Source organism: Streptomyces sp. CRN 30, from assembly GCF_034105845.1.
The window spans coordinates 1-92,018 of record NZ_JAVRHI010000186.1; the positions used below are offsets into that span (position 1 = coordinate 1).

At 72.2% G+C, this 92,018-nt stretch carries 76 protein-coding genes, 1 tRNA gene and 3 pseudogenes; 47 read left to right on the forward strand and 33 right to left on the reverse strand.

Translation table 11 applies throughout. The features are described from left to right. A pseudogene (gene divIVA / locus UW392_RS19005) lies at positions 1-453 on the forward strand (apical growth/hyphal branching protein DivIVA); the annotation flags it as partial. Between the two features lie 161 nt (positions 454-614). On the opposite strand, the gene ileS reads toward divIVA, so the two are convergent. Continuing rightward, a complete protein-coding gene (gene ileS, locus UW392_RS19010; protein ID WP_320776223.1) occupies positions 615-3,761 on the reverse strand; it encodes an isoleucine--tRNA ligase in 3,147 nt (1,048 codons plus the stop codon). A 574-nt stretch (positions 3,762-4,335) separates the two neighbouring features. Here ileS and UW392_RS19015 point away from each other — a divergent pair. From UW392_RS19015 to UW392_RS19035, 5 genes are all read left to right on the forward strand, one after another. Further along, entirely contained in the window at positions 4,336-4,986 is a 651-nt protein-coding gene (locus UW392_RS19015) for a TraR/DksA family transcriptional regulator (protein ID WP_320776224.1), read from the forward strand. 67 nt (positions 4,987-5,053) lie between these two features. Then, positions 5,054-5,632: a signal peptidase II gene (lspA, locus tag UW392_RS19020; protein ID WP_320776225.1), complete on the forward strand. Its 579-nt coding sequence runs from the start codon at positions 5,054-5,056 to the stop codon at positions 5,630-5,632. A gap of 56 nt (positions 5,633-5,688) precedes the next feature. After that, positions 5,689-6,633 carry an RluA family pseudouridine synthase gene (locus UW392_RS19025; RefSeq protein WP_320776226.1) on the forward strand — a complete coding sequence of 315 codons (945 nt, stop codon included), beginning with the start codon at positions 5,689-5,691 and terminating at the stop codon, positions 6,631-6,633. Then, positions 6,630-7,100, forward strand: a complete 471-nt coding sequence (locus UW392_RS19030; protein ID WP_320776227.1) for a GNAT family N-acetyltransferase — start codon at positions 6,630-6,632, stop codon at positions 7,098-7,100. Before UW392_RS19025 ends, UW392_RS19030 begins: the two co-directional genes overlap by 4 nt. 89 nt (positions 7,101-7,189) lie before the next feature. Further along, the gene (locus tag UW392_RS19035; RefSeq protein WP_320776228.1) at positions 7,190-8,776 is read left to right on the forward strand and encodes a Na+/H+ antiporter; all 1,587 of its coding nucleotides are present in this window, start codon (positions 7,190-7,192) and stop codon (positions 8,774-8,776) included. 54 nt (positions 8,777-8,830) lie between these two features. Here the strand turns inward: UW392_RS19035 and UW392_RS19040 are convergent, their stop codons facing one another. Continuing rightward, a complete protein-coding gene (locus UW392_RS19040) occupies positions 8,831-9,958 on the reverse strand; it encodes a mechanosensitive ion channel family protein (protein WP_320776229.1) in 1,128 nt (375 codons plus the stop codon). A gap of 90 nt (positions 9,959-10,048) precedes the next feature. Between UW392_RS19040 and UW392_RS19045 the strand changes: the two genes are divergently transcribed. Beyond that, positions 10,049-10,618, forward strand: a complete 570-nt coding sequence (locus UW392_RS19045) for a dienelactone hydrolase family protein (protein ID WP_320776230.1) — start codon at positions 10,049-10,051, stop codon at positions 10,616-10,618. Between the two features lie 10 nt (positions 10,619-10,628). Here UW392_RS19045 and UW392_RS19050 read toward each other — a convergent pair whose 3' ends face one another. The 3 genes from UW392_RS19050 to UW392_RS19060 all read right to left on the reverse strand — a co-directional run bounded on the left by UW392_RS19050 (position 10,629) and on the right by UW392_RS19060 (position 13,677). Next, a complete protein-coding gene (locus UW392_RS19050; RefSeq protein ID WP_320776231.1) occupies positions 10,629-11,474 on the reverse strand; it encodes a thioredoxin domain-containing protein in 846 nt (281 codons plus the stop codon). Positions 11,475-11,551: 77 nt separating this feature from the next. Then, a complete protein-coding gene (locus UW392_RS19055; protein WP_320776232.1) occupies positions 11,552-12,256 on the reverse strand; it encodes a hypothetical protein in 705 nt (234 codons plus the stop codon). An 83-nt stretch (positions 12,257-12,339) separates the two neighbouring features. Then, entirely contained in the window at positions 12,340-13,677 is a 1,338-nt protein-coding gene (locus UW392_RS19060) for a DUF2252 domain-containing protein (protein WP_320776233.1), read from the reverse strand. 257 nt (positions 13,678-13,934) lie between these two features. Here UW392_RS19060 and dnaE point away from each other — a divergent pair, with 257 nt between their 5' ends. Next, positions 13,935-17,474 (forward strand): DNA polymerase III subunit alpha, encoded by a 3,540-nt coding sequence (gene dnaE, locus UW392_RS19065; protein WP_320776234.1) that lies wholly within the window; start codon positions 13,935-13,937, stop codon positions 17,472-17,474. A gap of 59 nt (positions 17,475-17,533) precedes the next feature. On the opposite strand, the gene UW392_RS19070 is transcribed toward dnaE, so the two are convergent. Beyond that, positions 17,534-17,698, reverse strand: coding sequence for a hypothetical protein (locus UW392_RS19070; protein ID WP_320776235.1), 165 nt, complete (start codon positions 17,696-17,698; stop codon positions 17,534-17,536). A gap of 223 nt (positions 17,699-17,921) precedes the next feature. Here UW392_RS19070 and UW392_RS19075 point away from each other — a divergent pair, with 223 nt between their 5' ends. The 4 genes from UW392_RS19075 to UW392_RS19090 all read left to right on the forward strand — a co-directional run bounded on the left by UW392_RS19075 (position 17,922) and on the right by UW392_RS19090 (position 21,870). Then, positions 17,922-19,145, forward strand: coding sequence for an NYN domain-containing protein (locus tag UW392_RS19075; protein ID WP_320776236.1), 1,224 nt, complete (start codon positions 17,922-17,924; stop codon positions 19,143-19,145). 121 nt (positions 19,146-19,266) lie between these two features. Beyond that, the gene (locus UW392_RS19080; protein ID WP_320776237.1) at positions 19,267-20,241 is read left to right on the forward strand and encodes an ABC transporter ATP-binding protein; all 975 of its coding nucleotides are present in this window, start codon (positions 19,267-19,269) and stop codon (positions 20,239-20,241) included. A gap of 83 nt (positions 20,242-20,324) precedes the next feature. Beyond that, positions 20,325-21,149 carry an ABC transporter permease gene (locus UW392_RS19085; RefSeq protein ID WP_320776238.1) on the forward strand — a complete coding sequence of 275 codons (825 nt, stop codon included), beginning with the start codon at positions 20,325-20,327 and terminating at the stop codon, positions 21,147-21,149. A 34-nt stretch (positions 21,150-21,183) separates the two neighbouring features. Then, positions 21,184-21,870 carry an AAA family ATPase gene (locus UW392_RS19090; protein ID WP_320776239.1) on the forward strand — a complete coding sequence of 229 codons (687 nt, stop codon included), beginning with the start codon at positions 21,184-21,186 and terminating at the stop codon, positions 21,868-21,870. Positions 21,871-22,056: 186 nt separating this feature from the next. Here the strand turns inward: UW392_RS19090 and ybaK are convergent, their stop codons facing one another. The 4 genes from ybaK to UW392_RS19110 form a co-directional block, all read right to left on the reverse strand. Beyond that, entirely contained in the window at positions 22,057-22,554 is a 498-nt protein-coding gene (gene ybaK / locus UW392_RS19095) for a Cys-tRNA(Pro) deacylase (RefSeq protein WP_320776240.1), read from the reverse strand. 22 nt (positions 22,555-22,576) lie between these two features. Further along, entirely contained in the window at positions 22,577-23,317 is a 741-nt protein-coding gene (locus UW392_RS19100; protein WP_320776241.1) for an LON peptidase substrate-binding domain-containing protein, read from the reverse strand. Between the two features lie 11 nt (positions 23,318-23,328). Next, positions 23,329-24,360 (reverse strand): hypothetical protein, encoded by a 1,032-nt coding sequence (locus UW392_RS19105; RefSeq protein ID WP_320776242.1) that lies wholly within the window; start codon positions 24,358-24,360, stop codon positions 23,329-23,331. A 155-nt stretch (positions 24,361-24,515) separates the two neighbouring features. Next, positions 24,516-26,093 carry an oxidoreductase gene (locus tag UW392_RS19110; protein ID WP_320776243.1) on the reverse strand — a complete coding sequence of 526 codons (1,578 nt, stop codon included), beginning with the start codon at positions 26,091-26,093 and terminating at the stop codon, positions 24,516-24,518. 219 nt (positions 26,094-26,312) lie between these two features. On the opposite strand from UW392_RS19110, the gene hisD reads away from it, so the two are divergent. The 8 genes from hisD to hisF are packed head-to-tail and all read left to right on the forward strand — an operon-like array spanning position 26,313 to position 32,025. After that, positions 26,313-27,647: a histidinol dehydrogenase gene (hisD, locus tag UW392_RS19115; RefSeq protein WP_320776244.1), complete on the forward strand. Its 1,335-nt coding sequence runs from the start codon at positions 26,313-26,315 to the stop codon at positions 27,645-27,647. After that, positions 27,644-28,756, forward strand: a complete 1,113-nt coding sequence (locus tag UW392_RS19120) for a histidinol-phosphate transaminase (RefSeq protein WP_320776245.1) — start codon at positions 27,644-27,646, stop codon at positions 28,754-28,756. The genes hisD and UW392_RS19120 overlap by 4 nt, the downstream gene beginning before the upstream one ends. Beyond that, positions 28,753-29,346, forward strand: coding sequence for an imidazoleglycerol-phosphate dehydratase HisB (hisB, locus tag UW392_RS19125; protein WP_215167901.1), 594 nt, complete (start codon positions 28,753-28,755; stop codon positions 29,344-29,346). The genes UW392_RS19120 and hisB overlap by 4 nt, the downstream gene beginning before the upstream one ends. Then, the gene (locus UW392_RS19130; protein ID WP_320776246.1) at positions 29,343-29,507 is read left to right on the forward strand and encodes a hypothetical protein; all 165 of its coding nucleotides are present in this window, start codon (positions 29,343-29,345) and stop codon (positions 29,505-29,507) included. The genes hisB and UW392_RS19130 overlap by 4 nt, the downstream gene beginning before the upstream one ends. Continuing rightward, the gene (hisH, locus tag UW392_RS19135) at positions 29,498-30,142 is read left to right on the forward strand and encodes an imidazole glycerol phosphate synthase subunit HisH (protein ID WP_320776247.1); all 645 of its coding nucleotides are present in this window, start codon (positions 29,498-29,500) and stop codon (positions 30,140-30,142) included. The genes UW392_RS19130 and hisH overlap by 10 nt, the downstream gene beginning before the upstream one ends. A 4-nt stretch (positions 30,143-30,146) precedes the next feature. Further along, a complete protein-coding gene (priA, locus tag UW392_RS19140; protein ID WP_320776248.1) occupies positions 30,147-30,872 on the forward strand; it encodes a bifunctional 1-(5-phosphoribosyl)-5-((5-phosphoribosylamino)methylideneamino)imidazole-4-carboxamide isomerase/phosphoribosylanthranilate isomerase PriA in 726 nt (241 codons plus the stop codon). Continuing rightward, entirely contained in the window at positions 30,869-31,273 is a 405-nt protein-coding gene (locus tag UW392_RS19145) for a RidA family protein (RefSeq protein WP_320776249.1), read from the forward strand. The genes priA and UW392_RS19145 overlap by 4 nt, the downstream gene beginning before the upstream one ends. Then, complete coding sequence (gene hisF, locus UW392_RS19150) at positions 31,270-32,025, forward strand: imidazole glycerol phosphate synthase subunit HisF (RefSeq protein WP_320776250.1); 756 nt, start codon at positions 31,270-31,272, stop codon at positions 32,023-32,025. Before UW392_RS19145 ends, hisF begins: the two co-directional genes overlap by 4 nt. 127 nt (positions 32,026-32,152) lie before the next feature. Here hisF and UW392_RS19155 read toward each other — a convergent pair whose 3' ends face one another. Beyond that, the gene (locus UW392_RS19155; RefSeq protein ID WP_320776251.1) at positions 32,153-32,788 is read right to left on the reverse strand and encodes a TIGR03085 family metal-binding protein; all 636 of its coding nucleotides are present in this window, start codon (positions 32,786-32,788) and stop codon (positions 32,153-32,155) included. Positions 32,789-32,871: 83 nt separating this feature from the next. On the opposite strand from UW392_RS19155, the gene hisI reads away from it, so the two are divergent. From hisI to lgt, 11 genes are all read left to right on the forward strand, one after another. Then, entirely contained in the window at positions 32,872-33,270 is a 399-nt protein-coding gene (gene hisI, locus UW392_RS19160; RefSeq protein ID WP_320776252.1) for a phosphoribosyl-AMP cyclohydrolase, read from the forward strand. An 11-nt stretch (positions 33,271-33,281) separates the two neighbouring features. Next, positions 33,282-34,775, forward strand: a complete 1,494-nt coding sequence (locus UW392_RS19165) for an anthranilate synthase component I (protein WP_320776253.1) — start codon at positions 33,282-33,284, stop codon at positions 34,773-34,775. Positions 34,776-34,837: 62 nt separating this feature from the next. Then, on the forward strand, positions 34,838-35,479 hold the full coding sequence (locus tag UW392_RS19170; RefSeq protein ID WP_320776254.1) for a TIGR02234 family membrane protein: 642 nt from the start codon (positions 34,838-34,840) through the stop codon (positions 35,477-35,479). Positions 35,480-35,624: 145 nt separating this feature from the next. After that, a complete protein-coding gene (locus tag UW392_RS19175; RefSeq protein ID WP_320776255.1) occupies positions 35,625-35,867 on the forward strand; it encodes an HGxxPAAW family protein in 243 nt (80 codons plus the stop codon). Between the two features lie 84 nt (positions 35,868-35,951). Then, positions 35,952-36,425, forward strand: coding sequence for a DUF2752 domain-containing protein (locus tag UW392_RS19180; protein ID WP_320776256.1), 474 nt, complete (start codon positions 35,952-35,954; stop codon positions 36,423-36,425). A gap of 123 nt (positions 36,426-36,548) precedes the next feature. Continuing rightward, complete coding sequence (trpC, locus tag UW392_RS19185; RefSeq protein WP_320776257.1) at positions 36,549-37,358, forward strand: indole-3-glycerol phosphate synthase TrpC; 810 nt, start codon at positions 36,549-36,551, stop codon at positions 37,356-37,358. A gap of 22 nt (positions 37,359-37,380) precedes the next feature. After that, positions 37,381-37,587, forward strand: coding sequence for a tryptophan biosynthesis modulator TrpM (gene trpM / locus UW392_RS67020; protein WP_414496402.1), 207 nt, complete (start codon positions 37,381-37,383; stop codon positions 37,585-37,587). Between the two features lie 76 nt (positions 37,588-37,663). Further along, positions 37,664-38,947: a tryptophan synthase subunit beta gene (trpB, locus tag UW392_RS19190; protein WP_320776258.1), complete on the forward strand. Its 1,284-nt coding sequence runs from the start codon at positions 37,664-37,666 to the stop codon at positions 38,945-38,947. Further along, positions 38,944-39,759, forward strand: coding sequence for a tryptophan synthase subunit alpha (gene trpA / locus UW392_RS19195; protein WP_320776259.1), 816 nt, complete (start codon positions 38,944-38,946; stop codon positions 39,757-39,759). Before trpB ends, trpA begins: the two co-directional genes overlap by 4 nt. A 63-nt stretch (positions 39,760-39,822) precedes the next feature. Further along, the gene (locus UW392_RS19200) at positions 39,823-40,596 is read left to right on the forward strand and encodes a DsbA family protein (RefSeq protein WP_320776260.1); all 774 of its coding nucleotides are present in this window, start codon (positions 39,823-39,825) and stop codon (positions 40,594-40,596) included. A gap of 83 nt (positions 40,597-40,679) precedes the next feature. Next, complete coding sequence (lgt, locus tag UW392_RS19205) at positions 40,680-41,720, forward strand: prolipoprotein diacylglyceryl transferase (RefSeq protein ID WP_320776261.1); 1,041 nt, start codon at positions 40,680-40,682, stop codon at positions 41,718-41,720. A gap of 70 nt (positions 41,721-41,790) precedes the next feature. Here lgt and UW392_RS19210 read toward each other — a convergent pair whose 3' ends face one another. The 6 genes and pseudogenes from UW392_RS19210 to UW392_RS19235 form a co-directional block, all read right to left on the reverse strand. Next, the gene (locus tag UW392_RS19210) at positions 41,791-42,606 is read right to left on the reverse strand and encodes an HpcH/HpaI aldolase/citrate lyase family protein (RefSeq protein WP_320776262.1); all 816 of its coding nucleotides are present in this window, start codon (positions 42,604-42,606) and stop codon (positions 41,791-41,793) included. After that, positions 42,603-43,799 (reverse strand): CoA transferase, encoded by a 1,197-nt coding sequence (locus tag UW392_RS19215; protein WP_320776263.1) that lies wholly within the window; start codon positions 43,797-43,799, stop codon positions 42,603-42,605. Before UW392_RS19215 ends, UW392_RS19210 begins: the two co-directional genes overlap by 4 nt. Continuing rightward, positions 43,796-45,160, reverse strand: coding sequence for an ADP-ribosylglycohydrolase family protein (locus tag UW392_RS19220; RefSeq protein WP_320776264.1), 1,365 nt, complete (start codon positions 45,158-45,160; stop codon positions 43,796-43,798). The genes UW392_RS19215 and UW392_RS19220 overlap by 4 nt, the downstream gene beginning before the upstream one ends. A 341-nt stretch (positions 45,161-45,501) precedes the next feature. Then, positions 45,502-46,695, reverse strand: a pseudogene (locus UW392_RS19225) (ADP-ribosylglycohydrolase family protein); the annotation flags it as partial. Beyond that, complete coding sequence (locus UW392_RS19230; RefSeq protein ID WP_320776265.1) at positions 46,692-48,038, reverse strand: ADP-ribosylglycohydrolase family protein; 1,347 nt, start codon at positions 48,036-48,038, stop codon at positions 46,692-46,694. The gene UW392_RS19230 and the pseudogene UW392_RS19225, both read right to left, overlap by 4 nt. Next, positions 48,035-49,111, reverse strand: a complete 1,077-nt coding sequence (locus UW392_RS19235) for an ADP-ribosylglycohydrolase family protein (RefSeq protein ID WP_320776266.1) — start codon at positions 49,109-49,111, stop codon at positions 48,035-48,037. The genes UW392_RS19230 and UW392_RS19235 overlap by 4 nt, the downstream gene beginning before the upstream one ends. Positions 49,112-49,354: 243 nt before the next feature. Here UW392_RS19235 and UW392_RS19240 point away from each other — a divergent pair, with 243 nt between their 5' ends. The 3 genes from UW392_RS19240 to UW392_RS19250 all read left to right on the forward strand — a co-directional run bounded on the left by UW392_RS19240 (position 49,355) and on the right by UW392_RS19250 (position 56,511). Further along, on the forward strand, positions 49,355-50,086 hold the full coding sequence (locus UW392_RS19240; protein ID WP_320776267.1) for a VIT1/CCC1 transporter family protein: 732 nt from the start codon (positions 49,355-49,357) through the stop codon (positions 50,084-50,086). A gap of 376 nt (positions 50,087-50,462) precedes the next feature. Beyond that, positions 50,463-55,058, forward strand: a complete 4,596-nt coding sequence (gene gltB / locus UW392_RS19245; RefSeq protein ID WP_320776268.1) for a glutamate synthase large subunit — start codon at positions 50,463-50,465, stop codon at positions 55,056-55,058. Then, the gene (locus tag UW392_RS19250; protein WP_320776269.1) at positions 55,051-56,511 is read left to right on the forward strand and encodes a glutamate synthase subunit beta; all 1,461 of its coding nucleotides are present in this window, start codon (positions 55,051-55,053) and stop codon (positions 56,509-56,511) included. Before gltB ends, UW392_RS19250 begins: the two co-directional genes overlap by 8 nt. Positions 56,512-56,626: 115 nt before the next feature. Here the strand turns inward: UW392_RS19250 and UW392_RS19255 are convergent, their stop codons facing one another. Both UW392_RS19255 and UW392_RS19260 read right to left on the reverse strand, forming a co-directional pair. Beyond that, complete coding sequence (locus tag UW392_RS19255; RefSeq protein ID WP_320776270.1) at positions 56,627-57,526, reverse strand: chitosanase; 900 nt, start codon at positions 57,524-57,526, stop codon at positions 56,627-56,629. Further along, complete coding sequence (locus tag UW392_RS19260) at positions 57,523-58,449, reverse strand: rhomboid family intramembrane serine protease (RefSeq protein WP_320776271.1); 927 nt, start codon at positions 58,447-58,449, stop codon at positions 57,523-57,525. The genes UW392_RS19255 and UW392_RS19260 overlap by 4 nt, the downstream gene beginning before the upstream one ends. 171 nt (positions 58,450-58,620) lie before the next feature. Here UW392_RS19260 and UW392_RS19265 point away from each other — a divergent pair, with 171 nt between their 5' ends. Further along, positions 58,621-59,340, forward strand: coding sequence for a VWA domain-containing protein (locus UW392_RS19265; RefSeq protein WP_320776272.1), 720 nt, complete (start codon positions 58,621-58,623; stop codon positions 59,338-59,340). A 70-nt stretch (positions 59,341-59,410) separates the two neighbouring features. Then, the gene (locus UW392_RS19270) at positions 59,411-61,072 is read left to right on the forward strand and encodes a ubiquinol-cytochrome c reductase cytochrome b subunit (RefSeq protein ID WP_320776273.1); all 1,662 of its coding nucleotides are present in this window, start codon (positions 59,411-59,413) and stop codon (positions 61,070-61,072) included. Between the two features lie 14 nt (positions 61,073-61,086). On the opposite strand, the gene UW392_RS19275 is transcribed toward UW392_RS19270, so the two are convergent. Continuing rightward, the gene (locus UW392_RS19275; protein WP_320776274.1) at positions 61,087-61,959 is read right to left on the reverse strand and encodes a hypothetical protein; all 873 of its coding nucleotides are present in this window, start codon (positions 61,957-61,959) and stop codon (positions 61,087-61,089) included. A 152-nt stretch (positions 61,960-62,111) separates the two neighbouring features. Here UW392_RS19275 and UW392_RS19280 point away from each other — a divergent pair, with 152 nt between their 5' ends. The 5 genes and pseudogenes from UW392_RS19280 to UW392_RS19300 all read left to right on the forward strand — a co-directional run bounded on the left by UW392_RS19280 (position 62,112) and on the right by UW392_RS19300 (position 68,621). Then, on the forward strand, positions 62,112-62,462 hold the full coding sequence (locus UW392_RS19280; RefSeq protein ID WP_320776275.1) for a chorismate mutase: 351 nt from the start codon (positions 62,112-62,114) through the stop codon (positions 62,460-62,462). A gap of 143 nt (positions 62,463-62,605) precedes the next feature. Then, the gene (locus UW392_RS19285; RefSeq protein ID WP_320776276.1) at positions 62,606-63,202 is read left to right on the forward strand and encodes a response regulator; all 597 of its coding nucleotides are present in this window, start codon (positions 62,606-62,608) and stop codon (positions 63,200-63,202) included. Positions 63,203-63,258: 56 nt separating this feature from the next. Beyond that, a pseudogene (gene pepN, locus UW392_RS19290) lies at positions 63,259-65,745 on the forward strand (aminopeptidase N); the annotation flags it as partial. A gap of 111 nt (positions 65,746-65,856) precedes the next feature. Beyond that, entirely contained in the window at positions 65,857-67,218 is a 1,362-nt protein-coding gene (locus UW392_RS19295; protein ID WP_320776296.1) for a pyridoxal phosphate-dependent decarboxylase family protein, read from the forward strand. Then, positions 67,215-68,621, forward strand: a complete 1,407-nt coding sequence (locus UW392_RS19300; protein WP_320776277.1) for a lysine N(6)-hydroxylase/L-ornithine N(5)-oxygenase family protein — start codon at positions 67,215-67,217, stop codon at positions 68,619-68,621. The genes UW392_RS19295 and UW392_RS19300 overlap by 4 nt, the downstream gene beginning before the upstream one ends. Positions 68,622-68,645: 24 nt before the next feature. On the opposite strand, the gene UW392_RS19305 is transcribed toward UW392_RS19300, so the two are convergent. Further along, positions 68,646-70,475: a bifunctional metallophosphatase/5'-nucleotidase gene (locus tag UW392_RS19305; RefSeq protein ID WP_320776278.1), complete on the reverse strand. Its 1,830-nt coding sequence runs from the start codon at positions 70,473-70,475 to the stop codon at positions 68,646-68,648. A gap of 153 nt (positions 70,476-70,628) precedes the next feature. On the opposite strand from UW392_RS19305, the gene UW392_RS19310 reads away from it, so the two are divergent. Next, positions 70,629-71,342: an SIMPL domain-containing protein gene (locus UW392_RS19310; RefSeq protein ID WP_320776279.1), complete on the forward strand. Its 714-nt coding sequence runs from the start codon at positions 70,629-70,631 to the stop codon at positions 71,340-71,342. Positions 71,343-71,428: 86 nt separating this feature from the next. Further along, the gene (gene pyk, locus UW392_RS19315; RefSeq protein WP_320776280.1) at positions 71,429-72,853 is read left to right on the forward strand and encodes a pyruvate kinase; all 1,425 of its coding nucleotides are present in this window, start codon (positions 71,429-71,431) and stop codon (positions 72,851-72,853) included. Here the strand turns inward: pyk and UW392_RS19320 are convergent, their stop codons facing one another. Both UW392_RS19320 and UW392_RS19325 read right to left on the reverse strand, forming a co-directional pair. After that, positions 72,854-73,630, reverse strand: a complete 777-nt coding sequence (locus UW392_RS19320; RefSeq protein ID WP_320776281.1) for a helix-turn-helix domain-containing protein — start codon at positions 73,628-73,630, stop codon at positions 72,854-72,856. 81 nt (positions 73,631-73,711) lie between these two features. Then, positions 73,712-73,794, reverse strand: a tRNA-Leu gene (locus UW392_RS19325). Positions 73,795-73,891: 97 nt separating this feature from the next. On the opposite strand from UW392_RS19325, the gene UW392_RS19330 reads away from it, so the two are divergent. Next, positions 73,892-74,548, forward strand: coding sequence for an ANTAR domain-containing response regulator (locus UW392_RS19330; protein ID WP_320776282.1), 657 nt, complete (start codon positions 73,892-73,894; stop codon positions 74,546-74,548). A 55-nt stretch (positions 74,549-74,603) separates the two neighbouring features. On the opposite strand, the gene UW392_RS19335 is transcribed toward UW392_RS19330, so the two are convergent. From UW392_RS19335 to UW392_RS19375, 9 genes are all read right to left on the reverse strand, one after another. Continuing rightward, positions 74,604-75,320 (reverse strand): ABC transporter ATP-binding protein, encoded by a 717-nt coding sequence (locus tag UW392_RS19335; protein WP_320776283.1) that lies wholly within the window; start codon positions 75,318-75,320, stop codon positions 74,604-74,606. After that, the gene (locus UW392_RS19340; protein WP_320776284.1) at positions 75,317-76,216 is read right to left on the reverse strand and encodes an ABC transporter ATP-binding protein; all 900 of its coding nucleotides are present in this window, start codon (positions 76,214-76,216) and stop codon (positions 75,317-75,319) included. Before UW392_RS19340 ends, UW392_RS19335 begins: the two co-directional genes overlap by 4 nt. 5 nt (positions 76,217-76,221) lie before the next feature. Continuing rightward, positions 76,222-78,048: an ABC transporter permease subunit gene (locus UW392_RS19345; protein WP_320776285.1), complete on the reverse strand. Its 1,827-nt coding sequence runs from the start codon at positions 78,046-78,048 to the stop codon at positions 76,222-76,224. A 5-nt stretch (positions 78,049-78,053) separates the two neighbouring features. Continuing rightward, positions 78,054-78,986 (reverse strand): branched-chain amino acid ABC transporter permease, encoded by a 933-nt coding sequence (locus UW392_RS19350; protein ID WP_320776286.1) that lies wholly within the window; start codon positions 78,984-78,986, stop codon positions 78,054-78,056. A 110-nt stretch (positions 78,987-79,096) separates the two neighbouring features. Then, positions 79,097-80,326 (reverse strand): branched-chain amino acid ABC transporter substrate-binding protein, encoded by a 1,230-nt coding sequence (locus UW392_RS19355; protein ID WP_320776287.1) that lies wholly within the window; start codon positions 80,324-80,326, stop codon positions 79,097-79,099. A 288-nt stretch (positions 80,327-80,614) separates the two neighbouring features. After that, entirely contained in the window at positions 80,615-81,214 is a 600-nt protein-coding gene (locus UW392_RS19360) for a Tat pathway signal sequence domain protein (RefSeq protein ID WP_320776288.1), read from the reverse strand. Continuing rightward, a complete protein-coding gene (locus tag UW392_RS19365; protein WP_320776289.1) occupies positions 81,211-81,591 on the reverse strand; it encodes a hypothetical protein in 381 nt (126 codons plus the stop codon). The genes UW392_RS19360 and UW392_RS19365 overlap by 4 nt, the downstream gene beginning before the upstream one ends. A gap of 220 nt (positions 81,592-81,811) precedes the next feature. Further along, positions 81,812-82,303, reverse strand: a complete 492-nt coding sequence (locus UW392_RS19370; protein WP_320776290.1) for a hotdog fold thioesterase — start codon at positions 82,301-82,303, stop codon at positions 81,812-81,814. A 61-nt stretch (positions 82,304-82,364) separates the two neighbouring features. Next, positions 82,365-84,644 (reverse strand): FdhF/YdeP family oxidoreductase, encoded by a 2,280-nt coding sequence (locus tag UW392_RS19375; RefSeq protein WP_320776291.1) that lies wholly within the window; start codon positions 84,642-84,644, stop codon positions 82,365-82,367. Between the two features lie 282 nt (positions 84,645-84,926). Between UW392_RS19375 and polA the strand changes: the two genes are divergently transcribed. The 3 genes from polA to UW392_RS19390 all read left to right on the forward strand — a co-directional run bounded on the left by polA (position 84,927) and on the right by UW392_RS19390 (position 90,304). Beyond that, positions 84,927-87,593 (forward strand): DNA polymerase I, encoded by a 2,667-nt coding sequence (gene polA, locus UW392_RS19380; protein ID WP_414496414.1) that lies wholly within the window; start codon positions 84,927-84,929, stop codon positions 87,591-87,593. Positions 87,594-87,906: 313 nt separating this feature from the next. After that, positions 87,907-88,290: a hypothetical protein gene (locus UW392_RS19385; protein WP_320776293.1), complete on the forward strand. Its 384-nt coding sequence runs from the start codon at positions 87,907-87,909 to the stop codon at positions 88,288-88,290. A 250-nt stretch (positions 88,291-88,540) separates the two neighbouring features. Then, complete coding sequence (locus UW392_RS19390) at positions 88,541-90,304, forward strand: lytic transglycosylase domain-containing protein (RefSeq protein WP_320776294.1); 1,764 nt, start codon at positions 88,541-88,543, stop codon at positions 90,302-90,304. Positions 90,305-90,368: 64 nt separating this feature from the next. On the opposite strand, the gene UW392_RS19395 is transcribed toward UW392_RS19390, so the two are convergent. Further along, a partial coding sequence (locus UW392_RS19395) for an ATP-dependent helicase C-terminal domain-containing protein (protein ID WP_320776295.1) occupies positions 90,369-92,018 on the reverse strand: 1,650 nt, incomplete at its 5' end.

Genomic DNA, 92,018 nt, shown 5'->3' on the forward strand with positions numbered 1-92,018 from the left:
GCCCTGGAGCGGGACGCGCAGGAGAAGCACCGCGTCGCGATGGGCTCCCTGGAGTCCGCCCGCGCCACGCTGGAGCGCAAGGTCGAGGACCTGCGCGGCTTCGAGCGCGAGTACCGCACGCGGCTGAAGTCCTACCTGGAGTCGCAGCTGCGTCAGCTGGAGACCCAGGCGGACGACTCGCTGGCTCCGCCGCGGACGCCCGCCGCGGCCTCCCTGCCGCCGTCCCCGGCGCCCTCGATGGCTCCGGCCGGCGCGAGCGCCCCGTCCTACGGCGGCAACCAGTCCATGGGCGGTGGTCCGGGCGGCGCCTCCGGCCCGTCCTACGGTTCGCAGCAGCAGATGTCGCCGGCGATGACCCAGCCGATGGCGCCGGTGCGGCCGCAGGGTCCGTCGCCGATGGGACAGGCGCCCTCGCCGATGCGGGGCTTCCTGATCGACGAGGACGACAACTGAGTGGTTGATGAACGGTAGTACGGCGTCGTAGTCGGCAGCGTTCAGGCGGACCCCGGGTTCTGGGAACCCGGGGTCCGCCTTTTCTGCGCGGAGCGAGCTGCCCGCGGCCCACGTCGAAGGCCCGGCCCCCGTTCGGGGGCCGGGCCTTCGCGCGGTCGGGGTTACGCCTTGCGGAGGCGGAACGTCAGGGTCAGGGGGGCGTCCGCGAACGGCTCCCCGTACGTGTCGTCCGCCTCGCCCTCGGCGAAGTCCGTCGCCAGGACCTCGTCGGCGATCAGGCCGGCGTGGTCGGTCAGGGCGGCGACGACCGCCGGGTCCGCGGCCGTCCAGCGCAGGGCGATCCGGTCGGCGACGTCGAGGCCGCTGTTCTTGCGGGCCTCCTGGATCAGGCGGATCGCGTCCCGGGCGAGGCCCGCGCGGCGCAGCTCCTCCGTGATCTCCAGGTCGAGGGCGACCGTGGCGCCGGAGTCGGAGGCGACCGACCAGCCCTCGCGCGGCGTCTCCGTGATGATCACCTCGTCCGGAGCGAGGGCGACCGTCTCGCCGTCGACCTCCACCGACGCCGTGCCCTCGCGCAGGGCGAGGGAGAGCGCCGCGGCGTCCGCGTTCGCGACCGCCTTGGCGACGTCCTGGACGCGCTTGCCGAACCGCTTGCCCAGCGCGCGGAAGTTGGCCTTGGCCGTGGTGTCGACCAGGGAACCGCCGACTTCGCCGAGCGAGGCGAGGGACTCGACGTTCAGCTCCTCCGTGATCTGCGCGCGCAGCTCGGCGGAGAGGGCTTCGAAGCCCGTCGCCGCGATCAGGGCGCGGCGCAGCGGCTGGCGTGTCTTGACGCCGGACTCCGCACGCGTGGCGCGGCCCAGCTCCACCAGGCGGCGCACCAGCACCATCTGCCTCGACAGCTCCGGGTCGATCGCCGACAGGTCGGCCTCGGGCCACGTGGACAGGTGCACGGACTCCGGGGCGCCCGGCGTCACCGGCACGATCATGTCCTGCCAGACCCGCTCGGTGATGAACGGCGTCAGCGGGGCCATCAGCTTCGTGACCGTCTCGACGACCTCGTGCAGCGTCCGCAGGGCCGCCTTGTCGCCCTGCCAGAAGCGGCGGCGCGAGCGGCGCACGTACCAGTTGGACAGGTCGTCGACGAACGCGGAGAGCAGCTTGCCGGCGCGCTGGGTGTCGTAGCCCTCCAGGGCCTGGGTGACCTGGTCGGTGAGCGCGTGCAGCTCGGAGAGGAGCCAGCGGTCCAGGACCGTGCGGCCGGCCGGGGCCGGGTCCGCCTCGCTCGGCGCCCAGCCGGACGTACGGGCGTACAGCGCCTGGAAGGCGACCGTGTTCCAGTACGTCAGGAGGGTCTTGCGGACGACCTCCTGGATGGTGCCGTGGCCGACGCGGCGGGCCGCCCACGGGGAGCCGCCGGCCGCCATGAACCAGCGCACCGCGTCCGCGCCGTGCTGGTCCATCAGCGGGATCGGCTGGAGGATGTTGCCCAGGTGCTTGGACATCTTCCGGCCGTCCTCGGCGAGGATGTGACCGAGGCAGACGACGTTCTCGTAGGACGACTCGTCGAAGACCAGCGTGCCGACCGCCATCAGTGTGTAGAACCAGCCGCGGGTCTGGTCGATGGCCTCGCTGATGAACTGCGCCGGGTAGCGGGACTCGAACAGTTCCTTGTTCTTGTACGGGTAGCCCCACTGCGCGAACGGCATCGAACCCGAGTCGTACCAGGCGTCGATGACCTCCGGCACGCGCGTGGCCGTCCTCCCGCAGCCGTCGTGGCGGCAGGCGAAGGTGACCTCGTCGATGTAGGGGCGGTGCGGGTCAAGGCCGGACTGGTCGCTGCCGGACAGCTCGGTCAGCTCCGCGCGGGAGCCGACGACCGTGAGGTGGTCCTCCTCGCAGCGCCAGATCGGCAGCGGCGTGCCCCAGTAGCGGTTGCGGGAGAGCGCCCAGTCGATGTTGTTGTCCAGCCAGTCGCCGTAGCGGCCGTGCTTGACGGAGTCCGGGAACCAGTTGGTCTTCTCGTTCTCCTGGAGGAGACGGTTCTTGACGGCCGTGGTGCGGATGTACCAGGACGGCTGCGCGTAGTACAGCAGCGCCGTGTGGCAGCGCCAGCAGTGCGGGTAGCTGTGCTCGTACGGGATGTGCTTGAAGAGCAGGCCGCGCTCGTCGAGGTCGGCGGTGAGCTTCTCGTCGGCCTTCTTGAAGAAGACGCCGCCGACGAGGGGGACGTCCTCCTCGAACGTGCCGTCCGGGCGGACCGGGTTGACCACGGGCAGGCCGTAGGAGCGGCAGACCTTGAGGTCGTCCTCACCGAAGGCGGGGGACTGGTGGACGAGACCGGTGCCGTCCTCGGTGGTGACGTACTCGGCGTTGACCACGTAGTGCGCCGGCTCGGTGAACTCGACCAGCTCGAACGGGCGCTGATAGGTCCAGCGCTCCATCTCGGCGCCGGTGAAGGACTCGCCGGTCGTCTCCCAGCCCTCGCCGAGGGCCTTCTCCACCAGGGGCGCGGCGACGACGAGCTTCTCCTCGCCGTCCGTGGCGACGACATAGGTGACGTCGGGGTGGGCGGCGACCGCCGTGTTGGAGACCAGGGTCCAGGGCGTGGTCGTCCAGACCACCAGCGCGGCCTCGCCGGCCAGCGGGCCGGAGGTCAGCGGGAAGCGGACGTAGACGGAGGGGTCGACGACCGTCTCGTACCCCTGGGCCAGCTCGTGGTCGGAGAGGCCGGTGCCGCAGCGCGGGCACCAGGGGGCGACGCGGTGGTCCTGGGTCAGGAGCCCCTTGTCGAAGATCTTCTTCAGGGACCACCAGACGGACTCGACGTACTCCGGGTCCATCGTGCGGTAGGCGTCGTCGAGGTCGACCCAGTAGCCCATGCGGGTCGTCAGCTCGGCGAAGGCGTCCGTGTGCCGGGTCACCGACTCGCGGCACTTGGCGTTGAACTCGGCGATGCCGTACGCCTCGATGTCCGGCTTGCCGCTGAAGCCCAGCTCCTTCTCGACCGCCAGCTCCACGGGCAGGCCGTGGCAGTCCCAGCCGGCCTTGCGGGCCACGTGGTAGCCGCGCATCGTGCGGAAGCGCGGGAAGACGTCCTTGAAGACGCGGGCCTCGATGTGGTGGGCGCCCGGCATGCCGTTGGCCGTGGGCGGGCCCTCGTAGAAGACCCACTCGGGGCGGCCCGCGGACTGCTCCAGGCTCTTGGCGAAGATCTTCTGCTCGCGCCAGAAGTCGAGCACCGCGTGTTCCAGCGCGGGCAGGTCGACCTGGGCGGGTACCTGGCGGTACTGCGGCGGCGTGTTCAAGGCGTTTCCTCCGGCGGACGTGCTGCCTTCCGTCGGAGGGACGAGAGCCGTGCTCCCGCGGTACCACCCTCCTTGGCTCCCCGGTGCGCCGTGTGCTCCGGTGAGCCCCCTCATTGGGGTCGCGATGCCGGCTCTACTCGCCTCGGGCGGCGCCCTGCGGCTTTCTTCCGGCGGCTCCGGGGTGATCTTCACGTCGCGCTCGCCCCCGGGCTCACACCGTCCCCGGGTCGCTCTGGGCTGCGTACGCCGCTACTCGTCCCCATCCACGCTTCTCGCTCCGCCCAGTGTACGGCGCCGCGCGGACAGCGGCCGACCGGTTTTCCGGCCCTCCGCGGCGGCGGGAACCGCGCGGTGCCGCGTGACCCGAATGGCGCGGTACGCGCGCGTGGGCGCCGGGACCTGCCGCGCGGCGGATTACCGTGCGAAGAGCTGGGCACAACGGATGCAGACCGGCCGGGCGGCGTCCGCGAGGTGAGGGAATCGGGCGGTGCGCCCCGTTGCCGCGGGGCTCAAGTCGATTTATCGTCCCAGCACGATTCGCGCGCAAGATCACAAAATGTGAAGGGGCCGCGGCATGGTGGCGAAGAGGACCTCGGCCGAGGCGGCGGAGCAGGCGGCGACCGGGAAAGCGGCGGCGAAGAAGGCCGCCGCGCGGCGTGGAGCGGACGGCGGGGGCGGCGCGGCCGCCGGGAGCACGGCCAAGAAGGCGGGCGCGGCGAAGGCCGCAAAGCAGACGGGAGCCACGACGGTGGTTGCGAAGAAGACGTCCGGCACGGCCGCGGCGGCCACGACGGCCGTACCCAAGGCCCGGGGCGGCGCGGTGGAGCCCGGAGACCTCGCCGTACGCCCGGGGGAGGACCCGTGGACGCCCGAGGAGGTCGAGGAGGCGCGCGGGGAGCTCCAGTCCGAGGAGACCCGGCTCCGCGCGGAGATCGACGCCTCCGAGCGGGCGCTCCAGGGACTGATGCGGGACTCCGGGGACGGCGCAGGGCACGACGAGGCGGACACCGGCACGAAGAACATCACGCGCGAGCACGAACTGGCGCTCGCCGCCAACGCGCGCGAGATGCTCACCCAGACCGGGCACGCCCTGGAGCGCCTCGACGCGGGCACCTACGGCCTCTGCGAGAACTGCGGCAAACCCATCGGCAAGGCCCGGATGCAGGCCTTCCCGCGGGCCACTCTCTGCGTGGAGTGCAAGCAGAAGCAGGAGCGCCGCTACTGAGCGCCGGGGCGGCCGGGGGTGTGCCGTACCCTCGTCCTCAGTCAGGTACCTAGGGCGAGGAACTCACGTGGCAGAGGCGGAGCGCATCATCGGTACGCCGGACATCCCGGACGCGGCGGGGGACGGGCAGCAGGAGGCCGGCGGTGCCGAGGGGGCCCGTGGCAAGCGCCGGATCGCCGTCCTGTTCGCGGTGGCCGCGCTGGCGTACGTGCTCGACCTGGTCAGCAAGACGGTCGTCGTCGCGAAGCTGGAGCACCACGAGCCGATCGAGATCCTCGGTGACTGGCTGCGGCTGGTGGCGATCCGCAACGCGGGCGCCGCCTTCGGCTTCGGCGAGGCGTTCACGGTGATCTTCACGGTGATCGCGGCGGCGGTGATCGTCGTGATCGCCCGGCTCGCCCGCAAGCTCTACAGCCTGCCCTGGGCGATCGCGCTCGGCCTGCTCCTCGGCGGGGCGCTCGGCAACCTCACCGACCGGATCTTCCGCTCGCCGGGCGTCTTCGAGGGCGCGGTGGTCGACTTCATCGCGCCCAAGCACTTCGCCGTCTTCAACCTCGCCGACTCCGCCATCGTCTGCGGCGGCATCCTGATCGTGCTGCTGTCCTTCAAGGGCCTGGACCCGGACGGCACCGTCCACAAGGACTGAGGCCGGGGCCGGGCGCGCGTACGGGAGTGTCCGACCCGTCCGGCATACTCGACGGGGTGAGCACGCTTCCCGAGATCCGCACCCTGCCCGTGCCCGACGGCCTGGAGGGCGAGCGCGTCGACGCCGCCATCTCCCGCATGTTCGGCTTCTCCCGTACCAAGGCCGCCGAGCTGGCGGCGGCGGGGAAGGTCGCGGTCGACGGCTCGGTGGTCGGGAAGTCCGAGCGGGTGCACGGCGGCGCCTGGCTCGAAGTCGAGATGCCGCAGGCGCCCGCGCCCGTCCAGGTGGTCGCCGAGCCGGTCGAAGGCATGGAGATCGTCCACGACGACGAGGACGTGGTCGTCATCGTCAAGCCGGTCGGGGTGGCCGCCCACCCGTCGCCCGGCTGGACCGGCCCCACCGTGATCGGCGGGCTCGCCGCCGCCGGGTACCGGATCTCCACCTCCGGCGCCGCCGAGCGCCAGGGCATCGTGCACCGCCTGGACGTCGGCACCTCAGGGCTGATGGTGGTCGCCAAGTCCGAGCGCGCCTACACCTCGCTCAAGCGCCAGTTCAAGGAGCGCACGGTCGACAAGCGCTACCACACGCTGGTGCAGGGCCACCCCGACCCGACCAGCGGCACCATCGACGCCCCCATCGGCCGCCACCCGCAGCACGACTACAAGTGGGCGGTGACGGCGGAGGGCAAGCCCTCCGTGACCCACTACGACCTGATCGAGGCGTTCCGCGCGGCCTCCCTGCTCGACGTGAAGCTGGAGACCGGCCGCACCCACCAGATCCGCGTCCACATGGCGGCCCACCGCCACCCCTGCGTCGGCGACCTGACCTACGGCGCCGACCCGACGCTCGCCAAGCGGCTGGGCCTGACCCGCCAGTGGCTGCACGCCGTACGGCTCGGCTTCGAGCACCCCGGCACCGGCGACTGGGCGGAGTTCGCCAGCGACTACCCCGACGACCTCCAGCAGGCCCTGGACCGCGTACGGGAGGAGACCTACGCATGAGCACCGCCGGCTACGACGTCCGCGTCGCCGAGGACCCCTCCGACCGCGAGGCGTGCTTCGCGGTGCGCAAGGAGGTCTTCGTCGCCGAGCAGGGCGTCCCCGAGGACATCGAGTACGACGCCTACGACGCCGGCGCGGTGCACGTCCTCGCGGTCCGCGCGGACGGCGTGCCGCTCGGCACCGGACGGCTGCTGACCGGCACGGCGGCGGCCGGGAAGACCGGCGGCGACCCGGCGGTCGGCTCACTGGGCCGGCTCGCGGTGAACCGCGCGGCGCGCGGGCTCGGCGTCGGCGCGGCCCTGGTGCGGGCCATCGAGGACGCGGCCCGTGGACGCGGGCTCACCGCGGTGGACCTGCACGCGCAGACCCAGGCCCTGGGTTTCTACGAGCGGCTGGGCTACGAGGCGTACGGACCGGAGTTCTCCGACGCGGACATACCGCACCGCGCGATGCGACGCGTTCTGTGACTCAAGCGTCCGTTTGGGCTGGTGGGGCAGGTGAGGTGGCAGGCTTGACGCCTGTCCCGTGATCGCCGAGACCCCACCGGAGCCTGACCGTGGATCAGTTGGCCCTGCTGTTCGTGCTGCTGCTCGGGGCCCTGCTGAGCGTCCCGCTGGGGGACCGGTTCGGGCTTCCCGCGCCGGTGCTGATGACGGTGTTCGGCATCGCGCTGGCCCTGCTCGACTTCGTACCGAACGTCGACATCCCGCCGGACCTCATCCTGCCCGCGCTGCTGCCGCCGCTGCTCTACGCCGCCGTACGGCGGACCTCCTGGCGCCAGTTCGCGGCCAACATCCGGCCGATCCTGCTGCTGGCGGTGGCGCTGGTCTTCGTCACGATGACCTGCGTGGCGACCGTGGCCCACGCGATCGTGCCGGGGCTCGGGCTCGCCGCCGCCTTCGCCCTCGGGGCGCTGGTCGCGCCGCCCGACCCGGTCGCCGCCACCGCGGTCGCCGGACAGCTCGGACTGCCCCGCCGCCTGGTGTCCATCCTGGAGGGCGAGGGGCTCTTCAACGACGTGACGGCCATCGTGCTCTACCACGTGGCCATCGCCGCGGCCGTCGGCGGCACCTTCTCGCCCTGGAGCGCCGGGTTCGACCTGGTGCTGTCCGCCGTCGTCGCCGTGGCCGTGGGCCTGGGGCTCGGCTGGGGCGCCAACCGGCTCATGGACGTACTGGGCGACGCCACCCTGCAGATCGGGCTGACGCTGCTGGTGCCGTACGCCTCCTACGTCCTCGCCGAGGAGCTGCACGGCTCCGGGGTGCTCGCCGTGCTCACCACCGCCATGTTCCTCGCCGAGTACGCCTCCGACGCCGACGACGTGATGACCCGGCTCGCCGGGCACACCGTCTGGGACGTCGTGGACACCCTCGTCACCGGGGTCGCCTTCGGCCTGATCGGCCTGGAGCTGCACAACGCGGTACGGACCGCGTCGGGACACTGGACCGAGCTGCTCGGCTGGGCCGGGGCGGTGGTGGGCGTGGTGATCCTGGTGCGGCTGGTGTGGCTGCTGCCGGCGACCTGGCTGACCAAGCGGCTCCACGCCCGGCGGGACCACGACGAGGACATCCCGACCAGCCTCAGGGAGACCGTCGTCATGTGGTGGGCCGGGATGCGGGGCGTGGCCTCCGTGGCACTGGCGCTCGCCATTCCGCTGGAGACGGACGACGGGTCGCCCTTCCCGCACCGTGAGGAGATCATCTTCATCGCGTTCGGGGTGATCCTGGTGACGCTGCTGCTCCAGGGACTGACCCTGCCCTGGCTGGTCGGCCGGCTCCGGGTGCGGGCGGACACCGAGGGCGAGAAGGAGTTCGAACGGAGCCTCGCGGTGCGTGCCGCCAAGGCGGCCAAGCTGCGGCTGCGCGAGATCGAGGCGGTGGAGGAGCTGCCGGAGGAGCTGTCCGAGCAGATGCTGCGGCGCGCCTTCGACATCGGCGTGCGGATCAGCCCGGAGATGGGGGACGAGGAGCGGCGCGAGGCGCAGCAGCAGCGGGCGAAGCGGGTCAAGCGGGTCCGCCGCATCCAGAACGAGATGCTGAGCGCCGCCCGCCACGAGGTGCTGGCGGCCCGCAGCGAGCCCGGCGCCGATCCGGAGATCGTCGACCGGGTCCTGCGCCACCTGGACGTGCGCAGCCTGCGCTGACCGCCCGGACGGGTCACCGGGACCTGAGGCCGGCAGACCCACAGCCGGCAGACCCTAGTGCGGCTGGCCGCGGGTCGGCTGGTGCGGTACGCGGCGCGCCGCGCCGTCGGGGAAGGGCTGCTTGCGCAGCGGGTCGTGGCCGGGCGGCAGGACCGCGTCGGCGGTGTTGACCCGGGGCAGGGCGTACGGGTGGTGCTCGGCCAGCCAGCGGATCATCTGCTCGCGCACCTCGACCCGCACCGTCCAGATGTCGTCCGCGTCCTTCGCCGTCACCAGCGCCCGGACCTGCATGGTGTTCGGGGTGGTGTCGGTGACGGTGAGGTTGCAGGCGCGGCCGTCCCAGGCGGGGCAGGCGCGCAGGATGTCGCGGAGCCGCTCGCGCATGGCGTCGACGGGCGCGGTGTGGTCCAGGTACCAGAAGACGGTGCCGGTCATCTGCGGGGTGCCGCGCGACCAGTTCTCGAACGGTTTGGACGTGAAGTACGACACCGGCATGGTGATCCGGCGCTCGTCCCAGGTGCGCACGGTCAGGAAGGTCAGCGTGATCTCCTCGACCGTGCCCCACTCGCCGTCCACGACGACCGTGTCGCCGAGGCGCACCATGTCGCCGAAGGCGATCTGGAACCCGGCGAACATGTTGCTCAGCGTCGACTGCGCGGCGATGCCCGCGACGATGCCGAGCACACCGGCCGAGGCCAGCAGCGAGGCGCCGGCCGTGCGCATCTCCTTGAACGTCAGCAGCATCGACGCCACGGCCACCACGCCGACCACCGCCGTGACCACGCGCATGATCAGCGACACCTGGGTGCGGACCCGGCGCACCCGCGCGGGGTCGCGCCGGGCGCGGGCGTGGGCGTAACTGGAGTACGACGTCTCGACGATCGCGGCGGCTATCCGCACCACCAGCCAGGCCACGGAGCCGATCAGCACCAGCGACAGGATGTGGCCGATGAGTGCCCGGTGCGCGGGGAAGACCCGTGCCTCGACGTAGGACCCTCTCAGCAGCGCCGCGCAGAGCACGAGCTGGTAGGGGATGCGGGCGCGGCGCAGCAGCCCCCACAGGGGTGTCTCGGGATGTCGTTCGTCAGCCTTGCGCAGCAGCAGGTCGGTGGCCCAGCCGATGAGCAGCGTCAGAGCGACCGAGCCGCCGACCACGATCAGCGGGCGGAGTATGGTCTCCATCCCTGGAACGTAACCGGCAGCGGCGGGCCTGAACATGTGGCCCCTGGTTTGAATGTGTGACATGTCAGACCCGGCTGGCACGATGGCCCCATGAACATCGTGCTCTTTCACTCGACCTTCGGTCTCCGGCCCGCCGTGCGACAGGCCGCGGACCGGCTGCGTGACGCCGGTCACCAGGTGTGGACCCCGGACCTCTTCGAGGGACGGACGTTCGACACGGTGGAGGCGGGGATGGAGCACAACGAGTCCGTCGGCCGCGAGGAGCTGCTGAAGCGCGCCGTGCTGGCCGCCGCGCCGTACTCGGAGCGGGGCCTGGTCTACGCCGGGTTCTCGCTCGGCGCCTCCATCGCGCAGACCCTCGCCCTCGGCGACCACCGGGCCCGCGGCCTGCTCCTGCTGCACGGCACCTCGGACATCGCCCCCAACGCCTCGGTGGACGACCTCCCGGTCCAGCTGCACGTCGCCGAGCCCGACCCGTTCGAGACGGACGACTGGCTCAGCGCCTGGTACCTCCAGATGGGCCGGGCCGGCGCCGACGTCGAGGTGTACCGCTACGCCGGGGCCGGCCACCTCTACACCGACCCCGGCCTGGACGACTACGACGAGGAGGCCGCCGAGGCCACCTGGCGGACGGCGCTCGGCTTCCTGGAGACCCTCTAGCCCGTGCCGTCTACTTCAGGGCGGCCCCGACCACCTCGGTGAACTCCTCGGCGGTCATCGGCGCGTTGCCGGCCGACGTCTGCAGCTGCTTGCCGTCCATGACGAAGCTCGGGGTGCCGGTCACCCCGTCCTCGTTCTTGTTGAAGGTGTTGGACATGGCCAGCGCCCAGGCGTCGTAGGTGCCCTTCTTCACGGCGTTCTGGAACTTGGCGTTGTCCTTCAGCGCCGGGATCGTGTCGGCGACCTCGATCAGGTAGTCGTCGCTCTTGAACTTGTCGTCGCTCTCCTCGGGGTGCCACTTCGCCGAGTACAGGGCCGACTTGTACTTCAGGAACGCCTCGGGGCTGACGTTCAGCGCGGCGCCCATGGCGCTCATCGCGTTCTTGGAGCCCTCGCCGTGCGAGCCGACCTCGAACTTGCCGTCCTTCTCGGTGTCGCCGTCGAGGAACGTGCCGCCGACGTACTGGACCTTGTACTTGCCGTCCTCGACGTCCTTCTCCAGGGTCGAGCCGGCCGCCTGCTCGAACGCGGCGCAGACGGGGCAGCGCGGGTCCTCGTAGACCTTGAGGGTCTTCTTGGCGCTGTCCTCACCGATGGTGACGACGGTGCCGTCCTTGCCGGAGGTGTTGGCCGGGGCGACGACCTTGCTCTCCTTGGACACCGTCTCCCAGTGGGTGGGCTTGTTGGACTGGACGACGGCGTAGCTGATGCCGCCGGCTATCGCGAGGACGCCGACTATGGAACAGGCGACGATGATCTGGCGCTTGGCCTTGTCGCGCTTGGCCTGGCGCTCGCGCTCGACGCGCAGCCGCTCACGGGCCGCGTTCTTCGCCTGCTGGGTGTTTCGCTTGCTCATGTCTGTTCATCTCCGGGGGACGCGCACACACGGGTGTGCGGAAGAGGGGTGGGGACTGCCGGTGCTCGGGGCGGTTCTCAGACGAGAACGGCCGAGCGGGGCGGTCCGCGCCGTCCCAGGGAGTGGGCGAGGACGCGGTCGCGGGCGGTGGCGGTGCGGCGGGCCGGGAGCGCCGGGCGCCGCGTCACCGGGGCCGGCCGGACGGCGACCGCCGCGACGGCGAGCAGCAGCGGGCGGAACGTGGTCGCGGCGGCCGCCCGCACCAGCTGGGCCAGCGCGCTCTCGCCGTACCGCAGCCAGGCGGCGGCGACGAGACCGACGCCGACGTGCGCGGCCAGCAGCAGCCAGGACGCACCGGGGGCCGCGTTCGCGAGCAGGGCCGCGAGCCGGTCGGTGCCGGCCCCGGTCACCTGGGTCAGCGGGTTGGTGACACTGGCGTGGACGCCGGTGCCGTCGCCGCACAGCACGTCGAAGCCGACCGAGCGCAGCGGGCCCGCGACCGGGCCGCCCGCCGGGCCGTAACAGACGTGCTGGCCGGTGGTGAGGACCGTGTCGGCGGCCAGCTCCAGCGGGATCAGCAGCGCCGCGATCCGCCCGTAGGAGCGCTCGCGGCCCGCGAGGGCGTACGCGACGAGGAACACACCGGCCGCCACCAGCGCCACGGTGGGCAGCGGGAGCGGGACCCCGGACAGCAGCACGTGCGACGCGGTGCCGAGGGTCACGACGAGCGTCGTGAACAGCGCCGCGCGTACGGCTCTGAGCGGGGTTCCGGATATGTCCATAGCGATAGGAGAGTCTGTCACGGGCCCCGGTAAAGGAACCCTAAAGGGTGGCTGTGATTCCGGGCCCGGGACCGGATGAGGGACTAAAGACCCGGGATGCGGCCGTTGCGGAACAGGTCGACGAAGATCTGGTGGTCGGCACGCGCGCGTGCGCCGTACGCGTGGGCGAAGTCCACCAGGAGCGGCGCGAAGCCGTCCTCGTCGGCGGCGATCGCCGCGTCGATGGCCCGCTCGGTGGAGAACGGCACCAGGGACTCCCCGGACTGGTCGTCCGCCGCCGCGTGCATCGCGGCCGTGGCCCGGCCGAGGTCCGCGACGACCTCGGAGATCTCCTCGGGGTCGTCGATGTCGCCCCAGTCCAGGTCGACCGCGTACGGCGAGATCTCCGCGACGAGCTGCCCGGCGCCGTCCAGCTCGGTCCAGCCCAGCCACGGGTCGGCGTGCGCCTGGAGGGCGCGCTGGGAGATCACCGTGCGGTGCCCCTCGTGCTGGAAGTAGCCGCGGACCGCCGGGTCGGTGATGTGCCGGGAGACGGCCGGGGTCTGGGCCTGCTTGATGTAGATCACCACGTCGTTCTCCAGGGCGTCGCTGTTGCCCTCCAGGAGGATGTTGTACGACGGCAGGCCCGCCGAGCCGATGCCGATGCCCCGGCGGCCGACGACGTCCTTGACGCGGTAGGAGTCCGGGCGGGTCAGCGACGACTCCGGGAGCGTCTCCAGGTAGCCGTCGAAGGCGGCCAGCACCTTGTAGCGGGTGGCCGCGTCCAGCTCGACGCTGCCGCCGCCCGGGGCGAAGCGGCGCTCGAAGTCCCGGATCTCCGTCATCGAGTCCAGCAGCCCGAACCGGGTCAGCGAGCGGGCGTCGCGCAGCGCGTCCAGGAGCGGCCCCTGCGCGGTGTCCAGGGTGAACGGGGGCACCTCGTCGCTCTTGGCGCCGGTCGCCAGGGCGCGGACGCGCTCGCGGTACGCGCCCGCGTACACCGTGACCAGCTCGGTGATCTGCTCGTCGCCGAGCGCCTTGGCGTAGCCGATCAGCGCGATCGAGGCGGCGAAGCGCTTGAGGTCCCAGGTGAAGGGGCCGACGTACGCCTCGTCGAAGTCGTTGACGTTGAAGATCAGCCGGCCGGTGGAGTCCATGTACGTGCCGAAGTTCTCCGCGTGCAGGTCGCCGTGGATCCACACGCGGGAGGTCCGCTCGTCCAGGTAGGGGCCGCGCTCGCCGCCCTCGCTGTCCGCGGCGTCCAGGTCGCGGTAGAAGAGCGAGGCGGTGCCCCGGTAGAAGGCGAAGGCCGACGCGGCCATCTTGCGGAATTTCACGCGGAACGCGGCCGGGTCCGCGGCGAGCAGCTCGCCGAAGGCGGTGTCGAAGACGGCGAGGATCTCCTCGCCGCGGTGCTCGTCGCTGAGCTGCGGGACCGACATCGCTGGGTGCCTCCTGGTACGGACGGTGCGTGACGCCTGGACGGATCGTCCGTCCGGGCCGGTGCGGTCCCGGACGGATCTTCCGCCCGGACCAACGTGCGAGCGCGCGCGGGAGTGCCCGCGCCGCGCCCCGCCCGAAGGTACGCGGGGAGGGCCCCGGAGTGTCACTCGCGAGGCATAGACTTCCGAGCTGACCCCCCGGACTGTCCGCAGCCCGACACCCGCCCGTCACCCTCACCTCTCCCAGGAGGCCGAACGTGTCCAAGCCGCCGTTCACGCACCTGCACGTCCACACCCAGTACTCCCTGCTGGACGGTGCCGCGCGGCTGAAGGACATGTTCGACGCGTGCAACGAGATGGGCATGACGCACGTCGCCATGTCCGACCACGGCAACCTGCACGGGGCGTACGACTTCTTCCACACCGCGAAGAAGGCCGGGGTCACCCCGATCATCGGGATCGAGGCGTACGTCGCCCCCGAGTCGCGGCGGAACAAGCGCAAGATCCAGTGGGGTCAGCCGCACCAGAAGCGGGACGACGTCTCGGGCTCCGGCGGTTACACCCACAAGACGATGTGGGCGACGAACAAGACCGGTCTGCACAACCTCTTCCGGCTCTCCTCCGACGCCTACGCCGAGGGCTGGCTGCAGAAGTGGCCCCGGATGGACAAGGAGACGATCTCCCAGTGGTCCGAGGGGATCGTCGCCTCCACGGGCTGCCCCTCCGGCGAGCTGCAGACCCGGCTCCGCCTCGGCCAGTACGACGAGGCACTCAAGGCCGCCGCCGACTACCAGGACATCTTCGGCAAGGACCGGTACTTCCTGGAGCTGATGGACCACGGCATCGACATCGAGCACCGGGTCCGCGACGGCCTCCTGGAGATCGGCAAGAAGCTCGGCATCCCGCCGCTGGTCACCAACGACTCGCACTACACCTACGCGCACGAGGCGACCGCCCACGACGCGCTGCTCTGCATCCAGACCGGCAAGAACCTCTCCGACCCCGACCGCTTCAAGTTCGACGGCACGGGCTACTACCTGAAGTCCACGGACGAGATGTACGCCATCGACTCCTCCGACGCCTGGCAGGAGGGCTGCGCCAACACGCTGCTGGTCGCGGAGATGGTCGACACCACCGGCATGTTCGAGAAGCGCGACCTCATGCCGAAGTTCGACATCCCCGAGGGCTTCACCGAGGTCACCTGGTTCAAGGAGGAGGTGCGCCGGGGCATGGACCGCCGCTTCCCCGGCGGCGTCCCCGAGGACCGCCAGAAGCAGGTCGAGTACGAGATGGACGTCATCATCCAGATGGGGTTCCCGGGGTACTTCCTCGTCGTCGCCGACTTCATCATGTGGGCGAAGAACCAGGGCATCGCGGTCGGCCCCGGCCGAGGCTCCGCGGCCGGTTCGATCGTCGCCTACGCCATGGGCATCACCGACCTCGACCCCATCCCGCACGGCCTGATCTTCGAGCGGTTCCTCAACCCCGAGCGCGTCTCCATGCCCGACGTCGACATCGACTTCGACGAGCGCCGGCGCGTCGAGGTGATCAGGTACGTGACGGAGAAGTACGGCGCCGACAAGGTCGCCATGATCGGCACGTACGGCAAGATCAAGGCGAAGAACGCCATCAAGGACTCCGCGCGCGTGCTGGGCTACCCGTACGCGATGGGCGACCGGCTCACCAAGGCCATGCCCGCCGACGTCCTCGGCAAGGGCATCGACCTCAACGGCATCACCGACCCCTCGCACCCCCGCTACAGCGAGGCGGGCGAGATCCGCGGGATGTACGAGAACGAGCCGGACGTGAAGAAGGTCATCGACACCGCCAAGGGCGTCGAGGGCCTGGTCCGGCAGATGGGCGTGCACGCCGCCGGCGTGATCATGTCCAGCGAGCCCATCGTCGACCACGCCCCGATCTGGGTGCGGCACACCGACGGCGTCACCATCACGCAGTGGGACTACCCGCAGTGCGAGTCGCTCGGCCTGCTGAAGATGGACTTCCTCGGCCTGCGCAACCTCACGATCATGGACGACGCCGTCAAGATGGTGAAGTCCAACAAGGGCGTCGACCTCGACCTGCTCTCCCTGCCGCTGGACGACCCCAAGACCTTCGAACTGCTCCAGCGCGGCGACACCCTCGGCGTCTTCCAGTTCGACGGCGGCCCCATGCGCTCGCTGCTGCGGCTGATGAAGCCCGACAACTTCGAGGACATCTCCGCCGTCTCCGCCCTGTACCGCCCGGGTCCGATGGGCATGGACTCGCACACCAACTACGCGCTGCGCAAGAACGGCCTCCAGGAGATCACCCCGATCCACAAGGAGCTGGAGGAGCCGCTCAAGGAGGTCCTGGACGTCACCTACGGCCTGATCGTCTACCAGGAGCAGGTGCAGAAGGCCGCCCAGATCATCGCCGGCTACTCGCTCGGCGAGGCCGACATCCTGCGCCGCGTGATGGGCAAGAAGAAGCCGGACGAGCTGGCGAAGAACTTCGTCCTCTTCCAGGCCGGCGCCCGGAAGAACGGCTTCAGCGACGAGGCGATCCAGGCGCTGTGGGACGTGCTGGTCCCCTTCGCCGGCTACGCGTTCAACAAGGCGCACTCCGCCGCGTACGGACTGGTCTCGTACTGGACCGCCTACCTGAAGGCGAACTACCCGGCCGAGTACATGGCCGGACTGCTCACCTCGGTCAAGGACGACAAGGACAAGTCGGCCGTCTACCTCAACGAGTGCCGCCGCATGGGCATCAAGGTGCTGCCGCCCAACGTCAACGAGTCCATGTCGAACTTCGCCGCGCAGGGCGACGACGTGATCCTCTTCGGCCTCTCCGCGGTGCGCAACGTCGGCACCAACGTCGTGGAGTCGATCATCAGGAGCCGCAAGGCGAAGGGGAAGTACGCCTCCTTCCCCGACTACCTCGACAAGGTCGAGGCGGTCGTCTGCAACAAGCGGACCACGGAGTCGCTGATCAAGGCCGGCGCCTTCGACGAGATGGGCCACACCCGCAAGGGCCTCACCGCGCAGTACGAACCGATGATCGACAACGTGGTCGCGGTCAAGCGCAAGGAGGCCGAGGGCCAGTTCGACCTCTTCGGCGGCATGGGCGACGAGCAGAGCGACGAGCCCGGCTTCGGCCTCGACGTCGTCTTCGCCGAGGAGGAGTGGGACAAGACCTACCTCCTCGCCCAGGAGCGGGAGATGCTCGGCCTCTACGTCTCCGACCACCCGCTCTTCGGCCTGGAGCACGTCCTGTCCGACAAGGCGGACGCGGGCATCTCCCAGCTGACCGGCGGCGACTTCGGGGACGGCGCGGTCGTCACCATCGGCGGCATCATCTCCGGCCTCCAGCGCAAGATGACCAAGCAGGGCAACGCCTGGGCGATCGCCACCGTCGAGGACCTCGCCGGGTCCCTGGAATGCATGTTCTTCCCGGCGACCTACCAGCTCGTGTCGACCCAACTCGTCGAGGACGCCGTCGTGTTCGTCAAGGGCCGGCTCGACAAGCGCGAGGACGTGCCCCGGCTGGTCGCGATGGAACTCCAGGTCCCGGACCTGTCCAACGCCGGCGCCAACGCACCCGTGGTACTGACCATCCCGGCCACCCGCGTCACGCCGCCCATGGTCAGCCGCCTCGGCGAGATCCTCACCCACCACCGGGGCGACAGCGAGGTCCGGATCAAGCTCCAGGGCCCGACCAGAACCACCGTGCTGCGCCTGGACCGGCACCGGGTCAAGCCCGACCCGGCGCTCTTCGGCGACCTGAAGGTGCTGCTGGGCCCGGCCTGCCTGGCGGGCTGAGCCGGTGACACGGCCGAGGGGCGGGTCCGGTGCCGGGCCCGCCCCTCGACCGTGTGCCGTCAGTTGTGGCCGAAGCGCTTCTGGCGCTTGCCGCGGACACCGGAGTCGGCGGTCGCCAGCGGCGGGGCGAGCTGCTCCTCGGATGCGGCGGACGGCCGGTCCGTCTGCTGCGTACGCTCGGACTGGGGCTGCTTACGGTCACGGTTGTTCTTGTTCTTGGCCATGACGGTGCCTCCTGTGGGGGAATCTAGGGGCCAGGGCCGCTGTCAGATTCACATAGCCAGATAAAGAACGCATGTTGGACAATTACCGTCTGTGACAGGCGTCATCGGACCGTCCGGGCCGCACACGCCACGCCGAAGATCGAGTTCCGACCGTTAACCCCCGCGTGGTCGGGCAGACTCGAAGCAAGCCCGAAGCAAACCTCCCGGAAAGAGGGTGGATCGCGTGGACCGCTGCATCGTCCTGGTGGACGCCGGGTATCTGCTGGGGGCCGCCGCGAGTCTCCTCGCCGGAGAACCCTCGCGCTCCCGGATCACCGTCGACCACGCCGCCCTCATCCAGGGGCTGCGCGAGCGCGCGCAGGCCGACACCGAACAGCCCCTGCTGCGCATCTACTGGTTCGACGGCGCCCCCGACCGCGTACCGCAGCCCGAACACCGCAGGCTGCGCGTGATGCCCCGGGTCACCGTCCGGCTCGGCGCCCTGACCCGCAGCGACGGCCGCTGGGCGCAGAAGGGCGTGGACGCCGCGATGCACGCCGAGCTGACCGAACTGGCCCGCAACCGCGCCTGCTCCGACGTCGTCCTGGTCACCGGCGACGGCGACCTGCTGCCCGGCATGATGGCCGCCAAGGAGCACGGCGTCGCCGTCCACCTGTGGGCCGTACAGGCCGCCGACGGCGACTACAACCAGTCCGAGGACCTCGTCGCCGAGGCCGACGAGCGGCGCGTCCTGGACCGCGCCTGGATCACCAAGGCCGTCCGCCCCAAGGAGCTGACCGGGGTCTGCGCGCCGCCGCCCGTGCCCCGGCCGGAGATCGCCGCGATCCTCTCCGCGCCGCTCCCCGAGTCCGCGCTCGCCGCCGCGGCCGAACGCCCGGTCGAGGACGGCCCGCACCCGGCCGCCGACCCGGCCGCCCGCAACGGCACGGAGGACCGCGGCTCGGCCGCCAAGGGCGTCCCCACCCCCAAGGACCTGGCCGCGCTGCGCGCCCCCGGTGCCCCCGCCACAGCCACCGCCCAGCAGCCCACCAGCGCCACCCTGCGCTGGTCCTCCGACAAGGGCTGGGTCGACCGCCCGGCGGCCGAGCCCGCCGAGGCCGCCTCCATGCCGACGCTCGCCCAGCTCACCACCGCCGAACAGCGCTGGGCCGACCGGGAGGAGGACATCACCACCGTCGGCGGCGACCCCTTCGAGGTCGGCCAGGTCTTCGCGCGCCGCTGGGTGGAACGGCTCGGCGACCGGTCCCACCTGCAGAAGCTGTCCGGCATGTACCCGCGCGTCCCGCACCGCGTCGACGGCGAGCTGCTGCGCTACGCCGCCCGCTTCGGCCTGCTCGCCCACAAGGACGACCAGATCGACGAACACGACCGGTACGCGATCCGGGCCGGTTTCTGGCGTGAGATCGGAGTGCGCACGACGGTGGAGCACAGCCCCGCGGCGGAGTGAGGGCCGTTGACGAACCGACCCTTATGGCCCGACCCGGGCGCGGTGCGGGCACGCGGACCCCGTAGTCTCGTCCCTTGTGAATACGCGCGCGGTACAGCCTCCTCGGCCCGGTGGTGATGGAGTGTGCGCGGTCCGGGGCCTGACCAAGACCTATCCGGCGGTACGCGGCCGCCGCGGCACCCCCGGCACCCCCGAGGTGCGTGCCACCGACGACGTGACCCTGGACGTCGGCCGCGGTGAGATCTTCGGGCTGCTCGGCCCCAACGGCGCCGGCAAGTCCACCCTGGTGCGGCAGATGACCGGGCTGATGCGGCCCGACTCCGGGACCGTGCGCATCCTCGGCCACGACATCGTCCGCCACCCCGAGCGCGCCGCGCGCATCCTCGCCTACCTAGGCCAGGAGTCCACCGCCCTCGACGAGCTGACCGTCTCGCTCGCCGCCGAGACCACCGGACGGCTGCGCGGCCTCGACGCCCGCCGCGCCCGCGCCGAGAGCGACGCCGTCCTCGACGAACTCGGCCTCGCGCCGATCGCCGCCCGCCCGCTGAAGAAGCTCTCCGGCGGACAGCGCCGCCTGGCCTGCTTCGCCACCGCGCTGGTCGGGGAGCGCCCGCTGCTCGTCCTGGACGAGCCCACCACCGGCATGGACCCCGTCGCCCGCCGGGCCGTGTGGGCGGCCGTCGACCGGCGCCGCGCCGAGCACGGCGTGACGGTGCTGCTCGTCACCCACAACGTCATCGAGGCGGAGACGGTCATGGACCGGGTCGCCGTCCTCGACCGCGGCCGGGTGATCGCCTGCGACACCCCCGCCGGACTCAAGGAGAAGGTGGCCGGGGAGGTGCGGGTCGACCTGGTGTGGCGCGAGGCCGCGCCGCTGCACGTCCCCGAGGTGGCCGCCCTGCGGGACCGCATCACCGAGTCCGGCCGCCGCTGGACGCTGCGCCTCGCGCCCGAGGAGGCCCGCGCGGTCGTCGCCACCGTCACCGGCGGCTCCGCCTTCGCCGCCCTCGACGACTTCACGCTGGCCACACCCAGCCTGGAGGACGTGTACCTGGCGCTGGGCGGCGCCGCGCAGCAGGGGCTGGTGAGGGCTTGAACGCCAGGGCGTTGAGCACGCCGCCCCGCCGATCCGTACGTACCGACCAGGACGCCCGCCGGAGCGAGAAGGAGCAGCGCGACGTGAGTGTCGTACCCGCCGATGTCCTGCCGGGCGGTGTCCTGGCCGCCGAGGAGCAGGGGAGCGCAGGCGCCGCCGCGCTCGGCCCCCGGGCCCGGCTGTGGCCGTCGCTGGTGGCCGTCTACCGGGCGCAGCTCTCCCGGGCGCGGGTCGCGCGCATCCCGCTGCTGTTCGTGGCCACCTTCCAGTCCATCGGCATCATGATCCTGATGCGCGGGGTGGTGGACGGCGGCGGCGAGGCGCAGGCCGTCGTCGCCGGTTCGGCGGTGCTCGTCGTGGCGTTCGTCGCGCTGAACCTGCTCGCCCAGTACTTCGGCCAGCTCCGCGCGAGCGGCGGACTCGACCACTACGCCACCCTGCCGGTGCCGCCGGCCGCGGTGGTGCTGGGCGCGGCCGGCGCCTACGCCTCCTTCACCGTGCCGGGGACCGTGGTCACGGCGGTCTTCGGCTGCGTGCTGTTCGGCCTGCCGCTCACCCATCTGTGGGTGCTCGTCGCCGTGATCCCGCTGGCCGGAGCCGCGCTGGCCGGGCTCGGCGCGGCGCTCGGCCTGCTCGCGCCCCGCCCCGAGCTGGCCACCCTCCTCGGACAGCTCGGCATGTCCGCCGCGCTGCTGCTCGGGGTGCTCCCCGCCGACCGGATGCCGGAGGTGGTGCGGTTCGCCCGGGACCTGCTGCCGTCGACGTACGGCGTGGAGGCGTTCGCGCGCACGTTCGGGGATCATCCCGACTGGGCCTTCGTCCTCGGTGACCTCGCCGTGTGCGGGATCGTCGGCGTGGTCTCGCTGGCCGTCGCCACCTGGGCGTATCGCCGGGCGGCCGTCCGGTGACGCGCCCCACAGGCGGGCCTGGCACGATGGCAGGGTGACCGCACCGCTGACACCCCCTCCGCCACCCCACGAACATTCTTCCGCGTCGCACCGCGGCCGGCCGGTGCCGCCGCCCGTCGGCGCCCACACGGTGGACCCCGCGTACGGCGGGCACGGCGAGGACGACGGTCCCGGGCTGGGGACCGAGATCCGGCAGGCCGCCGTGGCCGCGGTCGCGGTGGCCGTCTCGGGGGTGCTGCTCGGCCTGCTCTGGCGGTGGCTCGCGCCTAGCGTGCCGCTCGTCGGTGACGTGGTCGACAAGAGCTGGGTGGTCTACCTCAAGGACTCGGAGGGCGAACAGGCCGTCGGCGTCGACGGAACGTTCACGCTGCTGGCCCTCGCCTTCGGCGCGCTCAGCGCGGTGGCCGTCTTCCTGCTGCGCCGGCGCGGCGGTGTGCCACTGGTCGTGGCGCTCGGCGTCGGCGGGCTGCTCGGCGCGGTGCTGGCCTGGCGGCTCGGGGTGTGGCTCGGGCCCACGGAGGACGTGATCGCGCACGCCCGGGAGGCGGGGAAGGGGGCGACGTTCTCGGCGCCGCTGAAGCTCGGCGCCAAGGGGGCGTTGCTGGCCTGGCCGCTGGCCGGGTTGGTGGTGCATCTGGGGCTGACGGGGTTGTTCGGGCCCCGGGACCCCGAGGTGGGTGGGTTCGAGGGGTACGGGAAGGTGCCTACTGCTCCGTCGTGACGTGCGGGGCCGTTGTGGCTGGTCGCGCAGTTCCCCGCGCCCCTTCGGGGCGCTGCCACTCGGGGCGTTCTCATGCCGGGCGGCGGCCGTGGTTGGAGCGGCTCTTCTTGATCCGCCACTTGCGTTTGCGGGTCTTCTTCGACATGTCCCCTCTGCTTAGTCGAAGAGGGGACCGGCGTCGAGGGGTCAGGCGCGGCCCACCGGGGCGAGGACCGCGCCGGTGAGGCGGGCCAGGTCGGCGGGGGAGAGTTCGATCTCCAGGCCGCGGCGGCCCGCCGAGACGCAGATCGTGGCGTGTCCCGACGCGGAGTCGTCCAGGACCGTCGGCAGCGGCTTGCGCTGGCCGAGCGGGGAGATGCCGCCTCGGACGTACCCCGTGGTGCGCTCCGCCAGCGCCGGGTCGGCCATCGCCGCGCGCTTGCCGCCCACCGCCGAAGCCAGCGCCTTCAGGTCCAGCTTGCCCGCGACCGGGACCACGGCGACCGTCAGTGCCCCGTCGACGTCCGCCACCAGCGTCTTGAAGACCCGGTCGGGGGAGACACCCATCACCTCGGCCGCCTCCTCGCCGTAGGACGGGTGCGCGGGGTCGTGGTCGTAGGAGTGGACCGTGAACGGCACCCCGGCCGCCGTGAGGGCCACCGTCGCGGGCGTGCCGCCCTGCTGCTTCTTCGACTTCTTCGCCATGGTGAGCACGTTCTCCCGGACGTCAGTTGAGACTGGTCGGGCCGCGCGTCAGGTCCGACGCCGGCAGCGACGGCAGCGTACGGATGACGGCCGTCTCCGTGCGCAGGAGTCTCAGCTCGTCGCGCAGGCGCGAGGCGGTGTCCGGCGCCTGGAGCAGGCGCTGCTTCGTCGGCGTGTCCAGCATCATCGCGGCGGCCACCAGGTACGACACCACGCCCGGCTCGTCCGGCAGCTCCGCGCCGGTGGTCAGCGACCGCTCCCGCGCCCCCGCCAGCCGCTTCTGGTACTGGCGGAACGCCCGCAGCACGCCCTGGGCCAGCGCCCCCGCCTCGTCACCCGGCTCCTCGTCGAGGTGTTCCAGCTCGGCCGTCAGGAACGGACCCGAGGCGTCCACGGAGAGCAGCCGCACCCGGGTCGTCCCGGTCGCCAGCACCTCGAAGGTGCCGTCGGCCCGCTCCCGGACCGTCGCGGCGTCGGCGACACAGCCCACCTTGTGCAGCGCCCTGACCGGATCGGCGCCGAACCCCGCGGCGGCCCCGCGCTCGGGCACCGCCGTCGGGTCGGGCAGCCCCGGCAGGCTGGGCGCCACCTCGTGGCCGTCCCGGATCGCCACGACGGCGAACCGGCGCGGCTCCTCCTCGGGGGTCTTCAGCAGCTCGCGCATCATGGCGCGGTAGCGCTCCTCGAACACGTTGAGCGGAAGCACCAGCCCCGGGAACAGCACGGAGTTCAGGGGGAAGAGCGGAAGCCGGACGGTGGTCACGACCCAGAAGCCTAATGGGCGCCGGGAGCGGGACGGGAGCCGCGCCCGCCCGAGCCCGTTCCCCGGGGCCCGGCGGCCGCCGCGGCGCGCACGGCGTCCCGCACCTGGAGGAACCGCCCGAGCGCGTCGTCCGCCTCCCGGTCCCAGGGGAAGGAGGTGGCGTACGGGCCGGTCAGCCGCAGCTGTTCCGCCGCGTCCCGCCAGCGCTCCAGCCGGACCAGTACGTACGCGAGCAGGTTGCGCAGCTCCGCCGGCCAGGGATCGGCGGCGGGGAGCCCGGCCGACAGCTCCACGGCCAGGTCGGCGGCGGTGTGCAGCCGCGCCCGCGCCACCGCGTCCGCGCCGCCCTCGGTCAGGTACCGGAACGCCGCCCGCAGCGGCAGGGCGCGCAACGGTGAGCCGCCGGGGGCGTCCCGCGCGGCCGTCTCGGCGAAGTCCAGACACTCGCGGTGGGCGCCCGGCGAGGCGGCGGCCAGGTAGGCGAGGGCGGCGACGTGACAGCCGTAGTGGTGCGGGCAGCGGCGGACCGCCTCGGCCCACAGCCGCTCGAACTCGGCGTGTCCGGCGCGCCGGCCCCGCGCGCTGTCCAGCGCGATCCGCCAGGGCACCGGGTCCGCGCCGCTGTCCGAGGTGGCCGCCGCGACCAGCGGGGCGATCTGCCGCAGCAGTTCCGCGCGGTCCGGCGACTCCCAGCAGCGGTCCACGGCCAGCCGTACGGTGACCAGCCGGCCGTCCGGGTCGTCGGGCGCGGCGGTGTGCCAGGCCCGCAGCCACTCGGGGCGGGACCGGGCGAAGGCGGCGAGCCGCGCCGTGTAGCGGTCGCGGTGGTCCCAGCGGGCCTCCTCGCGGGTGGCGGCCAGCAGCGCGGCCGCCGGTCCGTGCGCGCCGTGGGCCGCCGCGACCAGCGCGGGGGCGAGACGTTCGTCGGGTGCGTCGAGAAGGACCTCGTCGCCGCCGGGGGGTTCGGCGGCCGGGCGGGGGGAGGTGCCTCGTGGCCGCGAGGACCGGAGGAACGCGCGTAGACGAACCATGGTGCCGACCATTGAAAGACGCAGGTGGCGGCGGCGCCAGGGGGTTCACCGAACCTGTGGAAAGTTGTAGGGACGATGGCAAAGGGAGGGTAAAAGGTGAAGGTTTCTCTGGTTCCTCGGGAGTCACACGGGCCGGGGCGGCCGGAGGCCCGCCGCGCGGTCCGCCCTCAGTTCCGCCGCAGCGTCCGCGTCACCCCCGCCGCCACCGCCGTCGCCAGTATCCAGCCGAGCAGGACCAGCACCGTCGCCAGCCACTGCCAGCCGCCCGCCAGCCGCCAGTAGCCCAGCTGCCCGAGGTCGATGACGGGCACCAGCAGGTCCAGGGCGAACAGCGCGGGGTTCCACGCAGGGTGCTCGCCGCCCTTGAGGGGCGGCAGATCGGCGTGGGAGAACGCCAGCGACCCCGCCGCCCACAGCACCGCCATCCACACCGCGGCGCGCCCCGGCCGGTACCCGTACCCCACCGTCCAGTCCTGCGCGTACCCCCAGAACTTCGCCGCCAGCGGCAGGCTCTCCCGGCGCCGGCGCTGCTTGGCGAGGAGCACCTCCCGGGACTCCTCGTCCTCGCCGCCCGCCTTCAGTACGGCCGCGAGCAGCTCGTACGGCTCCGGGTTGTACTCGGCGGTCGCCGCGGCCACCCAGTCCAGCCGCTCGGCCAGCGGGAACGGACCCCGGGGCACGAGGTTCTCGTAGGTGAAGCCGCCCATGTGCAGCCGGCCGGGGCCCGGCCAGCTGTCCGCCCGGTCCATCAGGTTGACGATCCGCGCCCCGGAGAGCACCACCCGGCCGAGCGCCGGCCGCTCCCCGAGCCAGCGCAGCTCCGGCGTCTGGACCCGGCGCAGGGACAGCTCCTGGCTCTCGATGAGGACGAACCTCGCCTGCTCGCAGTCGAGGGCGTCCCCGAACCGCCCGTCGTCCAGCCTGATGCCGCCGAGGCACTCGAACGGCTGGACCCGGGTCCCCTGGGCCGGTGTCGTGCCCATGAGCAGCGGGCTGCCCACGCCCGCCGGGGTCAGGTACAGCGAGCGCTCGACCGTGAGCTGCGGCGCGTTCAGCGCGAGGCGGGACTGGGGGTTGATCAGGCGGGCGCCGCGCAGGCTGAGGGAGACGCCGATCTGGGCGCTGCGCAGGCTCAGCTCGCCGTGCGACTCCAGCATCTCGGCCTGGAGGTCCTGCCCGACGGACAGCCCGTCGGCGGCTATGGACCGGCCGCTGCGGTCACGGTGCACCACCGCCTGGCTGAGCAGCAGGTCGGTGCCTATCTGCGCGTCGGTCAGCCGTACCCCGCCCGGGAACCGGCAGCGCGGCAGGTGCAGGTCGCCCTCCGTGTGCAGCCGGGCCGCCTCCAGCCGGGGCACCCAGCAGTCCACCAGCCGCAGCGTGGTGAAGCGGGTCTCCGGCAGCACGACCTCCCGCTCGAAGCGGCAGCGGCGCATCTCGACGTAGGGCGTCACGGTGCCGCCCGCCAGGTCCATCGTGTCCCTGATCCGGACGCCCACCAGCTTCAGCGCGGACACCCGGCCCGCGAGCGCCGGCGGGCCGTCCAGCAGCAGCCAGCACACGACGCGGGCCCGCACGGTGCGCTCCGGCCCCCACGGCTCCCCGCCGTGCGGATCGTCGACGGCCGCGTCGCCGCTGCTGAGGTCGTAGACGGTGCCGTTGCGGAACGCCTGCCACATGCCCGCCTCGGCGGCGGTCAGATCGTCGGGCAGCTCCGCGGCGCGGAGGCCGGCGCCCTCGGTCACGGCTCTTCACTTCCTCCCCTGATGACCACTGGGTGACCGGGTATCACCCTCGTACAACCGTTCATGCCCACCGGGTGAGGGGCCGAACACTCATGGTGACGAAAACTTGCCCGGATGTAGCTCAGCGTGCAGGAACGTGTACCTGACATCCGTGGTGGCGTGTATCAGTCACTGATACGCGCGGACGGCGTCCGATACGGGTCTGAGAGAATTGACCACGTGATCTCCCGAATCGATCTGCGCGGCGACGCCCTCACGGACTTTCCGTCGGGGGCCGCCCTGCGCGACCTGCTGCCCCGTGCCGACTTCGACGTCGCGGCCGCCCTGGAGAAGGTGCGGCCCATCTGCGAGGACGTGCATCATCGGGGCGACGCGGCGCTGATCGAGTTCGCCGAGCGGTTCGACGGCGTCACGCTGGAGCGGGTCAGGGTCCCCGCGGCGGCCCTCACACGCGCGCTGGACGGGCTGGACCCGGCCGTGCGCGCTGCCCTGGAGGAGTCGATCCGCCGCGCCCGTCTCGTGCACCGCGCGCAGCGCCGCGAGACGCACACCACCCAGGTCGTCCCCGGCGGCACGGTCACCGAGAAGTGGGTCCCCGTCGACCGCGTGGGCCTGTACGCGCCCGGCGGCCGCTCGGTCTACCCGTCCTCCGTGATCATGAACGTGGTGCCCGCGCAGGAGGCCGGCGTCCCCTCGATCGCGCTCGCCTCACCCGCGCAGGCGGAGTTCGGCGGACTGCCGCACCCGACCGTCCTCGCCGCCTGCGCCCTGCTCGGCGTCGACGAGGTGTACGCGGCCGGCGGCGCCACCGCCGTCGCGATGTTCGCCTACGGCACCGAGTCCTGCCCTCCGGCGAACATGGTCACCGGCCCCGGCAACATCTGGGTCGCCGCCGCCAAGCGCTACTTCACCGGAAAGATCGGCATCGACGCCGAGGCCGGCCCGACCGAGATCGCGGTCCTCGCCGACGCCACCGCCGACCCGGCGCACGTCGCCGCCGACCTGATCAGCCAGGCCGAGCACGACCCGCTGGCCGCCGCCGTCCTCGTCACCGACTCCGCCGAGCTGGCGGACGCGGTGGAGAGGGAACTGGAGCCGCAGGTCGCCGCCAGCAAGCACATCGACGACCGCATCGTCCCCGCGCTCAAGGGCGAGCAGTCCGCGATCGTCCTCGTCGACGGCGTCGAGGAGGGCCTCAAGGTCGTGGACGCCTACGGCGCCGAGCACCTGGAGATCCAGACCGCCGACGCCGCCGCCGTCGCCGACCGGGTCCGCAACGCCGGCGCGGTCTTCATCGGCCCCTGGGCGCCGGTCTCCCTCGGCGACTACGCGGCCGGCTCCAACCACGTCCTGCCCACCGGCGGCTGCGCCTGCCACTCCTCCGGCCTCTCCGTCCAGTCCTTCCTGCGCGGCATCCACATCGTCGACTACACGCGGGACGCGCTGGCCGAGGTCGCGCACCACGTGGTGACGCTGGCGGAGGCGGAGGACCTGCCCGCGCACGGCGCGGCGATCAAGGCGAGGTTCGACTGGAAGGTACCCGAGGGCAAGTGAGTGACATCCGTATCGACGACCTCCCCGTACGCGAGGAGCTGCGCGGCAAGTCCCCCTACGGCGCGCCCCAGCTCGACGTGCCCGTACGGCTGAACACCAACGAGAACCCCTACCCGCTGCCCGAGCCGCTGGTCGAGCGGATCGCCGAGCGGGTCCGCGAGGCCGCCCGCGACCTCAACCGCTACCCCGACCGGGACGCGGTCGAGCTGCGCACCCGGCTCGCCGAGTACCTGACGAAGACCGCCGGGCACCCGGTCACCACCGGGCAGGTCTGGGCCGCCAACGGCTCCAACGAGGTCCTCCAGCAGCTCCTCCAGACCTTCGGCGGACCGGGCCGTACCGCGATCGGCTTCGAGCCCTCGTACTCGATGCACTCCCTCATCGCGCGCTCCACCGGCACCGGCTGGATCTCCGGGCCGCGCCACGAGGACTTCCGTATCGACGTCCCCGCCGCCGAGAAGGCCATCGCCGAGCACCGGCCCGACGTCGTCTTCATCACCACCCCCAACAACCCCACCGGCACCGCCGTCCCGCCCGGCACGGTCGAGCGGCTCTACGACGCCGCTCAGGCCGCCAAGCCGTCGATGGTCGTGGTCGACGAGGCGTACATCGAGTTCAGCCACGGCGCCTCGCTGCTGCCGCTGCTCGACGGCCGCCCGCACCTGGTCGTCTCCCGCACCATGTCCAAGGCGTTCGGCGCCGCCGGACTGCGCCTCGGCTACCTCGCCGCCGACCCGGCCGTCGTCGACGCCGTCCAGCTGGTCCGGCTGCCGTACCACCTGTCGGCCGTCACCCAGGCCACCGCCCTGGCCGCCCTGGAGCACACCGACACGCTGCTCGGCTACGTCGAGCAGCTCAAGACCGAACGGGACCGGCTCGTCACCGAGCTGGAGGCCGCCGGCTACGAGGTCACCGCGTCCGACGCGAACTTCGTCCAGTTCGGCCGCTTCGAGGACGCCCACGCGGTGTGGCGGCAGATCCTCGACCGCGGCGTGCTGGTCCGGGACAACGGCGTACCGGGGTGGCTGCGGGTCACCGCCGGAACCCCCGCCGAGAACGACGCGTTCCTCGACGCGGTACGTGAACTCAAGAAGGAGCAGACGGCATGAGCCGCGTAGGACGCGTGGAGCGCGTGACCAAGGAGACCTCGGTCCTCGTCGAGATCGACCTCGACGGCACCGGCAAGACCGACATCGCCACCGGAGTCGGCTTCTACGACCACATGCTCGACCAGCTCGGCCGGCACGGTCTGTTCGACCTCACCGTGAAGACCGAGGGCGACCTGCACATCGACTCCCACCACACCATCGAGGACACCGCGCTCGCGCTGGGCGCCGCCTTCAAGCAGGCCCTCGGCGACAAGGTGGGCATCTACCGCTTCGGCAACTGCACGGTCCCGCTGGACGAGTCCCTCGCCCAGGTCACCGTCGACCTCTCCGGCCGCCCCTACCTCGTGCACACCGAGCCCGAGACCATGGCGCCGATGATCGGCGAGTACGACGTCACCATGACCCGGCACATCCTGGAGTCGTTCGTCGCCCAGGCCCAGGTCGCGCTGCACGTGCACGTGCCCTACGGGCGCAACGCGCACCACATCGTGGAGTGCCAGTTCAAGGCGCTCGCGCGGGCCCTGCGCTACGCCTCCGAGCGCGACCCCCGCGCGGCCGGCATCCTGCCCTCCACGAAGGGCGCGCTGTGAACGGCCTCTCGACCGTCCTGATCGTCGTCGGTCTCTTCCTGGTCGGCGGGATCATCTCGTTCGCCAAGCAGCAGATGCCCAAGAGCCTGATCGTGCTGCTCTCCATCGGCGCCGCGATGTGCCTCGTCGCCGGCGTCCTGCGGCTGGAGGTGTGGAATTGAGCACCAAGTCCGTCGTGGTCTTCGACTACGGCTTCGGCAACGTCCGCTCCGCCGAACGCGCACTCGCGCGCGCGGGGGCCGACGTCGAGATAACCCGTGACTTCGACACCGCCATGAACGCCGACGGACTGCTCGTCCCCGGCGTCGGCGCCTTCGCCGCCTGCATGAAGGGGCTCAAGGAGGCGCGCGGCGACTGGATCGTCGGCCGCCGGCTGTCCGGCGGCCGCCCGGTGATGGGCATCTGCGTCGGCATGCAGATCCTCTTCGCGCGCGGCATCGAGCACGGCGTGGAGTCCGAGGGCCTCGACGAGTGGCCCGGCACGGTCGGCCCGCTCAAGGCCGACATCGTCCCCCACATGGGCTGGAACACCGTGGCGGCGCCCGAGGACTCGCGGGCCTTCGCCGGCCTGGACGCGGACGCGCGTTTCTACTTCGTGCACTCCTACGCCGTCCACGACTGGTCCCTGGAGGTGCGCAACCCCCTGATGACCGCCCCCAAGGTCACCTGGTCCACCCACGGCGAGCCCTTCGTGGCCGCCGTGGAGAACGGCGCCCTGTGGGCCACCCAGTTCCACCCCGAGAAGTCCGGCGACGCCGGTGCCCAGCTCCTCACCAACTGGATCGGAACCCTGTAGCGACATGGCCAAGCTCGAACTCCTCCCCGCCGTCGATGTCCGCGACGGCCAGGCCGTCCGCCTCGTGCACGGCGAGTCCGGCACCGAGACGTCCTACGGCTCCCCGCTGGAGGCCGCCCTCGCCTGGCAGAACTCCGGCGCCGAGTGGCTGCACCTGGTCGACCTGGACGCCGCGTTCGGCACCGGCGACAACCGTGCGCTGATCGCCGAGGTCGCCGGGGCCATGGACATCAAGGTGGAGCTGTCCGGCGGCATCCGCGACGACGACACCCTCGCCGCCGCCCTCGCCACCGGCTGCCGCCGCGTCAACCTCGGCACCGCCGCCCTGGAGACCCCCGAGTGGGTCGCCAAGGTCATCGCTGAGCACGGCGACAAGATCGCCGTCGGCCTCGACGTGCGCGGCACCACCCTCCGCGGCCGCGGCTGGACCCGCGACGGCGGCGACCTGTACGAGACGCTGACCCGCCTCGACTCCGAGGGCTGCGCCCGCTACGTCGTCACCGACATCGCCAAGGACGGCACCCTCCAGGGCCCCAACCTGGAGCTGCTGAGAGACGTCTGCGCGGCCACCGACCGGCCCGTGGTCGCCTCCGGCGGCGTGTCCTCCCTGGACGACCTGCGCGCGCTCGCCTCCCTCGTCCCGCTCGGTGTCGAGGGCGCCATCGTCGGGAAGGCCCTGTACGCGAAGGCGTTCACCCTGGAAGAGGCCCTGGAGGCTGTGTCGTCATGACGTCCGAAGCCGTGCGGCGTGTGCAGAGCGGAAACCCCTGGGAAGAGACCTTCGGCTTCGCACGCGCCGTCGCGGCGGGCGACCGCGTCGTCGTGGCGGGCACGACCGCCTTCAAGGGCGACGTGCTGTACGGGGAGGGCGACCCGTACGAGCAGACCAAGGTGGCCTTCTCCACCGCGGTCGACGCGATCGCCGAGTTCGGGCTCGGCGTCGAGTCCGTGATCAGGACCCGCGTGTACCTGGCGCACGCGCGGGACGTCGACGCGGTGGGCCGGGCCCACAAGGAGCTGTTCAAGCCTGTGCGGCCCGTCACGACCCTGCTGGTCGTGCAGGGCTTCATCGACTCGCGGGTCCTGGTGTCGGTGGAACTAGAAGCATTCAGAGGAGCCGTGGATTCATGACCCTGGCGGTCCGAGTCATCCCCTGCCTGGACGTCGACAACGGCCGGGTCGTCAAGGGCGTCAACTTCCAGAACCTGCGCGACGCGGGCGACCCCGTCGAGATGGCCAAGGTGTACGACGCCGAGGGCGCAGACGAACTGACGTTCCTGGACATCACCGCCTCGTCGGGCAACCGCGAGACGACCTACGACGTGGTGCGCCGCACCGCCGAACAGGTGTTCATCCCGCTGACCGTCGGCGGCGGCGTCCGCACGGCCGAGGACGTGGACAGGCTGCTGCGCGCCGGAGCGGACAAGGTCGGTGTGAACACCGCCGCCATCGCCCGGCCCGACCTCATCCGCGAGATCGCCGAGCGGTTCGGCCGGCAGGTGCTCGTCCTCTCCGTCGACGCGCGCCGCACCGGGACCGGCTCCTTCGAGGTCACCACCCACGGCGGCCGCGAGGGCACCGGCATCGACGCCGTCGAGTGGGCGCACCGGGCCGCGGAACTGGGGGCGGGGGAGATCCTGCTGAACTCCATGGACGCGGACGGCACCAAGGACGGGTACGACCTGGAGATGATCGCGGCGGTCCGCAAGCACGTCACCGTGCCCGTGATCGCCTCCGGCGGGGCGGGGCGGCTGGACGACTTCCCGCCGGCGATCGAGTCCGGTGCGGACGCGGTCCTGGCGGCGTCCGTCTTCCACTTCGGTGACCTGCGGATCGGGCAGGTCAAGGAGACGCTGCGGGGGGCGGGGCACGCGGTGCGATGACTTCACCCCGCGGGTCCGTCGTGGCTGGCCGCGCAGTTCCCCGCGCCCCTTTCGGGGACGCGCGGTGAACGTGCCCGAAGGGGCGCGGGGAACTGCGCGAGCGACCGCGACGGACCCGCGGCCGGGGTCAGAACCCCAGCTTCTTCGTCCCCTGCACCGCGGTGATCGCCGCCTCCTCGCCCTCCAGGGCGACCTTCGCCACACTCTGCCGCCCGAAGGCGAACAGCAGAAGCTCGGAGGGGTCTCCGGTGACCGTCACCACCGGCGCTCCCCGGTGGGCGACCGCCGTCTGCCCGTCGGGACGCCGCAGCACCAGCCCCGCCGGCACCTGCCGCCCCAGCATCCGCGCCGTACGCTCCAGACGCGACCACAGCGCGTCCTGGAAGACGGGATCCAGCTCCCGCGGCGTCCAGTCCGGCTGCGCGCGCCGGACGTCCTCGGTGTGGACGTAGAACTCGATCGTGTTCGCCGCCTCGTCGAGCTGCTTCAGCGCGAACGGCGAGAACCGCGGCGGTCCCGAGCGGATCAGCCGGAGCAGCTCCTCGTAGGGCTTCGCGGCGTACTCCTCCATCACCCGGTCGAGCCGTGACGCCAGCGGCTTGATCATCGCCCCGCCGATGGCGTCCGGCCGGTGCTCGCGCACCACGATGTGAGCGGCCAGATCACGGCTGCGCCAGCCGTCGCACAGGGTGGGGGCGTCCGGTCCCGCGGTCTCCAACAGGTCGGCGAGCAGAAGGCGTTCACGCTTGGCGAAAGTCGACATGGGACTCAGCCTACGGCCGGGCCCCGGGTCCGCACAGTGGACGGCTCCGGGCCGCCCCCGCCCCACGCGGCACAATGGACGGCATGACCAGTACGTCCACCGGCCCGGCCGGCGCGCTCGACCCGGATCTCGCCGCCCGCCTCAAGCGCAGTCCCGACGGCCTCCTGCCCGCCATCGCCCAGCAGTACGACACCGGCGAGGTGCTGATGCTCGGCTGGATGGACGACGAGGCGCTGCACCGCACCCTCACCACCGGCCGCTGCACCTACTGGTCGCGCAGCCGCCAGGAGTACTGGGTCAAGGGCGACACCTCCGGCCACGCGCAGTGGGTGAAGTCCGTCGCCCTGGACTGCGACGCCGACACCGTCCTGGTCAAGGTCGACCAGGTCGGCGCCGCCTGCCACACCGGCGCCCGCACCTGCTTCGACGAAGACGTCCTGCTCAAGGACGGTGACCTCGGCCCCCGGGCCGGAGATCAGTAAGGTCTGCCGCCATGGACCTCGACACGTTCCGCAAGCTGGCCGCCGACCGCCGCGTCATCCCGGTCACCCGCAAGCTCCTCGCCGACGGCGACACCCCGGTCGCGCTCTACCGCAAGCTCGCCGCCGAGCGCACCGGCACCTTCCTGCTGGAGTCCGCGGAGAACGGACGCTCGTGGTCCCGGTACTCCTTCGTCGGCGTCCGCAGCGCCGCCACCCTCACCGAGCGCGACGGCCGCGCCCACTGGCTCGGCACCCCGCCCGTCGGCGTCCCCATCGAGGGCGACCCGCTCGCCGCGCTGCGCGCCACCGTCGAGGCCCTGCACACCCCCCGCGACCTCGCCGCCGACCTGGGCCTGCCGCCCTTCACCGGCGGCATGGTCGGCTACCTCGGCTACGACATCGTCCGCCGCCTGGAGAAGGTCGGCCCCGGCGAGCGCGACGACCTGAACCTCCCCGAGCTGACCATGCTCCTCACCAGCGACCTCGCCGTGATGGACCACTGGGAGGGCTCGGTCCTACTGATCGCCAACGCGATCAACCACAACGACCTGGAGACCGGCGTCGACGAGGCGTACGCCGACGCGGTGGCCCGCCTCGACGCCATGGAGGCCGACCTGTCGCGCCCCGTCGCCCAGCCGCCGGCGGTCCTGCCCCCCTCCGAGCTGCCCGAGTACACCGCGCGGTGGGGCGGTCCGGACTTCCGGGAGGCCGTCGAGGACATCAAGGAGCGCATCCGCGCGGGAGAGGCGTTCCAGGTCGTCCCCTCGCAGCGGTTCGAGACGCCCTGCACGGCGAGCGCGCTCGACGTCTACCGGGTGCTGCGGGCCACCAACCCGTCCCCGTACATGTACCTGCTCCGCTTCGACGGCTTCGACGTCGTCGGCTCGTCCCCCGAGGCCCTGGTCAAGGTCGAGGACGGCCGCGCCCTGCTGCACCCCATCGCCGGGACCCGGCCGCGCGGCGCCACCCCGCAGGAGGACCAGGCGCTCGCCGAGGAGCTGCTCGCCGACCCCAAGGAGCGCGCCGAGCACCTCATGCTCGTCGACCTCGGCCGCAACGATCTGGGCCGGGTCTGCGAACCGGGCTCGGTCGAGGTCGTCGACTTCATGTCCGTCGAGCGGTACTCGCACGTCATGCACATCGTCTCCACGGTCACCGGACAGGTCGCCGCCGGGCGCACCGCCTTCGACGTCCTCACCGCCTGCTTCCCCGCCGGCACCCTCTCCGGCGCCCCCAAGCCCCGCGCCCTTCAGATCATCGACGAACTCGAACCCTCCCGCCGCGGCCTGTACGGCGGCTGCGTCGGCTACCTCGACTTCGCCGGCGACTCCGACACCGCGATCGCCATCCGCACCGCCCTGCTCCGCGACGGCACCGCGTACGTGCAGGCGGGCGCCGGTGTGGTCGCCGACTCCGACCCGGTCGCCGAGGACACCGAGTGCCGCAACAAGGCCGCCGCGGTCCTCAGGGCCGTCCACACGGCGGGCCGGCTCGGTGACCGGTAGCCGCCGATAGGACGAGTCTCACGTGAACCCCGGGTGCGCTTCCGCCCGGGGTTCAGGCGATAGTGGAGTACGTGACTGCTGTACCTCACCCCCGTACCGAAGCCGCGGGACCCGCCCGGTCCGGCCGCCGGAGCCTCGCCCTCGCGCTGCTGTCCGGCGCGCTCGGAGCGGCCGTCGCCCTGCTGGCCACCCGCCAGGAGTGGTCCCACGGCACCGCGACGGTGGCCGGCGGTGACTTCCCCCTGACCGCCCAGGGCAGCGACGTCACGGGCGTGCCCGCGGCCCTCGCCATAGTGGGCCTCGCCGCGCTCGTCGCCGTCTTCGCCGTCCGCCGCGCCGGCCGGTTCGCCGTCGCCGCGCTGCTCGCGCTCAGCGGCGCCGGAACGGTGGCCGCCGCCCTGTTCGGCGCGTCCGACAGCGCCGCCCTCGACGACCAGGCCGCGCAGGCCGCCGGCACCACCTCCGCCACCGTCGGCGCCCTCGGCCACACCGCCTGGCCCTACGTCGCGGCGGCGGGCGGTGTCCTGCTGCTCCTGGCCGGACTCCTCGCCCTGCGCTACGGCCGGCTGTGGCCCGCGATGTCCGGCCGCTACGAGCGCGACGGCGCCCCCCGCCCGCGCCGCGCGGCGAAGGCCGCCGACCCCGAGCGCCCCGAGGAGCTGTGGAAGGCCCTCGACCGCGGCGAGGACCCGACCGGAGCCTGACCCTCCGCTCCGCGCGGTTCACGTACGCGCGCGTGGGCACCCGTTCACCCCGGGCGACACCCCGGCTCACGACACGCGCGCGCGTGCGGGACAATGAGCACGAGCGTCCTGCTCGGACACGGCACACAGCTACGAGGAGCCAGCAATGTCGGACAGCAGCCACGGCCACACCCCGGCCGCCTGGACCGGTGTCATCATCGCCTTCATCGGTTTCTGCATCGCGGGCGTCTTCATGGTGGCGGCCCAGCCGGTGGGCTTCTGGGTCGGCATCGCGCTCACCCTCGTCGGTGCCGTCGTCGGCGGGATCATGCGCATGATGGGCCTCGGCCAGCCGAAGGACACCCACCCCGTCCACGCGACCAGCGAGCCCGCGGGCGCCAAGGGCTGAACCACTCCGCCGCCGTGAGGGGCGGCCTCGGCACGGGCGTGCCGGGGCCGCCCCTCACGCGCGCGTACGGGGCACAATCACGGCATGGACGCCGACCGCCGGGACTGCCTCCCGAGGGACCCCCTCCCGCCCACCGCGCCGCCGTGCGGCCTCACCGGCCGGACCCGGATCACCCGACTGGCCGCCCCCGCCGGAGCGCTCGCCGCCGTCGCCGCCGCCTTCGCCTACGTCGGCACGGTCGACCCCAACGAACCCGGTCACTACCCCGTCTGCCCGCTGCTGCGCTTCACCGGCGTTTACTGCCCCGGCTGCGGCGGACTGCGCAGCGCCCACGCCGTCGTCCACGGGGAGCTCACGGCGGCGCTGCACGCCAACGCCCTGGCCGTCGCCGGCTACCTGGTGCTGGCCGCCCTGTGGACCGTATGGGTGGTCCGCGCGGCACGCGGCCGTCCCTTCCGCGTCGACCTCGGCCCCGCCCACCTGTGGACGCTCGGGGTGTCGCTGCTGGTCTTCACGGTTGTCCGGAACCTGCCGTTCGGTGGCTGGCTCCTCCCTTGATCGGACCGGTGCCGTCCAGGTAATGGGACCGGCGTCAACCGGATGCGAGGCTCACGCCCCGCGGCGGATACCATCGCAAGTGACCGCATCCGCAACCGAACGTCCGGAAAGGGGGCCGCTCGCGTGAGTGTGCTCGACGAGATCATCGACGGAGTCCGTGCCGACCTCGCGGAGCGGCAGGCGCGCGTCAGCCTCGACGAGCTCAAGGAGCGCGCGGCCAAGGCCCCCGCCGTCCGGGACGGTCTCGCCGCGCTCAAGGGCGACGGCGTCAAGGTCATCTGCGAGGTCAAGCGCTCCAGCCCCTCCAAGGGCGCGCTCGCCGCCATCGCCGACCCCGCGGCCCTCGCCGCGGAGTACGAGGCGGGCGGCGCCGCGGTCATCTCCGTCCTCACCGAGCAGCGCCGCTTCGGCGGCTCGCTGGCCGACCTGGAGGCGGTCCGCGCCCGGGTGGACATCCCCGTGCTGCGCAAGGACTTCATCGTCACCTCGTACCAGCTGTGGGAGGCCCGCGCGTACGGCGCCGACCTCGCGCTGCTGATCGTCGCCGCCCTGGAGCAGCCCGCGCTGGAGTCGCTCGTCGAGCGTGCCGAGTCCATCGGCCTCACCCCGCTGGTCGAGGTCCACGACGAGGACGAGGTGGACCGCGCGGTCGAGGCGGGCGCCAAGGTCATCGGGGTCAACGCGCGCAACCTCAAGACGCTCAAGGTCGACCGCGGCGTCTTCGAGCGGGTCGCCCCCGAGATCCCCGAGGGCCTGGTCAGGGTCGCCGAGTCCGGCGTCCGCGGCCCCCACGACCTCATCGCCTACGCCAACGAGGGCGCCGATGCCGTCCTGGTCGGCGAGTCCCTGGTCACCGGCCGCGACCCGAGGACCGCGGTCGCCGACCTGGTGGCCGCGGGCGAACACCCGGCCATCCGGCACGGCCGCGGCTGACCTCCCGGTAGGCTTGGCCCCGATGGTCCTCCCGCTGACTCCGGCTCCCCGGGACCCGTACGCCCGCCTCGCGCGCGGCTGCCGGCCCCGAGGCTGCCGCGCGCCCGCCCGCCGGGTGCACGGCCGCAGGGTCCGCTACGTCATCGGCGACGAACCGGGCCAGGTGAACGGCATGCGATGGCACCGGCGCCCCGCCAGGGGCGCGGGGAATCGCGCGAGCAACCACTGACGGCCCGAGGCCGACGCACCACCCCCGCCCCCACGGCGCTTCGTGTTTCTTTCCGAACCCACCGTGAGGTATCCGCATGCCCAGCGAGTTCTTCATCCCGGACCCCGAGGGTCTGATCCCCAGTGCCGAAGGCTACTTCGGCGCCTTCGGCGGAAAATTCATCCCGGAAGCCCTCGTGGCCGCCGTCGACGAGGTCGCCGTCGAGTACGACAAGGCCAAGGCCGACCCCGAGTTCGCCAAGGAACTCGACGACCTCCTGGTCCACTACACGGGCCGCCCGTCGTCCCTGACGGAGGTCCCCCGCTTCGCGGAGCACGCCGGCGGCGCCCGCGTCTTCCTCAAGCGCGAGGACCTCAACCACACCGGCTCGCACAAGATCAACAACGTGCTGGGCCAGGCCCTGCTCACCAAGCGGATGGGCAAGACCCGCGTCATCGCGGAGACCGGCGCCGGCCAGCACGGCGTCGCGACGGCCACCGCGTGCGCGCTCTTCGGCCTCGACTGCACCATCTACATGGGCGAGATCGACACCCAGCGCCAGGCCCTGAACGTCGCCCGGATGCGCATGCTCGGCGCCGAGGTCATCGCCGTGAAGTCCGGCAGCCGCACCCTGAAGGACGCCATCAACGAGGCGTTCCGCGACTGGGTCGCCAACGTCGACCGCACCCACTACCTCTTCGGCACGGTCGCCGGGCCCCACCCCTTCCCGGCGATGGTCCGCGACTTCCACCGCGTCATCGGCGTCGAGGCCCGCCGCCAGCTCCTGGAGCAGGCCGGGCGCCTGCCCGACGCCGCGATCGCCTGCGTCGGCGGCGGCTCCAACGCCATCGGCCTCTTCCACGCCTTCATCCCCGACACCTCCGTCCGCCTCATCGGCTGCGAACCCGCCGGACACGGCATCGAGACCGGCGAGCACGCCGCCACCCTCTCCGCCGGCGAGCCCGGCATCCTGCACGGCTCCCGCTCCTACGTCCTCCAGGACGACGAGGGCCAGATCACGGAGCCGTACTCGATCTCGGCGGGGCTCGACTACCCCGGTATCGGCCCCGAGCACAGCTACCTCAAGGACTCCGGCCGCGGCGAGTACCGCGCGGTCACCGACGACGCCGCGATGCGGGCCCTGCGGCTGCTGTCGCGGACCGAGGGCATCATCCCGGCCATCGAGTCCGCGCACGCCCTGGCCGGCGCCCTGGAGGTCGGCGAGGAGCTGGGCCCCGACGGGCTGATCGTCGTCAACCTCTCCGGCCGCGGCGACAAGGACATGGACACCGCCGCCCGCTACTTCGGGCTGTACGACACCGATGCCGAGGTCGCCGAGGACGCCTCCGGCACCGCCGAGATCGAGGGAGACGCCAAGTGAGCGGGAACCTGCGGCTGCTGGACGACACCCTCGCCGCGACGAAGGCCGAGGGCCGCGCCGCCCTCATCGCCTACCTCCCGGCCGGATTCCCGACCGTGGACGGCGGCATCGAGGCCGTCAAGGCCGTCATCGACGGCGGCGCCGACATCGTCGAGATCGGCCTGCCGCACAGCGACCCGGTGCTCGACGGCCCGGTCATCCAGACCGCCGACGACATCGCCCTGCGCGGCGGCGTGAAGATCGCCGACGTACTGCGCACGGTCCGCGAGGCGTACGAGGCCACCGACAGGCCGATCCTCGTCATGACCTACTGGAACCCCGTCGACCGCTACGGCGTCGAGCGGTTCACCGCCGAGCTGGCCGAGGCCGGCGGCGCCGGGTGCATCCTGCCCGACCTGCCCGTGCAGGAGTCGGCGCTGTGGCAGGAGCACGCCGCCAAGCACGGCCTCGCCACGGTCTTCGTCGTCGCGCCCAGCAGCAAGGACGAACGGCTCGCGCGGATCACCGAGGCCGGCACCGGCTTCGTCTACGCCGCCTCCCTGATGGGCGTCACCGGCACCCGCGCGTCGGTCAGCTCGCAGGCCGAGGACCTGGTGCGGCGTACCCGCGCCACCACCTCCACCCCGGTCTGCGTCGGCCTCGGCGTCTCCACCCCGGACCAGGCCGCGGAGGTCGCCGCCTTCGCCGACGGCGTGATCGTCGGCTCGGCGTTCGTCAAGCGGATGCTGGACGCCCCCGACCACGCGGCCGGCGTCGAGGGCGTGCGCGCGCTCGCCGCGGAACTCGCCAAGGGCGTGCGCGCCCACGCGTAACTCGTAAGGGTGGACTCGGGACCGGGGAGGCGCTGAGCGCCTCCCCGGTTCGTTCTGCGGGGTGTGAGCGAGAAGAACCGTGACGAAAAGCGCACCGCCCGTGAGCGACTGGCGGTCGAGCGCGAGAAGCAGAAGGGCGCGGACAAGCGCCGCCGCGCGCTGATCGTGGGCACCACGGTCGTCGGTGTCCTGGGACTCGCGGCGGTGATCGGCGTGGTCGCCGCCGAGAGCGGCGGCTCGGGCGACGGCGAGGCCGCGGGCCCGGTCGTCGCGCCGTCGGGCGCCCAGGGCAAGGACAGCCTGGCGATCCCCGTCGGCAAGGAGAGCGCCAGGTCGACGCTCACCGTCTGGGAGGACTTCCGCTGCCCCGCGTGCAACGCGTTCGAGCAGGCGTACCGCTCGACCGTCCACGAGCTGACCGAGGCCGGACAGCTCAAGGTCGACTACCACCTGGCGACCATCATCGACGGCAACATGGGCGGCTCGGGCTCCCGCACCGCCGCCAACGCCGCGGCCTGCGCCCAGGACGCCGGGAAGTTCCCCGCGTACCACGACGTCCTCTACGACAACCAGCCCGCCGAGACCGTCGACACCTTCGCGGACACCGGCAAGCTGACCGAGCTGGCGGCCAAGGTCGACGGCCTCGACACGCCCGGCTTCCGCGAGTGCGTCACCGACGGCACGCACAACGCCTGGGTCGACAAGTCGACCGAAGCCTTCCGCGGTGGCGGCTTCAGCGGCACGCCCACCGTCCTGCTCGACGGGAAGAACATCTACCAGGACCGTTCGATGACCCCGGCGAAGCTGAAGAAGATGGTGCAGGACGCGAACAAGTAGGTGCCTGTCGGCCCTCCCGTTATGGACCCGTAGCCGGGCTGCCCACCGCGGGCCCGGCCCGGCACGGTAGCGTCGACCCTGCCATGGAACTTGCCTTCATTCCCAGCCCGTCGCGCGGGGTGCTGCACCTCGGCCCCATTCCGCTGCGCGGTTACGCGTTCTGCATCATCATCGGTGTCTTCGTCGCCGTCTGGCTCGGCAACAAGCGCTGGATCGCCCGGGGCGGGCGGCCCGGGACGGTGGCCGACATCGCGGTCTGGGCCGTTCCGTTCGGCCTGGTCGGCGGCCGCCTCTACCACGTGATCACCGACTACGAGCTGTACTTCAGCGAGGGCCGGGACTGGGTGGACGCCTTCAAGATCTGGGAAGGCGGCCTCGGTATCTGGGGCGCGATCGCGCTCGGCGCGCTGGGCGCCTGGATCGGCTGCCGCCGCCGGGGCATCCCGCTGCCGGCCTACGCCGACGCCATCGCCCCCGGCATCGCCCTGGCGCAGGCCATCGGCCGCTGGGGCAACTGGTTCAACCAGGAGCTGTACGGCCGGGCCACCGACCTGCCCTGGGCCCTGGAGATCACCTCGACCGCCGACGGCCGGGTCCCGGGCACGTACCACCCGACGTTCCTCTACGAGTCGCTGTGGTGCGTCGGCGTCGCGCTGCTGGTGATCTGGGCCGACCGCCGCTTCACCCTCGGGCACGGCCGGGCGTTCGCCCTGTACGTCGCGGCGTACTGCGCGGGCCGGTTCTGGATCGAGTACATGCGCGTCGACGACGCCCACCACATCCTGGGCCTGCGCCTGAACAACTGGACCGCGCTGCTGGTGTTCCTGCTGGCCGTCGTCTACCTCGTCGTCTCGGCGAAGAAGCGACCGGGCCGGGAGCCGGTGGTCGAGCCGGGCGCGGCGGAGGACGGCGACGGGGCCGCCGCCGAGAAGAAGGAGACCGGGGCCGACGAGGCGGAGGCCGAGGCGGCCGAGGAGCCCGCGGACAGCTCGGACTCCACCGGCTCCACCGACTCCACCGGCTCCATCGATTCCACTGACTCCACCGGCTCGGCCGACGCCTCCGCTCCCGAGGGCGAGAAGCAGGACGTGACCGACGGGGCCGGGTCGGCCAAGAAGAGCTGACCGGCGGTCGTACGCACGGCGAGGGCGCCCCGGGATCTCCCGGGGCGCCCTCGCCGTGTGCTCCGTACGTTCAGGGCCGGCGCGACAGCGCCAGCGTGCGGTGTGCCGCCGCGACCACCGCCGCGTCGACGAACCGTCCGTCCGGCAGCGCCAGCGCGCCCCGCTCCACCGCCGCCGCCTTGACGACCGCCTCCGCCGCCTCCAGCTCCGCCGCCGTGGGCTGGTACGCCCGCTCGATCACCGGCAGTTGACGGGGATGGATCGCGGCCCGGCCGAGGAAACCCAGCGCGCGGCCGTGGGCACAGGACGCCGCCAGTCCTTCCAGGTCACGGGTGTCGGGGTGGACGGACTGGCAGGGCGGGGCCAGTTCCGCCGCCCGCGCGGCGACGACCACCCGGGAACGGGACCAGTCGAGACCGGGGTCGCCGGTCACGCCCAGATCCGCGCGGAGATCCGCCTCGCCCAGGGCGATGCCGCGCAGAGCGGGATGGGCGGCGGCGATCGCGAACGCCCGCTCCACGCCGAGCGCCGACTCCAGCAGCGCGTACAGCGGTGTGCCGGGCGCGTCGGCGGCGACCCGGACGACCGCTCCCGGCGCGACCACCTTGGGCAGGCGCAGCCCGGACAGCCCCGGCAGTCCGGCCACGGCCGCCAGGTCGGCGGCGGCCCAAGGACCGTCCAGGGCGTTGACGCGGACGTGCACCGGCAGCGGCTGCGAACCGGTGAGCAGCTCGGCGGTGGCGGCGCGGGCGTACTCCTTGCGGTCAGGGGCGACCGCGTCCTCCAGGTCGACCACGACGACGTCGGCGCCCGAGGCGAGCGCCCGGCCGACCACGTGCGGACGGTCTCCCGGGGCGTACAGCCAGGTCAGCGGGTGGGTGGTCATACGGCTCCGGCCTCCCGCAGCTCCTTGACCTCGCCCGGGGTGAGTCCCAGCTCGGTGAGGACCTCCTCGGTGTCCGCGCCGTGCGGGCGGCCGGCCCAGCGGATCGCGCCGGGGGTGGCGGAGAGCCGGAAGAGGACGTTCTGCATGCGCAGCGGGCCCAGCTCGGGGTCGTCGACCGTGGTGACGGTGTCCAGGGCCCGGTACTGCGGGTCCGCCATCACGTCCTGTACGTCCTGCACCGGGGCGATGGCCGCCTGAGCCCGTTCGAAGGCGGCGAGCACCTCGGCGCGGGGCCGCACGGCGATCCAGTCGCCGACCGCGCGGTCCAGCACCTCGGCGTGGCGGGCCCGCCCCGCACCCGTCGTGAACCACGGTTCGTCGATCAGCTCGGGGCGGCCCACCAGCCGCATCACCCGCTCGGCGACCGACTGGGCCGAGGTGGAGACGGCGACCCAGGTGCCGTCGGCGGTGCGGTAGGTGTTGCGCGGGGCGTTGTTGCGGGAGCGGTTGCCGGTGCGGGGCTGGACGTGGCCGAGCTGGTCGTACCAGAGCGGCTGCGGGCCGAGGACGGTCAGGATCGGCTCGATGATCGCCATGTCGACGACCTGCCCCTCGCCGGTGCGTGTCCGTGCGGCGAGGGCGGTCATCACGGCGTACGCCGTGGTCAGCGCGGCGATGGAGTCGGCGAGGCCGAACGGCGGCAGGGTCGGCGGCGCGTCCGGTTCGCCGGTCATGGCGGCGAAGCCGCTCATCGCCTCGGCGAGGGTGCCGAAGCCGGGCCGGTGCGCGTAGGGGCCGAACTGGCCGAAGCCGGTGACGCGGGTGAGGACCAGCCGGGGGTTGACCTCGGACAGCTCCTCCCAGCCGAGGCCCCAGCGCTCCAGGGTGCCGGGGCGGAAGTTCTCGACGACGACGTCGGCGGTGGCGGCGAGACGGAGCAGGGTGGCGCGGCCGCCGGGCTTGGACAGGTCCAGGGTGACGGTGCGCTTGTTGCGGCCGAGCAGCTTCCACCACAGGCCGATGCCGTCCTTCGAGGGGCCGTGGCCGCGCGAGGGGTCGGGACGGGTGGGGTGCTCGACCTTGACGACCTCGGCGCCGAAGTCGCCGAGCAGCGTGGCGGCGAGCGGTCCGGCGAAGAGGGTGGCGAGGTCCAGGACACGAAGGCCGCCGAGGGGCGGGGGAAGAGGGGTCATGGGCGGGTGGCTTCCCGGTGCGTGAGGTGGGCGAGGGTGTCGAAGCCGGTGCCGTCGAAGTCGGCGACGGAGCTGGCCAGGCGGTTCTTGAGCGGGGCCGTCAGGTGGTGGGGGAGCGCGGCGGGGTCGCCGGTGAGGAGTCCGGCGACGCTGCCGGCGGTGGCGCCGTTGGAATCGGTGTCCCAGCCGCCGGAGACGGCGCGGGCGACCGAGCCGGTGAAGTCGCCGTCCGCGTGGGTGAGCGCGGCGGCGGTCAGCGCCGTGTTGGGGACGGCGTGGACCCAGTGGTGATCCGCGTCGTAGCGGGCGTGGAGCCGGTCGACGACCTCGTCGAAGTCGGCGTGCGACGCGGCCAGTCCGACGGCTTCCCCCACGGCGCGGGCGAGCCGCGATCCGGGCGGTACGACCGTGAGTCCGGCGGCGAGACAGGCGTGCACGTCGGACGTGCCGCCGGCGGCGGTCGCGATGACGGCCGCGGTGAACATGGCGGCGTAGACGCCGTTGGCGGTGTGGGTGAGGGTGGCGTCGCGGTGGGCCTGCGAGGCCGCGGCGGCCGGGTCGCCCGGGTTGGTCCAGCCGTGCACGTCGGCGCGGATCAGGGCGCCGATCCACTCCCGGAAGGGGTTGTGGTGGCGGGCGGTGTGCGGGGGCTCGAGACCGGCCAGCAGGTTGCGGCAGGCGACGCGCTCGGCGGTGAAGGTACGGCCCGGGGGGAGTTCGTCGAGCCAGAGGCGGGCGACGTCGGCGGTGCTGAAGCCGCGGCCGTGCCGGCTGAGCAGCAGCAGGTTGAGCAGGGGGTAGTTGAGGTCGTCGTCCTCGGGCATGCCGTCGATGTTCTCGGCGAGGGAGGTGGCGGCGGACCGGCGGTTCCAGGGGTGGGCGGCGGCGAGGCCGGCGGGGACGCCGCGGGCGGTGAAGTAGGAGGCCGGGGGCCAGTTGCCGGTGGCGCGGGCGAGGTCGCGGATGGCGTGCAGGGGGAGTTTCTCCACCGGTTTGCCCAGCAGGCAGCCGACGGCGCGGCCCAGCCAGGCGGCCTCAAGGCGGACCGGGCCGGGGGCGGGGCAGGGGCCGGCCGGGGCGGGCCAGTGCGGGCACAGCGCGCGGATCGCGTCGAGACCGGTGGGTTCCGTCTCCTCCGACGGGCAGGGCAGGGCGTCGAGTTCGTCGAGGAGTTCCCCGGCGAGGAGGCGCAGGTACGGGGAGGCGGGGTGCGGTGAGGCGCCCGCCCGGGGCGGGGCGTCGCAGCCGCCCGCCGCCCGCCAGCGGGCCGCGATCGCGGAGGCGTCCCGGCCGTCCTGGGCGGCCTGGCGCAGTTCATGCCCGATCAGGTCCTCGGGCTGGACCCAGGTCAGCCGGAGCACGCCGTGACCACCGGGTCTGTCGCCGGGTCCGGATTGGTCGCCGGGTCCGGGTCCTTGGCGAGGTCGGTCGCTGGGTCCGGGTCCGGGCCCGGGTCCGGGGCAAGGTCTGTCGCCGGGTCCTTCGCCGGGTCTGTCGCCGGGTCCGGATTGGTCGCCGGGTCCGGGTCCGGGACAAGGCCGGTCGCTGGGTCCGGGTCCGGGTCCGGGGCAAGGTCCTTCGTCGGGTCTGTCGCCGGGTCCGGATTCGTCGCCGGGCCCGGGTCCGGGGCAAGGTCCGTCGCCGGGTCCTTCGCCGGGGCAGGGGTCGGGTCCGTCGCCGGGGCCGTCGGCCGGGTGTCCGTCAGCGCGGCGAACGCCCGCTCGTGGGCGCGGCGCCGGCGTACGTCCGCGGCGAAGATCTCCCGGGCCACCTCGGTGAGGACGGCGGCCGGCTCCCACAGGTCCAGGCGGCTCGCCTCGGCCACGGCTGTCGCCCACTCCTCGGGCACGGGCGAGCCCAGCGCACCGGTGACCGCGCCGGCCATGGTGGCGATGGAGTCGCAGTCGCGGCCGTAGTTGACGGCGCCGAGCACCGCGTGGCGGTAGTCGCCGCCCGCGACCAGCACCATGCCCAGCGCGACGGGGAGTTCCTCGATCGCGTGCAGCCGGGACGGGCGGCGGGCGCCCAGCGAGGGGGAGCGGTAGTCCGGGCCCACCGTGTCGTACGGGGCGACCGCCGCGCGCAGCGGGGCCAGCGCCGGTTCGAACTCGGTGAAACGGGCGGCGACTTCGCAGACCCGCTCGATCGCCGTCCGCGTGCCGTCCTTGGCCAGGGCCAGAGCGGCGTCCACCACCGAGGCGGGGGTCGCGCCGGGCGCGCACGCCGCCGCGACGGCCGCCGCCAGGACGCCCGCCGCCTCCCGGCCGTACGACGACTGGTGGGCGCCCGCGATGTCGAGCGCCTCGGCGTACGCGCCCGCCGGATCGGCCGCGTTGACCAGGCCGACCGGGGCCATGTACATCGCCGCGCCGCAGTTGACGACGTTGCCGGCGCCGGCCTCGCGGGGGTCCTGGTGGCCGTAGTGCAACCGGGTGACGAGCCACTTCTCCGCCAGGAAGATCCGCTGGAGCGGCAGTGCCTCGGCCTCCAGCTCCGGGATCCAGCGGAGGTTCGTCATCAGGTCGGGGACCAGGTGCTCGGCGATCGCGTGGGCGTCGAGATGGCCGCGGACGGTGGCGTACACCCTGATCAGCGCGTGGGTCATCAAGGTGTCGTCGGTGACGTGCCCGTCGCCCTTGTGGTACGGGGCGAGGGGGCGGGCGGTGCGCCAGGCGTCGCCGTTCCAGGGGCCGACGACGCCGGTGACGCGGCCGCCGTGGCGCTCGACGATCTGCTCGGGCGAGTAGCCCTCGACGGGCCCGCCGAGCGCGTCGCCGACGGCTGCGCCGACGAGGGCTGCGGTGACGCGGTGGGGGAGACCCGCGGTCCCCGGTGCGGCCCGCGGCGGCGTGCCGTCCGTGGTGCGGCGGTCCGTGGTCGCGCTGTCCGTCGTCATGGTGGGGTCGGTCCTTCCGGTCGTGCGGCTTCCAGGCGGGCGGCCAGCTCGACCAGGTCCGTGCCGGTGAGCCGGGGCAGTACGCAGCCGGGGAGGGTGCGGCAGGTCTCCCGCCAGGCCGCGGGGATCGCGGCGGCGCCGCCGAGCGCGCCGGTCAGCGCGCCCACCAGGGCGGGGGCGGAGTCCGCGACCCGGGAGAGACAGGCCGCCGCGGGCACCGCCTCCGCGATCCGGCCGCGGGCGGCGACCGCCAGCGCCAGCGCGACGGGGACGGTCTCGGCGGCGGCGATGCCGTAGCTGTAGACGTGGTCGACGATCTGGTGCTCCAGGAGCGGGACGAGGGCGAACGTGCTCTCGGCGTCCGCCGCGAGGGCCAGTGCCTGGCGGGCGTTGCGGCCCGCCTCGGTGGCCTCGGGAAGTTCGGCGAGGGCCGCCGCCACGCACGTCTCCACGTCCGCGCCGGCGACGGCGTGCGCCACCGCCGCGGCCATGGCGCGCGCGCCGTGCACGCCGTCGCCGTCCTGGGTGTAGCGGGCGTCGAACTCGGCGAGGTCGGCGGCGAGGCGGGGTTCGCCCGGGTGGGCGACGGCGAGGACGCAGGCCCGTACGCAGGCGGCGTCGTCGAAGTAGTGCGGGTTGTCGTGCCCGGTGGCGGGCGGGCGCAGACCGGCGGCGAGGTTGCCGAGCCCGGCCCGGACGGAGATGCGGGCGCGCAGCGGCAGTACGGCGGACTCGACCTCGGGGGCGCGGTCCTCCGCGGCGGCGACCTCGGCGGCGACCGCGCTCCAGGTCAGGTCGATGGCGGTACGCATCCGGCGGTCCCGGCTGAGGTCGCCGAGCGCGGTCGCGTCGCCGGCCCGCAGCAGCGCCTCCGCCGCGAACGCCGCCCACTCGGCGTCGTCGGACGGGCCGAGGCGCAGCGGTTCCGGGGGCTGGTTCAGGGCGATGGGGACGGGGAGCGTGGTGGTGGCGTTCTGCTCGGCGAAGGTGTCCAGTTCGCGGGTGAGCCGCCGGGTCCACTCGGGCATCCGGACGGCCCGGTGCCGGGCGGCGGGCCATCCGGCGGCGTCCCCCGCGGCGAGCCCGAGCAGCAGCCCTTCGATCCGGCGGGGGGTGACTTGGCCGGCGGGGGCAAGGTGGTGCCGGGGGGCCGCGTCCGGGTGCGCGTGCGAGGGAGACTGTGCGTGCGGCTGTGCGTGCGGGTGCGGGTGCGGGTGCGCCACGGTGGCGGGTCCGGCGTCCGCGACGGCGCGGGGGCCCACGTCCGGCTCGACGCCCACGGCCGTGTCCCGCCCGTACGGCGCCTCGACGGCCGGTCCCGTCATGTCCGATCGCGTCGTCATGACGCACCGACCTCGCCGACCAGGTCCGCGTCCCAGCGAACCGCCGGCGCCGGATCCTCCTCCGCTCCGGGCCCACGGCCGCCTCCCTCGGTGCCGCCGCCCGCCCCCGCTGACTCCCTCCCCTCCGTCAGGAGGTCCGCCACCTCCGTCACGTGGTGGCCGGCCATCGCCGGCAGGCATGTGCCTCTCGCCGGGCCGATCGCCGACGCCCAGTCGGCCGGGATCGCGGTGATCCCCCGGGTCGCCCCGGCCAGCGCGCCGGCCACCGCCGCCGTCGTGTCGGCGTCGCGGCCCATGTTGACGGCCGTCAGCACCGCCTCCGTGAAGTCGCCGTCGGCCGCCGCGTACGCGCCGAAGGCGAGGGCGACGGCCTCCGGGGCCAGGTCGGTCCAGGGGTAGCCGCCGATGACGACCGCGGAGCGCACGGCGCGTTCGCCGCGGTGGGCCGCCGTCACCGCCCGGCGCAGCGAGCGGGCGGTCCAGGAGTCGTCCGGGACGACGGCCAGCGCCGAGGCCACGACCGCGGTGGGGGTGGCCCCCGCCATCGCCGCCGCGACCCCCGCCGCCACCGCCTGGCCGCCGTAGATGCCCTCGCCGTCATGGCTGACCGAGCCGTCGATCGCGACCAGCCGGGCCGCCTCGGCGGGCCGACCCGCCGCGAAGACGCCGTAGGGGGCGGCCCGCATGGCCAGCCCGTCGCTCCAGGCATGCCGGTGCTGGGCGGAGATGGGCGCGGCCAGTCCCCGGCGCAGGTTCTCCAGGGTGCCGCGTTCGCTGAAGCCCGCGCCGCGGAAGGGGCCCTCGTCGCGGTCGGCGATCCACTCGTGCCACGCCGCCACGACATGGGCCGGTGTGAGCGCCGCGCCGTGCCGGGCCAGCAGCAGTCCGGAGAAGATCGCGTACTCGGTGTCGTCCGTACCGGCCGGGTGCTCGGCGACGTAGCCGGTGATCCGGCCCCACCTGGCCCGGATCTGCGAGGGTTTCATGTTCTCGGCCGGCGCCCCGAGGGCGTCCCCGACGGCCAGTCCGAGCAGCGCGCCGCGGCTCCGTTCACGCAGTGCGGTGGATGCCATGCGGCCTCTTCTCTCCCTGGTCCTCCCTTTGCGGATCTGTCCCCGGTGCGTGCCGTTCCGCAGCCTCAGGAGCCCCAGCGTCACCCGGTCGACATATGTGCAGGCTTCGGCACGAATGAGCGGAGCAGCGTAAAACCGCAGGTTAGCCCAGCCTTTCCTTGCTGGCGGGACGGGAATGACCGACGTACATTGGTAGTTGTCAAGAAGTGGACGAAGTCTAAAGAAGCGCTTGGGGGACCCCTTATGGCCATCATCGAAACCGAAGCGACCCTCCACGAGGCGCACCGCGACAACCACACCCACCGGGACGTGAACGGCGGCTGGCTCCGCCCCGCCGTCTTCGGCGCGATGGACGGCCTGGTCTCCAATCTCGCCCTGATGACCGGCGTCGCCGGCGGCGCCGCGAGCCAGCAGGCCGTCGTGCTCAGCGGCCTCGCCGGCCTCGCCGCCGGCGCCTTCTCCATGGCGGCCGGCGAGTACACCTCCGTCGCCTCCCAGCGCGAGCTGGTCGAGGCCGAGCTGGACGTGGAGAGGAGGGAGCTGCGCAAGCACCCGGCGGACGAGGAGGCCGAGCTGGCCGCGCTCTACGAGGGGCGCGGGGTGGAGCCGCACCTGGCCCGCGAGGTCGCCCGCCAGCTCTCCCGCGATCCCGAGCAGGCGCTGGAGATACACGCCCGCGAGGAGCTGGGGATCGACCCCTCCGACCTGCCCTCGCCGCTGGTCGCGGCCGTGTCGTCGTTCGGCTCCTTCGCCCTGGGCGCCCTGCTCCCCGTACTGCCCTATCTGCTCGGCGCGAGCGCGCTGTGGCCCGCGGTGCTGCTGGCGCTGGCGGGGCTCTTCCTGAGCGGTGCGATCGTGGCCAAGGTGACGGCGCGGACCTGGTGGTACGGCGGACTGCGCCAGCTGCTGCTGGGAGGCGCGGCGGCCGGTGTGACGTACGCCCTGGGCAGTCTCTTCGGGACGGTCGTAGGATGACCCGGCTCCGGACTTATGCGTTGGGCCGCATAAGTAGTCGTTACTCGGTGGTTTCGACCGCGTGACCGCCGGGCATGAGCCGTAAGCGCTGTGGGCAAAGGTGCCCGCGGCACATCCGCGGGATGGGTGACACACCCGTGCCGCCCCTGGGTCCGTCGGACACCGATCTGTCCCCGCCGGACCCCCAGTCAAGACTCCCGCCATCGGTCGTCGGTACCACCGCAACGCACCCTGTGGCGTCCACATGTTGGAACGGAATATCCACTTCCCGAGACCCGTTCCATCGTGTAACCTGCACGAAATTTTGCAGTCACGCAGAGGGCCAGCGTCGTCCCTCGGCACTTGCACACGCCACTTGACGACGACGGGAGAGCCGATGCGTACGCCGCGCCAGCCGTCCCAGCACTCCGAGAACGGCCGGAACTGGTCGTTCATGGATGCTCGCCCTGCCGCGCAGGGTATGTACGACCCCCGCAACGAGCACGACGCCTGCGGCGTCGGCTTCGTCGCCACCCTCACCGGCGAGGCGTCCCACACGCTGGTCGATCAGGCGCTCACCGTGCTGCGCAACCTGGAGCACCGCGGAGCCACCGGCTCCGAGCCGGACTCCGGTGACGGCGCGGGCATCCTCTCCCAGGTGCCGGACGCCTTCTTCCGCGAGGTGGCCGGATTCGACCTCCCCGCGGCCGGCCACTACGCCGTCGGCATCGCCTTCCTCCCGGAGGACGGCACGGACGACGCCGTCTCGGCCATCGAGACGCTCGCGTCCGAGGAGGGACTCACCGTCCTCGGCTGGCGCGAGGTGCCCGTCGCCCCGCAGCTGCTCGGCGCGACCGCCCGCTCGACCATGCCGGTCTTCCGCCAGCTCTTCGTCACCGACGGCGTCTCCGAGGGCATCACCCTCGACCGTCGCGCCTTCGCGCTGCGCAAGCGCGCCGAGCGCGAGATCGGCGTCTACTTCCCCTCGCTGTCCGCGCGCACCCTCGTCTACAAGGGCATGCTCACCACGGGCCAGCTGGAGCCGTTCTTCCCGGACCTCTCCGACCGCCGCTTCGCCTCCGCGATCGCGCTCGTGCACTCCCGGTTCTCGACGAACACCTTCCCGAGCTGGCCGCTGGCCCACCCGTACCGCTTCGTCGCGCACAACGGCGAGATCAACACCGTCAAGGGCAACCGCAACTGGATGCGCGCCCGCGAGTCCCAGCTCGTCAGCGACGTCTTCGGCAGCTCCCCGGACCTGGAGCGGATCTTCCCGGTCTGCACGCCGGACGCCTCCGACTCCGCCTCCTTCGACGAGGTCCTGGAGCTGCTGCACCTCGGCGGGCGCTCGCTGCCGCACTCCGTGCTGATGATGATCCCCGAGGCGTGGGAGAACCACGACTCGATGGACCCGGCCCGCCGCGCGTTCTACCAGTACCACTCCACGATGATGGAGCCCTGGGACGGCCCGGCCTGCGTCACCTTCACCGACGGCACCCAGGTCGGCGCGGTCCTCGACCGCAACGGCCTGCGCCCCGGCCGCTACTGGGTCACCGACGACGGCCTCGTCGTCCTCGGCTCCGAGGTCGGCGTCCTCGACATCGACCCCGCCAAGGTCGTCCGCAAGGGCCGCCTCCAGCCCGGCCGGATGTTCCTCGTCGACACCGCCGAGCACCGCATCATCGAGGACGACGAGATCAAGGCGCGGCTCGCCGCCGAGCAGCCCTACGCCGAGTGGCTCCAGGCCGGTGAGATCGAGCTGGGCGACCTGCCCGAGCGCGAGCACATCGTGCACACCCACGCCTCGGTCACCCGCCGCCAGCAGACCTTCGGCTACACCGAGGAGGAGCTGCGCGTCCTGATCGCGCCGATGGCCAAGGCCGGCGCCGAGCCGATCGGCTCGATGGGCACCGACTCGCCGATCGCCGCGCTCTCCGACCGCCCCCGGCTGCTCTTCGACTACTTCACCCAGCTCTTCGCGCAGGTCACCAACCCGCCGCTGGACGCGATCCGCGAGGAACTGGTCACCTCCCTGCGCTCGGCGCTCGGCCCCTCCGGCAACCTCCTCGACCCGACGGCCGCCTCGTGTCGCAGCGTCGTGCTGCCCTTCCCGGTGATCGACAACGACGAGCTGGCCAAGCTCATCCACGTCAACGCCGACGGCGACATGCCCGGCTTCAAGGCCGCGACCCTCTCCGGTCTGTACCGGGTGCACGGCGGCGGCGACTCCCTCGCCGCGCGCATCGAGGAGATCTGCGCCGAGGCCGACGCCGCCATCGACAACGGCGCCCGGCTCATCGTCCTCTCGGACCGCCACTCCGACGCGGAGCACGCGCCGATCCCGTCGCTGCTGCTCACCGCGGCCGTCCACCACCACCTCATCCGCACCAAGCAGCGCACCCAGGTGGGCCTGCTGGTCGAGGCCGGCGACGTCCGCGAGGTCCACCACGTCGCCCTGCTCATCGGCTTCGGCGCGGCGGCGGTCAACCCCTACCTGGCCATGGAGTCCGTCGAGGACCTGGTCCGCGCGGGCACCTTCCTGCCCGGCATGGAGACCGAGCAGGCCATCAAGAACCTGATCTACGCCCTCGGCAAGGGCGTCCTGAAGGTCATGTCGAAGATGGGCATCTCCACCGTCGCCTCCTACCGCGGGGCGCAGGTCTTCGAGGCCGTCGGCCTGGACCAGCACTTCGTGGAGAAGTACTTCAACGGCACCGCCACCAAGATCGGCGGCGTCGGCATCGACGTCATCGCCGCGGAGGTCGCCGCCCGGCACGCCAAGGCGTACCCCGCCTCCGGCATCGCCCCGGCCCACCGCGCCCTCGACATCGGCGGCGAGTACCAGTGGCGCCGGGAGGGCGAGCCGCACCTGTTCGACCCGGAGACGGTCTTCCGTCTCCAGCACTCGACGCGCTCGGGCGAGTACGGCATCTTCAAGAAGTACACGGACCGCGTGAACGAGCAGTCCGAGCGGCTGATGACGCTCCGCGGCCTCTTCGGCTTCAGGAGCGACCGCCCCTCGATCCCCGTCGACGAGGTCGAGCCCGTCTCCGAGATCGTCAAGCGGTTCTCGACCGGCGCCATGTCGTACGGCTCCATCTCCCGCGAGGCGCACGAGACCCTCGCCATCGCCATGAACCAGCTGGGCGGCAAGTCCAACACCGGTGAGGGCGGCGAGGACCCGGAGCGCCTGTACGACCCGGCCCGCCGGTCCTCGATCAAGCAGGTCGCCTCCGGCCGCTTCGGTGTGACCAGCGAGTACCTGGTCAACTCGGACGACATCCAGATCAAGATGGCCCAGGGCGCCAAGCCCGGCGAGGGCGGCCAGCTGCCCGGCCACAAGGTGTACCCCTGGGTCGCCAAGACCCGGCACAGCACCCCCGGCGTCGGCCTGATCTCCCCGCCGCCGCACCACGACATCTACTCCATCGAGGACCTCGCCCAGCTCATCCACGACCTGAAGAACGCCAACCCCAAGGCGCGCATTCACGTCAAGCTGGTCTCCGAGGTCGGCGTCGGCACGGTCGCCGCGGGCGTCTCCAAGGCCCACGCGGACGTCGTCCTCATCTCCGGTCACGACGGCGGCACCGGCGCCTCCCCGCTGACCTCCCTCAAGCACGCCGGCGGCCCCTGGGAGCTGGGCCTCGCCGAGACCCAGCAGACGCTGCTGCTCAACGGCCTGCGCGACCGGATCGTCGTACAGACCGACGGCCAGCTCAAGACCGGCCGTGACGTCGTCATCGCGGCCCTGCTCGGCGCCGAGGAGTTCGGTTTCGCGACCGCGCCGCTCGTCGTCTCCGGCTGCGTCATGATGCGCGTCTGCCACCTGGACACCTGCCCGGTCGGCATCGCCACCCAGAACCCGGTGCTGCGCGAGCGGTTCTCCGGGAAGGCCGAGTACATCGTCAACTTCTTCCGGTTCATCGCCGAAGAGGTCCGCGAACTCCTCGCCGAGCTGGGCTTCCGCTCCATCGAGGAGGCCGTCGGCCACGCCGAGACCCTCGACGTCACCCGCGCCATAAACCACTGGAAGGCGCAGGGCCTGGACCTCGCGCCCCTCTTCCACGTGCCCGAGCTGCCCGAGGGCGCGGTCCGTCACCGCGTCGTCGAGCAGGACCACGGCCTGGCCAAGGCGCTCGACAACGAGCTGATCAAGCTCGCCGCCGACGCGCTCTCCGCGACCGGCGCCGCCGACGCCCAGCCGGTCCGCGCCCAGGTCGCCATCCGCAACATCAACCGCACGGTCGGCACCATGCTCGGCCACGAGGTGACCCGGAAGTTCGGCGGCGCGGGCCTGCCCGACGACACGATCGACATCACCTTCACCGGTTCCGCCGGCCAGTCCTTCGGCGCCTTCCTCCCGCGCGGCGTCACCCTGCGCCTGGAGGGCGACGCCAACGACTACGTCGGCAAGGGCCTCTCCGGCGGCCGGATCGTCGTCCGCCCGGACCGCGCCGCCGACCACCTCGCCGAGTACAGCGTCATCGCCGGCAACACCATCGGCTACGGCGCCACCGGCGGCGAGATGTTCCTGCGCGGCAGGACCGGCGAGCGGTTCTGCGTCCGCAACTCCGGCGCGCTGGTCGTCTCCGAGGGCGTCGGCGACCACGGCTGCGAGTACATGACCGGCGGCCACGCCGTCGTCCTCGGCGAGACCGGCCGCAACTTCGCGGCCGGCATGTCCGGCGGCACCGCCTACGTCATCGACCTCGACCGGGACAACGTCAACGCGGGCAACGTCGGCGCCGTCGAGGCCCTCGACGACACCGACCGCGCGTGGCTGCACGACGTGGTGCGCCGGCACCAGGAGGAGACGGGTTCGACCGTCGCCGGGAAGCTGCTCGCCGAGTGGGACACCGCCGTCGAGCGGTTCAGCAAGATCATCCCCAGCACGTACAAGGCAGTGCTCGCCGCCAAGGACGCCGCCGAGCGAGACGGTCTCTCCGAGTCCGAGATCACCGAGAAGATGATGGAGGCGGCGACCAATGGCTGACCCCAAGGGCTTTCTGAACCACGGCCGCGAGGTCGCCACGTCCCGTCCGGTGACCGAACGCGTCCAGGACTGGAACGAGGTCTACGTCCCCGGCTCCCTGCTGCCGATCATCAGCAAGCAGGCCAGCCGCTGCATGGACTGCGGCATCCCGTTCTGCCACAACGGCTGCCCGCTCGGGAACCTCATCCCCGAGTGGAACGACTACGCCTACCGCGAGGACTGGTCCGCCGCCTCCGAGCGGCTGCACGCGACCAACAACTTCCCGGAGTTCACCGGCCGCCTCTGCCCGGCCCCGTGCGAGTCGGCGTGCGTGCTCGGCATCAACCAGCCGCCGGTCACCATCAAGAACGTCGAGGTCTCCATCATCGACAAGGCGTGGGAGAGCGGGGACGTCGCGCCGCGCATCCCCGAGCGCCTGTCCGGCAAGACCGTCGCCGTGATCGGCTCGGGCCCCGCGGGCCTGGCCGCCGCCCAGCAGCTCACCCGGGCCGGCCACACCGTCGCCGTCTACGAGCGCGCCGACCGCGTCGGCGGCCTGCTCCGCTACGGCATCCCCGAGTTCAAGATGGAGAAGCGGCACATCAACCGCCGTATCGAGCAGATGCGCGCGGAGGGCACCCGGTTCCGCACCGGCGTCGAGATCGGCCGCGACCTGAAGGCGACCGACCTGAGGAAGCGCTACGACGCCGTCGTCATCGCCGCCGGCTCCACCACCGCCCGCGACCTGCCGGTCCCCGGCCGGGAGCTGAAGGGCGTGTACCAGGCGATGGAGTACCTGCCGCTGTCCAACAAGGTCCAGGAGGGCGACTACGTCACCTCCCCGATCTCCGCCGAGGGCAAGCACGTCGTCGTCATCGGCGGCGGCGACACCGGCGCCGACTGCGTGGGCACCGCCCACCGCCAGGGCGCGGCCTCCGTCACCCAGCTGGAGATCATGCCCCGCCCCGGCGAGGAGCGGAACGCGAACCAGCCCTGGCCGACCTTCCCCATGCTCTACAAGGTCACCTCGGCCCACGAGGAGGGCGGCGAGCGGGTCTACTCCGTCTCCACCACCCACTTCGAGGGCGACGAGGACGGCAACGTACAGTGGCTGCACCTCACCGAGGTCGAGTTCATCGAGGGCCGGCTGACCCCGAAGGCCGGTACCGAGCGCAGGATCCCGGCCCAGCTGGTCACCCTCGCCATGGGCTTCACCGGCCCCGACAAGGACAACGGCCTGATCGAGCAGTTCGGCCTCGAACTGGACGAGCGCGGCAACATCGCCCGCGACGCCGACTTCCGGACCAACGTGCCGGGTGTCTTCGTCGCCGGTGACGCGGGCCGCGGCCAGTCGCTCATCGTGTGGGCGATCGCGGAGGGCCGCTCGGCCGCCCGCGGCGCCGACCGCTTCCTGACCGGCGCCAGCGAACTGCCGGCCCCGATCCGTCCGACGGACCGCTCCCTGGCGGTCTGACGGCCGGACACCCGAAAGCTGTCCCGTACAACGGCGTACGGAACACAGTCGGCGCCCGCCCCACTGTCCCCGACCGGACAAGGGGCGGGCGCCGCCGCATGCGCGTTCGACAGGATCAGGGGACCTGGTACGTGTCCCCGTACGTCTCCCACTCCAGCGGCGTCCGCAACTCCAGGTTGCCCGCGTCCAGGAACCGCCGCTGGGCGGTGTCGACCCGGCTGGTGTCGCCGTCGCGGGTCTCGGCGAGGGCCGCGCGGCGCACGTCGAGGAAGGCGGCCAGGTACGTCTTCTCGTCGCCGCCGGCGGCCGGGGTCTCCGCCTCCTCCATGGCACGGGCCCGCAGCCCGTAGAAGCCGTCGGCCTCGGTGTCCGGGCCGTGGAAGATGATCGCGTCGTAGTACACGAACTGCCCGAGCGTCGTCAGGCCGTCCAGCTTCGCCAGCCGCACGGCCGGATCGAAGTAGACCCGGTCCCGCTCCTCCTCCTGCGCCGCCCGGAACGCCGGGACCTCCGCCTCCGCCCGCCACGCGTCCGCGAACCCGGGGTCGAGACCCTCGTGCGAGTCCGTGCCGTCCACCTTCCGCAGCGCGGGCAGATAGCGCGCCAGGCCGTTGTCCGGGTGGTCCTCGGTGTACCGCTCGACCAGGGTCAGCAGGTCGTGGGTGCCGGTGCAGAACCCGGCGACGCCCGCGGTGTACCCCTGGCCGTCGTCCAGGTCCTCGATGCTGCCGTACAGGGAGCGCCAGTCCAGCGTGGAGTTGTCGGCGCTCGCCACCAACTGCTGCGCCAGCTCCTTCTTCCCCTTCGACGCCAGCCCCGCCGGCAGGTCGGCGATCACCTCGTCGTCCCGCTCGCGCTCCCGCTCCGCCCGGTCCTTGGCCTCCTCGGGCGCCACCTGCGCGGTGCTCGCCGTAGGGGCCGGCGAGTCGCCGCCGGAGTCGGAGGGCGCCAGGAAGTACACCGCGGCGGTCGCCACCACCGGCACGGCCGCGAACAGCAGCACCCCGCGTCTCATGCCGCACCCCCGTCCTTGACGGCGGCGACCCGCACCGCGACGGCCACCACCAGCACCGCCAGCAGCAGGACGTACGCGCCCGCCTGCACCGGCACGCGTCGGCCGTCCCGGGGCGCCCACGCGAACGCCGCCGCCACCGCGCCGCCCACGAGCAGACCACCGAGGTGCCCCTGCCAGGAGGTGAGCCCCGCGGAGATCACCAGCCACAGCAGCAGGAACACCATGAACCGGTTGACCTGAGCCATGTCCGCGCCGATCCGCCGGGACAGCACGTAGTACGCCGCGCCCAGGCCGAAGATGCCGCCCGAGGCGCCCAGCGCCGCCTGCCCGGGGTCGGCGAGCAGCACGGTGAGCACCGAACCGCCGACCACCGCCAGCAGGTACAGCGCGAGGTACCGCACCCGGCCGAGCATCGGCTCCACCACGCGCCCCAGCTGCCACAGCGCGACCATGTTCATCACGATGTGCAGCAACCCGAACGTGCCCTCGGTGGGCTGCAGATGGAGGAAGCCGCCGGTCAGCAGCCGCTCCCACTCACCGGCCACCAGTCCGTGCGCCTCGAACTCGGCCGGGTGGGGCGTCTGGTAGACGTAGAAGAGACCGTCCGGACCGGTGAGCCGTGCCGCCACCACCGAGAAGCGGTCCACGATCCCGGGCCGCGCCACCTCGGCGACGTAGACGAGCACGTTGAGGGCGATCAGCGCGTACGTCGTCACCGGCGTCGCCGAGATCCGGCCGCCGACGACGGTCCGCGCCTGCCGGACGGACCGCGCCCCCTCGCTCACGCACTCGGGGCACTGGTGACCGACGGCCGCCTCGCGCATGCAGTCCGGGCAGATGTACCGCTCGCAGCGGGTGCAGCGGACGTGGCACTCCACCTTCGGATGGCGGTAGCAGGTCGTGACGGCGGACTCGGGGTCCACGGCCGGCTCCTCGGGGTCGGGGGCGGAACAAGAGCCGGTGGGGGCGGCGGCGAACAAAATAGCGAACAGCTGTGGACCGGCTGAGAGCAGGGTCGATCAACGACGTCGATCAGGGATGTCGATCAGTGACGTAATCTCGGGGACGTCGGCGTCGTACCAGGGGGAGTCCGCATGTCCGCGATCAGTCTCAGCAAGGTCCAGGAGACGGCTCCCGCGCTGGTCAGCCTCTACAAGAGCGCCGGAGCCGCGCTGGCCGGGCAGGGGCTGGACGGCCAGCGCGCGGCCGTCTACCTCGTCGTCGACTACTCCGGTTCCATGAAGCCGTACTACAAGGACGGCAGCGTGCAGGCCCTCGCCGACCGGGTGCTCGGACTCTCCGCGCACCTCGACGACGACGGCACGGTGCCGGTGGTCTTCTTCTCCACGGACGTCGACGCCGTCACCGACATCGCGCTGGCCGGTCACGAGGGCCGGATCGAGCGGATCGTCTCCGGCCTCGGGCACATGGGGAAGACCGCCTACCACCTGGCCATGGACGCCGTCATCGACCACTACCTCGACAGCGGCTCCACCGCCCCCGCCCTCGTCGTCTTCCAGACCGACGGCGGCCCGGTCAACCGGCTCGCCGCCGAACGCCACCTCTGCAAGGCCGCCCGGCTGCCGCTGTTCTGGCAGTTCATCGGCTTCGGCGACCCGGGCAGCAAGCAGTTCGACTACCTGCGCCGGCTCGACGAACTGGCCGTGCCCGACAAGCGGGCCGTGGACAACGCCGGCTTCTTCCACGCCGGCCGCGACCCGCGGGCGCTGTCCGACACCGAGCTGTACACGCGCCTGGTGGCCGAGTTCCCCAAGTGGCTGGTGGACGCCCGCGCGAAGGGAATCGTCAACTAGCGGCTGTACAGGACCCGTTGGCTTGCCGACGGGCCCATGGCACCCTGGGGTCGTCCGAGGGGAGCGTGTCATGGGCGCACGACGGATCGAACCGGGTCGCGACGGGGGCGGCACGCGGGCCGAACGCCTCAGGGAGACGGGCGGCGGCGAGCGGCTCGCGGACTGGGCGGACGGCCGGGTCGGCCTCTACACCCTGGGCAAGACCTACATGCGCAAGGTCTTTCCGGACCACTGGTCCTTCATGCTCGGCGAGGTCTGCCTCTACAGCTTCATCGTCCTGATCCTCACCGGCGTCTACCTCACCCTGTTCTTCGAGCCCAGCAGCGTCGAGGTCGTCTACAACGGCTCCTACGAACCGCTGAACGGCGTCATCATGACCCGCGCCTACGAGTCGACGCTCGACATCAGCTTCGACGTACGCGGCGGTCTGCTGATCCGGCAGATCCACCACTGGGCGGCGCTGATCTTCATCGCCGGGCTCCTCGTGCACATGATGCGCGTCTTCTTCACCGGCGCGTTCCGCAAGCCGCGCGAGCTGAACTGGGTCTTCGGCTGGACGATGCTGATGCTCGCCCTCATCACCGGCCTCACCGGCTACTCCCTCCCCGACGACCTGCTCTCCGGCACCGGCCTCAGGTTCTCCCAGGGCGCGATCCTGTCGGTCCCGCTGGTCGGGTCCTACCTCTCCTTCTTCCTCTTCGGCGGCGAGTACCCCGGCCAGGACATCATCGCGAGGCTCTACCCGGTCCACGTCCTGGTGCTGCCCGGCATCATCCTCGCCCTGGTCGTCGCCCACCTGGCGCTGGTCTTCTACCACAAGCACACCCAGTACCCCGGCCCCGGCCGCACCGAGAAGTCGGTCGTCGGCATGCCGTTCATGCCGGTGTACATGGCCAAGGCCGGCGGCTTCTTCTTCCTCGTCTTCGGCGTCCTGGCGCTCATGGGCGGCATCGCGACGATCAACCCGGTCTGGGCGTTCGGCCCCTACCGCGCCGACCTGGTGACGACGGGCGCCCAGCCCGACTGGTACCTCGGCTTCTCCGAGGGGCTGATCCGGGTGATGCCGGGATGGGAGATCGACGCCTTCGGCCACACCCTGCAACTGGGTGTCTTCATCCCCTTCATGCTCTTCCCGCTCATCCTCGCCGCGATCGGCGTCTACCCCTTCGTCGAGGCGTGGATCACCGGCGACAAACGCGAGCACCACCTCCTGGACCGGCCCCGCAACGTCCCCACCCGCACCGGGCTCGGCGTCGCCTGGCTGACCCTGTACGCCGTCTGCCTGATCGGCGGCGGCAACGACCTGTGGGCCACCCGCTTCCACCTCTCCATCAACGCGATCACCTGGTTCGTACGGATCGCCTTCTTCGTCGCGCCGGTCCTCGCCTTCGTCGTCACCCGGCGCATCTGCATCGGACTGCAGCGCCGGGACCGGGAGAAGGTGCTGCACGGACGCGAGTCCGGCACGGTCCGGCGGCTGCCGCACGGGGAGTACGTGGAGGTGCACGAGCCGCTGAGCCAGGCCCAGCTGTTCACGCTCACCCAGCACGAGCAGGCCCTTCCCTACGACACGGGGGCGCGGGTCGACGCGAACGGGGTGGTGCGGCGGGTGCCGGTGGTGCACCGGGTGCGGGCGAGGCTGGCCAAGGCCATGTACGGGCCCGGGACGTATGCCGAGAAGCCGACGGAGGAGGAGTTCAAGGAACTCGCCCGGCGGGACGGGCATGGGTGACGGGGCGCTTCAGCTCACGTGTCGCATTCCAGGACGGTGCGGCACAGGCCGCACCGGGCGCGTACGCGCCCCCGTACCGGGACCCTGATGCGCTGATGACACGTCGGGCACGGGAAGGACACCCGCAGCGGGCCGCTCCCGGCGGGAGTGAACGCGTACGGGGTGCGGTCCTGGGCGTCGCGGCGGTCGCGCGCGTACCGGCGGCGGCCCGCCCGGCCCGCCGCCGTCAGCGGCGGCTGCTCCCCGTCCCGGCGGGCCTGCCCCCGGCCCGCGACGTACGCCGTGTACGCCTGCGGGCTGGTGAACCACACCGAGGGGTCCTCGCCGAACAGCAGCGCCCGCTTGGCCAGGACGTACCCGAACTCCTCCGGCGTCAGGTACCCCAGCTTCTGCGAGGACGCCGCGTCCTGCCGGAACGCGTCAAGGAGCAGCCACCCCGCGCCCAGGTACGTCGTCACCGTGTCCGTCAGGATCTCGTTGTCCCGCGTCCCCGGGAACGACAGCCCGAGGCGGTGCAGGTAGACATGGGTCACCTCGTGCGCCAGGGCCGCCCCGATGTCCCGCCGATGGGTGCGGAACCGGTCGTTCAGCTCGACGAAGTACTCCGGGCCCGCCGCCAGTTCGACGTGGGCCGCGTGCGTCATCCCGCGGAAGGAGACGATCAGCCGCGCGTCGGGGAGGCGGTAGTGCCGCACCAGCTCGCGCGCCACCCGCTGCGCTCCCAGGTACAGGTCGTCGGTGTCGCAGAACGCCACGTCGGCCGGGGCCACACTGGCCGAGAACGTCTGGACGGTGTCGTAGGACAGCCGCCTGTACAGCGCGGTGATGGCGGCCCGTACCGTCTCCAGGTGCGGGAAGCCGTGCTCGACCGGCCCGTCGTTCGCCACGTCCACCCCCAAGACGCCCGGAACCCCGCTGTCCACTGTACGGCGCGGCACCCGGACCCGGCCCGTGCCCGGCGGGGGCGTCCGCCCCGGTCCGCTCCGGGTGCTGAGACGGTCCGGCGCCCTCCGTACCCCGACCCGTAGGCTGGCCTGTCATGACCACCAGCAACACCCGCGGCGCCGCCGCCGACCCCGCCGTCCGCGAGGAGCTCGACCGGCTGCGCAACAGCATCGACAACATCGACGCGGCCGTCGTCCACATGCTCGCCGAACGGTTCAAGTGCACCCAGCAGGTGGGCCACCTCAAGGCCCGCCACCAGCTGCCGCCCGCCGACCCGGCCCGCGAGGCCCGGCAGATCACCCGGCTGCGCTCCCTGGCCGAGGACGCCAAACTGGACCCGGCCTTCGCCGAGAAGTTCCTCAACTTCATCATCGCCGAGGTGATCCGCCACCACGAACGCATCGCGGAGGACGCCGGCAACGGCACCGGCCGGGCCGACGGCTGATCTTGGCCGACGTCGTTCCGGGGGAGTGACACAGGGGCTTGCACGGGGCATGCTGCGCTGTGCACCCCCTGCCGGCCGACGGGCACCCGCCGCCGGCGCCTCGCACCGCCACCGGGCCGTGCACGAGGAAGGGACACCGGGCCATGACGCCGGACGCCGGAATCCTCATCGTCGACGACCACGAAGACACCCTGTACGCGCTGGAGAGCGCCCTGTCCCCGCTCGGCTTCCGGCTCGACCGGGCCACCAGCGGCGACGAGGCGCTCAAGCAGGTCCTGCGCGGCCACGTCGGCCTGCTCCTGCTGGACGTACGCCTGCCGGGCGTCGACGGCCTCGACGTGGTCCGCTACATGCGCCGGGTGGAGCAGACCCAGCACATCCCCGTCATCCTCCTCACCGGTTTCGGCTTCAGCGCCGAGCTGAGCGCCACCGCCTTCCGCCTGGGCGTCGCCGACCTCGTCCTGAAGCCCGCCGACCCCTGGACGCTGCGGACCAAGGTCCGCTACCTCTACGACGCCCACCAGCGCCAGCTCGCCCTGGAGAAGGAGCTGCGCGAGCTGCGCGCCCGCGTCCGGGGCCACAGCGAGAACCCCGCCCGCCCCGGCCTGCCGCACCCCGACGCCCTCCGGCTGCCCCGGCCCGACGGGGCGAGGGCGGGGGAACGGCCGGGAGACCGCTCCCCGGACCGCTCCCCGGGCCGCTTCGAGGACCGCGACAGTCTGCAGAAGGACCGGACATAGGGTGCATACCGCACCGCCTCTGTGCCCGTGGGGCACCATCGGGCAGCATGGCACGCATGTCCGTACTGACGCGCGACGAAGCGCAGACCCGTGCCCGGCTCCTCGACGTCCACCACTACACGATCGCTCTCGATCTGACGGGTGGCGACGAGACCTTCGGCTCCCTCACCACCATCCGCTTCACCGTCCGCGGTGAAGCGGCCGCCGCGGACACCTTCGTCGAGCTCAAGCCCGCCCGGCTGCACAGCGTCACCCTCGACGGACACCCGCTGGACCCAGGGACCCTGGACGACAACCGACTGCCGCTGAAGAACCTCGCTCCCGGCGAGCACGAACTGCGGATCGACGCCGCCATGACGTACTCCCGCACCGGCGAGGGCATGCACCGCTTCACCGACCCCGCCGACGGCGAGACCTACCTCTACACCCAGCTCTTCCTCGACGACGTCCAGCGCGTCTTCGCCGCCTTCGACCAGCCCGACCTCAAGGCCGTCTTCGACCTCACAGTCCGCGCCCCCGAGGGCTGGACCGTCCTCGCCAACGGCGTCACCGAGCTGACCGACGACGGCCGCTGGACCGCCGCCACCACCCCCCTCATCTCCACCTACCTCGTCGCCGTCGCCGCCGGCCCCTGGCACTCCGTGCGCACCGAACACCGCGGCCTGCCCTTCGGCATCCACTGCCGCCGCTCCCTCGCCCCGTACCTGGACGCCGACGCCGACGAGATCCTCGACGTCACCCGCGCCCTGTTCGACCGGTACCACGAGAAGTTCGACGAGCCCTACCCCTTCGACTCCTACGACCAGGCGTTCGTCCCCGAGTTCAACGCCGGCGCCATGGAGAACCCCGGCCTCGTCACCTTCCGCGACGAGTTCGTCTACCGCTCCGCCGTCACCGACACCGAGCGCCAGACCCGCGCCATGGTCATCGCCCACGAGATGGCCCACATGTGGTTCGGCGACCTCGTCACCCTGCGCTGGTGGGACGACATCTGGCTGAACGAGTCCTTCGCCGAGTACATGGGCTACCAGACCTGCGCCGAGGCGACCCGCTTCACCGACACCTGGACCGACTTCGGAGTCGCCCGCAAGGCCTGGGGCTACGACGCCGACCAGCGGCCCTCCACCCACCCCGTCGCCCCCGAGGCCGTCGAGGACACCGCCTCCGCCCTCCTCAACTTCGACGGCATCTCCTACGCCAAGGGCGCCTCCGCCCTGCGCCAGCTCGTCGCCTGGCTCGGCGAGAAGGACTTCCTCGCCGGCATCAACACCCACTTCACCCGGCACCGCTTCGCCAACGCCAGCCTCGCCGACTTCATCGACTCCCTCGCCGCCGCCACCGACCGCGACGTCCACGCCTGGGCCGACACCTGGCTGCGCACCACCGGCGTCGACACCCTCACCCCCCGCCTCGCCCCCGGCGACGGCGGCACCTGCGCCCTCACCGTCGACCGCACCGGCAGCCGCCCGCACCGCATCGCCGTCGGCCTCTACGACCACGACCTCACCGACGACAACCGCCTCGTCCTGCGCGAGCGCCTCGACCTCGACGTCCCCCAGGGCGAACCCCGCGCCCTCGGCCGCCGCCCCGCCCTGCTCCTCCTCAACGACGGCGACCTCACCTACGCCAAGGTCCGCTTCGACCCCGAGTCCTTCGCCGCCGTCCGCGACGGGCTCTCCGGGCTGCCCGACCCGCTCACCCGGGCCGTCGTCTGGAACGCCCTGCGCGACGCGGTCCGCGACGGCGAACTCGACCCCGGCGCCTACCTCGACGCCGCCCGCGCCCACCTGCCGCACGAGAGTGACCTCGCCCTCCTCGAAGGGGTCCTCGCCTTCGCCGGCACCCACATCGTCGGCCGCTACCTCACCCCCGAGCGGCGGCCCGCCGCGCTGGCCACCCTCACCGAGCTGTGCCGCGACCTCATCCGCCGCACCGAGGACGGCGACCACCCGGGGCGGCGCCTGATCGCCGTACGCCACCGCATCGACACCGCGGCCCACCCCGACACCATCGCGTCCTGGCTCGCCGACGGCACCGTCGCCGGCGGCCCCGAACTCGACCCGGAGCTGCGCTGGCGCATCCTCGCCCGGCTCGCCGTCCTCGGCGCCACCGACGAGGCCGCCGTCGCCGCCGAACTGGAGCAGGACCCGAGCGCCGCCGGCCAGGAGGGCGCCGCCCGCTGCCGCGCCGCGCTGCCCGACCCCGAGGCCAAGGCCCGCGCCTGGGAGGCCATGTTCACCGGCGACGGCCTCTCCAACTACCTGTTCACCGCCACCGCCCGCGGCTTCTGGCAGCCCGAGCAGGCCGACCTCGTCAGCGCCTACGTACCGCGCTACTTCGCGGAGGTACCGGCCGTCGCCGCGCGGCGCGGGCCCGCCATCGCCGCGGCGGCGGGCCGGTTCGCGTTCCCCGCCCACGCGGTCTCCGCCGAGACGCTGCGGCTCGGCGAGGAGAGTCTGAAGGGAGACCTGGCGCCGTCCCTGCGCCGTCGCCTGGCCGACGAACTCGACGACCTCAAGCGCGCGCTGGCGGTGCGCGAATCTTTTACGGCAGACACAGCCGGGCCGCACACGGCCCACGGCCCGTACCCCCATTCGGGTGCCGCTCGTTGTCCCTTCCGGACGCGTCCATACCAACGCGCCCGGGAGGACACCATGAGCAGCCCGCCCCCGCTGGCATCGGGCCCAGAAGGTCTCCGCGCCCTGCGGCCGTTGCTCCACGACGTCCTCGACGCCCTGGACACCGGCACCCGGGCCCGCGGCGGTCCGCTCCCGGCCGGAGGCCCCGACGCCGTCGCCGCGCGGGTCCGGGACGCCGTCGGCGAGCTCCTGCCCGAGCGCGGCGACCCCGCCGCCCTGCGCACCCTCGTCACCGCCCTCGCCGAGGGCTCCGCCGACCCCGCCGACCCGCTGTGCACCGCCCACCTGCACGGCCCGCCGCTCGCCGTCGCCACCGCCGCCGACCTCGCCGCGAGCGTCCTCAACCCCTCCCTGGACTCCTGGGACCAGGCCCCGGCGGCCTCCGCGCTCGAAGCGCTCGTCACCCGCGCCCTCGCCCGGGAGACCGGCGCCGCCGACGCCCTCGTCACCACCGGCGCCACCGAGTCCAATCTCCTCGCGCTGCTCCTGGCCCGCGAGGCACAGGGTCCCGCGGTCCGCCTCGTGCACGGCGCCGCCGCCCACCACTCGCTGCCCCGCGCCACCTGGCTCCTCGGCCTGCCCCGCCCCGTCACCGTGCCCACCCCCGCCGGCACCCTCGACCCCGCCGCCCTCGACGGCGCGCTCGCCGGGCTGACCGGCCCCAGCGTCGTCGCCGCCACCGCCGGCACCACCGACGCCGGGCTCCTCGACCCGCTGCCGGAGATCGCCGACGTCTGCGCGCTCCACGGCGCCCGTCTGCACATCGACGCCGCGTACGGCGGCGGACTGCTGTTCAGCACCCGGCGCCGGGCCCGGCTCACCGGCCTCGACCGCGCCCACACCGTCGCCCTCGACCTGCACAAACTCGGCTGGCAGCCGATCGCCGCCGGCCTCCTCACCGTCCGCGACGCCGCCGATCTCGCGGCCCTCGGACAGCAGGCCGACTACCTCAACGCCGACGACGACACCGACGCCGGCCTGCCCGACCTGCTCGGCCGCTCCCTGCGCACCACCCGCCGCCCCGACATCCTGAAGATCGCCGTCACCCTCAGGACCCTCGGCCGCGGCGGCCTCGGCGCCCTGGTCGACCGGGTCTGCGACCGCGCGGAGGAACTGGCCGCTCTCGTCACGGCCCGGCCCGGCCTCGACCTGCACGCGCCGCCCGGCCTCAGCACCGTCCTGTTCCGCCCGGCCGGCGTCCCCGACGACACCGTCGCCGCCGTACGCCGCACCCTCCTCGCCGAGGGCCGCGCCGTCCTCGGCCGCGCCCGCGCCGACGGCCGCCTCTGGCTCAAGGCCACCCTGCTCAACCCCGAGACCCGCACCGACGACCTGACCGCCCTGCTCGACCTCGTGGAAGGACACACCCCCCGATGAGCACACCCACCTCCGTCCGCGACCTGGTCGGCATCGGCATCGGCCCCTTCAACCTCTCGCTGGCCGCCCTCGCCCACCCCCTCGACGGCCTCGACGCCGTCTTCTACGACCAGCGCCCCGCCTTCGCCTGGCACCCCGGCCTGCTCATCGACGGCGCCCGCCTCCAGGTCCCCTTCCTCGCCGACCTGGTCACCCTCGCCGACCCCGCCAGCCCCTGGAGCTTCCTCAACTACCTCAAGGCCCGCGAGCGCCTCTACCCCTTCTACTTCGCCGAGCGCTTCCACATCCAGCGCACCGAGTACGACGCCTACTGCCGCTGGGTCTCCGAGAACCTCCCCGCCCTGCGCTTCGGCCACCAGGTCGACGCCGTCCGCTTCCACCCCGAGCACGACGTGTTCGAGGTCGACTACACCCAGCTCGACGAGGACGGCGAGGCCCAGGCCCTCGGCCGCACCCACACCAGGAACCTGGTCCTCGGCATCGGCACCGAGCCCTACGTCCCCGACCCGCTCCGCCCCCTCGTCGAGACCCCCGGCGTCCCCGTCCTGCACGCCGCCGACTACCTCGAACACCGCGCCGACCTGCTCACCGCCGGCCACGTCACCGTCGTCGGCACCGGCCAGTCCGGCGCCGAGATCTTCCTCGACCTGCTCCGCAACCGCCCCGCCGGCCGGGAACGCCTCCACTGGATCGGCCGCACCGAGGCGTTCGCCCCCATGGAGTACTCCAAGCTCGGTCTTGAGCACTTCACCCCCGACTACACCCGCTACTTCCACGCCCTCCCGGAGAACGTCCGCGACCGCCTCGTCCCCGCCCAGTGGCAGCTCCACAAGGGCGTCGACGCCGGCACCCTCGCCGCCGTCCACGACGAGCTGTACCGCCGCTCCCTCGACGGCGGCTGGCCCGACGCCGTCCTCACCCCCGGCGTCCGCGTCCGCACCGCCGGCCGGGTCGCCACCACCAAGGTCGAACTCCACCTGGAACACACCGAGCAGGACAGCCGCTCCCGCCTCACCACCGACGCCGTCGTCCTCGCCACCGGCTACCGCGAACGCCCCCTCGACCGGCTCTTCGCCGGCCTCGACCCCTACCTGCGCCGCGACAGCAGCGACCGCCCCCGCGTCGACGACCGCTTCCGGCTCCTCCTCGACCCCTCGGTCACCGCCGCCGGCTGCCACATCTACGTCCAGAACGCCGAGCTCCACAGCCACGGCGTCGGCACCCCCGACCTCGGCCTCACCGCCTGGCGCAGCGCCACCATCCTCAACAGCGTCACCGGCACCGAGTCCTACCCCTTGCCGCAGCGCTCCGCCTTCACCACCTTCGGCCTGGACCAGCTGCGGCCCCGGATTCCGTCGGCCCGCGAGGCGAAGGTGCTCACCCCGCTCGTGGACGGAATCTGAGGCCGCGGCGCGTTCACGCAGGGGCTAGAACACCGGCGTGCCGTCCCGCGTCAGCCGCCAGTCCACCGACGCGAAGTCCGCCGGGTCCAGGACACCCTTCGCCGTCACCCACTCGGCGATCCGGGTGCGGATCTCCGTCGACTCCGACCAGACCTCCTGGGCCGACGCCACGTGCGGAAAGGCGCCGCCGCCGTTGGCCCGGTAGTTGTTCACCGCCAGCACGAACTGCTGCGCGTCGTCCAGCGCCGCACCGCCGTACGTCAGGTTCTTGATCCGCGCCCCCGCCGCCTGCGCGATGTCGATGTCGTACGCCAGCCCGGAGACGTAGTCGTAGTTGTAGTCCGGGCGGCCGTTCGCGTTGGTCAGCTTCTCCACGTCCACCGCCGCACCGGCCGCGGTCTGTACGTAGTACTCCGCCGAGTACTCCAGGTACGCCCGGATCTCCGCACCCGTCAGCACCTTCGCCACCAGCGTGTTGTCGTACACGTACAGGCCCGACAGGTCCCGGATCGTCACCTCGCCCGCCGGGATCTGGGACGTACGGGAGAACGGCGACGCCTGCGCCAGCACCGGCAGCGACGCGTACGCCGTACCGGCGAGCGCCTCCTTGACCACGTCCTCCTGCACCTTGGTGATCAGGTCGATGATCGGCGCGTCCTTGTACCGCGCGTCGACCGTGGTCAGGGTCTCCGTGGCCGTACCGACCACCTGGTTCACGTACTCGACGACCGTCGCGTGCTCGTCCTTCAGCAGCTTGGTGATCCTCGGGTCGTCGGCGACCGTGTTGGTGTTGCGCAGCGACGCCTTCACCGACTCGACCCGCCACTTCCCCTTCGCGTAGGCCAGTTCGAAGTCGAAGAGGGCCAGCCGCTCCGCGTAGCACAGCGGCTCCGACAGCACGACCGACTCGCCGGTCTTCTCGTTCGTGACCAGCTGCTGCTCGATCTCCACGTGCGCGTGCCCGACCAGGATCGCGTCGATCCCCGGCACCTGCCGGGCCACATCGGCCGCCGCGTTCTCCACGTACGGCAGCTGGTCACCCCACGACGACGTGCCCGACGCGCCCGTGTGCGCCGAGACCACCACGATGTCCGCGCCCATCGACCGCAGCTTCGGCACCCACTTCGCCGCCTGCTCCTCGATCCCCGGGAACGCCAGCTTCCCCTGCACGTACGCCTTGTCCCAGATGGCGATACCCGGGTTGGTCAGGCCCAGCACCGCCACCTTGACCGGCGGAGCGCCCTTCACGTGGAACTTCTTCATGAAGTACGGCGGGAAGGCCGGCTTCAGCGTCTTCGCGTCCACCGCGTTCGCCCCGAGCAGCGGGAAGTCGCACTGCGACTCGAACTTCCGCAGCGTCTCGATCCCGTAGTTGAACTCGTGGTTGCCCAGCGCCACGGCGTCGTAGCCGATCGCGTTCATCGCCTGCGCCATGGGGTGCACCGGGCCGCCCTTGGCGGTGATCGGGTCCACCTTGGCGTAGTAGTACGTCAGCGGGGTGCCCTGGATCGTGTCGCCCGCGTCGATGAGCAGGGTGTTCTCCCGGCCCCGCTCCTTGCGGATCTGGTTCACCAGCGTGGAGACCCGCGCGAGCCCCTGGGCGTTGCCCGCGGTGTCGCTGTACTCCGCGTCCTTGAAATAGTCCCAGTTGAAGACGTGTCCGTGCAGGTCGGTCGTCCCCATCACCGTCAGCGAGTACCGCTTGGACCCGTGCCCGTGCCCGTGGCCGTGGCCGTGTCCGTGACCGGAGGCGGGGGCCGCCTCGGCCGCCGGAGCCGCCGCCGTACCGGCCAGCGCCACCCCCGCCCCCGTCACGGCGGACCTCTTCAGAAACTTCCGGCGGTTCAACGGCATGCCTGACTCTCCTCGACGAACGGGACCCCGTGAGTCTCACGGGCAACGCGCGTAGATTGTGGCCGCTGAAGACGACCGGCAACAGACCCTCCAGGTTGCGATCCGGTGACTCACCGGGTCACCCCCGCGCTCACCGGTGACAGAGTGGGACGTATGACCACGCCGCCCGCACCCGCGCCCGAACCCGGCCCCCACGGGACACCGGACCGCCCCCGCCTCTCCGTGCGCGGCGAGGCGCGCCTGGAGGTCGATCCCGAGATCGCCCGCATCGGCATCACCGTCAACGCCCGCGGCCGGGACCGTCGCAGTGCCCTCGACGACCTCACCCGCCGCAACGCAGGAGTCCTCGACCTCGTCAAGACCTACGGCGAAGCCGTCGAGCACCTGGAGACCGGCGCCTTCTCCCTCACCCCCGAACTCACCCGGCACGGCCGCGGCGAACGCGTCCGCACCTACCACGGCACCGTCCACGTCACCGCCGAACTCGCCGACTTCACCGCCCTCGGCGAACTCACCACCCGTCTCGCCGACCTCGACCTCACCCGCGTCGACGGCCCCTGGTGGGCGCTGCGGCCCACCTCCCCGGCCTACCGGCGCGCCCGGGAACAGGCAGTGCGCGAAGCGGTGCAGCGCGCCCGCGAGTACGCCGAGGCGCTCGGCACGGCCCTCGTCGCCCTCACCGAACTCACCGACACCGGGACCGAGGACGTCCGCGCCGCCGCGTTCGGCCCCGGCCGGATGCGCCGCATGTCGATGGCCGCGCCGGCGGAGGAGACCGACGCCGCCCCGCTCGACCTCGAACCCCAGCGGCAGCACGTGCACGCCGCCGTCGACGCCCGTTTCACCATGCGCCCGCCCGCGCTGTGATCATCGCAAAAGCACTTCACCCAAAGGTCGTTGGGCGGCCACCCGCGGCCGAGGGTCTACCGGCCGGTACGTCATAGGGTCGTCCCATGCGCCGAGCGAAGATCGTCTGCACTCTGGGACCCGCCACCGACTCCTACGACCGGATCAAGGCCCTGGCCGCGGCCGGCATGGACATCGCCCGTTTCAACCTCAGTCACGGCGGCCACGCCGAGCACGAGGAGCGGTACCGGCGGGTCCGCAAGGCGTCCGACGAGACCGGGCACAGCGTCGGTGTCCTCGCCGACCTCCAGGGCCCGAAGATCCGGCTCGGCACCTTCACCGAGGGCCCCGTCCTGCTGGAGCGCGGCGACACCTTCACCATCACCGTCGAGGACGGCGCCGAGGGCGACCGCACCGGCTGCGGCACCACCTACGCCGGTCTCGCCGCCGACGTCACCCCCGGGACACGCGTACTCGTCGACGACGGCAAGGTCTCTCTGGAGGTCACCGCCGTCGACGGCCCGCACGTCCGCACCCGCGTCGTCGAGGGCGGCATGGTCTCCGACCACAAGGGCCTCAACCTCCCCGGCGTCGCCGTCTCCGTGCCCACCCTGTCCAAGAAGGACGAGGACGACCTGCGCTGGGCCCTGCGCACCGGGTTCGACGTCGTCGCCCTCTCCTTCGTCCGCGGCGGCCGCGACATCCACGACGTCCACCGCGTCATGGACGAGGAGGGCCGCCGCCTCCCCGTCATCGCCAAGATCGAGAAACCGCAGGCCGTGGAGGACCTCGACGCCGTCGTCGCCGCCTTCGACGGCATCATGGTCGCCCGGGGCGACCTCGGCGTCGAGATGCCGCTGGAGCAGGTCCCCATCGTCCAGAAGCGCGCGGTCAAGCTGGCCAAGCGCAACGCCAAGCCGGTCATCGTCGCCACCCAGATGCTCGACTCGATGATCGACAACGCCCGTCCGACGCGCGCCGAGGCCAGCGACGTGGCGAACGCCGTGATCGACGGCGCGGACGCGGTCATGCTCTCCGGCGAGACCAGCGTCGGCAAGCACGCCGTCGACACGGTCCGCACGATGGCCCGCATCGTCGAGGCGGCGGAGGAGGACGTCCTCGCCCGTGGCCTGCCCCCGCTGTCCGAGCACACCAAGCCCCGTACGCAGGGCGGTGCCGTCGCCCGCGCGGCAGCGGAGATCGGTGACTTCCTCGGCGCCCGCTTCCTGGTCGCCTTCACCCAGTCCGGGGACACCGCCCGCCGGCTCTCGCGCTACCGCTCGCCCATCCCGCTGCTGGCCTTCACCCCGCAACCGGCGACCCGCTCGCAGCTGAACCTGACCTGGGGCACGGAGACGTTCCTCGGCCCGCACGTCGACTCGACCGACGCGATGGTCGCGCAGGTCGACGACCTGCTGCTGCGCCACGGACGCTGCGCGAAGGGAGATGTCGTCGTCATCACGGCGGGTTCCCCGCCGGGGGTGTCGGGGACGACCAACCTGGTGCGGGTGCACCGGATCGGCGAGGACTGATCAGTACTTGGGCCCGACGCGCAGGTCCATGAGGGCTACGGAGGCTTTGCGGGCTACGGAGATGTTGTACGGGTTCCCGTGACGTGTGCAGTGGGTCCACTCGACGCCGAGCCGGTCGAGGGTCCCCGTACAGAGGCCGCGGATGTCGTCCGACACGTTGGTGAACAAGTACCGTGGATACTCGTAGCGCTTGCGCACACCTCCGACGAGCCGGGTCGTCCAGTTGGTGATCCGGCACCCGTCGGAGTGGATGAGACCGCGGACGAACTCCCAGGAGTGAGCGTCGACGATCGCCTGCTGCCAGGGTTCCAGCGCAATATGGCGCTCGTGCTTCTTGCCAGGGGCATGCTGGGGAAACATGCACACCCAGTGCCTCGTGTAGGACTTCACCTCGACACATCCGGTTCGAGGCCGTGACTTCACACTGGATCGTGGCATCACCAAGTGCATGGCTTCCTCAGCGGCGCCGATCAGGCCGGGCTGGGTCGCGTTGCAAGTGATCGACAGGTGGTGCTGCCTGGGCTTTGAAGTGATATGGCCGTCGCCGAGATAAAGACCGAGCAGATATGCGTAGGCGACCTGGTCGAACTCGCGGCCGGTGCATCTGGGACAGTCTGTGCGCTGCTCGTATGTCTCTCCGTGCGCCCTGCGGTCCTCGCTGCGCCACCAGCCGACCGTGCCGCGCGGTACGCCGAACTGCTCCGCGACCAGACGGTTGGGCACTCCCTGCCGCATCAGCGAGACAGCGTGTGCACGAATCGAAGAACTGTGCTCCATGTGACCACCGTGCGGCACTGGAGATGTCGATGCGCACATGAAGGTGGAGGACCACGCGAACGTGGCCCTCCACTTCAACAGTGCCGGGTGCGGGATTCGAACCCGCACGTCCTCTCGGACAGATGTGTTTGAGACATCAGCGTCTGCCATTCCGCCAACCCGGCGACAGTACCGATCGGAGTCTACCCGGTGACCGGTGTCGACTTCAGCTAGGTAGGCTTTCGGAAGCAGTATCACCTGCCCCGAACAAGGAGCGCCCACGTGACCGCCCCCGAGTCGCCCCAGCCCGCTGACGTGCCCGAAGACGAGAAGTCGCACGTTCCCCCGCTGACGACCCGTGTCGTCATCGCCGAGGACGAGGCGCTCATCCGGCTCGATCTCAAAGAGATGCTGGAGGAGGAGGGGTACTCCGTCGTCGGCGAGGCCGGGGACGGGGAGCAGGCCGTCGAGCTGGCCCGCGAGCACCGCCCCGACCTGGTGATCCTCGACGTGAAGATGCCGAAGCTCGACGGCATCTCCGCGGCCGAGCGGATCGCCGAGGAGTCCATCGCCCCGGTGCTCATGCTCACCGCCTTCTCCCAGCGCGACCTGGTGGAGCGGGCCCGGGACGCCGGTGCCATGGCGTACCTGGTCAAGCCGTTCTCCAAGAGCGACGTCGTCCCGGCGATCGAGATGGCCGTCTCCCGCTTCACCGAGCTGCGCGCCCTGGAGAAGGAGGTCGCCGACCTCTCCCAGCGGCTGGAGACCCGCAAGCTCGTGGACCGGGCCAAGTCGGTCCTGCAGACGGAGTACGGGCTGACCGAGCCGGCCGCGTTCCGCTGGATCCAGAAGACGTCGATGGACCGCCGGATGTCGATGCAGCAGGTGGCCCAGGCGGTCATCGAGGATGCGGCGGAGAAGAAGTCGTCCAAGGGCTGAACGCTCATGGCTGTGGCCCGCACCCTCGTCGAAGGGTGCGGGCCACAGCCATGTGTCAGTCCTCGCCGAGGTACGCCTTGCGGACGGACTCGTCGTGGAGCAGGTCCTGTCCGGTGCCGGACAGCACGATGCTGCCGACCTCCATGACATGGCCCTGGTCGGCGAGGGAGAGCGCGGCCTGGGCGTTCTGCTCGACCAGCAGGATCGTGGTGCCCTGCGCCTTCAGCTCGGCGATGGTCGACATGATCTTCTGCATCATGATCGGCGACAGCCCCATGGAGGGTTCGTCCAGCATCAGCAGCTTCGGCTGGGACATCAGCGCCCGGCCCATCGCGAGCATCTGCTGCTCGCCGCCGGAGAGGGTGCCCGCGGCCTGCTTGCGGCGCTCTCCCAGGATCGGGAAGAGGTCGTAGGCGCGCTGGATGTCCTTCTCGATGCCCGGCCGGTCGCCGCGCAGGAAGGCACCGAGGCGGAGGTTGTCCTCGATGGTCATGCGCGGGAAGATGTGCCGGCCCTCGGGGGAGTGGGCGAGGCCGAGGGCGACGATCTGGTGCGCGGGGGTCTTCTTCAGTGACTTGCCGTTGAACCGGATCTGCCCGCCGACCGGCTTCAGCAGCCCCGACAGGGTGCGCAGGGTGGTGGTCTTGCCGGCGCCGTTGGTGCCGATGAGGGTGACCACCTCGCCGGCGTCGACGCTGAACGAGATGCCCTTGACGGCCTCGATCTTGCCGTAGGCGACGCGGAGGTCCTCGACCTCCAGGAGCGCGGTCATCGGTTCTCCTCCTTGCCGGCCGTGGTGTCGGCCTGGGCCTCGGCGGCTTCGACCTCGGCCGCCTCGGCGGCGCCGGGATCGTTGTCCAGGGGTTCGCCGAGGTAGGCGGCGACGACCCGTTCGTCGCCCTGGACGGTGGCGCTGTCGCCCTCGACGAGCTTCTCGCCCTGGACGAGGACCGCGACGCGGTCGCAGAGGTTGAAGATGAACCGCATGTCGTGCTCGATGACGAGGACGGCGATGCCCTGGTCGCGGATGGCGAAGACCAGTTCCTCGGTGGCCCGGGTCTCCTGCGGGTTCATGCCGGCCGTCGGCTCGTCCAGGAGCAGCAGGCCCGGCTCGCTGGCCAGCGCGCGGGCGATCTCCAGCTTGCGCTGCTCACCGTAGGGCAGGTTGCGGGCGAGGTGGTCGGCCTTGGCCGCGAGGCCGACGAACTCAAGGAGTTCCATGGCGCGGGCGCGGGACGTGGCCTCGGCCTTGTGGAAGCCGGGGCCGCGCAGGATGGCGGACCAGAAGCCCTCTTTGGTACGGGTGTGGCGGCCGACGAGGACGTTCTCCAGAACGGTCATGTTGGCGAAGAGCCGGATGTTCTGGAAGGTACGGGCGATGCCGGCGGCCGTCACCTTGAAGGACTTGGGCGGCAGCACCTTGTCCTTGTAGCGGACCTCGCCCTCGGTGGGGATGTAGAGGCCGGTGAGGCAGTTGAAGAAGGTGGTCTTCCCGGCGCCGTTGGGGCCGATGAGACCGACGATCTCGCCGCTGCGGACGGTCAGGTCGACGCTGCGGACGGCGGTGAGCCCGCCGAACCGCATGGTGACGCCGCGGGCGTCGAGCACGGTCTCGCCGGGGGCCGCGGCGCCCGGGGAGGTGTCCTTGGTGGTGGTGTCGGTGGTCATGGTGGTCAGGCCCCTGTCTTGCCGAGGGCCGTGGGCGCTTCGGCCTCTTCGTGGAATTCGAGCTGACGGCGGCGGTTGGGGATGAGGCCCTCGGGCCGGAAGCGCATGAGCAGGACGAGCGCGAGTCCGAAGGCGAAGAGCTGGTAGTCGCCGAGGAACTGGAGCTTGTTGGGGATCAGGAAGAGCAGCGCGGCACCGATGAGGGGGCCGCCGATGGTGCCCATGCCGCCGAGGACCACGGCGGCCAGGAGGAAGGCGGAGTTCGGCGGGGTCGTCCCCGCGAAGAGGTACTGCTCCGGCGTCACGGTGTAGGTGACGTGGGCCTGCACGGTGCCGGCCAGACCGGCGAGGGAGGCGCCGACGGCGAAGGCGATGAGCTTCACCCGGAAGCCGTTGATGCCCATCGCGAGGGCGGCGGTCTCGTCCTCGCGGATGGCGACCCAGGCCCGGCCGATGCGCGAGTCGCCGCTGCGCCGGAAGACGAGGACGACGACCGCGGTGATGACCAGCATCAGGAAGAAGTAGTTGGCGAAGCGGCCGATGGTGAAGCCGGCGATCGTGTGCTGGGCGCCGAGGTCCCAGCCGAGGATCTTCAGGTCCGGGATGGACGAGATGCCGTTGGAGCCGTTGGTCAGGTCCGGTCCCGAGGTGCCGTCGAGGTTGTTGGCGGTGATGCGGAAGATCTCACCGAAGCCCAGGGTGACGATGGCCAGGTAGTCGCCGCGCAGCCGCAGGGTCGGGGCGCCGATGAGGACGCCGAAGACCAGCGACGCGGCGGCACCGACGAGGACCGCGGCCCAGAACGGGAAGTGCACGTCGAACGGCGAGCTGGGCGACCCCGAGACCAGGGAGGCCGCGTAGGCGCCGACACCGAGGAAGGCGACGTAGCCGAGGTCGAGGAGGCCCGCGAGGCCGACGACGATGTTCAGGCCCAGGGCGACGGTGGCGAAGATGAGGATGTAGACGCCGATGGTGGCGTACTGGTCGTCGGTCTGGGTGAACGGGAAGAGCGCCGCGGCGACGAACGCGCCGCAGACGGTGATGTTCTGGTGCCGGGCGGTGATCTGCGAGGCGTGGGCGATCAGACCGGACTTGTTGAGGGCGGCGAAGCCGAACCCGGCGGTGATGAGGAAGCCCACGAAGAGTTCGTCGTACTCGGTGCCGATGCCGTAGGTGAAGACCAGCAGGCCGACGGCGAGCACGGCGACGATGATCAGGATCTCGGCGTACGACGGCAGGGAGCGCACGGGCTGCGGGGCCTGGGCGGTGAACGCGGCCCTGACGGTCGCCCAGCCGTGGCCGGCCCGGTGCTTGAAGTGCTCCCAGCCGGTGTCGTCGGGGTCGATGGGGTCGGGTTCGGGGCGCTCGAAGGGGAGCGCGAGGGCGCCCAGGAACGCGGCGAGGGTGGCGATGCCCGCTATGAAGGCGCCGGGTTCGAGGTTGACCAGACCGCCGAGCTGGGCGGTGATCGCGATGATCGTGTACCAGACGGTGGCGAAGGAGGCCAGGGTCGCGAACTTCAGGGCGGCGTCGGCACCGGAGGGCGCCAGCCAGCGGAGTCCCTTGACACCGTAGGAGGCGAGGCCGAGGAGGGTGGCGAGGGCTCCGCCGACCAGGGCGAGGATCTGGAGTCCGCCCGGGTAGCCGTAGACGGTGAGGTCGCCGGGGAACTCGTCGGTCCACGTCCAGGCGAGGAAGGTGGAGACGACGGTCAGGGCGCTGCCGCCGGTGGCGAGGGCGCGTCCGACGGAGGCGGGGAAGCCGATGAGGCCGGCCGAGGTGCCCGCGGCGGGGGTGTCGGGGGTCTTCGGGGGTGTGGTCTGTGTGGTCATCGGTGTCACGCCCTGTCCGCAACGCGTTCGCCGAGCAGGCCCTGTGGCCTCAGCAGCAGCACGAGGATGAGGAGGATGAAGGCCCAGACGTCGGCCCAGGACTGGCTGCCGAACTTGTCCAGGCCGGGGATGTCGGCGATGTAGGCGGTGGCCAGGGTTTCGGCGATGCCCAGGACGACGCCGCCGATCATGGCGCCGTAGATGTTGCCGATGCCGCCGAGGACCGCGGCGGTGAACGCCTTCAGCCCGAGGACGAAGCCCATCTTGAAGTCGATCTGGCCGTACTTGAAGCCGTAGGCGACGGCCCCGACGGCGGCGAAGACGGCACCCAGGGCGAAGGCGATCACGATGATGCGGTCGGTGTTGACGCCCATCAGCTTCGCGGTGTCCGGGTCCTGGGCGGTGGCCTGCATGCCGCGGCCGGTACGGGTCCGCATCACGAAGTAGGCGAGGACACCCATGCTGATGGGGGCCGCGACGAACAGGAAGATGTCGCCGGTCTGCAGGGTCACGTCGCCCAGGTGGAAGGGGCCGCCCTCGATCTGCGGGAAGGTGCGGGCGGACTTGGCCTCGGGGTACCAGGCCCAGACCGCCTGCTGCAGGGCGAGGGAGAGACCGATGGCGGTGATCAGCGGGGCGAGCCGGGGCGCGCCGCGCAGCGGGCGGTAGGCGAACCGTTCCGCTCCCACGGCCACCGTCACGGCGACGATCATGGCGCCGATCAGCATCAGCGGCAGGGCGATCCACATGGAGGTGCCGTCGGGCAGGATGTAGACGTAGACCGTGAGCGCCCCGAAGGCCCCGGTCATGAAGATCTCGCCGTGGGCGAAGTTGATGAGCTGGACGATGCCGTAGACCATCGTGTAGCCAATGGCGACCAGCCCGTACATGGATCCCAGTAGCAGGCCGTTGACCAGCTGCTGCGGCAGTTCGTTCACCGCATGTCCTCCGAGACGTTCGGATGTTCGACGAATGTTGGCCGGATGCGTGACCGCGCGGGGCGCCTGTGGAAACGGCGCCCCGCGCGGTCGTTCGCGTGCGGTGAGGGTCAGCCGGTGTAGGTACCGGACTTCACGGGCTTGAAGGCTCCGTTCTCGACGGCGTACACGGTGAGCTGCTTGTTGGTGGCGTCACCGAACTCGTCGAAGGAGACCTTGCCGGTCACTCCGTCGAAGGAGACGTTCTGCATGGCCTCGGTGACCTTGGCGCGGGCGTCGTCGGGAAGCTTGCCGTCGTTGTCCTCGACGACCTTCTTGACGGCCTCGATGATGGCCCAGGCGGAGTCGTAGGAGTAACCGCCGTAGGCCGCGTACTCCTCCTTGTAGCCGCCCGCCTCGTAGTCGGCGACGAACTTCTTGGCGGAGTCGAGTTCCTCGACCGGCGCGCCGACGGAGGTGGCGAGGTCACCGGTGGCGCCGGCACCGGCGAGCTTGATGAAGGTGTCGTCCTTGATGCCGTCACCGCCGACCAGCGGAATCTTGGCACCCGCTTCCTTGATCTGCTTGCTCAGCGGTCCGGCCTGCGGGTATTCACCGCCGTAGTAGACGACGTCGGCGCCGGAGTTCTTGACCTTGGTGGCCACCGAGGAGAAGTCCTTGGTGTCCGGATTGATGTGTTCGGTGCCGACGACCGTGCCGCCGAGCTTCTTGAACTCCTCGGTGAAGGTGGCGGCGAGACCGGCGCCGTAGGTCTTCTTGTCGTCGATGACGAAGACCTTCTTCTTCTTGGCGTCGTTGTAGACGTACTGCGCGGCGAACGGACCCTGGATGGCGTCGGTGGTCGCGGTGCGGAAGTACGACTTGTACGGGCGGACCTTCGTCGTGCGCCAGTCCGGTCCCTGGGTGAGGGAGGGGCCGGTGTTGGCGGGCGAGACCTCGACGAGCTTGGCGGTGTCGAACACCTTCTGCATCGATTCGCCGACCGAGGAGTTCAGCGGGCCGACGACGCCGAGGACGTCCTTGTTCGCGACCAGTTTGGTGGCGTTCTGCTGGCCGACGGAGGGCTGGCCCTGGTCGTCGAGCGCCTGGATCTCGAAGGTGACGCCGTCGACGGTCTTGTCCTTGTTGGCCGTCTTGGCCGCCAGATCCACGGAGTTCTTGATGCCGAGGCCCAGCGCGGACAGGTCGCCGGTCAGCGGGGCGTCGACACCGATGACGACGGTGGTGTCGCCGTTCCCCGAGTCCGATCCGCCGTCGTCGTCGCGCGAGCCGCAGGCGGTGAGGGTGAGTGCTCCCGCCGCCAGAGCGGCGGTGATGGCGATGAGCGAACGTTGACGCACGGTCAGTCCTTTCCCAAGGCACAGCCGCTTCCCCGTGGAGACGGCCGAGTCGAGCGCTGGGCCGAATTGTCTTTCGGATGGCGCGGTGACTGGCCGTGACTCTAGGCGTGTGCGGGATACGTGGAGGAGTCTCTGACCAAGGCTGTGACTCTCTTGTTATGACATCGCGTAATGCAGAGCGGTTCTTGCTGCGAAGAACGGCGGAATTCGGACCGATTCGCCCGGTCCGCATGCTGAGAACCCGCAGGACCGACGGGGCGCGATCAGGCGTCTGAGGCGTTTTGCTGATTACGGGGAATCGTTGCCGCAGGCGTCGCGGAGTGCTGCGGAGAGGTGCTGCGCATAGCGCGGACCCAGGATGAAACTGTGGGTCTGTATTGCCCGTGTATTACGCAGTGTTACGTCCAGGAAAGGGAATCCGGCATTCCGCGGCGCTTTCTCGCATTCCGTGATGCGGAGTGTGATGGTGATCTTGCGGGTGGAATGCGACTTTGTCTGGAAAGGTGCTGTTGGGGACGAGATCACCGACAGTCCGGCACTGTTCTGCGCGATCCGCGTCACGGTGACGGGCGGCCCGGCGCGCACGGACAGCGCCACCCCGAAGGTGAAGTCGCCGGTCGCGGCGGTACGGGGAGACGGGACCGGGGTCAGGTAGACGAAGTCGACCACCTGGGACGGGTAGGGCGGCGGGGGAGCGGGGCGCGGCTGCGGCCGGGTGGCGTACAGGTAGCAGCCGGCCGCCACGGCGGACAGCGTGACGACGGCCGCCAGTGCCGTGCGGCGGTGCCCGCCGCAGTGTCGCGTGAGGCCGGCGAACGGCCGGGGCGGCCGGGCGGCTCTCCGTACATGGGTGTCGGCGCCCGGTTCGACGGGGCCGGTGCCGCTCACCGTTCCCACGGGCCCTCGGTCGGAGTGCCGTCGCGGTAGCGTGCGGTGCACTTCTCGCGGGCCTGACGGGCGATCGTCCGCCGCGCGGCGGCGTCCCCCTCGGCCTTCAGGACGACACGCGCGTCGGCGACGACCTCGCGCAGGATGTCGTACTGCCGGTTGGAGAGCCCCATCTTCTGGTAGTCGCCGTAGGTGTCGCCCTTCATCACCTCGGGTGCCCAGTACACGACGGCCCGTCGGCACAGTTCCGCCGGGGGAAGGGCGCTGGGTGAGGCGGTCTCCGTCCGCTCGCCGGAACCGGACGTGCCGGAACGGGAGCCGTCACAGCCGAGGACCGACGCGGCGGCCAGTACGGTCGCCAGCGCGGATGCCGCCACGGCTCGTGCGGCCGCTCGCGTCGGCGCGGGTGCGCTCCGGGTTCCACCGCGGACTCCGCGGCCGAACCCGTCCTTCGCCGCCCCCGGACCGGGGGCCCCTCCCCGTCCCATGCCCCGACGCTAGGGCGCAGGGGCGGCCGGGGCAATGGCGGCGTCAGCACGTGCCGGCCACGTGCCGGCCACCCCCGGGCCGCGGCCCCCGGCCGCCGCCCGCGCGGCGTCAGCCCGTCGCGCCGTTCACCCGGGCCGCGTCGCCCGGGTTCACGTCGCGCAGCATGCAGGTCAGCCGGGCGCTGCACACACGCCGGCCCTCCTCGTCACTGATCACGATCTCGTACGTCGCCGTCGACCGGCCCCGGTGCAGCGGCGTGGCCACGCCGGTGACCAGGCCGGAACGGGCCCCGCGGTGGTGCGTGCAGTTCAGGTCGACGCCGACGGCGATCTTCGAACTGCCGCCGTGCAGCATCGAACCGACCGACCCGAGCGTCTCGGCCAGCACCGCCGAGGCGCCCCCGTGCAGCAGCCCGTACGGCTGGGTGTTGCCCTCCACCGGCATGGTGCCGACGACCCGCTCCGCCGACGCCTCCGTGATCTGGACGCCCATCCGGGTCCCCAGGTGCCCCGCCGAGAAGAGGGCGGGGAGGTCGACGCCGAGCGCGGCGTACTCGTCGACCACCTCCTGCGGGAACGTCACCTGCTGCTGCTCGCCCATGGGCCCGACTCCGTCCGTCGTACGTCCTGATCCGTGACTCTCGCGTCGGCTGAGCAAACGCTCAGTCGGTGGACGATTGTTCCAGACGGACGACGACGGACTTGCTGGCCGGGGTGTTGCTGGTGTCCGCGGTGGCGTCCAGCGGCACCAGGACGTTGGTCTCCGGGTAGTACGCCGCCGCGCAGCCCCGGGCCGTCGGGTAGTGCACGACGCGGAAGCCGGGCGCCCGCCGCTCCACGCCGTCCTTCCACTCGCCGACCAGATCGACGTAGGAGCCGTCCGCGATGTCCAGCTCCCGGGCGTCCTCCGGATTGACCAGCACGACCCGGCGGCCGTTCCTGATGCCCCGGTAGCGGTCGTCCAGGCCGTAGATCGTGGTGTTGTACTGGTCGTGCGAGCGCAGCGTCTGGAGCAGCAGGCGGCCCGCGGGCAGCTCGGGGAACGCCACCGGGGCGGCGGTGAAGTTGGCCTTGCCGGTGGCGGTCGGGAAGCGCCGCTCGTCGCGCGGGGCGTGCGGTAGGGCGAAACCGGCCGGGCGGGCCACGCGCGCGTTGAAGTCCTCGAAACCGGGGATCACGCGCGCGATGCGGTCCCGGATCGTCGCGTAGTCCTTCTCGAACTCCTCCCACGGCACCTTGCTGTCCGCGCCGAGGACCCGGCGCGCCAGCCGGCAGACGATGGCCGGCTCGGAGAGCAGGTGCCGGCTGGCCGGCTCCAGCCGGCCGCGCGAGGCGTGCACCATGCCCATGGAGTCCTCGACCGTCACGAACTGCTCGCCGCTGCCCTGCAGATCGCGCTCGGTGCGGCCGAGCGTCGGCAGGATCAGGGCCCGCGTGCCCGTCACCGCGTGGCTCCGGTTCAGCTTGGTCGACACATGGACCGTGAGGCGGGCGCGGCGCATGGCCGCCTCGGTGACCTCGGTGTCGGGGGAGGCGGAGACGAAGTTGCCGCCCATGGCGAAGAAGACCTTCGCCTCGCCGTCGCGCAGCGCGCGGATGGCGCGGACGACGTCGTAGCCGTGCCCGCGCGGCGGCGCGAAGCCGAACTCCTTCTCCAGGGCGTCCAGGAAGGCGGGCGCCGGGCGCTCGAAGATGCCCATCGTGCGGTCGCCCTGCACGTTGGAGTGGCCGCGGACCGGGCAGACGCCCGCGCCGGGACGGCCGATGTTGCCGCGCACCAGCAGGAAGTTGACCACCTCGCGGATGGTGGGCACCGAGTGCTTGTGCTGGGTGAGGCCCATCGCCCAGCAGACGACGGTCCGCTTCGAGGCGAGGACCATCTCCAGGGTCGTCTCGATCTCCGCGCGGGAGAGGCCGGTCGCCTTGAGCGTGGCGTCCCAGTCGGCGGCGCGGGCGGCCTCGGCGAACTCTTCGAAGCCGTGGGTGTGCTCGGCGACGAACTCCTCGTCGACGGCGCCCCCGGTCTCCAGTATCAGCTTGTTCAGCAGCCGGAACAGGGCCTGGTCGCCGCCGATGCGGATCTGCAGGAACAGGTCGGTGAGCGCGGCGCCGGTGGCGAGCCCCTTGGGGGTCTGCGGGTTCTTGAACCGCTCCAGACCCGCCTCGGGCAGCGGATTGACGCTGATGATCTTCGCGCCGCCCGCCTTGGCCTTCTCCAGGGCGGAGAGCATGCGGGGGTGGTTGGTGCCGGGGTTCTGCCCGGCGACGATGATCAGATCGGCCTTGTACAGGTCCTCCAGCAGGACGCTGCCCTTGCCGATGCCGATGGTCTCCGTCAGCGCCGAGCCGGACGACTCGTGGCACATGTTGGAGCAGTCCGGCAGGTTGTTGGTGCCCAGCTCCCGGGCGAAGAGCTGATAGAGGAACGCGGCCTCGTTGCTGGTGCGGCCGGAGGTGTAGAAGAGGGCCTCGTCGGGGGAGCCCAGGGCGGCGATCTCCTCGGCGACGATGTCGAAGGCGCGCTCCCAGGTGACCGGTTCGTAGTGCTCGCCGCCCTCGGGCAGGTACACGGGGTGGGTGAGCCGGCCCTGCTGGCCCAGCCAGTAGCCGCTGCGGGTCGCGAGGTCGGCGACGGAGTGCGCGGCGAAGAACTCCGGGGTGACCCGGCGCAGGGTGGCCTCCTCGGCGACCGCCTTCGCGCCGTTCTCGCAGAACTCGGCGGTGTGCCGGTGCTCCGGCTCCGGCCAGGCGCAGCCGGGGCAGTCGAATCCGTTCTTCTGATTGACGCTCAGCAGCGTCAACGCCGTGCGCTTCACGCCCATCTGCCGCTGGGCGATCCGCAGGGTGTGGCCGATGGCGGGGATCCCGGCCGCCGCGTGCTTCGGCTCGGTGACCCGCGGCGCGTCCTGGACCGGGTCACTGCTGGGCGGCTTGCTCGCCATCGCGCGCTCCTTCGCGTACATGTGAGGTACGTCTCCGATCCTCGCACGCCCCGCTGACACAGAGACCTGCCGGTGTCCCTGGAAGCGACGCGGGGCTGTGCCGGATGTGCGGCTGTGCCGCGTGAGCGCGACCGGCCACGACGCGCCCGCACGGCCGGACGGCGCCTCACGGGGCAGGGCCGGCGCACTCCCACTGTCAGTGGGCCATGGCAGGATCGACCCGTGGCAAAGAACGCAGCGAAGAAGACCGAGACCCCCACCGGTGGCAGCCGCCCCCGCCTGATGCTCATGGACGGGCACTCGCTGGCCTACCGCGCGTTCTTCGCGCTGCCCGCGGAGAACTTCACCACCGCGACCGGCCAGCCGACCAACGCGATCTACGGATTCGCCTCGATGCTGGCCAATACCCTGCGTGACGAGGCGCCCACGCACTTCGCGGTGGCTTTCGACGTCTCCCGCAAGACCTGGCGGTCCGCCGAGTTCACCGAGTACAAGGCGAACCGCTCCAAGACCCCGGACGAGTTCAAGGGCCAGGTCGAGCTGATCGGCGAGCTGCTCGACGCCATGCACGTGGAGCGCTTCGCCGTCGAGGGCTTCGAGGCCGACGACGTCATCGCCACCCTCGCCACCCAGGCCGAGGCCGAGGGCTTCGACGTCCTGATCGTCACCGGCGACCGCGACTCCTTCCAGCTGGTCAGCGACCACACCACGGTGCTCTACCCGACCAAGGGCGTCTCCGAGCTGACCCGCTTCACCCCGGAGAAGGTCGTCGAGAAGTACGGCCTGACCCCGGCCCAGTACCCCGACTTCGCGGCGCTGCGCGGCGACCCGTCGGACAACCTCCCGGGCATCCCGGGCGTCGGCGAGAAGACCGCCGCGAAGTGGATCAACCAGTTCGGGTCGTTCGCCGACCTGGTCGAGCGCGTCGACGAGGTCAAGGGCAAGGCCGGCCAGAACCTCCGCGACCACCTGGAATCGGTCAAGCTCAACCGCCGCCTCACCGAGCTGGAGCGGCAGGTCGAGCTTCCGAAGACCGTCACCGAGCTGGAGCGCGCCGCGTACGACCGCAAGGGCGTCGCGATGATCCTGGACACCCTGGAGATCCGTAACCCCTCCCTGCGCGAGCGGCTCTACGCCGTCGACCCCGGCGCCGAGGAGGCCGAGGCCACCCCCGTGGTGACGGACGGCGTCGAGCTGGACGGCACCGTCCTCGCCACCGGCGAGCTGGCCGGCTGGCTCGGCGAGCACGGCAGTGAGCCGCTCGGCGTCGCCACCGTCGGCACCTGGGCGCTGGGCACCGGCTCGGTCGCCGAGGTCGCGCTGGCCGCGCCCGATGGCAAGGCCGCGTGGTTCGACCCGGCCCAGCTCGACGAGGCCGACGAGACGGCGTTCGCCGGCTGGCTGTCCGACGCCGCGCGCCCCAAGGTGTTCCACAACGCCAAGAGCGCGATGCGCGTCTTCGCCGAGCACGGCTGGAGCGTCGCCGGCGTCGCCATGGACACCGCCCTCGCCGCCTACCTGGTCAAGCCGGGCCGCCGCTCCTTCGACCTGGACGCCCTGTCCCTCGAATACCTCCACCGCGAGCTGGCCCCCGCCGCGGCGGCCGACGGCCAGCTCGCCTTCGGCGCGGACGACGCCGCCGAGGCCGAGGCGCTGATGGTCCAGGCCCGCGCGGTCCTCGACCTGGGCGAGGCGTTCGAGGACCGGCTGACCGAGGTCGGCGCGGCGGAGCTGCTGCGCGACATGGAGCTGCCCACCTCCGCGCTGCTCGCCCGCATGGAGCGGCACGGCATCGCGGCCGACCGCGATCACCTCCACACGATGGAGCAGATGTTCGCGGGCGCGGTCCAGCAGGCCGTGAAGGAGGCGCACGCGGCGGCGGGCCGCGAGTTCAACCTCGGCTCGCCCAAGCAGCTCCAGGAGGTCCTCTTCGGCGAGCTGAACCTGCCCAAGACCAAGAAGACCAAGACCGGCTACACCACCGACGCCGACGCGCTGGCCTGGCTCGCGACCCAGACGGACAACGAGCTGCCGGTGATCATGCTCCGCCACCGCGAGCAGGCCAAGCTGCGCGTGACCGTCGAGGGCCTGATCAAGACGATCGCCGCGGACGGCCGCATCCACACCACGTTCAACCAGACGGTCGCGGCCACCGGCCGGCTCTCCTCCACCGACCCCAACCTGCAGAACATCCCGGTCCGTACGGACGAGGGCCGCGCGATCCGCCGCGGCTTCGTCGTCGGCGAGGGCTTCGAGTCCCTCATGACCGCCGACTACAGCCAGATCGAGCTGCGCGTCATGGCCCACCTCTCCGAGGACGCCGGCCTGATCGAGGCGTTCACCTCCGGTGAGGACCTGCACACCACCGCCGCCGCGCAGGTCTTCTCCGTGGAGCAGAGCGCGGTCGACGCGGAGATGCGCCGCAAGATCAAGGCCATGTCGTACGGGCTGGCGTACGGGCTCTCCGCCTTCGGCCTCTCCCAGCAGCTCAACATCGAGGCGGCCGAGGCCCGCACGCTGATGGACGCGTACTTCGACCGCTTCGGCGGCGTACGGGACTATCTGCGCCGCGTCGTCGACGAGGCGCGGGCGACGGGCTACACGGCGACGCTCTTCGGGCGCCGCCGCTACCTGCCCGACCTCAACAGCGACAACCGGCAGCGCCGGGAGGCCGCCGAGCGGATGGCGCTCAACGCCCCCATCCAGGGCACCGCCGCCGACATCGTCAAGATCGCCATGCTCAACGTCGACAAGGCACTGACCGAGGCGGGGCTGCGCTCCCGGATGCTGCTCCAGGTCCACGACGAAATCGTGCTGGAGATCGCGCCGGGCGAGCGGGCGAAGGCGGAGGAACTGGTCCGCCGCGAGATGGCCGACGCCGTGTCCCTTCGCGTCCCCCTGGGCGTCTCGGTGGGCTCGGGCCCGAACTGGGAATCAGCAGCCCACTGACCCAGCGCCCCGAAGGGGGCGCGAGGAACGGCGCGAGCAACCACGACGAACCCGCACCACGCACCACGACCGAGCGCCAGCGCCCCGAAAGGGGCGCGGGGAACTGCGCGAACAACCACAACGAACCCGCACTTCCGCACGACGACCGAGCGCCAGCGCCCCGAAAGGGGCGCGGGGAACGGCGCGAGCAACCACAACGAACCCGCACCACTCACCCCCAACCGAAAAGAGCCCCGGGCAGACCCGGGACCCCCGTCACTCAGGTGGCCCCCGCGAAAACGCCCCCACCCCCCACTCCCACGAGGATGCGGGCATGGGTATACGCACGCTCCACCACCGGACGGCCCCACCGCGGCCCGCCGCGGACGGGCCGCGCGAGCCGCTCCCGCCCGTCCCGGCCCTCTCCCCGGCCGCGAGCACCGCCCGTGTCCCCGCCACCCGCGCCTCGGCCGTCCGCCACGTCCGCCACGTCCGCCACGTACGCGACAGCCTCGGACGCCGACTCGGCCGCCGGCCCCCCGCCGCGCCGCGTCCCGCCTCCCGGACAGCGGCCTGGCGGTCCGGGACCGACCTCCTCCGCGGCTACCTGGCGCTGGCACTCACCCGGCTCCCGCGGTCCCGCCCCGACCGCACGATGACCCTCTTCGTCGCGACGGCCGCCCCCGTGGACGCCCGCGCGGCCGAGGGTGAACGGTGACCGGCCCCGGCATGACGGCTGAGCACCGCGCGGGCGACGCCGCGTTGCCAACCGGGGAAAAACGGGCGCGAACGGGTGCCCGAGCAAAGGAAGTTGTCGTAGGGTCGCCTGCGTCACCGTAGCGGTCGAACAGGCGCTCGCGGTTTTCTGGAACGATGCGGATACAACCCGCGGCGTCGGCCGATCGTCAGACCAGGGCGAGCACACGGCGGAGAGGGACGTTCGGGCGTCCATGGGAGGGGTTCACTCTATGGCGGCGCATTTCGGCAGGCGGTTGCGCAAGGGCGCGATGACCACCACGGTGGCGGCGGTCGCGGTGGCGGCCCTCTCCGCGTCCCAGGCTCCGGACGTCACGGCCGGCACCGACGGCAGACAGAGCACCGCCGACTCGGCGTCCTCGGCAGATCCGGGCACCGGCACCGGCACCGAGGACAGCGCCACCGGCAACTCGCCGTACTACACGGACCTCCCGCCGCTCGACAGCCCGGTCCCCTCGCCCTCCTCGACGGTCGGCACCCCCGTCACCCAGGGCTCGGCCGACGCGGGCATCCCCGCGACCGTCCTCGACGCCTACAAGAAGGCCGAGTCGGCGCTGCGCGCGGCCAAGCCCGGCTGCAACCTCCCGTGGGAACTGCTCGCCGCCATCGGCAAGGTGGAGTCGGGCCAGGCCCGCGGCGGCCAGGTCGACGCCGACGGCAACACCATCAGCCGCATCCTCGGCCCGCAGCTCGACGGCAACGGCTTCGCGGCCATCAAGGACACCGACAACGGCGTCTACGACGGCAACAGCAGCTACGACCACGCCGTCGGCCCCATGCAGTTCATCCCGTCCACCTGGGCCTGGGCGGGCCGCGACGGCAACGGCGACGGCAAGGCCGACCCCAACAACATCTACGACGCGGCCCTCTCCGCCGGCCACTACCTGTGCCGCTTCAGCTGGGACCTGTCCGACCAGAACGACCTCAACTCGGCCATCCTCAGCTACAACAACTCGACGGAGTACCTGAACACGGTCCTGTCGTGGCTGGAGTACTACCGCAAGGGCACCCACGAGATCCCGGACGGCACCGGCTCGCTGCCGGTGGGCCGCAGCGACGACTCCACCGCCCCGGCCACGCCCAGCACCTCCTCGCCCGGCCGCACGGATCCGTCCAGCGGCTCCAAGGGCGGCACCAAGACGCCGTCCACCGGGTCGCCGACCCCCTCGCCGTCCGACCCCACGACCCCGCCGTCCACGGGTTCGCCGTCGCCCACCGACCCGACGACGCCCACGCCGAATCCGACCCCGACCGACACCGTGGCCCGCCTGGAGAACGCCGGCACCGGCAAGCTCAGCGCCATGGCGGGCGACGCGTTCTCCGAGCGGATCAGCACCCGCGCGGAGACCTCGGCCGGCAAGGCGGTCGGCAAGGTACGGATCCGGTTCACGATCGTCGGGGACACCGACGCCACGTTCAGCACCGGCGAGAACGTCGCCACGATCGTCACCAACAGCTCCGGACTGGCCACCGCCCCGGCCCTGCGGGCGGGGGAGGAGACCGGCGACTTCCTCGTCCGGGCCGTGGTCGTCGGCCGCGCGATCGCCGGCGTCGACTACAAGGCCACCGTCACCGAGCGGGTCGCCGACTCCGTCGCCCGCACCGGCGACACGGCGCTGACGTGCACCCCGGGCGGGACGTTCGCCGAGCAGGTGGAGGTCAAGGCGACGTACAAGGACGCCGTCGCGGACAAGGTCGCGGTCACCGCCACGCTGGTCACCTCCGCCACCGACGCCGCGGTGAACGACAAGGGCCCCTACTTCAAGGACGCCGACGGCAACGCCGTGCGCACCCTGACCGGGCTCACGACCGACGCCAAGGGCCTGGTGAAGCTGCCGAAGCTGTACGCGGACGACACCGACGGCACGTTCGTACTGCGGATCACCACCGCGGGCGGCGCCACGCTCGACGTCGAGCTGACCGTCGAGGAAGCGGAGACGGCCACCCCCGACCCGTCGGAGAGCGCCACAGCTTAGGGACGCACCCGCGACGACGGCGGCGCCCCTCCACCCGGAGGGGCGCCGCCGTCGTCGTGTCCGCTCAGTCCCGCCGGGCGGCGAGCCGCGCGTTGGTGTACCGCGTGGGCTCCGCCCCGGCCGGGTCCTCGGGCCACGGATGCTTCGGATACCGGCCGCGCAGCTCCGCCCGCACGCCCTTGTACCCGTCCCGCCAGAACGAGGCGAGGTCCGAGGTGACCGCCGCCGGGCGCCCCGCGGGGGAGAGCAGATGGACCTGGAGCGGCACCCCGGCGACCTCGGGCGACCGCTCCAGCCCGAACATCTCCTGCAACTTCACCGCGAGGACCGGCCGGTCCGGATCGCCGTAGTCGACCCGGATCCCGGACCCACTGGGGACGGTGATCCGCTCCGGCGCCAGCTCGTCCAGCCGGGCCGCCTCCCCGGTCGCCCACGGCAGCAGCCGCGCCAGCGCCTGGCCGGCGTCGATCCGCGCGAGGTCCGCACGGCGCCGCGCGCGGCCCAGCTCCGGCTCCAGCCACTCGTCCACGCGCGCGTGCAGCGCCTCGTCGGACACGTCGGGCCACGGCGCACCGAGGTGCCGGTGCAGGAACGCCAGCCGCTGCCGCAGCCCGTCCGCCGCCGCGGACCGGCGCAGCAGCCCGAACCCCTCCAGCCGCAACCCCTCCAGCAGGGCCTCCCGTACGAGACCGGGGTCCGGGTCGCGCAGCGGACGGGCCGCCAGCTCGACGGCCCCGAGCCGCTCGACCCGCCGGGCCACGACGTCCCCGTCCGCCCAGCGGACCTCGTCCTCCTCCGTCAGCAGCGCGCCCGCCGCGCGCCGGGCGACGTCCTCGTCGACGGCCGCGCCGAGCAGTACGCGCGCGTGCCGCCGCCCCACCGGCCGGTCGGCCACGGCGACGGCGATCCAGGGAGCGCCCAGCAGCGCCGACCCCTCAGCCGGCTCCGCGCGGGTCCCGGACACCATGAGATACGACCCGCCGTCGGCCTTGGCGACCCGCTCGGGAAAGGCCAGAGCGGCGACGGTCCCGGCGAGCCACGCGTCCTCGCCACCACCGGGGCCAGGGGCACCATGGGCACCGCCCGAATCAACACCACCACTGGCACCCTCACCGGCACCGGCGGCACCACCGGCACCGGCAGCCCCGACAGCGTCGTCCGTATCGCCCCGTGCCCCCCGCACCCCCCGCAGCCTCCGCACCTCCGTCCGCCACCGTGCTCCGTACGCGTCGCCCCCGCGCCGGGCGGTCCGTACCGCGGTGACCAGGTCGTCGCCGTACTCCCGCGGCGGCTCCTCGCTCAGCAGGGCGACGACCTCCGCGACGCCGCCCGACCGGCCCGCGTCGAGCAGCGCGCGCCCCAGCCGGGGGTGGACGCCGAGCCGCGCGAGCCGCGCGCCCCGCGCGGTGGCCCGCCCTGCGGGATCGACGGCCCCCACGGCACCGAGCACCGACCGGGCCGCCGCCATCGCCCCGCCCGGCGGCGGATCGAGCAGCGCCAGCCCGGTGGCGTCCGGATCGCCCCAGCACGCCGCCTGGAGGGCGAACGCGGTCAGGTCGGCCACCTTGATCTCCGGCGCGGGGAACCGCGGCAGCCGCCCGTGCTCCGCCTCCGTCCAGCACCGGTACACCGTGCCCGGCGCCTCGCGCCCGGCACGGCCCGCCCGCTGCCGCGCCGCCGCGCGGGAGGCCCGTACGGTCGTCAGCGCGCTCAG

Coding starts and splice junctions, on each gene's coding strand:
- UW392_RS19015 (WP_320776224.1), top strand. CDS start 4,336: ATGGTGGCGAAGAGGACCTCGGCCGAGGCGGCGGAGCAGGCGGCGACC.
- UW392_RS19030 (WP_320776227.1), top strand. CDS start 6,630: ATGAGCACCGCCGGCTACGACGTCCGCGTCGCCGAGGACCCCTCCGAC.
- UW392_RS19040 (WP_320776229.1), bottom strand. CDS start 9,958: ATGGAGACCATACTCCGCCCGCTGATCGTGGTCGGCGGCTCGGTCGCT.
- UW392_RS19045 (WP_320776230.1), top strand. CDS start 10,049: ATGAACATCGTGCTCTTTCACTCGACCTTCGGTCTCCGGCCCGCCGTG.
- UW392_RS19050 (WP_320776231.1), bottom strand. CDS start 11,474: ATGAGCAAGCGAAACACCCAGCAGGCGAAGAACGCGGCCCGTGAGCGG.
- UW392_RS19055 (WP_320776232.1), bottom strand. CDS start 12,256: ATGGACATATCCGGAACCCCGCTCAGAGCCGTACGCGCGGCGCTGTTC.
- UW392_RS19060 (WP_320776233.1), bottom strand. CDS start 13,677: ATGTCGGTCCCGCAGCTCAGCGACGAGCACCGCGGCGAGGAGATCCTC.
- UW392_RS19070 (WP_320776235.1), bottom strand. CDS start 17,698: ATGGCCAAGAACAAGAACAACCGTGACCGTAAGCAGCCCCAGTCCGAG.
- ybaK (WP_320776240.1), bottom strand. CDS start 22,554: ATGGCGAAGAAGTCGAAGAAGCAGCAGGGCGGCACGCCCGCGACGGTG.
- UW392_RS19105 (WP_320776242.1), bottom strand. CDS start 24,360: ATGGTCGGCACCATGGTTCGTCTACGCGCGTTCCTCCGGTCCTCGCGG.
- hisB (WP_215167901.1), top strand. CDS start 28,753: ATGAGCCGCGTAGGACGCGTGGAGCGCGTGACCAAGGAGACCTCGGTC.
- priA (WP_320776248.1), top strand. CDS start 30,147: ATGGCCAAGCTCGAACTCCTCCCCGCCGTCGATGTCCGCGACGGCCAG.
- UW392_RS19145 (WP_320776249.1), top strand. CDS start 30,869: ATGACGTCCGAAGCCGTGCGGCGTGTGCAGAGCGGAAACCCCTGGGAA.
- hisF (WP_320776250.1), top strand. CDS start 31,270: ATGACCCTGGCGGTCCGAGTCATCCCCTGCCTGGACGTCGACAACGGC.
- UW392_RS19155 (WP_320776251.1), bottom strand. CDS start 32,788: ATGTCGACTTTCGCCAAGCGTGAACGCCTTCTGCTCGCCGACCTGTTG.
- hisI (WP_320776252.1), top strand. CDS start 32,872: ATGACCAGTACGTCCACCGGCCCGGCCGGCGCGCTCGACCCGGATCTC.
- UW392_RS19165 (WP_320776253.1), top strand. CDS start 33,282: ATGGACCTCGACACGTTCCGCAAGCTGGCCGCCGACCGCCGCGTCATC.
- UW392_RS19175 (WP_320776255.1), top strand. CDS start 35,625: ATGTCGGACAGCAGCCACGGCCACACCCCGGCCGCCTGGACCGGTGTC.
- UW392_RS19180 (WP_320776256.1), top strand. CDS start 35,952: ATGGACGCCGACCGCCGGGACTGCCTCCCGAGGGACCCCCTCCCGCCC.
- trpM (WP_414496402.1), top strand. CDS start 37,381: ATGGTCCTCCCGCTGACTCCGGCTCCCCGGGACCCGTACGCCCGCCTC.
- trpB (WP_320776258.1), top strand. CDS start 37,664: ATGCCCAGCGAGTTCTTCATCCCGGACCCCGAGGGTCTGATCCCCAGT.
- lgt (WP_320776261.1), top strand. CDS start 40,680: ATGGAACTTGCCTTCATTCCCAGCCCGTCGCGCGGGGTGCTGCACCTC.
- UW392_RS19210 (WP_320776262.1), bottom strand. CDS start 42,606: ATGACCACCCACCCGCTGACCTGGCTGTACGCCCCGGGAGACCGTCCG.
- UW392_RS19215 (WP_320776263.1), bottom strand. CDS start 43,799: ATGACCCCTCTTCCCCCGCCCCTCGGCGGCCTTCGTGTCCTGGACCTC.
- UW392_RS19230 (WP_320776265.1), bottom strand. CDS start 48,038: ATGACGACGCGATCGGACATGACGGGACCGGCCGTCGAGGCGCCGTAC.
- UW392_RS19235 (WP_320776266.1), bottom strand. CDS start 49,111: ATGGCATCCACCGCACTGCGTGAACGGAGCCGCGGCGCGCTGCTCGGA.
- UW392_RS19240 (WP_320776267.1), top strand. CDS start 49,355: ATGGCCATCATCGAAACCGAAGCGACCCTCCACGAGGCGCACCGCGAC.
- gltB (WP_320776268.1), top strand. CDS start 50,463: ATGCGTACGCCGCGCCAGCCGTCCCAGCACTCCGAGAACGGCCGGAAC.
- UW392_RS19250 (WP_320776269.1), top strand. CDS start 55,051: ATGGCTGACCCCAAGGGCTTTCTGAACCACGGCCGCGAGGTCGCCACG.
- UW392_RS19255 (WP_320776270.1), bottom strand. CDS start 57,526: ATGAGACGCGGGGTGCTGCTGTTCGCGGCCGTGCCGGTGGTGGCGACC.
- UW392_RS19265 (WP_320776272.1), top strand. CDS start 58,621: ATGTCCGCGATCAGTCTCAGCAAGGTCCAGGAGACGGCTCCCGCGCTG.
- UW392_RS19270 (WP_320776273.1), top strand. CDS start 59,411: ATGGGCGCACGACGGATCGAACCGGGTCGCGACGGGGGCGGCACGCGG.
- UW392_RS19280 (WP_320776275.1), top strand. CDS start 62,112: ATGACCACCAGCAACACCCGCGGCGCCGCCGCCGACCCCGCCGTCCGC.
- UW392_RS19285 (WP_320776276.1), top strand. CDS start 62,606: ATGACGCCGGACGCCGGAATCCTCATCGTCGACGACCACGAAGACACC.
- UW392_RS19295 (WP_320776296.1), top strand. CDS start 65,857: ATGAGCAGCCCGCCCCCGCTGGCATCGGGCCCAGAAGGTCTCCGCGCC.
- UW392_RS19300 (WP_320776277.1), top strand. CDS start 67,215: ATGAGCACACCCACCTCCGTCCGCGACCTGGTCGGCATCGGCATCGGC.
- UW392_RS19305 (WP_320776278.1), bottom strand. CDS start 70,475: ATGCCGTTGAACCGCCGGAAGTTTCTGAAGAGGTCCGCCGTGACGGGG.
- UW392_RS19310 (WP_320776279.1), top strand. CDS start 70,629: ATGACCACGCCGCCCGCACCCGCGCCCGAACCCGGCCCCCACGGGACA.
- pyk (WP_320776280.1), top strand. CDS start 71,429: ATGCGCCGAGCGAAGATCGTCTGCACTCTGGGACCCGCCACCGACTCC.
- UW392_RS19320 (WP_320776281.1), bottom strand. CDS start 73,630: ATGGAGCACAGTTCTTCGATTCGTGCACACGCTGTCTCGCTGATGCGG.
- UW392_RS19335 (WP_320776283.1), bottom strand. CDS start 75,320: ATGACCGCGCTCCTGGAGGTCGAGGACCTCCGCGTCGCCTACGGCAAG.
- UW392_RS19340 (WP_320776284.1), bottom strand. CDS start 76,216: ATGACCACCGACACCACCACCAAGGACACCTCCCCGGGCGCCGCGGCC.
- UW392_RS19345 (WP_320776285.1), bottom strand. CDS start 78,048: ATGACCACACAGACCACACCCCCGAAGACCCCCGACACCCCCGCCGCG.
- UW392_RS19370 (WP_320776290.1), bottom strand. CDS start 82,303: ATGGGCGAGCAGCAGCAGGTGACGTTCCCGCAGGAGGTGGTCGACGAG.
- UW392_RS19375 (WP_320776291.1), bottom strand. CDS start 84,644: ATGGCGAGCAAGCCGCCCAGCAGTGACCCGGTCCAGGACGCGCCGCGG.
- polA (WP_414496414.1), top strand. CDS start 84,927: ATGCTCATGGACGGGCACTCGCTGGCCTACCGCGCGTTCTTCGCGCTG.
- UW392_RS19385 (WP_320776293.1), top strand. CDS start 87,907: ATGGGTATACGCACGCTCCACCACCGGACGGCCCCACCGCGGCCCGCC.
- UW392_RS19390 (WP_320776294.1), top strand. CDS start 88,541: ATGGCGGCGCATTTCGGCAGGCGGTTGCGCAAGGGCGCGATGACCACC.